Below are 114,491 nucleotides of genomic sequence, written 5' to 3'. Positions count from 1 at the left end.
ATCGGTACATTTGGGCGGTACAGGTCACATCTCCGCGCTCTGGCGCGACAGTTACCGCCGAGTTAATGTCCTTCCATACGTACGAGGGTGGCCTGGTGACGCAGCCGCCTCGTGCCAGTCGGTTCTGCACGACTTCACGGCGTGACCCCGGGACAGGGTTCCGCCGCTTCCGCCCTCCGGGCCCCGCCCCCACCCGGGCTGTCGCCCACGGGCTTCTCCACACGGCATTTCGCACCGTTGTTCCGCACCGCCCTCAGCGCGCCGGGACACGGCATCCGCGCGCACCGTGCGCCGCGCGCGCCCCTCAGTCGTCACCCTCTTCCACTGGAGTCCCTCGATGGACCGTCCGTCCAGTCAGCCCGCCCTCCAGACCATCGCCGTCGTCGGCCTCGGCACGATGGGCACCGGCATCGCCGAGGTCCTCGTCCGCGCCGGCCGCGAGGTCATCGGCATCGACATCAGCGAGACCGCCGCCCGCCGGGCCTCGGACTCCCTCGCCGCCGCCACCGCGCGCTCCGTCGCCAAGGATCGACTCACCGAGCAGGAGCGGTCGGACGTGCTCGCCCGCTTCCGCACCTACTCGGACCTGGCCGCCGCCGCCGACGCCGATCTCGTCATCGAGGTCGTCCCGGAGAACTACGAGCTCAAGCAGCAGGTGTTCCGCGAGCTCGACGCGGTCGTCCGGCCCGACGCGATCCTGGCCACCGGCACCAACGCCCTGTCGGTGACCCGCATGGCCGCCGAGTCGCAGCGGCCCGAGCGCGTGCTGGGCCTGCACTTCTTCAACCCGGCGCCGGCGATGAAGCTGGTCGAGGTCGTCTCCTGCGTGCTGACCGCCCCGCCGGCCGTCGAGGCGGTCACCGAGCTGGCCCGCGAGCTCGGCAAGGAGCCCGTGTCGGTCGGCGACCGGCCCGGTTTCGTCGCCGACGGCCTGCTCTTCGGCTACCTGAACCAGGCCGCCGCCATGTACGAGTCGAAGTACGCCTCCCGCGAGGACATCGACGCGGCGATGCGGCTCGGCTGCGGTCTGCCCATGGGCCCGCTGGCGCTGCTCGACCTGATCGGCGTGGACACCGCCCGCACCGTCCTGGAGGCCATGTACGCCTCCTCCGGCGACCGGCTGCACGCCCCGGCGCCGATCCTCGGGCAGCTCGCCGAGGCGGGCCTGACCGGGCAGAAGGCCGGGCGCGGCTTCTACACGTACGAGGCTCCGGGCAGCTCCGCGGTGGTTCGTGACGCGCAGACCCCGGCGGACGGGGCCCGCCTCGGCGAGGGTCGTCCGGTCACCTCGGTCGGCGTGGCCGGCTCGGGCACGATGGCGAGCGGGATCGCGCAGGTCTTCGCGCAGGCCGGCTTCCAGGTGGTCCTCGCCGCCCGCAGCCAGGAGAAGGCGGACGCGGCGAAGGCCGCGATCGGCAAGTCCCTCGGCCGTGCGGTGGCCAAGGGCCGGCTGACCGAGGACGGCGCCGCGCAGACCCTGGCCCTGATCACGCCGGCCGGTTCGCTGGACGCCTTCGCCGAGGTGGACCTGGCCGTGGAGGCCGTCGCCGAGGACCTGGCGGTCAAGCAGGAACTGTTCGCGGCGCTGGACAAGGTCTGCAAGCCGGGTGCGGTGCTGGCCACGACCACCTCCTCGCTGCCGGTGATCGCGGTCGCCCGCGTGACCTCGCGCCCGCAGGACGTGATCGGCATGCACTTCTTCAACCCGGCGCCGGCGATGAAGCTGGTCGAGGTGGTCCGGACCGTCCTGACCGCCGACGACGTGCACGCCACGGTCCGCGAGGTCTGCACCAAGGTGCGCAAGCACCCGGTGGACTGCGGGGACCGGGCCGGTTTCATCGTGAACGCGCTGCTGTTCCCGTACCTCAACAACGCGATCAAGATGGTCGAGCAGCACTACGCCGGCATCGACCAGATCGACGCGGCGATGAAGCTGGGCGGCGGCTACCCGATGGGGCCCTTCGAGCTGCTCGACGTGGTCGGGCTCGACGTCTCGCTGGCCATCGAGAAGGTCCTGCACAAGGAGTTCCGCGACCCGGGCCTGGCCCCGTCCCCGCTGCTGGAGCACCTGGTGGCGGCGGGCTGCCTGGGCCGGAAGACCGGCCGCGGTTTCCGTGAGTACGCCCGTCGGTAAGTCGGCGGGCCCTGAGCCGGATGCGTGGGGAGGGCTGCTCGGGTCCGCCGGACCCTCACGGCGGACTGACCCTCCCGAGCCCAGTGCGGGCTCTCCCCCGCATCCACCCCCGTCCCACCCCCCGCAGGCGCGCTCCCCTGCACGAATGAAGTACTTTCGCTCTATGTCCCAGCCCGCCAAGACCTCACCCCGTGCCGCCACGGCATCCGACGCGCCGGAGAGCGCGGCAGGCACCAAGGCGGCCGCTCAGCGGCTCAAGATGCGCCGCGAGCTCGCCGCGGCGGCCATGGAGCTGTTCGCGACCAAGGGGTACGAGGCGACGACGGTCGACGAGATCGCCGCGACCGCCGGGGTGGCCCGCCGGACCTTCTTCCGGCACTTCCGCTCCAAGGAAGAGGCGATCTTCCCCGATCACGACGACACCCTGACCCGCGCCGAGGCCGTCCTCGACGTGGCCCCGGCACACGAGCACCCGCTCGACACGGTGTGCCGCGGGATCAAGGAAGTCATGAAGATGTACGCCGCCTCGCCGGCGGTGTCGGTGGAGCGCTACCGGCTGACCCGCGAGGTGCCGGCGCTGCGGGAGCGGGAGATCGCCTCGGTGGCCCGGTACGAGCGACTGTTCACCCGCTACCTGCTGGCCCACTTCGACGAGACCGACCACCACGACGGCAACGACGATCCGCTGCTGGCCGAGGTGGCCGCCTCGGCGGTGGTGACCGCCCACAACCACGTGCTGCGGCGCTGGCTGCGGGCGGGCGGGCAGGGGGACGTGGAGGCGCAGCTGGACCACGCCTTCTCGATCGTCCGCAAGACCTTCGGCACGGGCATCGGCGCCGGCCGCACCCTGACCACCGCGCCGCCCGCCCCGGCGGAGGTGCGCACGCAGGGCGAGGTCCTGGTGGCGGTGGCGCGTACCGACGCCCCGCTGGACGAGGTCATGCGAACCATCGAAGAAGCCCTGCGGAGCAAGTAGTCGAAAGAGCGACACGCGTCGAAAGAGCAACACGCGTCGAAAGAGCGACACGCGTCGAAGGAGCAACACGCGCGACGCTCGTCACACTGGCCGCCCCCGACATCGGGGGCGGCCTTTTGCTTTGTCCGGCTTGCCCCTACTCACGGGTAACTCTGATCGATCATCGCTCATCCGCGCAGGTCAATCGGCAAATGAGAGAAAGTTTTGGCACGCGGTGCCTTGCTGAGTGACACGGGGTGCCATACGTTGAATCTCGTCCGGACGTCCCCGCGGTCCACGCCCACTCGGCACCGACCGCGCCCCGGATGCCTGCGTCACCAGGCCACCGCACGCCCCACCACAGGCGTCGCCGCACCACCGCACCAGCCGGACCGACGGCACACCCACACGCTCCACGCACCCCCGCTCACCTCAGCGCACCCTCATCAGCGCTAGCCGGAGGCTCTACCGTGAAGGACATCCTGGACGCGATTCAGTCGCAGTCCGCCACCGCCGCAGACTTCGCAGCCCTGCCGCTGCCCGACTCGTACCGCGCGATCACCGTGCACAAGGACGAGGTCGAGATGTTCGCGGGGCTGACGACACGCGAGAAGGACCCGCGCAAGTCCCTGCACCTGGACCAGGTCCCGGTGCCGGAGCTCGGCCCGGGTGAGGCCCTGGTGGCCGTCATGGCCTCGTCGGTCAACTACAACTCGGTGTGGACCTCGATCTTCGAGCCGGTGTCCACCTTCAGCTTCCTGGAGCGCTACGGGCGCCTGTCGGAGCTCACCAAGCGCCACGACCTCCCGTACCACATCATCGGCTCCGACCTCGCGGGCGTCGTGCTGCGCACCGGCCCCGGCGTGAACGCCTGGAAGCCGGGCGACGAGGTCGTCGCGCACTGCCTCTCGGTCGAGCTGGAGTCCTCCGACGGCCACAACGACACGATGCTCGACCCCGAGCAGCGGATCTGGGGCTTCGAGACCAACTTCGGCGGCCTGGCGGAGATCGCCCTCGTCAAGTCCAACCAGCTGATGCCGAAGCCCGACCACCTGAGCTGGGAGGAGGCCGCCTCACCCGGCCTGGTCAACTCCACCGCCTACCGCCAGCTGGTCTCCCGCAACGGCGCCGGCATGAAGCAGGGCGACAACGTCCTGATCTGGGGCGCCAGCGGCGGCCTCGGCTCCTACGCCACCCAGTTCGCGCTGGCCGGCGGCGCCAACCCGATCTGCGTGGTCTCCAGCCCCGAGAAGGCGGACATCTGCCGGGCCATGGGCGCGGAGGCGGTCATCGACCGCAACGCGGAGGGCTACAAGTTCTGGAAGGACGAGCACACCCAGGACCCGAAGGAGTGGAAGCGCTTCGGCAAGCGCATCCGCGAGCTGACCGGCGGCGAGGACATCGACATCGTCTTCGAGCACCCCGGCCGCGAGACCTTCGGCGCCTCCGTGTACGTCACCCGCAAGGGCGGCACGATCACCACCTGCGCCTCGACCTCGGGCTACATGCACGAGTACGACAACCGCTACCTGTGGATGTCGCTCAAGCGGATCATCGGCTCGCACTTCGCGAACTACCGCGAGGCGTGGGAGGCCAACCGCCTGGTCGCCAAGGGCAAGATCCACCCCACCCTGTCGAAGGTCTACTCCCTGGAGGAGACCGGTCAGGCCGCCTACGACGTCCACCGCAACCTCCACCAGGGCAAGGTCGGCGTCCTCGCGCTGGCCCCCGAGGAGGGTCTGGGCGTGCGTGACCACGAGCTGCGTGCGACGCACCTCGACGCGATCAACCGCTTCCGCAACATCTGAGTCCGTTCAAAGGCCTAAGGGACAGCCTGAGATGACAGAGCGCCAGAAGGACCGTCCGTGGCTCATGCGGACGTACGCCGGCCACTCCACGGCCGAGGCGTCCAACGAGCTGTACCGCCGCAACCTCGCCAAGGGCCAGACCGGCCTGTCGGTCGCGTTCGACCTGCCGACGCAGACCGGCTACGACCCCGACCACATCCTCGCCCGCGGCGAGGTGGGCCGGGTCGGGGTCCCGGTCTCCCATCTGGGCGACATGCGGCGGCTGTTCCAGGACATACCCCTGGAGCAGATGAACACCTCGATGACGATCAACGCCACCGCCATGTGGCTGCTGGCGCTCTACCAGGTGGCCGCCGAGGAGCAGGGTGCGGACATCTCGCAGCTCCAGGGCACCACGCAGAACGACATCGTCAAGGAGTACCTCTCGCGCGGGACGCACGTCTTCCCGCCCGGGCCCTCGCTCCGCCTGACGACGGACATGATCGCGTACACGGTCAACCACATTCCCAAGTGGAACCCGATCAACATCTGCTCGTACCACCTCCAGGAGGCCGGGGCCACCCCGGTCCAGGAGATCTCGTACGCGATGTCGACCGCGATCGCCGTCCTCGACTCGGTGCGCGACTCGGGCCAGGTGCCCGAGGAGCGCTTCGGCGAGGTCGTCGCCCGGATCTCCTTCTTCGTGAACGCGGGTGTCCGCTTCATCGAGGAGATGTGCAAGATGCGTGCCTTCGGCCGCATCTGGGACAAGGTCACCCGGGAGCGCTACGGCATCGAGAACGAGAAGCAGCGGCGCTTCCGCTACGGCGTCCAGGTCAACTCCCTGGGCCTGACCGAGGCACAGCCGGAGAACAACGTCCAGCGCATCGTGCTGGAGATGCTCGCGGTCACCCTCTCCAAGGACGCCCGCGCCCGCGCCGTGCAGCTGCCCGCCTGGAACGAGGCGCTGGGCCTGCCCCGGCCCTGGGACCAGCAGTGGTCGCTGCGCATCCAGCAGGTCCTCGCCCACGAGAGCGACCTGCTGGAGTACGAGGACATCTTCGCCGGATCCCACGTCATCGAGGCCAAAGTCGACTCCCTGGTCGCCGACTGCCTGGCCGAGATCGACCGGATCCAGGAGATGGGCGGCGCCATGGCGGCCGTCGAGTCCGGGTACCTGAAGTCCCAGCTGGTCTCCTCGCACGCCGAGCGGCGGGCGCGGATCGAGGCCGGCGAGGACAAGATCGTCGGCGTCAACTGCTTCCAGCAGACCGAGGAGAACCCGCTCACCTCGGACCTGGACGGCGCCATCATGACGGTCGACCCGGCGGTGGAGGCGCTCACCGTCGAGCGCATCGCCCGCTGGCGGGCCGAGCGGCAGGAGTCCTCGGACCGGCAGGGGAACGGCGATCCCTTCGTCTTCCCCACCACCCAGCAGGCCCTGGAGCGCCTCAAGGAGGCCGCCGCCGGCACCGAGAACCTGATGGAGGCCACCCTGGAGTGCGCCCGAGCCGGTGTCACCACCGGCGAGTGGTCGAGCGCGCTGCGCGAGGTCTTCGGCGAGTTCCGCGCCCCGACCGGGGTCTCCTCGGCCCCGGTGGCGGTCACCGCCGAGCCCGGTACGCCGATGCACGAGGTCCGCGAGAAGGTGGCCCGTACGGCCGACGAGCTCGGCTCCGGCCGGCTGCGTCTGCTGGTCGGCAAGCCCGGACTGGACGGGCACTCCAACGGCGCCGAGCAGATCGCCGTGCGGGCCCGCGACGCGGGCTTCGAGGTGGTCTACCAAGGCATCCGGCTGACACCGGAGGAGATCTCCTCGGCGGCACTGGCCGAGGACGTGCACTGCGTGGGACTGTCCATCCTGTCCGGCTCGCACAGCGCGCTCGTCCCGGACGTCCTGGAAAGGCTCCGTCTGGCGGGGGCGGGTGACATTCCCGTCATCGTCGGCGGCATCATTCCGAACGCCGACGCCGTGTCGCTCAAGGCGGCCGGAGTCGCCGCGGTCTTCACTCCGAAGGACTTCGGCATCACGGAGATCATCGGCCGTATCGTCGACGAGATCCGCAAGGCCAACAAGCTCCACCCTCTCGAAATCGTTGCAAGCACGGAGGTCCCCGCATGACCACGCCAGTCCACCCGGTGAACCGCCTTCGCCCGCGTCGCTCCTGCCTCGCGGTGCCCGGCTCGAACCCGCGGTTCCTCGAGAAGGCCCAGGGCCTGCCGGCCGACCAGGTCTTCCTCGACCTGGAGGACGCCTGCGCGCCGCTGGCCAAGGAAGGCGCCCGCCACACCATCGTGGACGCGCTGAACAACGGCGACTGGACGGGCAAGACCCGGGTCGTGCGCGTCAACGACTGGACCACCCACTGGACGTACCGCGACGTCATCACGGTCGTCGAGGGCGCCGGCCAGAACCTCGACTGCATCATGCTGCCGAAGGTCCAGGACGCCCAGCAGGTCGTGGCCCTCGACCTGCTGCTGACGCAGATCGAGAAGACCATGGGCTTCGAGGTCGGCAAGATCGGCATCGAGGCGCAGATCGAGAACGCCAGGGGCCTGGTGAACGTCGACGAGATCGCCGCCGCCTCGCCCCGGCTGGAGACCATCATCTTCGGCCCGGCCGACTTCATGGCCTCGATCAACATGAAGTCCCTGGTCGTGGGCATGCAGCCGCCCGGCTACGGTGCGGACGCCTACCACTACATCCTGATGCGGATCCTGATGGCGGCCCGCATGCACAACCTCCAGGCGATCGACGGTCCCTTCCTCCAGATCCGCGACGTGGACGCGTACCGCGAGGTGGCGGGCCGGGCGGCGGCGCTGGGCTTCGACGGCAAGTGGGTGCTGCACCCCGGTCAGGTCGACGCGGCGAACGAGGTCTTCTCCCCCTCGCAGGAGGACTACGACCACGCCGAGCTGATCCTCGACGCGTACGACTGGTGCACCTCGGAGGCCGGCGGCAAGAAGGGCTCCGCGATGCTCGGCGACGAGATGATCGACGAGGCCAGCCGCAAGATGGCCCTGGTCATCGCGGGCAAGGGCCGCGCCGCCGGCATGCAGCGCACCAGCAAGTTCGAGATCCCGGAGGCCTAGGACCATGCAGTTCGGACGCACCTACGAAGAGTTCGAGGTCGGGGCGGTCTACAAGCACTGGCCCGGAAAGACGGTCACCGAGTACGACGACCACCTCTTCTGTCTGCTGACCATGAACCACCACCCGCTCCACATGGACAGCAATTACGCGGAGAACACGACCGACTTCGGAAAGAACGTCGTCGTGGGCAACTACATCTACTCGCTGCTGCTCGGCATGTCCGTGCCGGACGTCTCCGGGAAGGCCATCGCCAACCTGGAGATCGAGTCCCTGCGGCACGTGGCGCCGACCTTCCACGGCGACACGATCTACGGCGAGACCACCGTCCTCGACAAGACCCCGTCGAAGTCGAAGAACGACCGCGGCATCGTCTACGTCGAGACCAAGGGCTACAAGCAGGACGGCACCCTCGTCTGCGTCTTCCGGCGCAAGGTGATGGTTCCGACCGAGACGTACATCAAGGAGCGCGGCGGCGAGCAGCCCGGCCGCCCCCAGCTGAAGGAACAGGGGAAGTAGCCATGGCCCGACTCGCCCAGACCGCCGGGCTCACCGACGTCCAGCGGGAGATCCTCAAGACCGTCCGCGAGTTCGTCGACAAGGAGATCATCCCGGTCGCGACCGAGCTGGAGCACCGCGACGAGTACCCGCAGGACATCGTCGACGGCCTCAAGGAGCTCGGCCTCTTCGGCCTGATGATCCCGGAGGAGTACGGCGGCCTCGGTGAGTCGCTCCTCACCTACGCGCTGTGCGTCGAGGAGATAGCGCGTGGCTGGATGTCCGTCTCGGGCATCATCAACACCCACTTCATCGTCGCGTACATGCTCAAGCAGCACGGCACCCAGGAGCAGAAGGACCACTTCCTCCCGCGCATGGCGCTGGGCGAGGTGCGCGGCGCGTTCTCGATGTCCGAGCCGGCGCTGGGCTCCGATGTGTCGGCCATCACCTCGAAGGCGGTGAAGGACGGCGACGAGTACGTCCTGAACGGCCAGAAGATGTGGCTGACGAACGGTGGATCCTCGACGCTGGTGGCCGTTCTCGTCCGAAGTGACGAAGGACACCCGGAGGGCACCGCGCCCCACAAGTCGATGACGACCTTCCTCGTCGAGAAGGAGCCGGGCTTCGGTGAGGTCCGTCCGGGCCTGACCATCCCGGGCAAGATCGACAAGATGGGTTACAAGGGCGTCGACACGACCGAACTCATCATGGACGGACTGCGCATTCCGGCCAATCGGGTACTCGGCGGCCAGACGGGCCGAGGGTTTTACCAAATGATGGACGGCGTCGAGGTCGGCCGCGTCAACGTGGCGGCGCGTGGCTGCGGCGTCGCTCAGCGTGCGTTCGAGCTGGGTGTCTCGTATGCCCAGCAACGTCACACTTTCGGCAAGGCCATCGCCGAACACCAGGCGATCCAGTTCAAGCTGGCCGAGATGGCTACCAAGGTCGAAGCCGCCCATGCCATGATGGTGAACGCAGCACGCAAAAAGGACTCTGGGGAACGAAACGACCTCGAAGCAGGGATGGCGAAGTACCTCGCCTCCGAGTACTGCAAGGAGGTGGTCGAGGACGCCTTCCGTATCCATGGCGGCTACGGGTTCTCGAAGGAGTACGAGATCGAGCGTCTCTACCGGGAGGCTCCGATGCTGCTCATCGGTGAAGGTACTGCCGAGATCCAGAAAATGATCATCGGGCGACGCCTGCTCGAGGAGTACCGACTCCAGGGCTGAAAGTCCCTTTTGCGGCGAATCATCCATCGATTCGCCGCATAAGGGTCACTTCCAGTGACTGGCTGACGGCCATCGACTCGGCTTCTGGCTTGCCCAGTTGTTGCGCGCAACCGATAGCATTCCAGTAAAGCCGCCGTCCCGTCCCCCCGTTTGCGGCGCGGCAATCACCCGCTACGAAGGTCATCCATGCCCCACAGCCAAACCTCTGCACCTCGCGACAGCCTCCTTGGCGTACGCCTCGCGCGCGGAGCATCGCCGTGGCTTCTGCCGACCGTCGCCACCGCGGCACTCAGCCTCTCCCGGGCCCGCAAGTCCGGACGCTGGGCCGCGGCGGCCGTGCCCGCCACCGCGCTCGCCGCGGGCATGTTGTGGTTCTTCCGCGACCCCGAGCGCGAGATCGCCCAGGGTCGGGTCATCTCGCCCGCCGACGGTGTGGTGCAGAGCATCATGCCGTGGAAGGACGGGCGGACCCGGGTCGCGATCTTCATGAGCCCGCTGAACGTCCACGTCAACCGCGCGCCCCTCGCGGGCACGGTGACGTCCGTGGAGCACATCCCCGGCGGATTCGTCCCGGCGTTCAACAAGGAGAGCGAGAACAACGAGCGCGTTGTCTGGCACTTCGACACCGAGCTCGGCGACATCGAGATGGTGCAGATCGCCGGCGCCGTCGCGCGACGCATCGTCCCGTACCTGCCGGCCGGTACCAAGGTGGAGCAGGGCGAACGCATCGGTCTGATCCGCTTCGGCTCGCGTGTCGACATCTACCTCCCCGAGGGTGTCGAGGTCGCGGTCGAGGTCGGGCAGGCCACCACCGCGGGGGTGACCCGAATTGACCGTGACTGACCCTGAGACTCCTGCCGCCGGCTGGGTTCCGGAGTCCGCCGCCGAGGAAGAGTCCACCGAGGACGACATGCCGCTCTCGCTGCGGCTGTCGATAGCGGACACCCTCACCCTCGGCAACGCGACCTGCGGATTCATGGCGGTGTACTTCACCACCACCGGAATCCTCATCCCGCACCTCACCGGCAGCGGCGAATCGGGCATGGCCCGGCACAGCGCGGCGACCGCGGTGATACTGATGCTGCTCGCGGCGGTCTTCGACCTCTTCGACGGGATCGTGGCCCGCAAGCTGCGCAGCTCGCCGATGGGCGCCGAGCTGGACAACCTGTCCGACCTGATCAGCTTCGGCCTGGCGCCGGCGTACTTCGTGCTGGTCTACGGCATGGTCGCCGACGACGCGCACCAGAAGATGTCGGCGCTCGCCGCGATCGTGGTGCTGCTGGCCGTGGTGCTCAGACTCGCGAGATTCAGCTGCGTGACCATGAAGGACGGCATGTTCCAGGGCATGCCGAGCCCCTTCGGCGCGTTGACGGTCGTCTCGATCGTGCTGCTGGAGCTGCCGTTCGTCCCGACGCTGCTGGCGATCATCGGGGTGGCCTGGCTGATGGTGAGCCGGGTCGAGTACCCCAAGCCGCGGGGTGTCCTCGCGGTGGCGATGCTGAGCTGGATCGTCGGTGCGATGGGTCTGCTGGCGGCCTGGGCGTTCGACGCGCCGGGCGGTCAGCTGCTGCTCCAGACGGGCTGCGCGCTGCAGATCGCGCTGGCGGCGACGATTCCGCTGTTCGCGACGACCCGCCGGGCGAACACCTTCCGGCACAACCGTCGCGAGGCCCGAGCCACGACGCTGCGCTAGCCGTACCGCTCGTACGCGGGAGGGCCCCCGGATGCCAATGGCGTCCGGGGGCCCTTTCGTCGTTTCCGGGTGCGGGTCCACTGCCGCGGCTCCGCCCCGGACCCCGCTCCTCAAACGCCGGAGGGGCTGGGTGGTGCCGCCCGGCGGGGCTGAGAGGTACTGCACGGCAGCGCGGAGGCAGCCCGTCGCCGGACTGGAGCGCCGCCCGCAGGGCTCAGGTGCCTGGGGTGTAGGCCTGCGCCGCAGGAGCCACCGCGGCCTCCTTGATGACCTTCAGGCCGCCCGGGGTGGACTCGTCCGGCTTCATGATCACGCTCTGGCGGGTTGAGGGGGCCTTCGGGTCGGAGAAGTCGTGGGTGATGCCGAAGCCGCCGTCGTAGGACTTCAGGCTCAGCAGGGCCTTCGTGACGCCCTCGCGGGTGAGGTCCTTGTCCGTGCAGGCCTTCTTCAGGGCCTCTCCGTAGACCCCGGCGGCCGTGTAGCCGGCCACGACCCCGTTGTCGAGGCCCGCGCCCGGGTACGCCTCCTTGTAGGCCGTGGCCAGGGCCGCCGGGCCCGGGGCCGGGGAGCCGATCGGCAGGCTCGACGCCGCGACGTAGTAGTCCTTCTGGAGGGCCGCGCCCGCCGGGGTGGCGAGCAGCTGCGGGGCGAAGGCCGAGTTGTTGCCGACCACGGGGACGTTCCAGCCGCCCGCCGCGGCGACGCCGACCAGCGAGGCGGCCTGCTTGGGACCGGCGCTGATCACCACGGCCTTGACCCCGGCCTGCTTGAGGGCGGCGACCTGCGCGGACATGTCGTTGTCCGTGGGCTTGATCTTCTGCTCGACCACCGTGAGGCCCGCCTCCTTGGCGGCGTGCTTGGAGCCGGCCAGGGCGTTCTCGCCGTAGTCCCCCTCGAAGTACACGTGCCCGATCCTGTCGCCGGAGGCGATCCGCTTCTGGTCGAGGAGGTAGCCGACGGCGTTGACCGTCTCGATGTCGTACGTGGCCCCCACCGTCCGGATCGCCGGGCTGCCCAGCAGGGACGCGGACCAGGCCTGCGGGATGACCAGGCCCTTGTCCTGGCCGTCGATGCGGCCCTTGGCGGCGGCCACGAACGGGGAGCCGATGAACTGGGCGAAGCCCAGTACCTCCGGCTCCAGCTCGGTGTAGCCCGCGAGGGCCTTCTGCGGGTCGTAGCCGTGGTCGCGGACCGTGAGCTCCAGTTGGCGGCCGCAGATGCCTCCCGAGGCGTTGGTCTGCTTGATCCAGAGCTGCTGGGCCTGCGTGACGCTCTTGCCGAGGGTGGCGTAGACGCCGGTCATGTCGGTGAGGGCGCCGAGCTTGATGGTGGTGGCGGTGACCCCCTTGCCGGTCTTGACGCCACCCTCGCCCTGCTTGTCGCCGCCCGAGGTGTTCGCCTTTCCGCTGCACCCGGCGGCGCCGGTGAGCAGGAGCGCGGCCGCGAGGGCCGCCGTACCGAGTCGCGCTCGCTGGTCCGTGCCGGGTCTCTTCACGCTGGCTCCTTCGGAGGTCGGATCCGGGCGAGGCCGCCCGGGAGGAACAGGACGACGGCGACGACGGCCGCGCCGTACAGGTAGCGGGACGCCTCGCCCGGGGAGACCCCGCCCGTGCCGGGCGCGGAGACGAGCGGGAGGGCGTCGCTGTAGCGGGTGAGCAGCTGGGGCAGGAGGGAGACGAACACGGCGCCGATGACGGCTCCGGCGACCGTGCCGAGGCCGCCGATCACGATCATGGCGAGGTATTCGAGGGACAGGACCATGCCGAAGTAGTCGGGCACGGTGCGCTGGAAGACCAGGGCGAGCAGGACCCCCGCCAACCCGGCGTACATGGACGACAGGACGAAGACGGCCGCGCGGTAGCGGGCGACGGGAACGCCCATCACCCCGGCCGCGATGTTGTGGTCACGGATGGCGTTCATGGCTCGGCCGGGGCGCCCGCGCAGGACGCCGCGGGCGAAGAGGGCGCAGGCCAGGAGCGCGGCGAGGGCCACGTACCAGAGCTTCTCGGCGGACTGGAAGGGGACGGCGGCGATCACGGTCTCGGTGTCGTCGAAGGTGATCCCGAGGAGGGAGAGGGGTTCGACGTCCCGGCCGTTGAAGCCGCCGGTGAGGGAGGTCGCGTTGAACAGCACGTGCTGCCCGATGAAGATCAGCGCGAGGGTGGCGATGCCGAGGTACGCGCCCCGCAGGCGCCCGGCGATGGGGCTGAAGAGCCCGCCGGCGGCTCCCGAGAGGGCCACGGCGAGTACGGCCGCCAGCCAGCTGGGCAGCCCGAGGCCGACCGGTTCGTGGCCCGGGGAACCCCCGCCGTTCCCGGCGAGGGCGCAGTAGCCGTACGCCCCGACGGCGAGGAAGAAGGCGTGGCCCATGGACAGCTGCCCGGTGGCCCCGGTGAGCAGGTTGAGGCCGATGGCGCCGATGCCGGCGGCGATGGCGAAGAGGCCCGCCTGCAGCCAGAAGCGCTCCAGGTAGAAGGGCAACGCGAGCAGCACGAGGCCGCCTGCGGCCGGCAGGACGTACCGGATGCGGTTGCGCCCCGCGGTGGTCCGGAGCCCACGGACGGCGGCCCCGCGCCCGCGCTGCTCGCCGATGGTCCCCCGGGGCCCCGGGTCGGGGGCCGCAGTGTGCCCCGCCCCCGGCTCGGCGTCGCCGTGTCCGCCGTCGCCGGATACGGCGGTCTCATGCTCGGACACAGGTGCGCTCCTTCATGCCGCAGGGACGAGGGACCGGGCCCGGGCCATGGCTGCCCGTTCCCGGGCTCCCCGCAGGGGCGACGGCAGGGGATGCGTCAGACACGGGCGAGCTCCTTCGTGCCGAAGAGGCCGGCCGGGCGCAGCAGCAGGACCACGACCATGACCAGGTACGGGGCGAGGTCGCCGATGCCGCGGCCGAGGAAGGTGAGCTGGCTCTGGTAGCCGGTGGCCATGGCCTCGGTGACCCCGACGATCAGGCCGCCCGCCAGGGCGCCGGTGGTGGAGTCGAGGCCGCCCAGGATGGCCGCGGGGAAGGCCTTGAGGGCGGCGAGCGAGGTGGCCCGTTCCAGGCCGGGGGTGGGGAAGACGGTGAGGAAGAGCGCCGCGACGGCGGCCAGGGCTCCGGCCACCGCCCACGCGGCGAGGGATACCCGGCCCAGCCGGACGCCCATCAGCGCGGCGGTCTCCGGTTTCTCGGCGGCGGCCCGCATGGCCACGCCCCACGCCGTGTACCGGAAGGCGAGCAGGAAGGCGGTGATCAGCGCGGTGGCGGCGATCAGGGCCGCGATCCGGGTCTGCGGGACGGTGACCGGCCCGAGGTGGACCACGGCCGCGCCCCACGGGTCGCCGAGCGCGAGTACGTCCGTACCGATGCGGCGGGTGAGGTCGGTGGTGAGCAGGATGTCCACGCCGATGGTGACGATGGCGAGGACGCTCTGGTCCTGGCCCCGGTAGCGGCGCATCACGAGGAACTCCACCGCCGCGCCGACGGCCGCGGCCGCGACGACGCCGACCGCGAGGGCCGGCCAGAAGCCGATGTCCTCGTGGAGGACGGCCGTGACGTAGCCGCCCGCGAGGAGGAGCGAGGCGTGGGCGAAGTTGACGACCTCGGTGGCCTTGAAGATGACCACGAAGCCGAGGGCGATCAGTGCGTACACGGAGCCCATGGACAGACCGCCGAGCAGCAGTTCCAGGAAGGTGGTCACGCGGCCGGGTCCTCCTCGCCGAGGTAGGCGCGGACGACCGCCGGGTCGTTCTGCACCTGGGCGGGGGTTCCGCCGCCGATCCGTTTTCCGAAGTCGAGTACGGTCACCGCGTCCGCGAGCCGCATCACCACCCCCATGTCGTGTTCGACCAGCACGATCGAGATGCCGAGGCCGGCGCGGACGCCCGCGACGACGTCGGCGGTGCGCGCGCGTTCGTCGGCGGTCATGCCGGCGACGGGTTCGTCGAGGAGCAGCAGCCGGGGCTCCATGCACAGGGCCCTGGCCAGCTCGACGAGTTTCTGTTTGCCGTACGGGAGGGAGCCGGCGGGAGCGGCCAGGTCGGCCTCCAGGCCGACGAAGGCGGCGATCTCGCGGACCCGTTCGCGGTGCAGGCGGTCCTCGCGGACGGCCGAGGGCAGCCGCAGGCCCGTGGCGAGGAACCCGGAGCGCATCAGCCGGTGGCGGCCGAGCAGCAGGCTGTCGGCGACCGTGGTGTGCGGGGGCAGGGCCAGGTTCTGGAAGGTGCGGGCGATGCCGAGGGCGGCGACCTCGTGCGGGGCGAGGCCCGTGAGCTCGGCTGCGCCGAAGCGGACGCTGCCCGTCGCCGCGCGGTAGACGCCGGAGAGCACGTTGAAGCAGGTGGACTTGCCGGCGCCGTTGGGCCCGATGACGGCGTGGACGCTGCCCGGTTCGACGGTGAAGGAGACCCCGTCGAGGGCGGTGAGCCCGGAGAAGCGGACGGTGACGTCGGTGACGGTGAGGGCCGGGGGCACCTCGGGGCGGCGCGCGTCCGGCGCTGCGGGGCGGGGCGCGTCCGGCGCTGCGGGGTGGGCCCCGCCGGCCGACCCGGCCGGGCGCGGGTCGCCCGCGGCGGTGCGCGGGTTGCCCGCGGCCCCGTGCGGGTCCGGTGCCGTGCCCTGGGCGTCGGGGCCGGGGAGGTCCGTCACGCGGACCACCTGCGCAGGGTGCGGGGCTGCACCGGGGCCGGGGTGTCCTCGTCCGTGATGCCCAGGTAGCGGCGGCGTACCTCGTCCGAGGCAGCCAGTTCGGCGGCCGGGCCCGACAGGGTGACCTCGCCGACCTCCAGGACGTACGCGTACGAGGCCAGCCGCAGCGCGAGGGCCGCGTTCTGCTCGACCAGCAGCACCGAGGTGCCCGCGGCGTTGATCTCCCTGATGGTCTCGGCGATGGTGGCGGCCATCTTGGGGGCCAGGCCCAGCGAGGGCTCGTCCAAGAGCAGCAGCCGGGGGCGGGCCATCAGCGCCCGGCCCAGCGCCAGCATCTGCTGCTCGCCCCCGGACAGCAGACCCGCGCGCTGGCGGGCCCTGCCGGCCAGGACCGGGAACAGCTCGTGGACGCGGGCCAGCGAACGGGCGGTGTCGGCGCGGGATCCGGCGCGGGAGCCGAGGGCGCCGGCCCGCAGGTTGTCGGCGACGGTCATCCGGGCGAACACCTGCCGCCCCTCGGGGACTTGCACCACCCCCGCCGCGACGGCGCGGGCCGGGCCGCCGAGGCCGGCCCGCCCGTCGATCGTTCGCCCGTCGAAGCTGATGTCGCCGTGCGTGACGGCGCCCCGGTGGAAGGCGAGCGTCTGGGACACGGCCCGCAGCAGGGTCGACTTCCCGGCGCCGTTCCCGCCGAGAACCACCACCACGGCGCCGGCCGGTACGTCGAGCGACACGTCGCGCAGTGCCCGTACCGGCCCGTAGCCGACGGACAGCGCGCGTACCTGGAGCGAGGCCACTTCCCCTCCCACTGCTTGGCACTGCCTGCCTTTGTGCTGGCGCACAGACCAGCACCGGGCGGGGCGGGCGTCCACGGTCGGAAGCGGAATCGCTGCCGATGACCAGCCGGGCACGGGGTGCGGTTGTGCACCGGCACAAACCTGCCGACGGGCCCCCTTACGCAGGTGGTGGCGGGGTGACATCCTCTGCGGCCATGGGCGGACGCAGGGCGCGCACGGAGGCGGAGTGGTCGGTACTGCGGACGGCGGCCGAGGAGCTGCTGCGGCGGATCCCGGAACTCACGCAGGAGCTGATCGGCGATCTCGCGAAGCACTCCCCGCTCTTCGACCTGGCGGTGCCGCGCGACGAGCACTGGCAGCAGGTCAGCGAGGCCATGCGGTACGGCATCGAGGCGTTCGCCGCGCGCCGCACCGACCCGCGCAAGGACCTGGCGTACGCGCAGGAGCTGGGGCGACGGCGCGCCGAGCAGGGGCTGCCGCTCGACCTGCTGCTGTACGCGTACCGCCGCGCGGGCCGGCTGACCTGGGACGCGCTGCTGGACATCGTCACGGAGGAGGACCCGGACGCGCTGCCGGTGCTGGCGCGTACGGCGGGCGCGATGTGGGTCGGGATCGAGCAGCAGGCCTCCGCGACGGCCGAGGCGTACCGGGCGGGCGAGTTGGAGATGCGCCGGCGCAGCGACGAGCGGGTGCAGGCGCTGCTGGACGCGCTGCTCGCCGGTGACGCGGCGCCGGGCCTGGCGGCGCGGGCGGCGGCGGGACTGGACCTGCCGGAGCAGGGCCGGTACGCGGTGGTGGTGATCCCGGTGGACCGGCGGGACTCCGTGCACCGGGTCGCTTCGGCGGGCGGGATGCGGCTGTTCTGGCGGATGCGGGCGGAGCAGGAGCTGGCGGTGGTGGCCCTCGGGGCGTCCTCGCTGGACGAGCTGGCGGTGGAGCTCGCCGACCGCTGCCCGGGCCCCGGCGGGATCAGCCCGGTGGTGGACGGCCTGGCGGAGCTGGGGCGGGCCCGGCGGCTGGCGGAGACGGCGCTGGCCACGTGCGGGGCGGAGGAGCGGGTGCTGGTGCGGCTCGCGGAGCGGCTGCCGACGGCGCTGGTCGTACGCCAGCCGGAGCTCGCGGGGGAACTCGTCCAGGCGGTCCTGGGGCCTCTGCTGGAACTCGACCCGGCGGACCGGGCGGTGCTGCTGGAGACGCTGGACGCGTGGCTGGCGGCGGAGGGCTCCGCGGGGCGGGCGGCGACGCGGCTGTACTGCCACCGCAACACGGTCTTCAACCGCCTGCGGCGCCTGGAGCACGTGACGTCCCGCTCCTTGTCCCGGCCCCGCGACCTGGTGGCCCTGACGTTGGCCCTCGACGCCCATCGCCTGGCCGGCGGCCCGGGCGCGGCGTGAGCCTGAGCCGCGGGCGGGGCCCCTGCCACGTAATCCTGCGGCGCCGCTATCGGGGGCTCCGCCCCCGAACCCCCGCGCCTCAAACGCCGGCGGGGCTGGAATTGCCCTGCGGGCAATCCATCCCGCTCGGGCACACGTTGCGCCACGCGCATGTCGAGGGCCGACGTCGGGCAAACTCCGGCCCCGCCGGCGTTTGAGGCGCGGGGTCTGGGGCGGAGCCCCAGGAGGGCCGGCCGCCCCGGAGGGGCATAGGCTTGATGTCGGAAAACCGCCAGCCGCAGGCAACCGCACCCCGGATCCTTGAGGGCATGCACACCGACACCGAGCGCTGCGTAAGGGCCGTGCAGTCGAAGGACGCCCGCTTCGACGGCTGGTTCTTCACGGCCGTCCTGACCACCCGGATCTACTGCCGGCCCAGCTGCCCCGCCGTGCCGCCCAAGGTCGAGAACATGACCTTCCTGCCCAGCGCCGCCGCCTGCCAGCAGGCCGGGTTCCGGGCCTGCAAGCGGTGTCGGCCCGACACCAGCCCCGGTTCCCCCGAGTGGAACGCCCGCGCCGACGCCGTCGCACGCGCGATGCGGCTGATCCAGGACGGGGTGGTGGACCGCGAGGGCGTCCCCGGGCTGGCCACCCGCCTCGGGTACTCCACCCGGCAGGTGGAGCGGCAGCTCAACGCCGAGCTGGGCGCCGGCCCGCTCGCCCTCGCTCGGGCCCAGCGCGCCCAGACCGCCCGGCTGCTCATCGAGACCTCCGAGCTCCCGATGGGCGACGTGGCCTTCGCCGCCGGGTTCTCCTCCATCCGCACCTTCAACGACACCGTCCGCGAGGTCTTCGCCCTCTCCCCCAGCGAGCTGCGGCTGCGCGCCGAGAAGACCAACCGGAACCAGCCCCGGATCCCCGGCACGATCAGCCTGCGGCTCCCCTACCGGGCCCCCCTCAACCCGGACAACCTCTTCGGGCACCTCGCCGCGACCGCCGTCCCCGGCGTCGAGGAGTGGCGGGACGGCGCGTACCGGCGCACGCTGCGGCTGCCGTACGGGACCGGGGTCGTCGCCCTCACCCCGGGGCCGGACCACATCGGCTGCCGGCTGGCCCTGACCGACCTGCGCGACCTGACCATCGCCATCAGCCGCTGCCGCTGGATGCTCGACCTGGACGCCGATCCCGAGGCGGTCGACGAGCAGCTGCGCACCGATCCGCTGCTGGCCCCGCTCGTGGACAAGGCCCCCGGGCGCCGTGTGCCGCGTACCGTCGACGCGGCGGAGTTCGCCGTACGGGCGGTGCTCGGCCAGCAGGTGTCCACGGCGGCGGCGCGCACGCACGCCGCCCGGCTGGTCACCTCGTACGGCGAGCGCGTCGAGGACCCGCTGGGCGGGCTGACCCACCTCTTCCCTTCCCCGCAGGCGCTCGCCGAGCTGGATCCGGAGTCCCTGGGCCTGCCGCGCAGCCGCCGCACCACGCTGACGACGCTGGTCACGGCGCTCGCCGACGGTTCGCTCCCGCTCGGCATCGACAGCGACTGGGAGGCGGCCCGCGCGCAGCTGAACGCGCTGCCCGGGTTCGGCCCGTGGACCACCGAGGTCATCGCGATGCGGGCGCTCGGCGACCCGGACGCGTTCCTGCCGTCCGATCTGGGGGTCCGGCGGGCCGCGCAGGGGCTCGGGCTGCCGTCCACCCCGGCCGCGCTGACGGCCAAGGCGGCCGGCTGGCGGCCCTGGCGGGCGTACGCCGTCCAGTACTTGTGGGCCACCGACGCCCACCCCATCAACCACCTGCCGTCTGAGGAGCACCCGTCATCATGACCGCCAAGACCGTCAAGACCGTCAAGACCGCCAAGCAGCACGCCGTCGTCGACAGCCCCTACGGTCCGCTCACGCTGGTCGCCACGGATGGCGTCCTCTGCGGGCTCTACATGACCGGGCAGCGGCATCGGCCGGCCGAGGAGTCCTTCGGGGAGCGGGTCGCCGCCACCGAGGAGCCGTTCCCCGAGGTGGTGCGGCAGCTGACCGCGTACTTCGCCGGGCAGCTCACCGACTTCGACCTGCCGCTGCGGCTGGAGGGGACGGATTTCCAGCGCAGTGTGTGGGACCAGCTCGCACGGATCCCCTACGGCGAGACGTGGTCGTACGGGGAGCTCGCGGCCAGGCTGGGCAAGCCGAACGCCTCGCGGGCGGTGGGCCTGGCCAACGGCAAGAACCCGGTCGGGATCATCGTCCCGTGCCACCGCGTGATCGGTGCCTCGGGCGGTATGACCGGCTACGGGGGCGGGGTCGAGCGCAAGGTGCGGCTGCTGGAGTTCGAGTCGGGGGCTCAGACCACCATCAGCGGGACGAGCAGCGCGAACGCGGCGCCCGCCTCCACGGCGTAGCCGTACAGGGAGGGGTGCTGGACGGGGGCGGCGAGCAGGACCACGCTCTGCCGGCCGGCGGCCGCCGCCACCCAGTCGGCGTCGGCGCCGAGGTTGCCCTGGTACCAGCCCTCGCAGGCGCCGGGGCCGCTGACCGCGAACAGGTCGTCCTCGCGGCGGTAGAGGGCCTCCCACCCGGCGGCCGGCACGGACCAGCCGTCGAAGTCGTCGAACCGGGCCCAGCCGCCTTCGCGTATCGCGGTGTCGAACAGCCAGACCGGCGTTCCCTCGGGGGTGACCTCCCCGCCCTCCTGCTGGTCGGTCGTGAAGTGCACCATGGGCAGGGCGTCGGGCCCGTCGGCGGTGCTGGGCCAGGCGTACATCGTGATCATCAGCTGATTCTGTCCTGCCTGAAGTAAGCGCCGTGTTACGAGGCCGCCGGGCGCCGGCCGTTCTCCAGCTCCGCCGCGCCCTCGCCCGATTCCAGGACCCGGCAGGCCTCTTGGGCGCGCCGTCCCAGGTTTCCGGGGAGGTACGCGGTGAGTTCGGCCGGCTCGACCAGCTTCCAGGAGATCAGCTCTTCCTCCTGGAGCTTGATGGCGGCCAGCTGCGCCGCGTCCAGCACCCCGCCGTCGTAGAGGTACGCGACGAGCGGCGGGCGCCCCGCGTCCAGCGACCAGTCGACGGCGAGCAGCCGGCCGAGCGGGACGTCGATGCCGATCTCCTCGGCGCTCTCGCGGCGGGCGGCCGTCCGCGGGGACTCGCCCTGGTCGGACTCGATGGTTCCGCCGGGGAGGGCCCAGCCCGCACGGTAGTTGGGCTCGACGAGCAGGACCCGACCCTCGGCGTCCCGGTAGAGGGCGGCCGCGCCGGCCAGCACCCGGGGCAGGCTCGCGATGTAGGTGGCGTAGTCATCCGTGGTGGTCACCGAGCCACCCTATCCGGGGGCCGGGCGACCCGGGCGATCCCGTGCGTTCGGGATCCACCGACCTCTTCGAATGATGATTCTTCGAACTGATATTGTGACCGCTCGCCCGGGCCGCATTGTTTCCGCCTCCACACCGGCGGGGGAGCCTGCGGCCGGTGGGTCGTGTCCCGGCCCGGCGGCACCCGTTCGATCGGCCGTTCCCGGCCGTTCGGATCGTCGGCGCGTCCGCCGGCGGTCTTCCGCTCTCCGAGATTGAAGACAAGCGAACAGCCATGCATGACGCAGCAGCCCCGGCACGCGACGAGGCCACCCAGCCGGTTCCCGTACTGTCGGTAGTGATACCGATCTACAACGAGCAGGAGGCGCTGCCGCTCACGGTGGCCCGTCTGCGTCCGATCCTGGACGGCATGGGCGTCAGCTACGAGGTCGTCGGCATCGACGACGGCTCCACGGACGCCACCCCGGTGATCATGCAGAAGATCCGGCAGGACTGGCCCGAGCTGCGCATCGTGCGCTTCGCCCGCAACTCCGGACACCAGGCCGCGCTGACCGCGGGCATCCACCGCGCCCTCGGCGACTACGTCGTCAGCATCGACGCCGACCTCCAGGACCCGCCGGAGAAGATCGCGGAGATGTACGCGCTGGCGCGCGAGAAGGACCTGGACATCGTCTACGGCGTACGCGGCGACCGCGGCACGGACACCTTCTTCAAGCGGCGCACGGCCGGCGCGTACTACTGGCTGATGCGCAAGCTCGTCGGCAAGAACATGCCCAACCAGGCCGGCGACTTCCGCCTGCTCAGCCGGGCCGCCGTCAACGCGCTGAAGTCCCTGCCCGAGCACCAGCCCGTGTACCGGCTGCTCGTGCCGTGGCTCGGCTTCAGCAGCGGCGAGGTCGTGTACGTCCGCGAGGAGCGGGTCGCCGGCAGCACCCACTACCCGCTGTCCAAGATGATCCGCCTCGCCCTCGACAGCATCACCAACTTCTCCGCCAGCCCGCTGCGGCTCGCCACCTGGCTCGGCCTGACGAGCTTCGTGATCTGCTTCGGCCTGGCGATCTACACCACCATCCAGTACGCCCTCGGCGCGACCGTCCCCGGCTGGGCCTCGCTGTTCATCGGCATGGTCTTCCTCGGCGGCGTCCAGCTCGTCTGCGTGGGCCTGCTCGGCGAGTACATAGGACGGATCTACTCCGCCGTCCAGGCCAGGCCCGCCTACTTCGTCGGCTACGACTCCGCCGACGAGGACGCCGTCGCGCGCGGCGAGCGGAACCCCGAGCACGCGGCCTGATCCCGGCGGCCCAAGACCGGGGCCGCCGACGCACAGCGGGTAGGAAAGAAGAAGACGTATGGGTACCACTGACAGCGCCGCGCCCGAGCGGTCGGACTTCCGGGCGCGGCCGCTCGCCGGATCGCCCCCATCAGGCACGCCCGACCGGCCCGGACCGCACGCCTTCTGGCGGTTCCTGCCGGCGCTCGCCGCCTACCTGCTGCTGGTCTCCCTGCTGCTCGCCACCGACACGGCGGCCGGCGACATCGCGCGGTACACCTTCTACGTGCTCTGGGGCGTCCTGCTCCCCGGCACCCTGGTGTTCCGGACCCTCCGCCGGCGGCCGCACTCCCTCGTCGAGGACCTCGCGTTCGGAGCGGTCACCGGCCTCGTGCTGGAGCTGGTCGCCTGGGCGGTCTTCGTCGGGATCGGCGCCCAGTCGTTCGCCGTCGCGTGGCCCCTCGCCGTGGTGATCCCCTTCGCGGTCGTGCCGCGGCTGCGCCGCCACTGGCGTCCGAGCGGCTACTCCCGCCCCTCCCTGGGCTGGTCCTGGTCGCTGTCCGGCTTGGTGATGCTCAGCAGCGTCTACTTCCACCAGGTCTTCCTGTCGCTGTACCCGGTACTGCCGGACAAGGAGGGCAGCAGGATCTTCGGCGACCTGCCGTACCTGCTCTCGCTCGCCGCGAACGCGAAGCACAACGCTCCGCCGACCCTCCCGCAGGCTGCCGGTGAGCCCCTCTACTACCACTGGTTCACCTTCGCGCACATGGCGATGACCGACCTGGTCGGGCACATCGACCTCGCGGTGATCGAGTCGCGGCTCATGGTCCCGGCGCTCTCCGCGCTCGGCCTGGTGATCACCGCCGTGGTGGCCCGCCGCATCACCGGGCGGGCCTGGGCCGGACCGCTGGCCGCGCTGCTGGTCTTCGCGGTCACCGAATTCACCGCCGCCTACCCCAACCCCGTTCCCACCTGGACCTTCGGTGCGCCGGCCGTCCGGCTGATCTCCTGGGCGAGCCTCTCCCAGACGTACTGTCAGCCGCTGCTCATCGCCTTGATGGGGGTCGTCGGCGACGCCCTGCGCAGGAGCCGCCGGGACGGCGAGGCCGCGGCCGTCGGCGACGCTCCACCCGCGTTCGGCCGCGGGGTGTACGTCCTCGTCGCGATGTTCGCGCTGGCCTCCACCGCGGCCAAGGCGTCCACGCTGCCGGTCACGCTCGCTGGACTCGCCCTCGCCGGGCTCGTCCTGCTGATCGCCGACCGCCGCGTCCCGTGGAACGTGGTCACGCTGGGCGCGATCCTCGGCGCCTCCCAGCTCCTCGCGACGGCGGTGATCTTCCACTTCGAGAGCTACGGCCTGGAGATCATCCCGTTCGGCAACGTCAAGCAGTACTGGGCCGACCCGCAGCAGCTGCGCTCACCCGCCTTCCAGGCCCTGGTGGTCACGGCCACGCTGGCCGCCTTCGTGCTGAACCACCAGCTGAAGCTGCTCGGCATGATCCCGCTGATCGCCCGCCGGCGCTTCAGGCTCGAGCCGGTCCAGTGGTTCCTGCTCGGTGCCGCCGTGGCGGGCCCCTGCGCCTACCTGGTCGTCAACGGCTACAACACCAGCTACTTCACCCTCGCCGCGCTGCCCTTCGGGGCCATGCTCTCGGCCTGGGGCTTTTGCGAGACGTTCGAGCGCGCCGCGCTGAGCTCACGGGCCAAGGCCGCGCTCGCCGTCGGCGCGCTGGTCTTCTCGGCGCTGCTCACCTTCGCGATCCACCGCTACTCGGGCCGCTGGTCGGCGTACGTCATGCGGCTCGCCGGAGACCAGCGCACCGGCACCTCCTACTCCGTGCTGCTGCCCGCCCTCGCCGCGGCCGCCGCCCTGACCCTGGCCGCCCTCGTCGGCGCGGTCCTGTGGCGGCTCGGCGGGCGGGTGTGGCCCGCGCTGCGCGGCCGCGGCGGGATCGTCCTGCTGACCGCGGCCCTCACCGCGGGCACTCCGGGGCTCTTCCACGACGTCCTGCAGTCCCGGGAATCCCTGTGGTCGTACTCCTGGGTGATGCCGGGTTCCCAGGTGGAGGCGGCGCGCTGGATCCGCGCGCACAGCGAGCCGACGGACGTGCTGGTCACCAACAGCCACTGTTGGGAGCTGGAGGGCCCTCTCCGTCCCGGTGAGAAGTGCGAGAACGTCCGCTCGCACTGGCTCGGCGCCTACTCCGAGCGGTCGGTGCTGATCGAGGGCTGGGCGTACGCGCCGCGGGCCATGGCCATGTCCGGCGGCGCGGCCGCCTACTACGGCCCCTTCTGGGACCAGGAGCTCTTCAAGCTCAACGAGGACGCCGTCTACCGTCCGACGGCCGCGATCCTGAGCCGGCTCCACGACCGCCACCACGTCCGCTACGTGGTCGTGCACCGCCCGTCGGGCGTCGAGTCGCCGCTGCTGGGCGAGCTCGCGAAGAAGGTCCACGAGACCCGCACGACGGCGGTGTACGAGCTGTCCTGAGCCGCCGAGCACCACGGCCCCCCTCCGGTCCACGAGGTCGGGAGGGGGGCCGTGGCGTCACACCCCCGGGGCTCCCGGGCCCGCGCCGTCCTCGCGGTCGCGGCCCCTGGACTCGGCGACCCGCCGCAGTCTCGGGTGTCGGGCCTGCTCCCGCTCGGTGATGGCGTCGCCGACCATGGCCCGGACGGCGTCCCGCATCCCGTGCAGGGCGTGGTGGCGGGCGGGGCCGGCGCCGGGGTCCTCGCGCAGCTCCTTCACCAGGGCCCAGCAGAGCAGCAGCATCACGATGACGAACGGCAGCGCGACCAGGATGGTGGCGGTCTGCAAGGACTTCAGGCCGCCCGCGACGAGCAGGACCCCGGCGACGGCGGCCATCAGCACGCCCCAGGTGACGACCAGCCAGGTGGGCGGGTGGAGCGAGCCGCGGCTGGTCAGCGACCCCATCACCAGGGAGGCCGAGTCGGCGCTGGTGACGAAGTAGGTCATGACCAGGAGCATGGCGACGCACGAGGTGAGGGTGCCGAGCGGGAGCGCGTCCAGCATCGCGAAGAGCGAGGCCTCCGTACCGTCCTTGATCCTGGCGGCGAAGTCGACGGCGCCCGTGGAGTCGAGGCGGATGGCGGTGCCGCCCATCACGCAGAACCAGATGACGGTGGCTCCGCTGGGCACGAGCAGGACACCGACGAGGAACTCGCGGACGGTGCGGCCGCGCGAGATGCGGGCGATGAAGGTGCCGACGAAGGGGGCCCAGGAGAGCCACCAGGCCCAGTAGAAGATCGTCCACGCGCCGAGCCACGCGGAGTCGGTGAAGGCCCCGGTGCGGCTGGCCATGGGCAGCAGCTCGTGCAGGTAGCCGCCGACGCCGGAGGGGATCACGTCGAGGACGTAGACGGTGGGGCCGAGCACGAAGACGAAGAGCATGAGGGTGGCGGCGAGCACGATGTTGATGGTGCTCAGCCACTTCACCCCCTTGTGCAGGCCGGAGAAGGCCGAGAGCACGAACGCCGCCGAGAGCGAGACGATGATGATCAGTTCGACGGAGGTCGAGTCCTCGATGCCGGTGGTGATGTTCAGGCCCTTGGAGACCTGGAGCGCGCCGAGCCCGAGGCTGGTCGCGGTGCCGAAGACGGTGGCGAAGACGGCGAGCAGGTCGATGGCCTTGCCCGCCCATCCGTTCGCCCGCTCCTCCCCCATCAGGGGGACGAAGGCGGAGCTGAGGCGGTTGCCGCGGCCCTTGCGGAAGGTCGCGTAGGCGAGGGCGAGGCCGGCGATGCCGTAGATCGCCCACGGCGTGAGCGTCCAGTGGAAGAAGGAGTACTCCATGGCCGCGAGCGCGGCGCCGCCCGTGCCGGGGGCGGCCCCGGAGGCCGGGGGCGGGTTCAGGTAGTGGGTGAGCGGCTCCCCCACCCCGTAGAACATGAGGCCGATGCCCATGCCGGCGCTGAACATCATCGCGATCCACGCGAGATTGGTGAACTCGGGCTCCGAGTCGTCCCGGCCGAGGCGGATCCGGCCGAAGCGGCTGATCGCGAGCACGACGCACATCACCAGGAAGACGTCGGCGGCGATCACGAACAGCCAGGCGAAGTTGTCCAGCACCCAGGCGAGCGCGGTGCTCGACGCCGTGTCGAACGAGCCCTTGGCGAGGGCCGCCCAGGCGACGACGGCCAGCACGGCGATCACCCCGATGGTGACGACCTGGCGGTCGGGCGTTCCCTCCACGGGGTCGTCGGACCCCCCGTCGGGAGCATCCGGACGTGCCTGTTCCAGTGATTCCGCGCTCATGCGGCCACACTATGCAGGCGTATATCCGTATTTAGGGGCATGGCGCGCCGTGTGTGTCCCGGGCCACTCATGGGCATAGGAGGATCCTCCGGATAAGCTCATGGAGGCGCGACTGCACTGTTCGATAGCAAGGGAATAGCAAGGTGACGGACGGAGCAGTAACTGAGGCCGCGCGCGTGCTCATCGCCGCGGACAAATTCAAGGGCTCGCTCACGGCCGTTCAGGTCGCGGAGCGGGTGACGGCCGGCCTTCGCAAGGCCGTACCGGACGTGGAGATCGAGACCCTCCCCGTCGCGGACGGCGGCGACGGTACGGTCGCGGCCGCGGTGGCGGCCGGTTTCGAACGCCGGGAGGTACGGGTCACCGGCCCCCTCGGCGACCAGGTCACGGCCGCCTTCGCGCTGCGCGACGGCACGGCGGTGGTCGAGATGGCGGAGGCCTCCGGTCTCCAGCTGCTGCCCGCGGGGACCTTCGCCGCGCTGACGGCGACCACGTACGGCTCGGGCGAGCTGCTCAAGGCCGCGCTGGACGCGGGAGCGACCTCGATCGTCTTCGGCGTGGGCGGCAGCGCCACCACCGACGGCGGCGCCGGCATGCTGGCCGCGCTGGGCGCGGTGTTCCTGGATGCGAACGGCGAACCCGTCGGTCCGGGCGGCGGCGCTCTGGCCGGGCTGGCCTCGGCCGACCTGTCGGGGATCGACCCGCGCTTCGCGGAGGTCGACTTCGTCCTGGCCAGCGACGTGGACAACCCGCTGACCGGCCCCAAGGGCTGCGCGGCGGTCTACGGCCCGCAGAAGGGCGCCTCGCCGGAGGACGTGGCGACGCTCGACGCGGCGCTGGCGCACTTCGCGGTGGTGCTGGAGAAGTCGATCGGCGCGAAGGCCGCCGAGTGCGCGGTGCTCCCGGGCGCGGGTGGCGCGGGCGGCATCGGCTACGGGGCGCTGCTCCTCGGTGCGACGTTCCGTCCCGGCATCGAGCTGATGCTGGAGGTGCTGGGCTTCGCGCCGGCGCTGGAGCGGGCCACGCTGGTCATCACGGGTGAGGGCTCGCTGGACGAGCAGACCCTGCACGGCAAGGCCCCTGCCGGTGTCGCGGCGGCGGCGCGGGCCGCGGGCAAGCCGGTGGTGGCGGTCTGCGGCCGTCTGCTGCTGAGCCAGGAGGCTCTGGAGGCGGCGGGCATCCGCAAGGCGTACCCGCTGACGGACCTGGAGCCCGACCCGGCCAAGTCCATCCCCAACGCCGGTCCCCTGCTGGAGCGGGTCGCGGAGAACATCGCCGCCGACGTTCTCTGACCTGGCTGTTCCTTCGAGGCCCGGTACCCCCACGGCGGGGGTGCCGGGCCTCGGCCTTTCCCGGCCCGGGGCCACCGCCGCGCGGAGCGGTCCCCTACCCGCCCTTCCACCGTTCCCAGGGGCGCTGCCCCTGACCCCGTACGGGCGCTGCGCGCCCGTCGCCTCAAACGCCGGCGGGGCTGGATCCTCCAGCGCCGTGAACGCCCCCTCCGGGACTACTGCGCGGCGTCTCGGGAGCCGGAGGCGTCGAGCAGCTGAGCCGTGGTCACGACGTGGGCGAAGCCTCCGCCCTGGAGGTTGACCGCGGTGGCGGTGGCCAGCTGGTCGGCGGTCAGGGACACGCCTTCCGGGCCCGACAGGTCGAAGGTGTGGGTGGCGTCCAGCGGGAGCAGGACCTCGTAGCCGAGGTTGCCCGCCATGCGGGCCGTGGTCTCGACGCACATGTTGGTCTGGATGCCGGCCACCACCAACTGCCCGATCCCCCGGGCCCCCAGCCATTCGGCCAGGTCCGGAGTGCCGTAGAAGGCGGAGTTCACGGTCTTGGTGATCAGCAGGGACTCCTGCCGCCGCTCCTCCACGAAGTCCTTGAAGGCGTAACCGCCGTGGTCGGGGGCCAGGACGGAACCCGGGCGCGCGGAGGCGTGCTGCACGAGCACCACCGGTCGGTCCGCCGCATGCCAGGCATCCATCAGGGCGGCGATGTTCGCCTCGGCGGCCGGGTTGTTCCTGGGCCCCCAGAAGGCCGCGTCGTCGAAGCCCTTCTGTACGTCGATGACCAGCAGGGCACTGTTCGGGGCGATCTCGATCGCGGTGTTCTTCATGGCTCCATGCTGTCCTCCGAGCGGGGCCTCCCACAGGGGCGGCGGGGACCCGAAACGATGAGATCCTGCCAGGCCGGCAGAATGGCGGAATGCAGCGCGTCGCCGTCGTCGCCCAGCCGGGCATCCGCAGCTTCGACCTCGCCGTCATCACCGAGGTCTGGGGCCCCGACCGCAGCCGCTTCGGCGTGCCTCCCTTCGAGCTGCGCCGGTGCGCCCTGGAGCCCGGCCCGATCTCCCTGCCCGGCGGGCTGAGCCTCGCCCCCGACCGGGGGCTCGACTGGCTGGCCGCGGCCGATCTGGTGGTCGTACCGGCGCTCGCCGACCCGGAGGACCCCACGCCCGAGCCGGTGCTCGCCGCGCTGCGGGAGGCGCACGCGCGGGGCGTGCCCATCGCCGCCCTGTGCGCCGGGGCGTTCGTCCTCGCGGAGGCCGGGCTGTTGGAGGGCCGTCGGGCGGTGACCCACTGGTCGCTGGCCCCGCGCCTCGCCGCGCGCCACCCGGGGGTGCTCGTCGAGGACGCCCCGCTCTACGTCGAGGACGGCGGGCTGTGGACCTCCGCCGGGGTGGCCTCCGGGATCGATCTCTGCCTGCACCTGGTGCGGGAGGCGCACGGGGCCGAGGCGGCCGCCGCCATCGCCCGGTCCATGGTGACGGGCCCCTTCCGCGCCGGGGCGCACGCCCAGTATCTGGACCGGCCCGTCCCGGCCGCGGACCGGACCGCCGAGGCACTGGCAGCCGTGCGTGAGCGTGCCCTGCGCTGCCTGGACCAGCCGTTGGACGTGGCCACCCTGGCCCGGTGGGCCGGCATGGCCCCCCGTACCTTCGCCCGCCACTTCGTCGCCGCCACCGGCACCACCCCGCACCGCTGGCTGCTGGACCACCGGCTGGACGAGGCCCGCAAACTCCTGGAACGCACCGACCATCCGGTGCCGGAGGTGGCCCGGCGGGCGGGTTTCACCAGCGAGGTGACCTTTCGCCAGCACTTCACCTCGTACGTGGGTCTCGGCCCCCGCGCGTACCGTGCGGCCTCCGTCGCCCCCACGGCCGCTCCAAACACCCGGGACAGTGTTAGAAAGGGCTCATGACCGGACGTTTTGGTCGCCAGCCGACCGGGTGGGGCTCGCGCCTGTTCGCGCGCCTGTCCCGGTGGGCACACAGCGTGGCCGGTCAGGTCTTCGCCCTCCAGGCGGTGATCGTGCTGCTGCTGATCACGGCGGCCGCAGTGGCGCTGGTGGTCCAGGCCCGGTACGACGGCGAGCGCAACGCCCGCGACCGCTCCCTCGCCGCCGCCGAGGCCTTCGCGCACGCCCCCGGTCTGCCCGCCGCCCTGAAGTCGGCCGATCCGACCGCCGAGCTCCAGCCGCTGGCCGATGCCGCCCGCGTGGCGTCGGGCGTGGACTTCATCGCCGTCATGACCACCGACGGCATCCGCTACACCGACTCGCGCCCCGAGCTGATCGGGCAGCGCGCCGTCGGCAATCTCGCCCGCGCCGCCGCCGGGGAGTCCTTCACCGAGACCTTCCGTGGCGAGCCCAGCGACGCCGTCCGCGCCGTCGTCCCGGTCCGGGACGCCCGTGGGGTCGTGGTCGGTCTGGTGGGCACCGGCATCGAGGTGGAGAACGTGTCCGACGTGGTCGAGGACCAGTTGCCGCTGCTGCTCGGGGCCGCGGCCGGGGCGCTGCTGCTCGGCACCGGCGGCGCCGCCCTGGTCAGCCGGCGGCTGCGGCGCCAGACCCGCGGGCTGGGGGCCGCCGAGATGACCCGGATGAACGAGCACCACGAGGCCGTCCTGCACGCCGTGCGCGAGGGCGTGCTGATCATCGGCGCCGACCACCGGCTCGCCCTCGCCAACGACGAGGCCCGCCGTCTCCTCGACCTGACGCCCGACGCCGAGGGTCGACACGTGGGCGAACTCGGCCTCGACCCGCGCACCACCGAGCTGCTGGCCTCCGGCCGGGTCGCGACGGACGAGGTGCACCGGGCGGGCGACCGGCTGCTCGCGATCAACGTACGGCCCACCAAGCCGTTCGCGGGCGAGCCCTCCGGCACCGTCATGACCCTGCGCGACTCCACCGAGCTCGCGGCGCTCTCCGGGCGCGCCGAGGAGGCCCGCAGCAGGCTCCAGCTGCTGTACGACGCCGGGGTCCGGATCGGTACCACGCTGGACGTGGTGCGCACCGCCGAGGAGCTGTCGGAGGTGGCCGTCCCCCGCTTCGCGGACTTCGTCACCGTGGAGCTGCTGGAACCGGTGCTGCGCGGTGACGAGCCCGCCCTGGCCGCGGGCCTGTACACGGAGATGCGGCGGGCGGCCATCACGGGGGTGCGTCCCGACTCGCCGCTCCAGCCGGTCGGTGACGTCATCCGGTTCGTCGTGCCGACGGCCCCGATGGCCGCCGCGCTGGACGCCGGGCACGCCGTGCTCGCGGCCGACCTGCACGCCGCGATGGGCTGGCGGGCCGATGACACGGCCGGGACCCGGGTGGCCCTGGACTACGGGCTGCACTCGCTGATCTCCGTACCGCTGCAGGCGCGCGGCATCGTCCTGGGCATGGCGAACTTCTGGCGGGCCGCCGACACGCCGGACGCCTTCGACGAGGAGGACCTGTCGTTCGCCGAGGAGCTGGGTGCGCGCGCGGCCGTCTCCATCGACAACGCCCGCCGCTTCACCCGCGAGCACGCGACGGCCGTGACGCTCCAGCGCAGCCTGCTGCCCCGGGTGCTGCCCGACCAGAGCGCCGTGGACGTGGCCTTCCGCTACCTGCCCGCCAAGGCGGGGGTGGGCGGGGACTGGTTCGACGTGATCCCGCTGCCCGGGGCCCGCGTGGCCCTGGTGGTCGGCGACGTCGTCGGGCACGGGGTGCACGCGGCGGCGACCATGGGGCGGCTGCGGACGGCCGTGCACAACTTCTCCACCCTGGACCTGCCGCCCGACGAACTGCTCGGCCACCTGGACGAGCTGATCAACCGGATCGACCAGATCGACAACGGGAGCGGCGGCGACCGCCCCACGACCGGGAACGGGGACGGCGAGGGGATGGGCGAGCCGGCCGGGGTCACCGGAGCGACCTGCCTGTACGCGGTCTACGACCCGGTCTCCGGCCGGTGCGTGATGGCCAGCGCCGGGCACCCCGGGCCCGCGCTCGTCCACGGCGACGGGCGGGTGGAGTTCCCCGAGCTGCCCGCCGGGCTCCCGCTTGGTGTGGGCGGCATGCCCTTCGAGACCGCCGAGCTGAGGCTGCCCGAGGGGAGCCGGCTCGTGCTGTTCACCGACGGCCTCGTCGAGGACCGGGACCGGGACTTCGACACCGGCCTGCGGATGCTGCGCGAGACCCTCTCGCGGCCCGGCCGCAGCCCCGAACAGGCCTGCTCCGACGTACTGGCCGCGATGCTGTACCCGGTGCCGAGCGACGACATCGCGCTGTTGATCGCGGACACCCGGCGGCTGGAGGCGGACCGGATCGCCGAATGGGAGGTGCCGGGCGAGGCCTCGGCCGTCTCCCGGGTGCGCAACGCGGGCGCGGCCCAGCTCTCCGCGTGGGACCTGGAGGACCTGTCCTTCACCACCGAGCTGATCCTCAGCGAGCTGGTCACCAACGCGATCCGGTACGGGAGCGCGCCGGTGCGGGTGCGCCTGCTGCGCGACCGCAGCCTGATCTGCGAGGTCTCCGACGGCAGCAGCACCTCGCCGCACCTGCGGTACGCGGCCACCACCGACGAGGGCGGGCGCGGGCTGTTCCTCGTCGCGCAGTACGCCGACAGGTGGGGTACCCGCTACACCGAGCGGGGCAAGGTGATCTGGGCGGAGCTGCCACTGACCGGGGGCAAGGAGCCGCCGCCACCGGCGCCGCTGGACCTGGACGCGCTGGAGGACCTGGCCTGGTGACGCGGCGCGCTCAGACCGGCCGGGTACGGGCCAGCAGCACCGCCACGTCGTCCTGTGGAGCGAGGGGCAGCAGGCTCGCGAGGATCCCGTCGCAGAGCTCGTCCAGTGGCCGGCCGGATCCGCGCAGGGCCTGCGCGAGCCGGCGCATGCCCTCGTCGAGGTCCCGGTCGCGGGCCTCGATGAGCCCGTCGGTGTAGAGCACGAGCAGGCTCCCCGGGGGCAGCCGCACCTCCTCGGTGCGGGGGTCCTGGCCGTCTCCCGAGCCGCGGCCGGAGCCGGCGTCCGTGCCGGTGCCCAGGGGGGTGCCCGGCGGACCGTCGAGGAAGGTGATGGTCCCGTCCGCGGCGACCACGGCGGGCGGCGGGTGGCCGGCGCGGGCGATCACGCAGCTGCCCGTCGCCGGGTCGTGGACGGCGTAGACGCAGGTGGCCATCTCGTCCTCGCCCAGGTCGGCCACGACGGCGTCGAGCGAGCGGAGCAGATCGGCCGGGGGCACGTCGTGGCGCGCGAGGGTGCGTACGGCGGTGCGCAGCTGGCCCATGACGGCGGCCGCGTGGATGCCGTGGCCCATGACGTCGCCGATGACCAGTCCGGTGCGCCCGCCGGGGAGCTGGATGGCGTCGAACCAGTCCCCGCCGACGTCGTGGTCGCTGGCGGGCAGGTAGCGCCCGGTGAGTTCGAGGCCCGTGACCTTGGGCAGCGCGCTGTTGGTGAGGCTGCGCTGGAGGGTGAGGGCGGCCCGGCGCTGGGCGGTGAACATGCGGGCGTTGTCGATGTTGAGGGCGGCGCGCGCGACCAGCTCGTCGATGAGTACGCAGTCCTCCTCGTCGAAGGGCTCCCGGCTGCGCAGCCGGGTCACGGCGACCGCGCCGAGCACCTTGCCGCGGGCGACCAGGGGGACCATCCGGGCCCCGCCGAGGGTGGCCAGGTAGCCGCGCAGGGCGTCCGCGCGCGGGTCGGTGATCAGGGCGGGGATGTCGGAGACGTACAGGTTCATGGGCCGGCCGTCGGTGATGACCTGCTCGTACACGCTGCCCACGGGGAGCTGGAAGGTCTGTCCGGCGGCCAGCTTCGCGGTGGGCGCGGAGGGGTCGGGGAAGTGGGCGGCGAGCCGGCGCAGGACGCCCCGGGCGGATCCGGCGGCGTCGTCGGGCTCCAGTACGGCCTCCAGCAGCTGGACGTCGGCCGAGTCGGCCAGCTGCGGCACCAGCACCTCCACGATCTCCTGGGCGGTCTGGTGCAGGTCGAGGGTGGTGCCGATGCGGGTGCCCGCCTCCGCGAGCAGGGCGAAGCGGTGCCGAGCCCGGTCGGCGGCGGCCTGGGCCCGCTGGCCCTCGGTGATGTCGATGAGGGAGGCGATCAAGCCCAGGCGCCGCCCGGAGCCGTCGAGCAGCGGGGCGTAGGAGCAGGACCACGTGTGGTCGTGGTCGGGGTCGGCGGGGGTCCGCCCGGTGCGGCGTACGTCGACGACGGCGGTGCCCCGGTCGAGGACCTGCCGCATCGTCGCCTCCAGCGCGGTGGCGTTGACCCCGGGCACCACCTCGGTGAGGCGTTTGCCGAGGTGCTCGGCGGCGGGAACGCCGTTCATCCGGGCGAGGGCGTCGTTGACCCGGAGGAAGCGCAGGTCGGAGCCGAGGGTGGCGAGACCGATGGGCGACTGGGTGAAGAGGCTCTGGAGGGCTGCGAGCGAGTCGCGCATGTGGAGGACCTCGGAGGTCTCCACGGCGACGAGCATGGCCCCGGTGCGCCCTTGCGGGTCGGCGGCGGGGACGATCCACATCTCCATCGGGACGCGGTGTCCGTCGCGGTGGCGCACGGGCAGGGTACCGATGACCGTCTCGCCGGCCTGGACGCGCCGGGTCAGCTGCCCGGCGAGCTCGTGGTTGGCCTCGGGGACGAGGACGGTGGTGCCTATGCGCCCGATGATGTCTTCGGGGCGGTGGCCGAGCAGGTCCTGGGCGGCCAGGGACCACTCCACGACCCGGCCGTCGGCGTCCTCCCGCCACAGGGCGATCGGCAGCAGCTCGCGGAGCACGCCGGCGTACCCGACAGCCGCCGCCGGCTGGTCCGGCACCTCGCTCGCCGACTGGTACGTGTCCAATGCACCGACCTCACCCCGGGGGGCCTGATTCCTACCGATTCACCCTATCCGAGGCATGGGCGCGCGGCTCTGTGTCAGATGCCCCCTGCTCGGCCGGCCGCTGTTCGGGTGGCCCGGCGCGGCGCGCCGTGAGCCGGGCTCCGGACGCGGTATCTCCCTGTCATGACCGACGCCACGATCGTCTACGTCCACGGCAACGGGAACAAGGTCCGCAAGGAGCTGCTCAAGTCCCAGTGGGACAGGGCACTGTTCGGCACGGACATGGGGGCCGCCTCCCGCATGGCCTACTGGGCGCCGCTGCGGTACGAGGACCCGCTCCCCGACGGCGCGCCCGACCCGGCGGCCGGCGGCCCGGCACCGGTGGAGGAGCTGCCGACCGCCGCGACGTCGCTGACGCCCGAGGAGTTCATCGAACGTACGCTCGCGGAGGCGCGCCGGGAGTCCGGCCCGCTGCCGGAGGCCCCGGCGGTCGAGAGCCGGTCCGCGCGGGCCGGCGAGGAGGGGCTGGCCAAGTGGCTGGCGAAGATGACGTACTCGGCGGAGACCCTCGACCGGTCCTGGGACGGCGCGACCGCCCCGGCCGGCCTCGCCCCGATGGACCCGAGCCCGGACCTGGACCTGGACCTGCGCGAGGCGCTGCCGCTGCCCGGCTTCCTGCGTTCTCCGGTGTTCGAGCTGCTGGTCGGCGTCACCTTCAAGGACGTCCACGCGTACTTCTTCGGTGGCGTCGGCGAGGCGATGCGGGACGTCGTGCGCGGCGAGCTGGCGGACGTGGGCGGGGGGCCGCTGGTGGTGGTCGGGCACAGCCTCGGCTCGATCATCGCGTACGAGGTGCTGCGCGAGGCACGACGGGACGTCAGCCTGTTCGTCACGGTGGGCTCCCCGCTCGGCATCACCGAGATCCAGGACCTGCTCGCCCGTCCCACGGCGGTGCCGTCGGGCGTGGCGGCCTGGTCCAACGCCTCGGACCTGCGGGACCTGGTGGCGCTCGACCACTGGCTGCGGCCCGAGTACGGACCGCCCGCGTTCGTCACCGACCACCTGGTGCGCAACGACAGCGCCAACCACCACGGCATCCGCGAGTACCTGGCCTGCGAGCCCGTCCGCAGCCAGGTCAGGGCCCTGTTCGGCCGCCTTGCGACCGGCGGGGGCGGGTGAAAGCATGAGGGATATCAGGCAGTCCGTCTTCCCGCTCCGCTGCGGCGGCCGCGGCTGTGCAGGTGCGCTATGTCGCTCACCGATACCGAATGGGACCTCGTCACCGAATGGGCGCGGGACTACCTGTTCGTCGAAGGTGAACCGCGGCCCCGGCTCATCCAGTTCGGCTTCTCCCGGGAGTTCGTGGGCGCCATCCGTTTCGGCGGTTCGAGCAGCGAACACGCGGTGGCGCTGGTCGAGGCGGTGCGCAACGACGGCGTCGAGGCCCAGTTGCGGTTGCTCGACGCCCTGGGCCGGCTCGACTCGCTGACGTCGCTGCCGGCCGGTGAGGTGGCCCTGCGGCTCAGGCGGCGGTTGGAGGACGCCGCGAAGACGCACGTGCCGCCGCGCGACCACTACCTGGCAGGCGTGCTGCGGGGCGGCGCCGAGGTGTTCATCGACCGGACCGATCTGCGGGCGAGCCTGCGGGAGTTCGTCGATGATCCCGAGAAGACGGTGCTGGTGGTGGACGGCGAACCGGACAGCGGCCGCTCCTACACCTACGCCCTGATCCGGCACCTGGGCGCGCACTGCGGGTTCCGGCCGGTCCGGGTGACGCTGAACCGGACCTCGACCGCCGAGCAGGTGGTCGAGCGGCTCGCCGAGTTCGTCGCGGACGTGGGCACCGGCATCTCACCGTTGGATCCGGTCCGGTCTGGCGAGCTGGCGCCCTCAATCGACACGGCCCTGCACCGCATCGTCAGCCGGGCCACCGCCGCGGAGGAGCGGTTCTGGCTCGTGCTGGACGAGTGCGACGAGCTCGACGTCAACTCCGACGTCTGGGACTGCATCGGCAAGCTCGCCCTGACGATCTACGAACACACCCCGGTCCGCAGACAGAGCGTGCCCCGGCTCGTACTGCTGGGCTATTCCTCCACGATGCGCCAACTCCCGTACGAGATCCGCAAGAACGAGGTGCGGAACACGGCCCGGGTGTCCGGGGAGGAGGATCTGCGGCAGTTCTTCGACGAGTTCTTCGCGCAGACCCCGCCGACCGGCCGGCCGCCCCCGGACGGGCCCGGGATCGCCGCGCTGGTGGAGGCGGCCGTCCCCGCCGTCATCGAGGCGGGCGGGGCCCCCGGCCCCGACAGCTACATGCGCAAGGTCTGCACGGCGACCGAGGACGCGGTCCGCCTCTACCGTTCGCTCGCCCCGGGCGAGGACTTCGCGGCGCGACTGCGCGAGCGGCTCTCCGCCGCGGCCGCCGCACCCGGGCCCGCGCCGGTGGCGGGCCTGCGCAAGGCCTATCGGGAGGCCGCCTGCCTGCTCACCCGGTTCGACCCCGCGCGGCTGCGGCTGCCCGGGGAGGGGCAGCCCTCCGGGAAGGGCGTGCTGGAACTGTTCGAGGACTGCCGGGCGGTGGGCACGCGCAACACCCTCTCCTGGACGCTCAAGCCGGAGATCCGCGACGCGGCGCTGCGCGGCCTGGCCGGCCCGGAGGCCGCCCGCCTCGCGCTGCTGGCCAACGCCGGGCAGATCCCGCCCGGCCCGGGCCCCGAACAGACCGCCCTGGCCTACCTCGGCGGCGCTCCCCCGGACCTGTCGCGGCAGAGCGCGGACGAACTGCCGCACGTCCTGCGGGCGGTGCTGTGGCTGGCCAAGATCCCGGGCGTGACCGGCGTCCCCGGCATCCCGGACGCGGCCGTCGTACAGCGGCTGCTGGAGCACGCGAGGCTGCTGCGGCCGCTGGAGCGCCTCGTACGGGACTCCTTCCAAGGGCGCGCCGGTGAACTCGCCGACCTGCGCGCCTACATCGGTCTCGCCCCCGGCTCCACACCGGCGGGCCGGGGTGGGCTCTCCCCCGAGATCCCCGGCGCCCCGGAGGCACCGGTGCTGATCCACGGGCTCGGCGGGATCGGCAAGAGCACCCTGCTCGCGAAGGTGCTCCTGGACAGCCTGCGCGATTCCCCGGCCCGGTTCCCGTTCGCCTACGTCGACTTCGAGCGCCCCACCCTCTCGGTCCACGAACCGGCGACCCTGATCGCGGAGATGGCCCGCCAGTTCGGCATCCAGTACCCCGAGTGCCAGGAGGAGTTCAACGACCTGGCCCAGGCCTGCGAGGAGACCGCCGGCACGCACCGCGCCGAGCAGGGCGAGGTCGACGCGCTGTACGAGCTCTCCACCACCCGGGCCACCATGGCCCGGCTGTCCTCCTCGGGGGTGCACGCCCTGGCCGCCGCGCGCGAGGCGGACCTGGCGCGGCGCCTCGCGGTCCTCGTGGTGCGGGCCGCGGGGACGGCGGGCCGGCCGCAGCCGCCGCTGGTCCTGGTCATCGACTCCTTCGAGGAGGCCCAGTACCGCGGCTCCCCCGTGCTCGGCCGGATGTGGGCCGTGTACACGGCGCTCCAGGAGGTCCATCCGCGGCTGCGGACCATCGTGTCCGGGCGGCTGCCGCCGGCCCACCCTGCCCGCCCGGTGCAGCCCCGGACCATGGAACTCGGCGACCTCGATCCGGCGGCCTCTGTGGCCCTGCTCAGGTCGTGCGGGGTCACCGACGCACGGCTCGCCGAGGAGCTCGCCTCCCGCGTGGGCGGGCACCCGCTGAGCCTGAAACTGGCCGCGCGGGCCGCCGTACAGGAGAGCGAGGGGACGGAGCCGGAGGCGCTGAGCGAGCTGATCGCGAGCCTGCCGGCCCACCGCCGGCGCTTCTTCCGCAAGGTCGACCAGCTCCTCATCCAGGGGACCCTGTACGAGCGGATCCTCGAGAAGATCCGGGACGGGGAGGTCCGCGCGCTCGCCCAGGGGGGCCTGGCACTGCGGACCATCACCCCCGACCTGATCCGGGAGGTCCTCGCCGAGCCGTGCGGGCTGGGCACCCGCTCGGCCGAGGAGGCGGACCGCCTGTTCGGGCTGCTGGCCCGGCTCGACCTCGTGGAGGGCATCGGCCCGGGCACCCTGCGCCACCGCGCCGACCTGCGGGCCATCATGCTGCGGTTGGCCGACCGGGCCCGTACCGATCTGATGCGGGCGGTCGGGACGCGGGCGGTCGCGTACTACGCCGCCCGCGAGGGGCCGCAGGAGCGGGCCGAGGAGATCTACCACCGGCTGCGGCTGAACGAGAGCCCGCGCTCGGTCGAGGACCGCTGGCTGCCGGGGGTGGAGCGGTACCTGGGAGGGGCCGACCAGGACATGGCCGGGCGGTCCGCCGCGTACCTCACCGGGCATCTGGGCGGCCACACCCCGGACGAGGTGATCGCGGAGGCCGACCAGGAGGACTGGGAACGCATCGCCGCCCGCGAGGTCGAGGACCTGCTGTCGCAGGAGTTCGCCGGGGCGGCGGCCGCCCGGCTCGCGGAACGCCGGCCGTGGACCCCGGGCAGCCCGCTGCATCCGCTGTGGGTGGAGACCCTGGACCGGTTGGGCCGCCGCTCCGAGGCGCGGGAGGCCGCCGACGCGGCCGTGGACCGCGCCGACCGGGCGGGCTTCCCCGACCTCCAGCTGGAGCTGCTCCTGTTGTCGGCACGGCTCGCGGAGGCGGACGGCGACCTCGCCGAGGCCGACGCCGACCTCGCGGAGGCCGAGGAGGTCGCCGCGGGCCTCGGCAGGGACTTCGAGGCGCTGGGCGCGCTGCTCGCCCGTGCCCGGCTGGCGGGCGACCCCGAGGACCGTGACCCGGAGGTCGGCGGCAGGCTCGCGGAGCGGTTGCGGCGGCTCACGGACGCCCAGCTGGCGCGGCAGCCCGCGCTGGTCCGGGCGGCGGCCGCCGAGGTCTCCCGCGACGACCCGCGGGTCCTGGAGCACGCCCTGGACGTGGTGGGCCTGCCGGAGACGGAGGAAGAGGTGCTGGACACCCTGGCGGCGACGATCGGCCGGGCCGCGGCGCACCGGCCGGAGCTGCGCACCACCCTGCTCGAACTCCTGGAGAACGCCGTCGGCCCGCCGGAGCGGGCGCGCGCGAGCAGTGGCACGCACGCCGGGATGACGGGCATCCTGCGCGAGGCCCGCAGGCTCGGCACGCTCGACCGGCTCGCCCGGCGGCTGGTGAACCTCGACGACCACAGCGGCGAACTGACCTCGGGCGTGGCGGCGGCGATGGGCTCGGGCACCCCGGGCACGCCCGACACACCGAGCACGCCCGACACACCGAGCACATCCGATGCACCCGGCATACCTGACACACCCGGCGCCGGCGCGCCCGCCCCGGCGCCCTTGGAACGGCGCCCAGGCGAAGGGAACGGCCGCAGCGCGGCCTGACGGACCATGACGAGCGACCCGTACCTCCCGCCGGACGACATCGTGCGGCTGCGCGACACCGCGGTGGAGCAGGGGCTGGCGGACCCCTCGCTGCGGCGGCTGCTGTTCGAGGGCATCCTGCCGAAGTACCGCGGTTCGCTGCCGCTGCTCGCGGCGCCCGGCCCGCAGGTCCAGTCGGACCTGAACGAGATGAACCGGGTGGAGCGGCTGGTCGACGGCACCGTACCGCTGGCCGTGTGGCTCCGTAACGCCTCCGACCAGCTCACCGACGCCGCGGCGCGGGACGTCTTCCTGAAGGCCCTGGACGAGGTGGTGCGCGACTCGGCGGGCGAACCCGACGTGGCGCCCGACGTGCCCACCGGGGAGACCAAGGAGGAGATCGTCTTCCGGGACGACACCGTGCCCTTCGGCTTCCTGAGCGGCGGCGCGCTGGCGGGGGCCTCGGTGGCCCGCGTCAAGGTGCTGCCGTACGAGGGCGGCGCGCTGCTCCAGCCCGTGGCGCTGCCGCACAACGGCACGGGCTGGCTGATCGCCCCCGATCTGCTCGTGACCAATCACCACGTGGTCAACGCCCGCAAGCGCACCGCCGGCGAGCGGCAGGTGGCCGCCCCGGCCGACCTCCAACTCCAGGCGCGGGGCTCCCGCTCCCGGTTCGACTACGAGGACGGGTCCGCCGATGACGACGCGGCCGCCGAGGAGGCGCACGCGAGCGGGCTGGTGGCCTGGGACGAGGAGCTCGACTACGCGGTGCTGCGCCTGACCGGGGCGCCGTCCCGGCCCTGTCTGCGGGTGGCCACCGAGCCGTTGACGGTGGTCTCGGACACCCCGGTGGCCGTCAACATCATCCAGCACCCGGGCGGGGAGCCGAAGCGGATCGCGCTGCGCAACAACCTGGCCTTCGACGCGGACGAGCGCGACCTGCGCTACTTCACCGACACCCGGGGCGGCTCCTCCGGCTCGCCCGTCCTGACCGACGCCTGGACGGTGGTGGCCCTGCACCGCGGCACCCGGCGCGTCTCGGACGTCAGCTTCCAGGGCAAGAGCACGGCATTCGTGAACGTCGGTACCCAACTGAGCGCGATCATGGAGCACTTGAGGGAGCACAGTCCGCAGGTGCACACCGAGATCGCGGCGGCCCAGTCCGAACTGGCGCGCCGGGCGCGCCCCCAGGAGGTGTGAGATGCGCGGTGGATCACCGGTGGAGACCGGGCCCGAGCAGGTCTTCACGGAGGACCTGCTGGAGGTCGCGGCGCGCGTACGCGAGCAACTGGACGCGGAGGTACCCGAGTCCGAGGAGGAACTGCCCGCACGGGAGGCGGCGGCCGCGGAGATCGGCCGGGCCGCCGAGCAGGAGCGGGCCAGGGTGTTGCGGGCAGGGGTGCGCGGGCTGGAGAAACTGGCCGAGGGCCGTTCCGGGGACGTCGACGAGGACGAGTACTTCGGCGTCGAGGCGATCGTGCTGCTCGAAGGCAGGCCGGCGATCCTCGTCCAGAACCAGGACTTCGCCCCGCAGCGGGGCGACTGGGCCCTGCTCGACGGGCAGCGGGCCGGCATCCGGCAGTCGATCGCCCGGGTGGGCCGCGTCGAGGTCTCCGGTCACGCCGAACTGGACTGGCTGGGCACGGGCTTCCTGGTCTCGCCGTTCGCCGTGATGACCAACCGCCATGTGGCCGTAGAGTTCGCGCACGCGGACGGCGGGGGCGGTTTCGCCTTCCGGCAGGGCATGGGCGCGCGCGTGGACACCGGGGAGGAGTTCGGCGCACCCGCCGGCGCCGGCGGTGCGTTCGAGTTCGAGGTCACCGGGGTGATCGGCATCCACCAGGACGTGGACATGGCGCTGCTGCGGGTGTCCCCCGCCGGTGGTGGCGGCGAGGCGCCGACTCCGCTCGCGCTCGCCGCCGACGCGCCGCCGGATCTGGCCGGCCGGCCCGTGTACGTGGTCGGCTACCCGGCGGCGGACGGCCGGCGCAACGAACCGGCGGCCATGAGCCGCATCTTCATGGACGTCTACAACGTGAAGCGGCTCCAGCCGGGCACGGCGACCGCCCTCCTCCCCGACGAGGACGGGTCCGGGTCCGGGTCCGGGTCGTGGTCCCGGTCGGGGTCCGGGTTCACGATGACCCACGACTGCTCGACGCTCGGCGGCAACAGCGGCTCCCCGGTCTTCGACCTGGCCGACCACCGGGTGCTCGGCCTGCACTTCGGGGGCAGGTTCGGCTCCGCCAACTACGCCGTTCCGCTGTTCGAGCTGACGGACGACCCGCTGCTGGAGCGGGCCGAGGTCAACTGGGTGTGAGGGGAGCGTCCGTCGGGGAACTCAGCCCAAGGCGACCGGGGCGCCGACCAGTGAGCCGTACTCGGTCCAGGAGCCGTCGTAGTTCTTGACGTCCGGGTAGCCGAGCAGTTCGTGGAGTGCGAACCACGTGTGCGAGGAGCGCTCGCCGATGCGGCAGTAGGCGATGACCTCGCGGTCCGGGGTGATGCCCGTTCCCAGGTACAACATCCGCAGTTCGTCGGCCGACTTGAAGGTGCCGTCGTCGTTGGCCGCCTGCGCCCAGGGGACGTTGGCCGCTCCGGGGATGTGTCCGGGCACCTGAGCCTGCTCCTGCGGCAGGTGCGGGGGCGCCAGCTTCTCGCCCCGGTACTCCTCCGGCGAGCGGACGTCGACCATGTGGACCCCGTGGCCCACGCTCTCCAGCACCTCCGCGCGCAGTGCGCGGAACTGCGGGTTCTCCTGGCCCGTCACCGTGAAGTCGGTGCGCTCGTACCGCCGGACGTCCCGGGTCATGTCCCGGCTCTCCAGCTCCCACTTCTTGCGGCCGCCGTCGAGCAGCTTGACCCGGTTGAAGCCGCGCAGCCGCAGGATCCAGTAGGCGTACGCGGCGAACCAGTTGTTGTTGCCGCCGTAGAGGATCACCGTGGTGTCGTAGCCGACTCCGGCTTCGGCGAGCAGCCGCCCGAGCGACTCGCGGTCCAGGTAGTCCCGGCCCACGGGGGCGTGCAGGTCGGTGGTCCAGTTCCAGCCCACGGCTCCGGGTATGTGGCCCTGCTCGTAGGCGGTGGTGTCCTCGTCCACGTCGATGACGCGTACCGTCCCGTCGTCCAGGTGCGCGGCCAGCCACTCCGTGTCGACCAGTGTCTCCGGATGGGCGTATCCGTTGCCGCTCATGGTCCGCTCCTCTCGTGTCCGTGCGTCATTGCTCTGCCATCAGCTCCTGTGCCATCAGCTCCTTTGCCCCGCCGCGGATCACCGCGGTCACGGGGATCCCGGCCCGGTCGAGCAGGCCCGCCGCGATCGTCGCCCGGCGGCCGCTGCCGCACACCACCCAGACCTCCCGGTCCCTGGGCAGCTCGCCGATCCTGCGGGGCAGTTCGGCGAGCGGTACGCGGAGCGTGCCGGGGATCCCGCCTTCCGGGTGCTCCGGACGGACGTCGAGCACCCGCCGGTCGGCGAAGTGCCCGGCCAGCTCGGAGACGTCCGCGGTGCGCAGGGAGCGCACTGGTCGGCCGGCGGCGGCCCAGGCGTCGACGCCTCCCGCGAGGTAGCCCGCGACGTCCTCGTAGCCGATCCGCAGGAGCTGGGTGATCGCCTCGCGGGCCGCGTCCTCCTCCGGCTCCGGTAGCACCAGAACCAGGCGGGTACCGAAGGGCACGACCTCGCCGACCAGGCTCGCGAAGCGGTCGTCCAGCTCGTCGCAGATCGAGTCGGGCAGGTGGGCGGCGGCGAAGTCGGCGCGCCCGCGCCCGTCGACGACCTGCGCGCCGCCGCCGACCAGCCCCTCCACCACGGCCGGGGTGAGCCCCCGCGGCGCGGGCGGCCCTCCCAGCACCTGAGGCCCCTTGCGGTTGATCGGCCCCATGTGGTGGTAGTAGGCGGGGTACGGCGGCAGTCCCATCAGCCGCCCTCTGACGAACTCCTCCTCGTCGCGGGTGGTCAGCACGGGGTTGGTGCGCCGCTCCGCGCCCACGGTGCTGGTCCGCTCTCCCGTCGCCGGGCCGGCCGCGCAGGAGCTGCCCGCGCCGTGCGTGGGCAGCACCCGGGTGGCGTCGGGCAGCAGCGCGAGGCGCCTGAGCGTACGGAACTGGGCGCGCGCGAGTTCCTCCGTACGCCCGGGGCCGGAGAGATCGGTGCGGCCCGCGGTGCCGACGAGGAGGCTGCCGCCGGTGAAGACGGCGGTGGGTGGTCGGTCGGTGTCGTCGAAGACGAGGTACGAGGTGTGTTCGGCGGTGTGGCCGGGGGTCTCCATGGCCCGCACGGTCACGTCGCCGACGGAGATCTCGTCGTCCTCGGCCATCGGCAGGTGGTCGAAGGCGTACGGTGCGCGGGCCGGGCCGGCCACGGTGGCGCCGGTCGCCGCGCGGACCTCCAGGGCGCCGGAGACGTAGTCGTTGTGCACGTGGGTCTCCAGCACGTACCGGATGCGCACCCCCCTGGACGTACAGGACTCCACCAGTTCCCAGCTGTCCCGTTGCGGGTCGACCAGGGCGGCCTCGTCGCCGCTGACGAGGAGATAGCTGGTGTCGCCGAGCGACGCGGTGGTCATGACCTCGATCTCGCTCATTTCCCTCACCGCCCCGGGACCGGGGAGTTCGGCCCCTGATCGGGTACGTCGGGCGCCGCGGGTGCCTCGGGTGCCTCGGGTGCCTCCGGCGTCTCGGACACCTCGGACGCCTCGGGTGCCTCAGACGACGACCACCTCGACCGAGGACACCGGATTGCAGCCGTAGCCCCGGGCGTTCCACGGCGCCCGCGGCGGCTGGGTGTCGCCGTGTGCGTCGGTCGCGCGGGCCAGCAGCCGGTACGGGCCCGGGCGCCGGGGCGTCCAGCGGTAGGACCAGCCGGTCCAGGCGTAGGGCCCGGGCGGTGGCTCCAGTACGGCGTCGTTCCAGTCTCGGTCGCCGAGCCGGCCGAGGTCGTGCAGTTCCCCGTGGTCGTCGTCGCCCTCGTACGCGGCCCTGACCTCGACCCGCCGTACGGGAATCCCGTCGCCGGACCAGGCCCGGCCCCGGACGAGGGTCTCGTGGTCGCGGCGGACCGCGGCGTCCGACTCGGGTTCGGTGATGAGCGACTTGACCCGGACCGTGGTGACGGGCCCTTCGGGGGTGCCCCGCGAGGCGGTGTAGACGTACTCCTCCGCCTGGAAGACCCCGGTGAACGGCTCCGTCACGGCCCGCGCCTCCACCAGCCACTTCACGTCGGCGACCGCGTAGCGGCCGGGGACCACCAGGCGGACCGGCGCCCCGTGCTCGGGTGCGAGCGGCTCGCCGTTCATGTGGGTGACGAGCAGGGTGTCCGGATGGAGGGCCGCGGTCAGGGGGAGGCTGCGCGCGAAGGGGGTGGGCAGGCCGTGCACCGTGCCGGAGTCGGCCCCGGTGAAGACGATCTCCACGGCGGCCGGCCTGATCCCGGCGCGGACGGCGAGCGCGCGGAACGGGACGCCCGCGAAGTGCGCGCACCCCACGGCTCCCTGGGTCCAGGGCAGACCCGGGGGGCGGGGGGTCATCATGGCGCGGCCGTTGCCCGCGCACTCCAGGACCGCGTCGAGTTCCCGGCGCTCCAGCCCGAGCAGCTCCTCGTAGCCGATCTCGAAGGGCGTGGCCACCGCGCCGCCGAGGCGCAGGCGCCACCGCTGGGGTGCGGTCCGCGGGATGCCGAAGTGGTCGCGTACGAAGAAGGCCCCCACGGGCGTGACCGGCTCGATCAGGGCGGCCGGCGGTGTCTGCGCGTTGTACGGGTCGGACGTGACCGTTTCGGGTGCCCAGGACGTGGCTCCGGGTCCGCGTGAAATCGACCATGCGGTCATGGCAGCACCTTCGCTCGGGCTCGTTTCCGAGCGCGACGCAGATCTCTTTCAGCTTACGTCCGGGAACCTCTTGACTCCGGGCAAATAGGGAGGAAACTCGTCATTACACCGGATCACCGGAAAGAGCCGCTCCGCCCTCTGAAGACGTTCAGAGGCCCGCGTGACCCTTATCCAGGCTCTGGCCAGGCCCCCGGCAGACCGCGTTCGACCATGGGAGCCACCTGCGACGGCGGATGGCTCGTGGAATCGACGGGACTGCCGGGGACTGTCTTGCTTCCGGGGCCTTGTGAGGCTGCCTGAACGTGAGGCTGCGTGAACGTGAGGCTGCCTAGACCGCCACCGCCGCGATGCCCCGCGCGAGGCACGGGATCCGGTCCCCCGGGATGCCCGCGATGTTGACGCGCCCCGAGGTCGTGCCGTAGATCGCGAAATCCCTGCGCAGCCGGAGCATCTCCCCTGCCGTGAGCGGCAGCATCGAGAACATCCCCTTCTGCCGTGCCAGCGTCCGCGCCTGAGCGCCCAGGCCCAGCGCGGTCAGGTGGGCGGTCAGCACGGCCCGGTTGGCCGTGATCCGGCCCCGCATGAGGTCCAGCTCCGCGCGCCACGCGGCCCGCAGCCCGGCGTCCTCCAGGATGGTCGTCACCACGGCGGCGCCGTGCTCGGGCGGCATCGAGTACTGCGTGCGGGCGGCGTTCTGCAGGGCCGTCTCGGCGTGTCCCGCGGCCCGGGCCGAGGCGCCGAGCACGATGGCGCAGCCGACGCGGTCGCTGTAGAGGCCGAAGTTCTTCGAGCAGCTGACGGCGATCAGCATCTCCGGCACGCGCGCCGCCAGCATCCGGGTGGGCAGCAGGTCGGCCTCCAGGCCGTCGCCGAGCCCGTGGTAGGCGAGGTCGACGAAGGGTACCCAGCCGCGGCTGACGGCGGACTCGGCCAGCGCCTCCCAATCGTCCAGCAGCGGGTCCACCCCAGTCGGGTTGTGGCAGCTGCCCTGGAGCAGGACCACGTCGTCACGGCCCGCGCCGCTCAGCTCCCGCAGCACGCCCTCGGTGTCGAAACCTCCCTCGGCGTCGCGCCAGCCGTACGTACGCACCTTCAGCCCGGCCGCCTCCAGGATGGGGCGGTGGTTGACGTAGGCGGGGTCGCTGATCCACACCGTGGTGCCCGGCCGGGTCCGGCAGATCAGGTCGGCCAGCAGGCGCAGGGCACCGGAGCCGGCGACGGTCTGGACGGCCGCGGCCCGCTCCGAGGGGCCGCCGGCGCCCAGGACCATCGTCAGCAGGGCCCGGTTGAACGCGGTGTTGCCGGACAGGCCCCGGTACTCCTTGGACTCGGAGCGCTCCGCCAGCCGGATCTCGGCCTCCCGCACGGCGGTCATGACGGGGGTGCGGCCCGATTCGTCGCGGTAGACGCCGAGGACGAGGTTGAGGCGTTCGGGGCGCGCGTCGGCGCCGAACTCGTCGGTCAGGACCCACAACGGGTCGGCGGGCGGCGGCGGGAGGAGCTCAAGCATCTGCGGGAACCTTGGGTCGTGGGCGTCGGTTGGCGAGGACGACGCCGGTGGTGATGAGGGGGACGCCGACGAGGACGGCGAGGGTCGGCGACTCGCCGAGTACGGGGATGGCGAGCAGGACCACGGCGACGGGGCTGAGGCTGCCGACGACGGAGCTGCGCTCGGCGCCCAGCCTGCGGATGGCGAAGGCGTACAGCAGACCGGCGCACAGTCCGACCCCGAGGCCCTGCACGACCAGGAACAGGGCGATGTCCGCCCCGGCCGCGTGGGCGAGGCCCGTCGGGAGCACCCCGGTCAGGACGAGGAGTCCGATGATCGCGAAGGAGGGCAGGCACAGCAGCCCGATCGACCCGACGGGATCGAGGTCGACCTCCTTGAGCCCCACCGTGTACAGCGCCCACAGCCCGCTGGCCACCAGCAGGGTGCCGGCGCCCGCCAGTACGTCCGTGTCCACCGGGACCACGTAGCGCCAGACGAGGGCGGCCACGCCGACGGCGATCAGCGCGAGCCCGGCCGCCTGCGTGCCACGGGGTGCGCGGTGCCCGCGGGCGACCATGAGCGCGGAGACGAAGAGCGGGACCATGCCGGGGACGATCGAGCCGACGAACGCGGCGGAGGTCAGGGCGCCGCCGTGCATCGCCGCGAGGAAGAACGGCACCCCCGCGCCGCACACGATCTTGATCGCGGCGCCCGGCCGGACCGCCGCGATGCGGTGGCGGCGCCGCCACAGGGCGGGGAAGAGCACGACGAGGGGGACGCCGAAGCGCAGCAGGGCGGCGTCGGCGGGCAGCAGGGAGGAGGCGCTCAGGGCGCGGGCGCTGAGGGCGAAGGCGGCCCAGATCGCCACGGTCACCAGCAGGGCCGCCATGCCCTCGGTCTGTGGTGAGAGCCGGCTCCGGCCGGCCGCCGCGGGTCTCGCGGCGGCGGCCGTGGTGTCGATGGCAACCAAGGGTGGCGGCTCCAGCTTCGGGGGTCGTACGCGTACGGGATTCCGTACCCCGCAACGCTAGGGCCTGGGCCGGGGCAGTCGATTGCCAGTTCTGCCTCCCGGACATACGTTTGGGGCAGAATCTGCCAAGGAGTGGCCATGGACGCAGTCGATCTGCAGATCATCCGGGAATTGCAGGCCGACGGACGGCTGTCCAACCAGGACCTCGCCGACCGCGTCCGCCTCTCGCCCTCGCCCTGCCTGCGCCGGGTCCGGCGCCTGGAGGAGGCCGGCCTCATCCGCGGCTACACGGCCATGGTCGACCAGGTCGCCTTCGGTCTGCCCATCACCGTGTTCGTCCGGATCCGCCTGGAGCGCCACACGGCGGACGCGGTCCGCACCTTCGAGGAGCACGTCGCGGTCATCGAGCACATCCAGGACTGCTACCTGATGGCGGGCAGCAGCGACTACCTGCTCCGGGTGGTCATCGAGGACCTGGAGGCGTACGAATCCCTGGTGCGCGACCGGATCCACGCCATCCCCGGCATCGCCTCGATCGAGTCGAGCTTCGCGTACGGCAGCGTCAAGCAGTCCCGCACCTACCCGCGCCCCACCCCGGGCGCCTCGGCCCGCCGCCTCTAGCCTCCCGGCGGGGCGCCTTTCCCGGGGCGTCCCCGCACTCCCCGCAGGGCGTCGAACGCAACCGCCCTCCCCTCGAGGAGACGACGCCGCGCCAACCGGGTCACCGGGCCCCTGCGCTGCGCGGGCAACGCCCCGGCCCTGGACCGCGAGGGCACCCTGGTCCAGGGTCCCCGGACGGGACAGTGCCGCTGAGTGGTCACTTCGCGCTCAGCGCCACCAGGCCGTTCGTGCCCGTGCCGTACACGCGGCCGCCGCCCGCCCAGACGGCGACCGAGCCGTACGCCAGGGCGGAGTTCAGCACGTATGTCCAACGGGCCTTGCCGTCCTCGGCGTTCAAGGCCCAGAGGTAGCCGCCGGAGCTGAGGAAGACGGTGTCGTCCGCGCTCAGGAGGGTGAGGGCTCCCGAGATCTTGTGCTCGACCGAGCCCGCCCAGCGGACGGCACCGGTGGCGGTGTCGAAGGCGTAGACGACGATGCCGATGGCGGCGAGCCCGGGAATGCCCTGCACCCCGGGGACGTCCACGGGGCTGGCCATGCCCGCGGCGTAGACGGTCTTCCCGTCCGGGCTCGCCACCACGGTCCCGAAGGCGGTCTTGGGCGATCGCCAGGCGACCTGGCCGTTGGCCTGGTCGATGGCGTACAGGCCGTCGGTCATGTGGAGGAAGTAGCCGCCGGCCGAGGAGTGCGGCCCGTCGTTCAACAAGCCGCGCTGGCCCTGCACCAGTCGGTCCATCGTGTTTCCGGCGGCACCCGGAGAGGGCTGCTCCCAGGCGACCTTCCCCTCGCCGGTCGTCTCGATGCCCGCGATCCTGGCGGGGCTGCCGTCGTTGTTGGCCGTCACCCACATCATCCGGGTCCCGGAGGAAGGAAGGAACATCCTGCCCTGACTGATCGTCACCTCCGGGTCCGTGAGCCGTACCTTCCAGGTGACCTTCCGCTCGGCCGGGTCCACCGCCCAGATCGTGTGTCCGCTCCGGAACTCGAAGCGTTTCGACGGATCGGCGGAGGGGTTCATGGCGCTGGAAGACGTCGTGCCGGTGATGTAGATCTTCCCGCCGAGCATGCCCAGTACCGACACGTTGAACGATGCTTCGGCCGGCACGAGGGACGTCGGCCGGCCGTTCAAGGGCAAGGTCCAGGCGTCGGCTCCGGTGTCGAGACGGATGGCCCTCAGGATCGACTCCCGCCCGTTCGCACCGCCGGCCACCACGGTGTACGCCGTGCCGTCGGCAACGGTGGCGACGAGGCCCACGAGACCTCCGTACAGCGCGTCGGAGGTGACTGCCACCGGACCCCAGACAGGAAGGCCGGTCCGGCCCATGGCCCAGGCGTTCTTGGCGCTGATCGCGAGGACCGTCTCGCCCTCGCCGGTGATCTGCACGGGAGGCTCGGTGACCGGCGCCGTCCACAGGGGGGTCGCCGTCACCCCGGTTCCGAGCGGGCGCGCCGGGTCGGTCAGGGCGTGCCCGGACTTCTTGGCGCCACCCGGCTCGCCGGAGCGTCCGCGCCCGAGCCACAGCCCCACCGCAGTGCCGCCGCCCGCCAGCGCGACGGCTCCGCCGGCCACGCCGAGCAGCAGCGCACGACGGCCGGGGCGGCCCTGTTCGACGGACTGCGGACCGGGCGGCGGACCGGACTGCGGGCCGGGCAGCGGCCCTGGCGGGGAAGCCGGTGGGAGCGGGAGGGCCGGCGGCGTGGGCACCGGAGCCACCTCGGGCGCCATGACCGCCGCGGCCGCCTCGATGGCCGCGGTCAGGGCCGGCGGCAGCCACGCTCCCGCGGGGCGCGGGGCCGCGTCCCGTTCGACGTAGGCGACGACCTCGCGCGGAGTGGGCCGGTCGGCGGGGTTCTTCGCCAGGCACGCGGCGACGAGGGGACGTAAGCCGTCCGGCACCTCCGACAGGTCCGGCTCCCCCCGCACGACCCGTTTGAGGACGTCCACGGTCCGCCCGCCGTCGAACGGCCCCGAGCCGCGCGCGGCGAAGGCGAGGGTCGTCCCGAGCGAGAACACGTCGCTCGCCGGGCCGACCTGGCCGGCCGTGGCCTGTTCCGGCGACATGTACGCCGGGGTCCCGAGGACGGTGCCGGCCGCTGTGAGCACGGTGCCGTCCGCGGCCCGCGCGATCCCGAAGTCGATGACGTGCGGGCCGTCCAGGGCGAGCAGCACGTTGCCCGGTTTGAGGTCCCGGTGGGTCAGGCCCGCCGCGTGGATCGACTCGAGCGCCTCGGCGATCCCGGCGGCGAGCGCCCGTAACGCGGGCTGCGGCAGCGGGCCCGCGAGGGCCACGGCGCGGCCGAGCGAGACGCCCGGTACGTACGCGGTCGCCATCCAGGGCGCCGGGTCCTCGGGGTCCGCGTCGACGACGGGGGCCGTGAAAGCGCCGGAGACGGCTCGCGCGGCCGTCACCTCGGCGCGGAATCTGGCCCGGAAGCCCGGGTCTGCGGCCAGTTCCGGCCGTACCCGTTTCACGGCGACGGTCCGGCCGCCGGGCGAGCGCCCGAGGTACACGGCGCCCATACCCCCGGCGCCCAGCCTGCCGAGGAGGATGTACGGGCCGACCCGGGGCGGATCCGAGGGGCCCAGCGGCTCCAGCGGGTGCGGCGGCGCCGGCGGGTGCGGCGGCTCTGGCGGGTTCGTCATCAGGATCCGTTCGCGTGCAGGGCGACGACCGTCGTCGTGTTCGGATTCGCGAGGCAGAGCCGGCCGTCGCCGGCGCTCCAGGCCAGGGTCACGGGATCGATTCCCTTCCAATCGAAGTACTTCCAGCGGGGCTTGCCGTTCGACGCGTCGAAGGCCCAGAGCACGCAGTCGGCTCCCATCCGGTACACGTTGCCGTCGGCGTACAGCAGGCGGGCACCCAGTGGGGCCGAGCCCTCGGCATCGGCCGGGAGCGGCGTCCGCCACCTGGTCCGGCCGCTCGCGGCCTCCGTGGCGGCCAGCGAGAGGCCACCGTCCGCGTCGCGCCACAGGGCGTACACGACGATGCCCTGCTCGTCGGTGGCGATGCCGTCGCCCCGGGCGGACGCCGCGACGGCCGATGCTCCCGGCACCTTCCACGCCTGCTCGCCCGTCGCCAGGTCCAGGCCGGACATCGCGCCTTGCGTATCGACGAGGACGGCGTACCGTGCGGCGGTGGCGAGCGCGCCCGGCCTGACCCCCTTCGACCAGGCGGCGGCGCCCTTCGCGTCAAGCGCGACCAGCCGCTCGGCGCCCGCGTACAGGACGCCGTCCCCGGAATACGGCAGGGCATGGAAGAGGGGCTGGGTCTCCGCCGTGCGGTACCAGGCGGTGGCGCGGGACGCGAGGTCCAGTGCCCACACGCCGTATCCCTCGGAAGCGGAACTCCTCCCGGGTGTCAGGGAGATCACGTAGGCGCGGCCGCCGCGCACCCCGCAGAAGCCGGAAGCTCCCGAGCCCTCCGCCTCGTTCAGGACGGCTGTCCAGGACTCCTTGCCGTCGGCCATGCGCAGGCCGAGGACGGCGGCCTTGGGGGCGGCCGTGTCCATGCCGGTCGTCCCGCCCACGTGGAGGCGGCCGCCGTCCACCGCGGCGACGCTCCTCGGGTTGGGGCCGGTGACGGAGAAGGCGAGGCCGTGGAAGTCACCGTTCACCGTCCACTTGTCGCGGCCCTGGTCGTCGAGCCCCCAGATCTGGCGCAGCGACACGCACGCCACGGTGCCGTTCGCGGAGAGCACCTGGGGGCACGCGGCTGGCATGCGTTTCTGCCAGGCCAACTTCGCTTCGAGGACGTCGTTCCCGGAGGGGCGTCGCGTGCCGGACCCTCCGGCCCGCTTGGACGTGTCCCGGTTCATCGCCCAGACCGTGCCCGCCGCCCCGGCGGCGAGGGTGCCGCCCGCCAGGCCCAGGAGCAGCTTGCGGCGGCTCGGGCCGCGGTCGCGGTCGCCTTCCGGTATGTCCGCTGGGGCGCCGGAGCCACCGGGGAGGACTGCCGTCGGCCCGGTGAGCGGCAGGGTCGGTGCGGGTTCGGGCAGCGCCGTGAGGGCCGCCCGCAGCGCGAGCACATCGGCCGCCACCGGCCCCGGGAGCCAGCCCTGAGCACGGTGGGACCGGTCCGCCCGCTCGACGTGGGCGACGACCTCGTGCGGGGTGGGCCGTTCGCCGGGTTCCTTGGCCAGGCAGCTCTCGATCAGCGGGCGCAGGCTCGCGGGTACCGCGGACAGGTCCGGCTCGGTGTGGACGACCCGGTACAGGACGGCCGCCCCGGCCCCGTCGCCGAAGGGGCTCGTGCCGCTCGCCGCGAACGCCACCGTGGAGCCGAGGGAGAACACGTCGCTCGCCGGGGTGAGGTGGCGCCCCACGGCCTGCTCCGGGGACATGTAGGGCGCCGAGCCGATCACGGAGCCGGTCGAGGTGAGGACCGTGCCCTCGGCGGCGCGGGCGATGCCGAAGTCGATGACGTGCGGGCCGTCCAGGGCCAGCAGGACGTTCGGCGGCTTCAGGTCCCGGTGGATCACCCCGGCCCCGTGCACCGAGACCAGCGCTTCGGCGAGGCCCGCCGTCAGCATCCGGAGCGCGGCCTCGGGCAGCGGGCCGTGCGCGGTGACCGCCCGGTGCAGCGACAGGCCCACGACGAACGCCGTTGCCATCCAGGGGACTTCGGCGTCCGGGTCGGCGTCCACCACCGGGGCCGTGAACGCCCCCGACACCCGTCTGGCCGCCGCCACCTCCCGCTGGAACCGGTCCCGGAAGGCAGGGTCCCCCGCCAGTTCCGGCCGTACGACCTTCACCGCGACGGTTCGGCCTCCGGCCGACCGCCCGAGGTACACCATGCCCATCCCGCCCGCCCCCAGCCGACCGGCCAGTGCGTAGGACCCGATGCGTAACGGATCGGCGGCGCCGAGTTGTTCCATCAGTCGATCCCCTCCCCCTGCGGCCCTCAGGCTACGTCGGCCGGACCGTAGATCCCTTGGAGTCGAGAGGACCACTTCCCGCTTCTCCACAGCGTGAACACAGACTCGACGGGCGGAGCGTGCGCGGGAAGAGGAGCCCGTTCCGCCGCGGCGGACACCGGGCCACACCGGCCCTCACCCCAGGGCGGCCTCGAACGACGCGTATGCCGCCGCGTCGAAGAGGACGAATCGCACGTCCTCCACCCGGGTGCGCGCCGTACGGACCGTTTCGACGGCGATGCGCGCCCCGTCGTCCATCGGCCAGCCGTACACACCGGTGGAGATGGCGGGGAACGCGACCGTCCGCGCCCCCAGTTCGTCGGCGACCCGCAGGGATTCGCGGTAGCAGGAGGCGAGCAGCTCGGAGCGGTCCTCCTCGCGCGACCAGACCGGGCCGACGGTGTGGATCACCCATTCGGCCGAGAGCCGGCCCGCGGTGGTGGCCACGGCGCGGCCGGTCGGGAGGCCCTTGCCGTAGTGCGAGCGGCGCAGGGACCGGCAGGCTTCGAGGATCTCCGGGCCGCCGCGGCGGTGGATTGCGCCGTCCACTCCCCCACCTCCCAGGAGGGAGGAATTCGCGGCATTGACGATCGCGTCCACGTGCTCGGCCGTGATGTCACCCTGCACCAGGGTTACTCGCACCATGATCCGTCCGTCCTCTCTCCTCCACGGCGATCCGATGAGGATTGCATTCGGAACGTCGATTGTCGCCTTCGTTCAGGCCCCCGGCACCGCCCCGCCCCGCCCCGGGCCGTGCCGTCAGCCGGAAGCGGCACGCAGCCGGCGCCAGACCGCCTTGGCCGCGTTGTGCCCGGACATCCCGTGCACACCAGGCCCCGGAGGGGTCGCGGAGGAGCACAGGAAGACCGCCGGGTGGGCCGTCGCGTACGGGGTGAGGGAGAGCTTCGGCCGCAGCAGGAGCTGGAGTCCCGCGGCGGCGCCGCAGGCGATGTCCCCGCCCACGTAGTTGGGGTTGCGTGCGGCGAGCTGGGGCGGGCCGGCCGTGGCCCGGGCCAGGACCAGATCGCGGAAGCCCGGGGCGAAGCGCTCCAGTTGGCGTTCCACGGCGTCGGTGAGGTCGCCGTCCCAGCCCGCGGGAACGTGTCCGTACGCCCAGAACACGTGCTTGCCGTCGGGCGCCCGGCCGGGGTCGACGAGGCTGGGTTGCGCGGTGATGAGGAAGGGGTTGCGGGGGGCCCGCCCGCCCGAGGCGAGCTGGAGGGCCGCGTCGATGTCCCGGGCGCCCGGCCCGACCTGGACGGTGCCGGCCCGGCGCGGCTCCTCCGCGGTCCACGGGACAGGGCCGTCCAGCGCATAGTCGATCTTGAAAACGGAGGCGCCGTACTTGTAGCCGTCGTACGCGCGCCCCAGGCGGGCGATCCGGGCCAGCGCGGTCGGCGAGGTGTCGAAGACGTACGCGCGGGCCGGCGGGAGGTCGTCGAGCCGCTTGACCTCGAAGCCGGTGTGGATCGTCCCGCCGAGGTCGCGCAGGTAAGCGGCGAGCGCGTCGGAGATCGACTGCGAGCCACCGCGCGGCATCGGCCAGCCGTTCGCGTGCGCGGCGAGGGCGAAGACCAGGCCGACGGCGCCGGTGGCGATCCCGCCGAGCGGCGCGATGACGTGCGCGACGAGCCCGGAGAACAGCGCCCGCGCCCGGTCGTCCCGGAAGCGGCGCATCAGCCACGTGGAGGGCGGCAGCCCGGTGAGCCCGAACCGGGCCAGGGTGAGCGGATCCCGGGGCAGCGCGGTGCTCGGCAGGGACATGAAATCCCGGGCGAGAGTGTCCCATTTGCCGAGGAACGGCTCGACGAGGCGCCGGTACGTGCCCGCGTCGCGCGGCCCGAGGGACGCGGCGGTCTCCGCGACCGAGCGGGACAGCACGGCGGCCGTGCCGTCGTCGAAGGGGTGCGCCATGGGCAGCGGGGCGTGCAGCCACTCCAGCCCGTACCGCTTCAACGGCATCGTGGCGAAGACCGGCGAGCCGATGCCGAGCGGGTGCACCGCCGAGCACGGGTCGTGCCGGAAGCCCGGGAGAGTGAGCTCCTCGGTCCTGGCCCCGCCGCCGACCGTCTCGCCGGCTTCGAAGACGGCCACCGAGAAGCCCCGCCGGGCCAGTTCCACGGCGGCCGTCAGCCCGTTGGGCCCCGCCCCCACCACGACCGCATCGAGAATCGACGGCACTTGCGACTCCTTCGTCCGGCGGCGCCTGCGCCTCCAGGATATTGCGCCCGCACCGCCCGCCCCCACCGCGCGGCCGGCCGGAGGGCGGCTACTCTCCGCGCAGCAGGTCTCGGATCCGTACGGTGGTGGCCTCGTCGCGGCCCACCGCGAACGGCAGCGCGTTGTCCCGGTCCACTCGGAAGGGGACCCCGTCGACGGTGCTGTGCGCCCCGCCCGCCTCGGTGACCAGCAGCAGACCGGCCGCGTGGTCCCAGGCCGAGGGCCAGGTGAAGGCCAGGCCGTCCATTTCGCCGCGGGCCACCTTCAGGTACTCCAGGCCCGCCGAACCGCACGGCCGGGCCGCGACGCCGGGCACGTCCAGCCGGCTCAGGATGCGCTTGTGCTCGTCGGAGGTGTACAGCGGGTGGGCCATGGCGACCCGCAGGTCGGCGCCCGCCTCGGGCGAACCGCAGTGGATCCGCTCGCCGTTGACGTACGAGCCCGCACCGCGCACGGCGGTGGCGAGCTCCTCCAGGGCGGGGGCGAAGGTCCAGGAGGCGAGGATCTCGCCGCGGTGGGCCAGCGCCACCAGGGTGCAGAAGCCGGCGTCGCCGGCGACGAACTGCCGGGTGCCGTCAACCGGGTCCACGATCCACACCGGGGCGTCCCCGCGCAGCGCCCCGTACACCGTCGGGTCGGCGTGCACCGCCTCCTCGCCGACCACGGCGGAGCCGGGCAGCAGGCGGGTGAGGGAGGCCGTCAGGTGCTCCTCGGCCTTGCGGTCGGCGATGGTCACCAGGTCGTGCGGGCCGCTCTTCTCGTCGACCTCGTGCTCGGCCAGCTGTCGGAACCTCGGCATGATCTCGACCGCCGCCGCCTTGCGGACGGCCTCTTCGACATCGGGCAGGCCCTTGGCCAGGAACTCATTGATCATGCCCCCAGCAAAGCACGCCCGACCGACAAACCCCACCGCCGGCTGCGAACGTCCGCCCGGACACCGGGTGTACTCGAGGTGAATCGGCCACCGTGAAGGGGCCTCGTCCGTCCGGAGGAGTGCGTAATGCCTGGTGAGTGCGGCCTGGCCGGGATCCACCGGCCGGGCCACCCGCCACCGCCCCCTGGGAGACCCTGTGCGCCGTCCCTCCGTCCTGCGCCGTGCGCTGGCGCTGTTCGCCGCCGCGGCCGCGCTCGCGGTGGCCGTGCCCGGCGCCCCCGCCGGGGCCGCCGGAGCCGGGGCCACGGCCCTGCCCTCGCTGCCCGCGCCGAACGCCCACGGGCTGACCCTGCGCACCTGGTCCCCCGCCGCCGGCCAGAGCGAGCGGATGGGCGACGCCGCTGTCACCACCGCCGCGATCTTCGCCCCGCACGGCGGGACCCCGTCGATCGACCCGGTGCGGGTGCCGGTGCGGGTTCGGATCCTGTTGCCGGAGAACTACCGGCGCGACCCGGCCCGCCCCTACCCCGTGCTCTACCTGCTGCACGGCGGCACCGGCGACGTCGAGCAGTGGTCGAAGACCGACGAGGGCAACGTCACCGCCGCCCTGGCGGGCTCGGCCTTCCCGGGCATCGTGGTGATGCCGGAGGGCGGCAAGGCGGGCTGGTACAGCGACTGGCCCGGGCACACGGACGGATTCTTCGCCCCGCAGTGGGAGACCTTCCACGTCGAGCAGTTGGTCCCCTGGATCGACGCCAACTTCAACACGGTGCGCGCCGCCTCCGGGCGGGCCGTCGCGGGCGTCTCGATGGGCGGTTACGGGGCCCTGCGCTACGCGGGCCGCCACCCGGAGGTGTTCTCCGCCGTCGGGGCGTTCTCGGCCGGTACGGACATCCACCACCCCGGCGCCCAGAACCTCATCGCCGACTCCACCTGGGCGGTGGGCGCTTCCATCGTCTGGACCGGCCTGTTCGACGGGAAATTCCGGGTGACGGGCGACACCCCGTACCGCATGGCGACGGTCTTCGGTCCGCCCTCCGGTTGGCCCGCCCTGAACCCGGTCAACCTCGCGCTGGACGGCAAGTACGCCCCGTACAGCGGGCGGATGGCCCTCTACGCGGGCGGCGCGGGCGGTGCCGGCGAGACGGACATCGGCCTCGGCGCCGCCGCCCTCCACCAGGACCTCAAGGACCGCGGGGTCGCCCACCGCTACTGTCAGGGCGCGGGCGAGCACCAGTGGCCGTACTGGGTCCCGGAACTCCAGGACTTCGTGGCCTTCGTCTACGGCACGAAGCCGGCCTCCTGCCCGAACGGCTGGGGCGCCGAGACCCCGTAGGCAGCCGGCACTGTCCCGCGAACGTGACGTTCTCGCACCCGGAGGGTCCGGCCGGGAGCGAACCCTTGTGCAGTATGTCCGGCATGACGACGAACGACGACGCCACGGCCTGGCAGGGCGGCCTCCTCGACCTGGACGCGTACCTCCGGCGTACCGGATACGACGGAGAGCTCGCGCCCACCCTCGACGTTCTGCGTGCGCTGACCCGCGCGCACATCACCTCGATCCCCTTCGAGACCGTCGAGATCGTGCTCGGCCGACCGATCCCCCTCGACCTGCGGGACGTGCAGGACAAGCTGGTCCACGCCCGCCGCGGCGGCTACTGCTACGAACACAGCGTGCTGCTCGCGGCGGTGCTGGAGCGCATCGGGTTCAAGGTGACGGGGCTGGCCTCCCGGGTGCGCATCGGTACCGAGACGCTCCGCCCGGCCACGCACGCGATGCTGCGCGTGGAGACGGTCGAGACCCCCGAGACCGGCAAGGTGTGGGTCTGCGACCCGGGTTTCGGCCGCAATCCCATCGAGCCCATGGAACTGGTCGACGGCGCCGAGGCCTCTGTCGGCGGCTGGGGCTTCCGGCTGGAGCGGACCCTCACCGAGACCGGCAACCTGCTGTACACGATGCGCTCGCGGGGCGCCGACGGCTGGTTCGACCTGCACGCCTTCACCCTCGACCAGCGGTACGCGCCGGACTGGGTGGTGGCCAACCACTTCCTGTCCACGCACGTGCGCTCCCCGTTCGCGGGACGCCTGCTCGTGCAGCAGATGCGCGACCGGGAGCACCTCGCCCTGGACGGCAGCACCCTCACCACCACCCTTCCGGACGGTACTTCCGAGACGCGCGCGTTCGCCCCGGAAGAGGTTCCGGAGGTCTTGCGCGAGGTGTTCGGCATGCACCTGCCGCATTCGGACCACGCCGAGCTCGTCGCCCGGGTGTACGTGGCCCGACAGGCCGTCGCGCTGTACCCGGCGACCGTGCACCCGCCGGCCCAGGCCGTCCCGCACCTGTGGACGCACCGGACCGGCCGCAGGGTCCCGACCGCGCTCTGCTGAGCGGCGTCAGTCGCGCAGCACCGGGATGACGTGCTGCCCGTACGCGTCGATCGTGGCCTCCCTCGCGTCGTGCATGTCGTACACCGCGAACTGGTCCACGCCGAGGTCGCGCAGGGCCCGCAGCTTCTCGATGTGGGCCTCCACCGGCCCCAGCAGGCAGAAACGGTCGACGATCTCGTCGGGGACGAAGTCGGTCGAAGGGTTCCCGGCGCGGCCGTGGTGGCTGTAGTCGTACCCCTGGCGGGCCTTGATGTACTCGGTGAGCTCGTCCGGGACCATCGAGGAGTGCTCGCCGTAGCGGCCGACGAGGTCGGCTACGTGGTTGCCGACCATGCCGCCGAACCAGCGGCACTGGTCGCGGGCGTGCGCGAGGTCCTCGCTCACGTACGCGGGGGCCGCCACGCAGATGGTGATCGCGGCCGGGTCGCGGCCGGCCTCGACCGCCGCCTCGCGGACCGCCTTGATCATCCACTCGGTGAGGTAGAGGTCCGCGAGCTGGAGAATGAAGCCGTCCGCCTTCTGTCCGGCGAGCGCGAGCGCCTTCGGCCCGTACGCCGCCATCCAGACGGGGAGCTTGCCGTCGCGGATCCACGGGATGCGGATCGGGTTGCCGTCGACGACGGCCTCGCGGCCCTCGGCCAGGTCCCGGATGACGTCGATGGCCTCGCCGAGCCGGGCCAGGGTGTTGGGCTTGCGCCCGGCGACCCGCATCGCCGAGTCGCCGCGCCCGATCCCGCAGACGGTGCGGTTGCCGAACATGTCGTTGAGGGTGGCGAAGGTGGAGGCGGTCACCTCCCAGGTACGGGTGCCCGGGTTGGTGACCATGGGGCCGATGTGCAGCTTGCGGGTGTGTTCGAGGATCTGGCTGTAGATGGTGAACGGCTCCTGCCACAGCACGGCGGAGTCGAAGGTCCAGCCGTAGCGGAAGCCGTTGCGCTCGGCGCGGCGCATCAGGCTGACCACCTGCGAGGCGGGCGGATCGGTTTGCAGGACGAGGCCGAAGTCCATACGGACGGCTCCTTACACGTGCTTACAAGTACTGGCAGGTGGAGCGGGGAATGTAGGCCCCGTGCCCGGCCCGGCCGGTGAATTCGCGCTGGTCGATGACGAGTTCGCCGCGGGAGAGCACCGTGTCGACGCGTCCGGTGATCCGCTTGCCCTCGTACGCCGAGTAGTCCACGTTCATGTGGTGGGTCTCGGCGGAGATGACCTGCTCGGCGTGCGGATCGTAGAGGACGATGTCGGCGTCGGAGCCCGGTGCGATGGTGCCCTTCTGCGGGTAGAGGCCGAACATCCGGGCCGGGGTCGCGCAGGCGATCTCGATCCAGCGGCGGCGGCTGATGTGCCCGTCCAGGACGGCCTGGTGGAGGAGGTCCATGCGGTTCTCCACCCCGGGCAGCCCGTTGGGGATCTTGGAGAAGTCGCCCCGGCCCAGCTCCTTCTGCCCGCGGAAGCAGAACGGGCAGTGGTCGGTGGAGACCACCTGGAGGTCGTTGGTCCGCAGCCCCCGCCACAGCGCCGCCTGGTGCTCGCGCGGCCGCAGCGGCGTCGAGCAGACGTACTTGGCGCCCTGGAAGTCGGGCTCCGCGAGGTTGTCGGTGGACAGGAAGAGGTACTGCGGGCAGGTCTCCCCGAAGACGGGCAGCCCCTTGTCGCGGGCGGCGGCCAGCTCGGCCACCGCCTCCTCCGCCGAGACGTGGACCACGTACAGCGGGGATCCGGCGACCCGGGCGAGCTGGATGGCCCGGTGGGTGGCCTCGGCTTCGAGGAGCACCTTGCGGACCTCGCCGTGGTGGCGGGGGTCGGTCTCGCCGCGTGCCAGGGCCTGTTCGACGAGGACGTCGATCGCGATGCCGTTCTCGGCGTGCATCATGATCAGCCCGCCGTTGCCGGAGGCCCGCTGCATGGCGCGCAGGATCTGTCCGTCGTCGCTGTAGAAGACGCCGGGGTAGGCCATGAACAGCTTGAAGGAGGTGACTCCCTCCCCGATGAGGAGGTCCATCTCCTTCAGCGTGCCCTCGTTGACGTCCGAGAGGATCATGTGGAAGGCGTAGTCGATGGCGCACTGGCCGTCGGCCTTGGCGTACCAGGCGTCGAGTCCCTCGCGCAGGGAGTGGCCCACGGTCTGTACCGCGAAGTCGACGATGGTGGTGGTGCCGCCCCAGGCCGCGGCCCTGGTGCCCGTCTCGAAGGTGTCCGAGGCGGAGGTGCCGCCGAAGGGCAGCTCCATGTGGGTGTGCGCGTCGACCCCGCCGGGGATGACGTACTTCCCGCTCGCGTCGATCGTGCGGTCGGCCGTCCAGGCCTCGGCGGCCGCAGAACCGTGTGCGGCGAGGGCCGCCACGCGGCCGTCCTCGATCAGGACGTCCGCGTGCAGTTCGTCGGCGGCGGTGACGACGAGGCCACCGCTGATCAGGGTGCGGATGCTCATGTGCGTCCCCCTACTGGACGGTGCGCAAGGCCTGTTCGAGGATCTCGGCGCCCTCTTCCGCCTCGGCGACGGTGAGGGAGAGCGGCGGCGCGATGCGCAGCACGCTGGTGTGGTGGCCGCCGCCCTTGCCGATCAGCAGGCCGCGTTCGCGGGCGGCCTCCTGTACGGCGGTGGCCGCGTCGGGGTCGGCCTGGTCGGTGCCGGGCTTCGTGAGTTCCAGGCCGGCCATCAGGCCCCGGCCGCGGACCTCCCGTACGGCGGGCACGTGGGCGGCGATGGCGCGCAGCCGCTCCAGGAGCAGGCCGCCGACCCGTCGGGCGTTGCCCTGGAGGTCGTGTTCCAGCAGGTAGGCGAGGTTGGCGACGCCGGCGGCCATCGTGACCGGGGAACCGCCGAAGGTGGAGATGGAGTTGGAGTCGATGCAGTTCATCACCTCGGCGCGGGCCACGACTCCACCGATGGACATGCCGTTGCCGATGCCCTTGGCGAAGGTGAGGATGTCCGGCGGGCCGTTCTGCGCGTGGGCCTGCCAGCCCCAGAAGTGTTCGCCCGTCCGGCCCCAGCCGGTCTGCACCTCGTCGCTGATCCACAGGATGCCGTGCCGGTCGAGGACCTCGCGGAAGGCCCCGTACAGCCCGTCGGGTGGGGAGGTGAAGCCGCCGACGCCCTGGATCGGCTCGGCGATGAGGGCGGCGACTCCCCCGCGGGCCTGGCCCAGTACGTCTTCCAGGTCCGCGACGGCGGCGGCGGTGAAGGCGGCGTCGTCGAGGTGGGCTAGGGGGCCGCGGGTGCGGACCGCGCCCTGGACGTAGTACGTCTGGAGCGGCGAGAGGCTGGTCGGGGACCAGCTGCGGTTGCCGGTGATCGAGACGGTGGAGAAGGACCGGCCGTGGTAGCTGTTGCGCATCGCCAGGATCTGGTTGGAGCGGCGGTACGTCGTCGCGAGCAGCAGGGCCGTGTCGTTGGCCTCGGTGCCGGAGGTGGTGAAGAAGACCCGGGCGTCGGGGATGCCGGACAGGGCGGCGACCCGCTCGGCGAGCTCGATCATCGGCCGGTTGAGGTAGAGCGTGGAGGAGTGGATGATCCTCCCGGCCTGTTCGGCGACGGCCTTGGTGACCTCGGGCAGGGCGTGGGCGGTCATCGTGGTGAGGATGCCGCCGAAGAAGTCGAGGTAGCGGTTGCCGTCGGCGTCCCAGACGTGACGGCCCTCGCCGTGGGTGAGCTCGATGGGGTGCTTGTAGTAGAGCGCGAGCCAGTCGGGCATGACGGTGCGGTGGCGGCTGTGGAGCGGGGTGGGGTTGGTCACGGCTGTACGAGCCCTCCGTAGGCGTCGGGGCGGCGGTCGCGATAGAAGGCCCACTGCTCGCGGACCTCCTTGATCAGGTCGAAGTCGAGGTCGCGGACGAGGAGTTCCTCCTCCTTGTCGCTGGCGACGTCGCCGACGAACTGGCCGCGCGGGTCGACGAAGTAGCTGGTGCCGTAGAAGTCGTTGTCGCCGTACTCCTCCTGGCCGATGCGGTTGATCGCGGCGATGAAGTACTCGTTCGCGACGGCCGCGGCGGGCTGTTCCAGCTGCCAGAGGTAGGCGGAGAGGCCGCGGTGGGTGGCGGACGGGTTGTAGACCAACTGTGCTCCGGCGAGGCCGAGTTGGCGCCAGCCCTCGGGGAAGTGGCGGTCGTAGCAGATGTAGACGCCGACCTTGCCGACGGCGGTGTCGAAGACGGGCCAGCCGAGGTTGCCCGGGCGGAAGTAGTACTTCTCCCAGAAGCCCTTGACCTGGGGGATGTGGTGCTTTCGGTACTTGCCGAGGTAGCTGCCGTCGGCGTCGATGACGGCGGCGGTGTTGTAGTAGAAGCCGGCGCTCTCGAGCTCGAAGACCGGGACGACGATGACCATGCCGGTCTCGCGGGCCAGGTCCTGCATGCGACGGACGGTCGGGCCGTCGGGGACGGCCTCGGCCCAGCGGTAGTGCTCGGGCTCCTGGACCTGGCAGAAGTAGGGAGCGTTGAACACTTCCTGGAAGCCGATGATCTGCGCGCCCTGCGCGGCGGCGCGGCGCGCGTGCTCCTCGTGTTTGGCGATCATCGATTCGGTGTCTCCGGTCCAGGTGGCCTGGACCAGCGCGGCGCGGACGACTTGGGCCATGAGCTGCTCCTCGCGACGGGAACGCCGAGTTCTACGCACGTAGACGGTGTACGTAGGGAGTAGAACGTAGGCCTCGGCACAGCCTGGGGCAAGACCGCGTTGCGCGGTTGGAGTAGTCGATCACGTTACGTCGCCACGCGGTCGGTTCCGGTCAGTTGGCGGGCGGTTTACGCCGTGGCCACGCCGGCCAGGCGGAGGGCGTGGACGAGGTCCCGGTGCCGGGAGCCGGGCAGTGCGCGGGCCGCCCGGAGCAGGCGGGGCGCGAACCACTGCGGGGCGCGGCGGGCCAGGGCGGCGGCCTCCTCGGCGGTGCGGACGTCGACGAAGGCGGCGAGGAGCACGCCGGCCTCCCGGTCCCGGCCGGCGTGCCCGAGCGCGAGGGCGGCGTCGGCGATCTCGGCGGCGGGGCGGGCCATGCCCTGGCGCAGCAGCCGGTCGCAGTCGGCCTCCCGGCCGGCCTCGCCGAGCGCGGCGGCGAGCGCGGCGAGCCGCTCGGGCGGGAGCGAGGCCGCCTCCCAGAGCAGCGTGGCCCAGTCGGCCGCGAGCCCGGCCCGCCCCAACTCGACGGCCACCCCGGGCAACCGCCCGGCGGGCCAGGCGGCGACCTCGCACAGCAGGGCATGCGCCTCCCCGCTGCGCCCTTCGCCGCGCAACGCGACCAGCCGCGCCACAACACCCCGCGCCGGATCCCCTGCGGTGGGCTCGGGGAAGTGGCTCGTGGCCGGACCGGCCCCTACGGGAGCGTCGGCGAAATGGTCAACTGACCTTCCACCAGGGGATGTCGGGAACCCACCTACCGGGGAAACCGGGTGGGTCCCGACCTCCGCGACGCCGAAACGGGCACCGCGGAGCCCCGCCGGGAACGCCGAGTGGCCCGGGGTCTCCGGGCCACCGAAGCCGGCACCACCCGGCCCCGCCGGGAAGGCCGAGTGGCCCGGGGTCTCCGAGGCACCGAAGCCCGCACCGCCGGGCCCTCCCGAGGACGCCGAGTGGCCCAGGGTCTCCGGGGCACCGAAGCCCGCACCACCCGACCCTCCCGAGGACGCCGAGTGGCCCAGGGTCTCCGAGGCGCCGAAGCCCACACCACCGGACCCTCCCGAGGACGCCGGGTGGGTTGCTTTCTCCGGGGTCGGCCCGGCCGTGCCGGTTGCCGGCTCCGGACGGGGGCGGCCGAGCCGCGCACCTCTGGGGGTCGTCTCCTGCGGGCTTCCGAAGCGCGCTCCGCGCGGGGCCCGCAGGCCGGGTTCCTGATCGGAATCCGGGCCGGGGCGGCCGAGGTCCGGCAGGGTGTAGGCCGTGGTATCGGGGGCCTCCGAGCCGGCGTACCGGGCGCCTCCGGACCGCCGCCCACCCCGCAACCACCGCCCCTCGGCCCGCCCGACGGGCCGCTCGCCCTCGGGCACCCGCTGCCGGGGCACCCCGGACAACGACTCGCCAACGGGCTGCGCGTCCGCGCCGGCCGAGGGCCGGCCGGACCCCAACCCCCCGGCCCCCACGCCCCCCGGCCCCGCAGGAAACCCAGCACCCTCCGCCCCGGCAGACCCCTCACCCAGCAGACCGCCAGGCCCCGCCAATCCCGCGCCCGCCGACCCGGCAAACCCCCCACCCAGCAGACCGAGAGGCCCGGTATCCCCCGCAAACCCCGCGTCCAGCGGACCGGCAGCCCCCGCAGGGTTCGTGGGCGCCGCGCCGCGCGGACCGGTGGGGTCCGCCGGGTTCGTGGGCATCGGAGAGCCCGGCCATGGCGGACCCGGCAGGCCCCGCGACGGCGGCGGGGAGCCCGCAGGGGTGCGGTGTGCCTCCCCGGGAGGGGACACGGCGGACAGGCGGGTCGTCAGGTCGGCCTGGCGGGACGTGGCTCGGGTGGCGTCGTCGCGGGTCCAGGAGAGTTCCAGGGACAGGGCGTCCGCCTCCGACGGGTCGGCCGTGGAGGCCAGCCGCGCCGCGAGGTGGCGTAGGGCCGCCTCCGAGTCCGCGCGCTGGGCCGTCGACGCCGCGAGCAGGGACCGCAGTTCGGTCCCGCCGCCCGGCAGGCGGTCCCACGCCGTGACGGCCGCCGCCCGCAGCCGGGCCGCGTATACGGTCTCCCGCCCCGCGAACTCCGCGCCGCGGGCCGCCGCCAAGTCCCCCAGCAGGGACTCCAGCACGTCCCACGGAACCATCGCGCGCCCCTCGACGCAGGCTCGCAGGCCTTCGGGATCCCGGCGCAGGAACTCCCCGTACCAGCCCGCCCCGGGATCCAGCCTCTGCGTCAATCCCCGCAAATATTCGGCGAGTTGAATGATCACCTGCGAAGTCGCGGTCTCCATGACCGCATTGGATCGCGCCAGTGTTACGGGCGGGCTACGCGCACTTCAAACCTTGACGGCGATCCCGGTGTGCGGCCGCTTGCCCAGCCGGACCACCGCGCCGGGCAGGTCCAGCGCCCAGAATTGCCAGGTGTACTTGCGCGACATCAGCTTGCGCACCCGCTTCAGGCCGGCCTCGTCCAGCAACCGCGCCTGGCCCTCCAGCACCGGCGCCCCCTCCGGCACCCGGCCCTTCACGTCGCACGCGGCGACGGTGACCCGCCCGTTGTTGCGGATCCGCTTCACCTTCCAGGTGTCCGTGCGCGTCCACACGTACAGCTCACCGCCGTCCGCCACGGCCCATACCGGCGTGGCGACGGGCGTGCCGTCCTTGCGGAAGGTGGTGAGGCTGACGTACCTGCCCCGGTTCAGTTCGTCGAGCGTCAGAGTCATGCCCGGAGCCTAGCTTCGAGCAGAGCTCTTACGGGAGCTCCCCTCGGAGGCCTCGGCCCCCGTACCGACCAGCGGGCCCTGGTCCACCACATCGGCCCGGCCTTCGGGGACGGCGCAGGCCGCGAGCAGTAGACCGGCCGCGAGGAGCGCGCCGAGGAGTCCGAGGCACAGTCGCTTGGACGAGTCCGCCGCGTTGGCCGCTTTGGCCGCGCCGGCCGGGCGGGACGTGCGGGACGTGCGGACTGCGTGCGACCCGCGGGCGTGCGACCCGCGGGCGCGCGATGCGTGCGATGCGTTCGTGGCTGCCACGCCTCACGCTTGCCCCGCGCTCCCCCGCTCCCACCGCCGGTTGCTCCGTCCGGCCTCCGGACACCGCCCCCGAGACCCCCGGGTGGCCTCGGGCGTCAGGCGGAGACGAGCGCGCAGCGACGCAGCACGTCGTCCAAGGAGAGGCCGAGGACCTCCGCGAGGGCCGCGACGGTGAAGAAGGCGGGGGTGGGCGCGCGGCCGGTCTCGATCTTGCGGAGGGTCTCGGCGGACAGCCCCGCGCCGGCCGCGACCTCGACCATGCTGCGCCCGGCGCGGGCCTCCCGCAGGAGGGCGCCCAGTCGCTCGCCGCGTGCGCGCTCTTCCGGGGTCAAGGGGGTACGGACCATGCGGTCATCCTACCCCGCCACCCCAATAACTATCCCGGTAAAGTTATACCGGTATAGTTATTGGCATGGTGGAACTGAAGACGGACCGATCGATCGACGAGATGCGCGCCGCGGGCCGGGTGGTCGCGCACGCCCTGGCCGCCGTGCGGGAGCGCGCGCGGGTAGGGGTGTCCCTGCTGGACCTGGATCGGGTGGCGCGCGCCGTGCTGCGGGAGGCCGGCGCCTCCTCGCCCTTCCTCGGCTACCGGCCGCGCTTCGCGCCGGTTCCCTTCCCGGCGGTGGTCTGCGCCTCGGTCAACGACGCGATCGTGCACGGCATCCCGGACGGGTACCGACTGCGCGACGGCGACCTGGTCAGCATCGACTGCGGCGCGAAGCTCGGCGGCTGGGTCGGGGACGCTGCCGTCAGCTTCACGGTCGGTCGGGCCCGCCCCGCCGACCTGCGGCTGATCGAGACCGCGGAGGCGGCCCTCGCGGCCGGCATCGCCGCCGCCGTGCCGGGCAACCGGATCGGCGACATCGCCCACGCGATCGGCACGGTGTGCCGGGGCGCCGGGTACGGGATTCCGGACGGCTTCGGCGGCCACGGCGTGGGCCGGACCATGCACGAGGACCCGGGCGTGCCCAACGAGGGCCCGCCGGGGCGCGGCATGCGACTGCGCCCCGGCATGGTCCTGGCGATCGAGCCGATGCTGATCGCGGGCGGCACGGACGACTACGCCTGTGACGGGGACGGCTGGACCCTGCGCACCGTCGACGGCAGCCGCGCCGCGCACGCGGAGCACACGGTCGCGATCACCGCCGACGGCCCGAGGATCCTGACCGCCCTGTAGGCGCTACGGCTTCCCGTGCGGGCGTACGACCATCGCCGAGCCGCCGCCGCGGCGGGTGGTTTCGGCGGCGGCCAGCCAGCGGCCGTCCGGCAGCCGCTGCACACCGGTGGCGGCGCCGATCTCCGGGTTCTGCCGGAAGCCCTGGCCGAGCGCCTCCAACTCCGCGCGCAGCGGGCTGTTCCACAGGCCAGGCTCCAGCTCGGTGGTGGTCTGGTTGCGCTGGCTGGCGCGCGGCGCGGCGATCGCGTCTACCAGCGGCAGGCCCCGGTCCAGGTGGCCGGTCAGGGTCTGCAGGACGGTGGTGATGATGGTGGCGCCGCCCGGGGAGCCGACGGCCAGGATCGGCCGGCCGTCCTGGAGGACGATGGTCGGGGACATGGAGGAGCGCGGCCGCTTGCCGGGGCCGGGCAGGTTCGGGTCCGGGACGCCGGGGGCGGCCGGGGCGAAGGAGAAGTCCGTCAGCTCGTTGTTGAGCAGGAAGCCGCGGCCCGGGACGGTGATCGCGCTGCCGCCGGTGGATTCGATGGTCAGGGTGTAGGAGACCACGTTGCCCCAGCGGTCGGCGACCGTCAGGTGCGTGGTGTTCTCGCCCTCGTACGTGGTCGGGGCGGCCTGTCCGGTGGTGGCGCAGGGTGCGGGGTTGCGCGGATCACCGGGGGCGAGCGGGCTGGTGAGGGTGGAGTCGGGCTTGATCAGGCAGGCGCGCGAGTCGGCGTAGGCCTGGGAGAGCAGCTGCTTCGTCGGGACGTCCTGCGCGGCCGGGTCGCCGACCCAGCGGCCCCGGTCGGCGAAGGAGATCCGGGAGGCCTCGATGAACCGGTGCAGGTACTGGGTCTCGGAGAGCGCCGAGAGGTCGCTGCCCTCCAGGATGTTCAGGGCCTCGCCGACGGTGGTGCCGCCGGAGGAGGAGGGCGCCATGCTGTAGACGTCCAGGCCGCGGTAGCCGACCTTGGTCGGGGCTTGGCGCTTGGTCTCGTACGCCCGCAGGTCCCCGGTGGTCAGGTCACCGGCGCGGACCTTGCGGGTGGCGGCCGGGTCGACGGGGGGCGTGCGGACGGCCCGGACGATGTCCTCGGCGATTTGGCCGCGGTAGAGCGCGCCGGTCCCCTTGCGGCCGAGTTCCGCGTACGTGGTGGCCAGGTCGGGGTTCTTGAAAGTGGAGCCGACCACGGGCAGGGCGCCGCCCGGCAGGAAGAGCTTCGCGGTGTCCGGGAAGTCCTTGAACCGGGCCTCGTTGGCGGCGGTCTGGGCGCGGAAGGTGGCGTCCACGGTGAAGCCGTCGCGGGCCAGTTTCTCGGCGGGCCGCAGCAGCCGGCCGAGCGGGCGGGTGCCCCAGGCGTCGAGGGCGCTCTTCCAGGTGGCGGGGGTGCCGGGGACGCCGACGCCGAGGCCGCTCGTTTGGCCCTCCGCGAAGGGGATCGGGAGGCCGTTCTCCTGGAAGAGGGTGTCGGTGGCGGTGGCGGGCGCGGTCTCGCGGCCGTCGATGGTGTGCACCCGGCCGGAGCGGGCGTCGTAGTAGACGAAGTAGCCGCCTCCGCCGATGCCCGCCGAGTAGGGCTCGGTGACCCCGAGCGCCGCGGCGGTCGCGACGGCCGCGTCAACGGCGTTGCCGCCGGAGCGCAGGACGGCGATGCCCGCGGCGGAGGCGTCCGCGTCGACACTGGCGACGGCCCCGCCGTAGCCCGTCGCGACGGGCACCTTGGCCGGGGTGGTCACGCCGGGCGGGGCCGCGGCGCCGGTCGAAACGAGTGCGGCGACGAGGGCCAGCAGTGGTAACGGGCGGGCTACGAAGCGGTGCATCCGGACCTCCAGTGGCAGCGTGCGCCGAGCCTAGCGGCGAGGCTGCCGCCCCGTCAGGGCATCTGTCCCCCCGTAGCGGCACCGGCCTGTGGAACCCGAACCCGGATGCCTTAGCATCCCGCGCATGAACGACGACGTGCGCAACATCGTGCTCGGGGTGATAGCCACCGCCGTCAGCGGCGGGTTCGGCTGGTTCACCCGGACCTACCAGTGGCGGCGCGCACTCCGCCGCAAGCAGGCCTTCTTCGGCCTGCCCACCGGGTCCGACTGTCTTTTCGTGGTCAACCGGCAGATGGGCGGCACCGATTCGTCGCTGCACCGCAACGACGCCTTCGCGCTGCTGGAGATATCCGCCCTGATCAAGGACTGCGGGGCGAACCTGCAGATCGTCACCCACGACACGGCCCGCCAGGGCTTCGGTGAACGGGCCGAGTTCTGCGTCGGCGGTCCGGTCTCCAACGCCCGCACGACGGCGCACCTGAACTCCATGCTCCCGGGAGTGCGCGTCGACGTGTCCACCGAGCCCGGCCCGGACCGTGGTTCCATCGCCGTCGGCGGGGAGACGTACCGCTGGGAGAAGGGCCTGGTCGAGTACGTGCTGCTGGCGCGACTGACGACGGGACGGGGCTCGCGGCCGGTGTTCCTGCTCTCGGGGCAGACCGCCAACAGCAACCAGGCCGCGGCTCGTTACCTGGCCCGGCACCACCGGCGACTCGCCCGCAAGTACGACGGGGACTCCTTCTGCCTGGTGCTGAAGGTCATCAATTCGGACGCCTACGGTCCCGACGTGTCGGAACTGGTCGCGGACGTCACCGCGGCGGCCCGGACACCCGTAGCGGCAGCCGCGTGATCCCGTTGATGAAGTTGGAGACCAACCGCCTTGGCGGTCCCGCCAGTTCGGGCGGGGGCATGGTCGCGCACCACTCCTCGTAGAGGGTGCGCAGCTGGAGCCGGGCGAAGTGGGCGCCCAGGCAGACGTGCGGGCCGTCCCCGAACGAGACGTGCGGGTTGGGCGTACGGGTCAGGTCGAGGCGGCCGGGGTCGGTGAAGACGCGCTCGTCGTGGTTGGCGGAGGCGTGGAAGACCACCACCTTGTCCCCGGCCCGGATCGGCTGTCCGGCGAGCTCGGTGTCCGCGGCGGCGGTGCGACGGAAGCTGAGCACCGGCGGGTGGACGCGCAGGAGTTCCTCGACGGCCCGGTCCATCGGGGCGCGGCCGTCGGCCAGTTGCCGATGGGAGTCCGGGTCGCCGGCCAGCGCGAGCAGACCGCCGGGGGCGGCGCTGCGTACGGTGTCGTTGCCGGCGACGGTCAGCAGGAAGAAGAACATCTCCAGCTCGGCCGGGTCGAGCCCGGCCAGGGCCAGGGCGGTCATCACGTCGTCGTCCGGGTGCGCGCGCTTGTGGGCGGCGAGTTCGCGGGCGTACGCGAACATCTCGCCGAGCAGCGCCGGGGAGCGCGGGTTGAGCGGCTTGCCGTCGGGACCGAGCAGCGGCTCCGGAGCGTCCTCGGGGTCCTGGTAGCCGATGATCCGTACGGTCCACTCCAGCAGCAGGGCACGATCGGAGGCCGGGACGCCCAGCAGGTCGGTGAGGTTCAGCAGGGCGTACTCGTCGGTGACGGTGCGCACCACGTCGGCGGCCCCGTCCTCGGCTCCGTCCCGGGCGGCGGCGAGCAGGGTGCGGGCGCGGTCCCGTACCCGGCCGCCGAAGGCGTCGACGCGGGCTGGGGTGAAGGCGCGGGACACGAGCCGGCGCAGCCTGCCGTGGTCCGGAGGGTCCTGGTTGAGCATGGTGCGGCGCAGGAACGGCAGGTCGGCCGGGTCGGGGTCGCGGATCTGGGTGGCGCCCAGCCAGGAGGAGTACGTCCGGTGGTCGCGCAGGACCCGTACGACGTCGGCGTGCCGGGTGACGGCCCAGAAGCCGGGACCGGCGGGCCAGCCCAGGATCTCCGGCTCCGCCTGCCAGGCCACCGGGTGCCGTTCGCGCAGCAGGCGGTAGCGCTCGTGGGGGACGCCCTCGGCGTAGAGGCGGGGGTCGAAGACGTCGGGGACGTCACCGGCGTGATCCATGGGCCCACGGTGGCGGCCCCGGAGCCGTCCGCGCAAGGGCCGCGCGGGGGCTGCGTGCGGGCTGCGTGCGGGCTGCGTGCGGGCTGCGTGCGGGCTGCGTGGCGGCTACACGGGGGGATGGTCCGCCACGCCGTCGCAGCCGACCGCCGCGAGCGTGGTGTCGATTCCGTCGAGGGCGACCGCGGTCCGGTTCTCCTGGCCGCCGGTGGAGGCGACGGTGCACACCAGTTGGCGGCGGGCCGTCGGCGTCAGGTCCTGGACCGCGAACGGCAGCGCCACGGTGATCACGCCCGGCGCCGTGTTCGAGATCGCCGAGACGTCCAGCCGCTTGCCGTGCACGGAGGGCACTTGGGTGGTGAGGCCGGCCTCCTGCTCCTTCCGGCCGGGGCCGTCCAGCAGCCGGGTGAGCACCTGGATCGGCGCCGGCTGGGGGACGTCCCGCTGCGGGACCGGGGCGAGCCGCCCTTCCGGCGTGAGGAAGTAGACCACCGAGAATTCCTCGGGGACGGCCACCGGCACGGTCGCGGCGGAGCCGCTGTCGACCGGCCCGGTGGGCTTGATCCCGCATCCGGCGAGCAGCAGCGGGCTCAGCAACGCCGCGGTGACGGCCCGTGCCCGGGTCATGCGCGGGCCTCCAGGGGCATGTCGAGGGTGAAGACGGCTCCCCCGGCGGGCCCGTTGCCCGCTCGCAGGGTGCCGCCGTGCAGGCGTACGTTCTCCAGGGTGATGGCGAGGCCGAGGCCGCTGCCCGACGAGCGGGTGCGGGCGGCGTCGGCCTTGAAGAAGCGGTCGAAGATGTGCGGGAGCACCTCGGGGGCGATGCCCGGACCGCTGTCGGCGACCTCGATGAGCAGTCGGTCGCCCGCGCCGTCCGACCCGGAGCCGGTCCGTACGGTGATCCGCACGGGCGCGCCGCCGTGTTTGAGGGCGTTGCCGACCAGGTTGGCGAGGACCACGTCGAAGCGGCGCGGGTCGAGACGGGCGCGGACCTCGTGCGGCAGATCGGTGACGGTGACCACCCGGCCGTCGTCCCAGTGGCGGCGCTCCAGTGTCTTGCCGACGGCCTCGGCCAGGTCCACGTCGTCCAGGTTGAGTTCGGCGGCGCGGGCGTCGAAGCGGGATATCTCCATGAGGTCCTCGACGAGGACGGCGAGCTTCCCGGTCTCGGCGCTGATCAGCCGCAGCGCCTTCGCGGTGTCCGGGTCGAGGCGTTCGGCGTCCTCGTCGAGGACCTCGGTGACGGCGAGCATCCCGGCGAGCGGGGTGCGCAGTTCGTGTGAGACGTCGGCGGCGAAGCGGCGGGCCCGGGCCTCCGCCTCCCGGAGTTCGGTCACGGACTGTTCGAGGGCGCGGGCGGTCTCGTTGAAGGTACGGGCGAGCCCGGCGAGTTCGTCGGCGCCCCTGACCTCGATGCGGGTGTCCAGGCGGCCCCGGCCGAGCCGTTGGGCGGCGCGGCGCATGTCCCGTACGGGGCGCAGCACGCTGCGCGCGGCGAGCAGGGCGGGAATGAGGGCGATGGCGAGGCCGGGGACGGCACCCTGTTGGGCGGCGTCGACCATGGCCTTCACGGTGGCCTCTTCGGCGTCGAGCGGCATGGTGGCGTAGAAGACGACGCCGGTGGGGACGCGGGACCCGCTGTAGGTGAACACGGCCGGCATGGCGACGACGAGGTAGGGGTTGCCGGAGCGGTCCTCGACGCGCTGGAAGGCGCCGTGCGGGTTGGCCGTCACCTTCTGGCGGAGCGCGTCGGTGACCACGGTGGAGGTGGCCGGGCTCACGTTGGAGGAGACCCGCAGGGTGCCGTACTCGCCGAAGACCGTCCACGGGTGCGGCTTGCCGCGCTTGGCGATTTCATTGACACGGCTCTGGAGTTCCAGCTGTTCCATGGGCAGTTGCAGGGCCTGCTGCTCCATCTGGTCCCGCAGGGTGGACACGGCGGTGTCCTGGGTCTGGGTGAGGATCGCGTTGCGCGCCTTCTGGTAGGTGAGGGCGGCCGTGGTGACCGCGCAGATCGCGGCGACCAGCAGGAAAGCCGCGATCAGCCGGGTGCGCAGGCCGAGCGGCGCCATCCGTCTCACCTCGTACCCCTCCCTAGAGCGGACCGAAGCGGTAGCCGAAGCCGCGCACGGTCTGGATGTAGCGGGGGGCGGCGTCGGGGTCCTCGACCTTGGTGCGCAGGCGGCGGACGCAGGCGTCCACGAGCCGGGCGTCGGCGTGGTAGCTGTGCTCCCAGACGTACTCCAGCAGCTGCTGGCGGGAGAAGACCTGCTCGGGCGAGGCCGACAGGTGCAGGAGGAGCTTGATCTCGCTGGGGGCGAGGGGGACGCGCTCGCCGTTCTTGGCGACGGTGAGCCCGCTGCGGTCGATGGCCAGTTCGCCGTGGAACTCGATCCCGGGGCGGGCGCCCACGGGGTCGCTGAGCCGGCGCAGGACCGCCTTGATGCGGGCCTCGATCACCTCGGTGCGGGCGGGTTTGACTATGTAGTCGTCGGCTCCGGCCTCCAGGCCGATGACCACGTCGAAGTCGTCCCCGCGCGCGGTGAGCATGATGATCGGGACCTCACTGGTCTCGCGGATCCGGCGGCACACCTGCACGCCGTTGATCCCCGGCAGCATCAGGTCGAGCAGGACCAGCTCGGGGCGGAAGCTGTTGAGCAGGGCGAGGCCGTCCTCGCCGGTCTCGGCGGCGCTCACCTCGTGGCCGCGGCGGCGCAGGCCGAGGCCCACTCCCTCACGGATGGAAGGGTCGTCCTCGATCAGCAGTACGCGTGGCATCCGGTCAGTATCCAAGGTGGTTCGCGGCTTCGTCTCCCTCTAACGGCCGATCTTGCGCCGCAGGGAGGCCGTCAGGTCGGTGATCTCCGTCAGGCGCAGCGGCCCGGCAAGGAGGACGACGACGAGCGCGAGGGCCGCGGTTCCCGCCGCGACGGCCGCGAAGTTGCCGAGGGGGTCGGCGGCGCGGGCGGCCGCGTACCCGGCGGCGGCCGCGGGCACGCAGGCTGCCAGCAGCTTCAGGTGGGTCCGTACCGCGCTCGCCCGGCTCTCGGTGGACGTCCCCGCGGTACGGGTTCCCGCGCGCGGGCGGAGCCGGCGGGCCAGTACGTACCCGGTGACGGCCGCGCCCACGGTGAAGGCGATGGAGCAGGCGGCGGCCATGCCGGTGACCGCCCAGCGCGGTGGCAGCAGGAGGTACGCGGCGGCCGAGAGCCCGGCGTTCAGGGCGGCGATGACCAGGTTGAGGAAGAAGGGGGTCCGGGTGTCGGACAGGGCGTAGAAGCCGCGGGAGAGCACGTACTGCGCGGAGTAGGCGATCAGGCCGGGGGCGAAGGCCGCCAGCATGCCGGCCATGACGGCGATGTCGGCCGCGCCCGTGCGCCCGTACTCGAAGACGCTGCCCATCACCCAGGGCGCGAGGGCGGCGAAGAGCGCGGCGGCCGGGACGACGAGGGCCGCGCTGGAGCGCAGCGCGTAGGAGACGTCCTTGCGCACGCCGGCGAGGTCGCCGTCGGTGGCGGCGGCGCTCATCCGGGGCATGAGGGCGGTGACGAGGGAGACCGTGATGATGCCCTGCGGGACCATCCACAGCAGGTAGGCGTTGCTGTAGGCGGTGTAGCCGGCGCCTCCGGCCAGGCCCGCGTCGACGGCCCGCTGTCCGGTGGCGGTGGAGAGCCGGGTCACGACCCAGTAGGCGAGCTGATTGGTCAGGACGAGCAGGACGAGCCAGCCCGCGTTGCGCAGCGGACGGGCGAGGCCGCTGCCGCGCCAGTCGAAGCGGGGGCGCCAGCGGAAGCGGGCGGCGCGCAGCGAGGGGACGAGGGCGAGGGCCTGGACGACGATGCCGACGGTGGTGCCGATGCCCAGCAGTCGGATCTCGGAGGCCGTCAAACCTCCCGTATTCCCTTGACTGTCCTGAGACACGAACAGGAAGAGCCCGAAGACGGCGATGACGACCAGGTTGTTGAGGACCGGGGTCCACATCATCGCGCCGAACCGGCCGCGGGCATTGAGTACCTGCCCGAGCAGCGTGAACAGCCCGTAGAAGAGGATCTGCGGAAGGCAGTAGCGGGCGAGGGCGACGGTGGTGGACTCCTGGCCGCCGGTGTAGCCGGTGTACGCCGAGACGATCAGCGGGGCGGCGAGCACGGCGACGGCGGTGAGGGCCAGCAGTGCGGCCGTGCACACGGTGAGCAACCGGTCGGTGTAGGCGGCGCCGCCGTCCGCGTGCTCCTTTGCGGCGCGGACCAGCTCGGGGACGAAGACCGCGTTGAGGGCGCCGCCGATGAGCAGGATGTACAGGATGTTCGGGACCGTGTTGGCGACGGCGTAACCGTCTCCGAGCAGTCCGGTGCCGAGCGCCGCGACGACGACGGCCGAGCGGACGAATCCGGTGGCGCGGGAGACGATCGACCCGGCGGCCATGAGCGCGCCGCTGCGCAGCACCGAGGTCTTCTGCGGCGCGGGGGCGGATATGTCCGCCGGCGGCGCCGTGGTGCCGTTGCTCACCGGCGGGCCAGATAGGCCTGGAACGCCTTGTGGAGCGCCGTGTTGGCGTATCCGTCCATCGGGATCTCCCACTCGCCGAGCGTCTCGACGACCTGCCCGCCGGTGCCGAGCTTCCAGCGCAGCAACCCGAAGGAGCGTTCGTCGGGGTCAAGGGTGGAGGGTACCCCGCGCATGTCGTACTCGTCCGCTCCGAGGGCGTGGGCGTCGCACATCATGCGCCACTGCAGCGCGTTGCTGGGCCGTACCTCGCGGCGGTGGTCGGCGGAGGCTCCGGTCTGGTACCAGACCCGGCTCCCGGCGACGATCATCGTGTGGGCGGCGAGGATCTCGCCCTGGTGTATGCCCAGGTAGAGCCGCATCCGGCCGGGCTCCTCGGCGTTGAGGACCTCGTACTGGCGCTGGTAGTAGGCGAGGGAGCGGCCGAGGCGGAAACCGTCGCGTTCCTCGGTGATCCGCAGCAGCCGGTAGAAGTCGGGCAGGTCGTCCGCGGTGCCGAGGACCGTCTCCACGCCCGCCTTGCCGGCCTTGCGCACATTGCGCCGCCACTCCTGGTTCAGCCCCGACCACAGGTCGTCGAGGGAGCGGCCCGCGAGCGGCACGCGGAAGACGTGGCGGGGCTGTGCGTCGCCGTCGTCCTCGCCGCCGCAGCGCTTCCAGCCGCGGGTGCGCAGCCGGTCGGCGAGGGCGGCGCCGACCGGGTCGACCTCGGTGGCGAGGACGTCGGACAGCTGCCGGCCGGGCCCGGTGGCGGACTTGACGGTGGCCGCGTCCCAGCGACGGTACGCGGGCGTGGGGCCGATGCGGACGGCGAAGGCTCCGGCGGCTTTCAGGTGGCGCATGAGCGGGGTCAGCCAGCGGTCGATGTGCGGGTCGGACCAGTCGGCGACGGGACCTTCGGGGAGATAGGCGAAGTATTTGCGCGTGCCGGGAAATTGGCGGTAGAGAACGAGTCCGGCACCCTTGATCCGGCCGTCGGGACAGTGCCATCCGACCCTTTCCGAACGCCAAAGGTCCTTCACCTCGGCCCATGACGGGTACTGCAGAAAGCTCGCCCGCCCGTGCCGGGAAAGGAAGTCCTGGTATTCGGCGACGGACAGGGCGCGCACCCGGAGCTCCTGGTCCTGGTCCTGCTGGGCTGGGGTCACGAGCAGTGCACACACGGCTGACGGCCTTCCTGTTCGCCGGGATCGACGCGAATCGACGACTCACAGAACTCTCACAGCCGCGCATGACCGAACTGCGCGGCGATTGTGACCGGACGATGACCGTTTCGCTGCGGTCCATGTCACAGCCGAAATACGGATCTCTTCCCCGGATTCCGCAACCTAGAGTCGACTCGTTCGCTCTTGCTTTGCGGACGTTCACACTTCGGAGGGGTTTTCGTTGAGCCGCATACGCACTCGTCGCGCCGTGATGACGGGCACCGCAGTCCTGGCTGCCGCACTGACCGCCTGTTCGGGCGGAAGCGGGGGCGGGGGCGGGGCCGCCGGCGCGGCCGGCAACGCCGAGATCAAGCAGAAGCCGGACATGGCGATCGCGGTGAACCTCACGGGCGATCAGGTCAAGGCGGGCGAGCCGGTGAAGGTGACCATCGCCGACGGCAAGCTGGCTCAGGTGAAGGTGACGGACGCCAAGGGCGGTGAACTGGCCGGGCAGATATCCGCCGACGCCAAGAGCTGGACCTCCGAGCGCAACGCCTCACCGGGCACGGACTACAAGGTCGAGGCGCAGAACACCGAGAGCCAGAGCGCCACGACCCAGTTCAAGACCGGTGCGGCCGACAAGGTCAACAAGGTCTCGATCAACCTCGCGAAGGGCAGCACGGTGGGCGTGGCCATGCCCGTCTCGCTCGTCTTCGACAACCCGGTGACCAACAAGGCCGAGGTGGAGAAGCAGTTGAAGGTCACCTCCTCGAACGGCACCGAGGGGTCGTGGGGCTGGTTCAAGGACTACTCCGGCAAGGACCGCGTCGACTGGCGGCCGAAGGAGTACTGGAAGTCCGGCACGGACGTGAAGGTCGACATGAACCTGAACGGCGTGGACTCCGGCAAGGGCGGCGGTCTCTTCGCCCGGGACTACAACACCGAATTCAAGATCGGCAAGGACCGTCGGATGGAGGTCAGCCTCGACACCAAGAAGATGACGGTGACCGAGGACGGCCAGACGGTGAAGACGATCCCGATCTCGGCCGGCACCCCGGGCGGCAAGAAGGCCTCCTGGTCCGGGAAGATGGTGCTGATGTCCAAGGAGGGCACCATCCGGATGGACTCCCAGACGGTGGGCCTGGGCGACGCCTACGACAAGATGGTCGACTACTCGATGCGGCTCACCTGGTCGGGCATGTACGCGCACGCCGCGCCGTGGAACGCGGGGAACTTCGGCCGCGCCAACACGAGTTCGGGCTGTGTCGGGATGAGCGACGCCAACGCCGCGTCCTTCTACTCCGAGGTGCAGGTCGGCGACCCCTTCGAGGTCGTCGGTGACGGTTCCAAGGGCAATGCCGAGCTCGGCAACGGCTACGGCGAGTGGAACCTGTCCTGGGACCAGTGGAAGGCCAAGAGCGCCCTGTCCGGAGCGCCGCAGAACGGCTGACGCCGGGGACTGACTTCCATTCAATCGTTACCACCGCGTAACTTACTGATGGGTTACTTTCGGTAAGCCCCTCCCGTTACCGTCGGGTCACTTTGACAACCCGGCGCACGCGAGGAGCGATTGATGCAGCGCACCACCACCGCCGCCGCAGCCGTGGCAGCCGTACTGGCGGCCGCCGCCCTGGGCCTGTCCCCCCACCAGGCCCAGGCGGCCCCCGCCCCCGCCCCCGCCCTGACCGTCGCCGCCGACGCCTCCTCGGCGGCGTCCGGGGTGACCTTCCACGACATCCCGGGCTCCGGCGGCATCACCCTCAAGGGCAACGTCTTCACTCCGGCCGACGCCGAATCCGGCCGGAAGTACCCCCTGATCGTGCTGCCCACGAGCTGGGGCATGCCGCAGATCGAATACATCGCCCAGGCCAAGAAGCTCGCCGACTCCGGCTACGTGGTGGTCAGTTACACCTCCCGCGGCTTCTGGCTCTCCGGCGGACAGATCGAGGTGGCCGGCCCGCCGGACGTCGCCGACGTCTCCGCCGTCATCGACTGGGCCCTCGCCCACACCCCCGCCGACGCCGACCGGATCGGCCTCGGCGGAGTCTCGTACGGCGCGGGCATCAGCCTGCTGGCCTCCGCGCACGACAGCCGCGTCAAGGCCGTGGTCGCGATGAGCGGCTGGGCCGACCTCATCGAATCCATCTACTCGGGCCGCACCCAACACCTCCAGGCCGCCGCCCTGCTCGGCGGCGCCGGCTACCTCACCGGCCGCCCCGGGCCCGAACTCCAGCAGATCCTCGGCGACTTCCTCGGCTCGAAGCTGGAGAACGAGCAGGCCATGATCGACTGGGGCAGGAAGCGCTCCCCCTCCGAGCAGGTGGACCGGATCAACGCCAACGGCGCCGCGATCATGATGGGCAACGCCTGGGGCGACACCATCTTCCCGCCCAACCAGTACGCGAAGTTCTTCGAGAAGCTGACCGGCCCCAAGCGCCTGGAGTTCCGCCCCGGCGACCACGCCACCGCCGAGGCGACCGGCCTCCTCGGCCTGCCCAACGACACCTGGACCAACGCCCACCGCTGGTTCGACCGCTACCTCAAGGGCGAGCGCAACGGCGTCGACACCGAGGCACCGGTGCGGATCAAGCCCCGCGGCGACGCCGGGTACGAGAGCTACGCCGACTGGAAGTCGGTCGGCGCGGGCGGCACCGAGAAGCTCGCGCTCGGCGACAGCGAACACGTCTTCGCCAACGTCGACTCCGGGGCCAATGGCGGCATCGTCATGCTCTCCAACCTCCTCGACCAGTTCGTCCAGGCGCCGCCGACCGCCTCCATCCCGCTCCTCCCCCGCTCCTTCGCCGCCGTCTGGCAGTCCGAGCGCCACTCCGAGGAGCGCCGCATCCGCGGCACGGTCAAGGTGCACACCACCGTCACCCCCACCAAGGCCGACGGCACCTTCGTCGCCTACCTCTACGACGTCGGCCCGCTCGGCATCGGCAAGCTCGTCAGCAACGCCCCGTACACCTTCCACGGCAAGACCCCGAACCGGGCCTTCGGCGTGGACCTGGAGCTCTTCTCCACCGCCTACGACGTCCCCGCGGGCCACCGGCTCGCCGTCGTCATCGACACCGTCGACCCGCTCTACATCGAGCACAACCCCTTCGGCGCCCAGCTGACCTTCTCCTCGCCGAGCGGCGACCCCAGTTACGTCTCGGTGCCGCTGCGCGAACAGTGAGCCCCCGGTAATCCCCCCTTGTGATCCCCCGTCAGTGCTTGAGGATCTTGGAGAGGAAGTCCTTGGCCCGGTCGCTCTCCGGGGCGGTGAAGAACTGCTCCGGAGTGCGGTCCTCCACGATCTGCCCGTCGGCCATGAAGACGACGCGGTTGGCGGCGGACCGGGCGAAGCCCATCTCGTGGGTGACCACGACCATGGTCATCCCCTCCCGGGCGAGCTGCCGCATCACCTCCAGCACCTCGTTGATCATCTCCGGGTCGAGGGCGGAGGTGGGCTCGTCGAAGAGCAGGGCCTTGGGGTTCATGGCGAGGGCGCGGGCGATGGCCACGCGCTGCTGCTGTCCGCCGGAGAGCTGTGCGGGGAACTTCGGAGCCTGGTCGGCGAGGCCGACGCGGTCCAGGAGCTCCCGGGACCGCTTGTCGGCCTCGTCCCGCTTGCGTCCGCGGACCTTCACCTGGGCCAGCGAGACGTTGGCGAGGACCGTCTTGTGCGCGAAGAGGTTGAAGGACTGGAAGACCATCCCCACCTCGGCGCGCAACCGGGCCAGGTCCTTGCCCTCGGCGGGCAGCGGCTTCCCGTCGAGGGTGATCGTGCCCGATTCGATGGTCTCCAGCCGGTTGATCGCCCGGCAGAGGGTCGATTTCCCGGATCCGGAGGGGCCGATGATCACCACCACCTCGCCACGGCCGACGGCGAGGTCGATGTCCCGGAGCACGTGGAGGTCTCCGAAGTGCTTGTTGACGCCCCGCAGCTCGATCAGCGGATCGACGGTCATGGTCGTCACCCCTCCGAGGCCTCGGCGTAGGCCTGGCTGAGCTCGGGGGATCCGGTCATCGCCCAGGACACCCCCGACTCGATCACGTTCAGCTCCCGGCCCGAGGCCAGCCGGATCACCGGCTGGCCGCTCGGCCAGACCTCCCAGCCGGACCCCGGAACCGTGCGGATGATCACGGTCCCGAGGTAGAAGCCGGCGTCGTTGCCGAGCCACGGCACGACCTCGGGATCCCGCCGCCAGCGGGGCATCAGCTGGTCGAGGGCCTCCAACGAGGCCACGCTCTCGTCGAGTTCGAGCCCGGCCGCCCGTGCCTGGACGCGCAACATCTCACACTCCGAGAACAACTCGGCGACGCCCTCGGGGTCGTCGGCGAAGGCGGCGGCGAGTCCCGCGCGCTGTTCCGTTTCGTGTCGGTTCAGCCAGTTGTCCAGGAAAGGGATGTTCATACCGCCCAGCGTCGCACCAGGACCCGCCGCCGGCCACAGGGCGCGCCTGAATCGGACCGGACGGTTCTGGTTCTAGAGCTCCAGGTCGACGACCACGGGGGCGTGGTCCGAGGCACCCTTGCCCTTGCGCTCCTCGCGGTCCACGAAGGCGTCCTTGACGGCCTTGGTGAAGGGCTCGTTCCCGTACACCAGGTCGATGCGCATGCCCTTGTTCTTGGGAAACGCGAGCTGGCGGTAGTCCCAGTACGTGTACGGCCGGTCGTACTTGAGGGGGCGCGGCATCACGTCGGAGAGCCCGGCGAGCCGCAGCGCCTCCAGGGCGGCCCGCTCGGCGGGGGTGACGTGGGTCAGTCCGACGAAGACGGACGGGTCCCAGACGTCCTCGTCGGTCGGGGCCACGTTGAAGTCGCCGAGCACGGCGAAGGGGCGCGGGCCGGCGGCGTCCTCGGCGACGGCGGTGGTCAGCGCGCGGAACCAGTCGAGCTTGTAGCCGTAGTGGTCGTGCTCGACTTCGCGGCCGTTGGGCACGTACACCGACCAGAGCCGGACCCCGCCGCAGGTGGCGGAGATCGCTCGGGGCTCGTCCACGCCCTCGTAGCCGGGCCCGCCCGGCAGGCCCACGACCACGTCCTCCAGGCCGACCTTGGAGAGCAGGGCCACCCCGTTCCAGCGGCCGGTGGCGTTGACGACCGACTCGTAGCCCAGCTCGCGCAGCTCGGCATGCGGGAACTGTTCGGCGGAGCACTTGGTCTCCTGGATGCACAGGACATCCGTGCCGGAGCTCTCCAGCCAGGCGAGCAGGCGCGGCAGCCGGGCGGTGATGGAGTTGACGTTGAACGTGGCGATACGCATACGTCCCAACCTACCGCCCGGCACCGACAGCTACAGATCGGTGGTGTCCCCGGCGGTGAGTCGCCCGTGGTCCGTGCCGCCCAGGGTGTTCAGGGCGTAGTCGTAGATCGGCCGGGCGATGTCGGAGAGGTAGGCGTCGTGGATGTCGATGGCCCGGCGCGGCTTGACCTCGCGGAGGTAGTCGATCACCTCGGCGACCTTGTTCCAGGGGGCGTGCACCGGGAGCATCAGGGTGTCGACGGGGGCGTCGGGCACGGTCAGCGCGTCCCCGGGGTGGAAGAGGGAACCTTCCACGAGGTAGCCGACATTGGTGACCCTCGGCATGTCGGGGTGGATGATCGCGTGCAGTTCGCCGTGCACCTGGACGTCGAACCCGGCGGCGGTGAAGGCGTCCCCGTTGCCCACGGTGTGCACCCGGCCGGGGTAGGCGGGGGCGATCTTGTCCGCGACGCTGCGCAGGGTCCACAGCTCGGCGCCCGGGTTCGCGTCGAGGGCGGCCCGCAGCCGGCCCTCGTCGAAGTGGTCGGGGTGCTCGTGCGTGACCAGCAGGGCGTCCGCCCCGAGACCGGCGTCGGTCTCGCTGAAGGCGCCCGGGTCGATGACGAGCACGCGCCCGTCCTTCTCCAGCTGGACGCAGGAGTGCAGCCGCTTGGTGAGCTTCATGATCCCAGACTACGGAACGGTCGTGGAGACCACGTAGACCTTGGGGACTTCCGGGTCGGTGAGGTCGACCGTGATGTCCCGGCTGGGGCGCGGGTTCGGCTGGTCCAGGGTGATCCCGTACCAGTCGGACTTCGGGCTCCAGCTCCAGCCAGCGACCTCGGAGTCGTGCGCGGAGATGGAGACCTCGCCCTGGGTCAGCGCGTCCCGGCTGGTGCCGACGGAGGCGAGGAAGACGTCCAGGTCGGCCGGTGTGACCGCGAACGCGGTGTACAGCCGGCTGGTGCGCCAGTTGTTGGTCTCCAGGAAGCCGACCCGCCAGGCCTTGGGCGGGATGGGGACCTCGTAGATGCTGCGCTGAACCCTGGAGGGCCAGCCCGGCCGTACCTTGTGCGCGCCGATCCTGGCGGCCTTGTCGCGGCCGCTCTCGCGGCTCTGCTGGGTGGAGATCGCCAGGTAGCCCGCGGGAACGCCGATCAGCAACAGGATGATGATCGCGGTGATCCAGCGGCGCTTGACGACGTGTCTGCGGTCCTCGGCCGGGAGGGGGGTGGCGTCCCCGTCGGGGGGAGGGGCCTGGCGGGGCAGGGTGGGCGGGTTCACTGCGGGTCCAGGTTGTCGGGGCCGGGGGTCTCGGGGCCGCGGGTCTCCGGGGCGCGGGTCTCGGGGGCGCGGGTCTCGGGGGCGCGGGTCTCGCGCCGGCCCAGCTGCTGCGCGTAGCGCTCGTACCGCTCGTAGCGCTCGACGCGGCGGCGGGTGGCGCGGCGGAAGCGGCGGGCGACGAGCCGGGCGAGGTCGGCGGCTCCGACCATACCGGCCTCGGGGCCGAGCTGGGCCTTGGCGATGCGGGCCTCGGGGCGGTAGCCGCGGCCGGTGAGGTGGCGGCGGAAGGCGTCCCGGGCGGGGCCGATGAGCAGGTCGTCGGCCGCGCTGACGCCACCGCCGATGACGAAGCAGGCGGGGTCGAGGGCGGCGGCGAGATTGGCGATGCCGACGCCGAGCCACTGGCCGATGTCCTGGAACAGCTCGACGCACATGGCGTCGCCCTCGCGGGCCAGCTCGGTGATGAGCGGCCCGGTGATCTCCGCGACGTTGCCGCCGACCCTGGCGATGATGTTGTACGCGACCGGGGAGTCGGCGGCGGCGAGCTCGCGGGCCTCGCGGACCAGGGCGTTGCCCGAGCTGTACTGCTCCCAGCAGCCGCGGTTGCCACAGGGGCAGCGGTGCCCGCCCGGGACGACCTGCATGTGGCCGAATTCGCCGGCGACCCCGTAGCGGCCGCGCTTGACCTGGCCGCCTTCGAGGATGGCCCCGCCGATGCCGGTACCGAGGGTGATCATGACGAGGTGGTCCTCGCCGCGCCCGGCGCCGAACCGCCATTCCGCCCAGGCGGCGGTGTTGGCGTCGTTGTCGACCATGACGGGGACCGCGAGCCGGGACTGGAGGGCGTCGCGCAGCGGCTCGTCGCGCCAGGCCAGGTGCGGGGCGAACAGCACCCGGGACCGGTCGGCGTCGACCCAGCCGGCCGCCCCGATGCCCACCGCGTGCACGTCGTGCCGGTCGGACAGGTCCAGGACCAGCTCGACGATGGTGTCCTCGACGACCTTGGGGCTCTTGGACTTGTCGGGGGTCTCGGTGCGGATCTTCTCCAGGATGACCCCGTCCGCGTCGACGACGCCGGCCATCACCTTGGTACCGCCGATGTCGATGCCGACGGTCGGGACGCGCGGGGCGGTCAGGTGCGACCTGCGCTCACGGGTCCCGATGGTCCGCAGGACGGTGCCTCGCGCCGCCCCCCGGTGGGCGAGCGTGAAGTCCCGGTACGTGCTCATCGAGTCGTGTCGTCCCTGTCGGTGGTGTCCGTGGTGGGGGTGTGCGTGGTGCGGATGTCCCCTGATTCTGCCACTCGCTCCAGTTCGTGGCTCAGCTCGTCGAGCTCGGAGCCGCCCGCCATCTGCCGGGTCAGCTCGTCGAGGGTGATCGAGTCACGGGTGTGGCTGCCCGCCATGGTGCCGCGCTTGAGGAGGACGAAGCGGTCCCCGACCAGGTGGGCGTGGTGCGGGTTGTGGGTGATCAGGACCACGCCGAGGCCGGCGTCGCGGGCGGCGGCGACGTACTTGAGGACCACTCCGGACTGTTTGACGCCGAGGGCCGCGGTGGGCTCGTCGAGTACGAGGACCTTCGCGCCGAAGTGGACGGCCCGGGCGATGGCCACGCACTGCCGCTCGCCGCCGGACAGGGTCCCGATGGGCTGGTCGACGTCGCGCAGGTCGATGCCCATGCGCAGCAGCTCGGCGCGGGTGGTCTCCCGCATGAGTTCCACGTCGAGGCGGCGGAAGGGGCCGCGGCCCCTGGTGGGCTCGGAGCCGAGGAAGAAGTTCCGCCAGACGGGCATGAGCGGGACCACGGCGAGGTCCTGGTAGACGGTGGCGATGCCCAGGTCGAGGGCGGCGCGCGGGTTGGCGAGCACGGTCTCCTCCCCCTCGATCTCGAAGGCGCCGGCGTCGTGCCGGTGCAACCCCGCGATGATCTTGATGAGGGTGGACTTGCCGGCGCCGTTGTCGCCCAGTACGCAGGTGATCTCGCCCGCCGAGACCTCCAGGGAGACCCCTTGGAGGGCGCGGATGTTGCCGTAGTACTTGCTGACGTCGGTCAGCTTCACGAGGGCGGTCGCGCCCTTCCCGCCGGACACGGTCATCGTCACTTCGCCTCCGCCCGCTTGCGGACCCATGCGTTGAGCAGCGTCGCGAGCAGGAGCATCGCGCCGAGGAAGAACTTGAACCAGTCCGGGTTCCACTGGGCGTAGACGATGCCGTTGCTGGTCATGCCGAAGATGAAGGCGCCGACCGCCGAGCCGATGGCGGAGCCGTAGCCTCCGGTCATCAGGCAGCCGCCGATGACGGCCGCGATGATGTACAGGAACTCGTTGCCGACGCCCTCGCCCGACTGGACCACGTCGAACGAGAAGAGGATGTGCTGCCCGGAGATCCAGGCGCACAGGGCCACGCCCATGTAGAGCCCGATGCGGGTCTTCACGACCGGGACGCCGACCGCGCGGGCCGCGTCCGCCCCGCCGCCCACGGCGAAGATCCAGTTCCCGGCGCGGGTGCGCAGCAGGATCCAGGTGGCCACGGCGACCAGGGCCAGCCACCACAGGATGGTGACCTTGAGGGTGACCGAGCCGACGTTCCACTGCGAGGCGAAGAGGGCGCGGGCGGAGGGGAAGCCCTCCATGTCGGCGATGGTCTTGGTGGAGACCGAGCCGCTGATCAGCTTGGTGAAGCCGAGGTTCAGACCGGTCAGCATCAGGAAGGTGCCGAGCGTGATGATGAAGCTGGGCAGTTTGGTGCGGGTCAGCATGAAGCCGTTGAAGAAGCCGATCGCCAGGGTGACCAGCAGCGACACCAGGACGCCGACCCAGACGTTGGCGGTCATCTGATAGCTGAACATCGAGCTCAGCAGAGCCGACGTGGTGACCATGACGCCGGCGGAGAGGTCGAACTCGCCGCCGATCATCAGCAGGGCCACCGGGACGGCCATGATCCCGATGGTCGAGGCGGAGTACAGGATCGTGCTCAGGCTGGACGCCTGAAGGAAGCTGTCGGCGGCGAAGGAGAAGAAGACGAAGACGGCGGCCGCGCCGACGACCGCGCCCAGCTCGGGGCGGCCCAGCAGCTTGCGGACCAGTGAGGTCGGCGCGAGCCGTTCGTCCGCGGTGACGGTGGCGCTCATCGACTGCCCCGCTTGATGAAGTCCTCCAGCTCGGCGGCTTCGGCGCCGGTGACGATCTGCGGCCCGGTGAGGACCGGGCGGCCGCCGCCGAGCACGTCCGCGTTGTAGCGGTAGAGCCACAGCAGGTCGATCGCCTCGTAGCCCTGGAGGTAGGGCTGCTGGTCGACGGCGAAGCCGAGGGCGCCCGACTTCAGGTCGCGGGCGACGGAGGCGTTCAGGTCGAAGGTGTCCACCTCGGCCTTGCTCGCGGCGGCCTCCTTGGCCTTGATCGCGGTGGGGGCGAAGGGCGCGCCGAGGGTGAGGATCGCGTCGACGGACGGGTCCGCCTGGAGCTTGGCCTGGATGGCGGCCTGGACGGAGGGCATGTTGGTGCCCTCGACGTACAGGTTCTCCAGCGTGCCCTTGAAGGTCTTCCCGGCCCCGGCGCAGCGCTGCTCGTGGCCTACGTTGCCCTGCTCGTGCAGGACGCAGATCGCCTTCTTGCGGCCCCGCTCGGACAGCTCGGTGCCGACCGCCTCGCCCGCGATCTGCTCGTCCTGGCCGATGTGGGTCAGTGCCCCGTACGCGGCGGACTGTTCGGATCCGGAATTGACCGTGATCACCGGGATGCCGGCCTTCACGGCCTTGGCGATGACGTCCTTGAGGGCCTCGGGCTTGGCGAGACTGACGACGATCCCGTCGACCTTCTGGTCGATGGCGTTCTGCACGAACTGCGCCTGCTGCTGGGCCTGGTCGTCGTGGGCGTAGACGAAGTTGATGTTGTCCTTCGCCGCGGCCTCCTTGGCGCCCTTCTGGACGATGTCCCAGAAGGTGTCGCCGTCGCCCGCGTGGGTGACCATCGCGAAGGTCCAGCGGGGGGTGGACACGGCGGGCCGGCCCGCCTCGGCGGCCTTCGCCCGCTCCTCGGCGCGCTTGCCGCCCGTACTGCTGCAGCCCGCGAGCGAGGCGCCCAGTACCGCCGCGAGCACGGCGCCGACGACGCGTACCCCTGTCCCAACCCTAGCCACGTCGCCGCGCCCTTCCCTCGTCACCGATTCGGTCCGTCGTCAATCCGGTCATTCCGGCTTCATTCCGGTCCAGCCGCTCAGTATCCGCCACAGTGGACCATGCGGGCCCATCGGGGCATGCCCGGGCAGATTGACAGGTCCCCCGTACGGGGTCACGTTGAGTGCATGCGCATCGGGCTCATCGGAACGGGCCGGATCGGCTCCTTCCACGCGGCGGCGCTGGCCCGCCACCCGGAGGCGGGTTCGCTCCTGCTCGCGGACGCCGACCCCGCGCGGGCGGCGCGCCTCGCCGACCGGCTCGGGGCCACCGCCGCGCCCTCCGTGGAGCAGGTCTTCACCTGGGGCGTGGACGCGGTGGTGGTGGCCTCCTCGACCGAGGCGCACGCGGAGCTGGTCGTACGGGCGGTGCGCGGCGGGCTGCCGGTGTTCTGCGAGAAGCCCCTGGCCCCGGACCTGGACCGGACCCTGGCGGCGCTGCGCGAGGTGGCGGCCGCGGGCGGGCTGCTCCAGGTCGGCTTCATGCGCCGCTTCGACGCGGGCTACCGCACGGCTCGGGAGCTGGTGCGTTCGGGCGCGCTGGGCCGGCTGCACACCGTACGGACGATGACGGCCGATCCGGCGCCGCCGAGCGCCGCGTACCTGGCGACCTCCGGGGGGCTGTACCGGGACTGCCTCGTGCACGACTTCGACATGGTGCGCTGGGTGACCGGGCACGAGGTGGTCGAGGTGTACGCGGCCGGGTCGGACGCGGGGCCGCCGCGGTTCCGGGAGACCGGGGACATCGACACGGCGGCGGCCGTGCTCACCCTGGACGACGGGACCCTCGTCACCGCGACCGGTACCCGGTGCAACGGCGCCGGGTACGACGTACGGATGGAGCTGGCCGGGGAGCTGGACCAGGTGTCCGCCGGGCTGGACGACCGTACGCCGATCGCCTCGACGGAACCGCACGGTCCACCCCCGGCGAGCAAGCCGTGGACGGGCTTCCTGGAGCGCTTCGCCCCCGCGTACGAGGCCGAGCTGGCGGCCTTCGTCCACTTGGTGCGGGGTGAGGGGCCCAATCCGTGTGACGGCCGGGAGGCGCTCGCCGCGCTCCGGGTGGCGGAGGCCTGCGAGCGCTCCCGGCGGGAGCGGCGCCGGGTGCGGATGGAGGAGCTGCCGGATCTGTAAGGGCATGGTGGTGGGGCTACCAGCGGACCGGGAGCCGGCTGACGCCGCGCATCAGGCTGCCCCGCTGCCAGAGCGGCGGTCCCCCGGCGGGGTCCTCCTCCAGCTCGGGGAAGCGCTCCAGCAGGCCCCGGATCGCGATGCGGCCCTCCATCCGGGCCAGCGGGGCGCCGATGCAGAAGTGCAGGCCGTGCCCGAAGGCCAGGTGGCCCTGCGGGGCGCGTCGGATGTCGAAGGTGTCCGGCTCCTCGTACCGCCCGGGGTCGCGGTCGGCGGCGGCCAGCGAGACGAGGACGGTGGCGCCGGCCGGGATGACGGAGTCGCCGATCTCCACGTCCTCGGCGGCGTAGCGGTAGGTCGCGTTCTGCACCGGGCCGTCGTAGCGGAGCATCTCCTCCACGGCGCCGTCGAGCAGGCCGTCGTAGTCCGCGCGCAGGGCGGCCAGCTGGTCGGGGTGCGCCAGCAGGGCGCGTATGCCGTTGCCGATCAGGTTCACGGTGGTCTCGTGGCCCGCCACCAGCAGCAGGAAGGCCATCCCGATCACCTCGTCGGGGGACAGGGCGTCCCCGTCCTCCTCGCGGGTCCTGATCAGGGCGCTGAGCAGGTCCTCGCCGGGGTCCTTCGCCTTGGCCTCGACGAGTTCCGCGAGATAGCCGCTCAGCTGCCGGTGCACGCTGCCGTCCGGGCTGCCGGTGCTCGGCGCCACGATCTCGCGGGACCAGGCGCTGAACCGGTAGCGGTCCAGGTCGGGGACGCCGAGCAGCTCGCAGATCACGGTCATCGGCAGCGGGAAGGCGAGGGCCTTGACCAGGTCGGCGGTGCGCTCCCGCCGGGCGGCCATGGCGTCCAGCAGGTCGTCGGTGATCTGCTGGACCCGTGGCCGCATGGCCTCCATCCGGCGGGCGGTGAACTCACGGGCGACCAGGCGGCGCAGCCGGGTGTGGTGGGGCGGGTCGGACTCCAGCATGTTCGCGTTGGAGGCCGCGGCAAGCGTGTCGGGGAACTGGCCGGAACTGCGCCAGTCCTTGGCGAGGCCGGGGTGGTTCAGTGCCTGGCGGGCCTCGTCGTGGCCGACGACGAGAAAGGTCGGCTCGTACTCGGCGGCCGAGACGGCGACCCGGTGGACCGGTCCGGCCTCGCGCAGTCGTGTGTAGAACGAGTAGGGGTCGGCGTTGAAGTCGGCAGCGTTCGCGCTGATGTCCACAACTGGCATTGGGCCACACTACGGCGGCAGTTCACCCCTGGATGCGGCGTTTTCCGGACACTCGCTCAGCCCGTGGCGGCGCGTCGGCCCCAGGCGGTGCCGGCGAGGACGAGGCCCGCGCCCGCCAAGCCGAGGGGGGCGAGGTGCTCGCCACCGATGGCGATGCCGGCGGCGGCCGCCCACAGGGGTTCGGTGCCGAGCAGCAGGCTGACGCGGGAGGGCGAGGTGCGGCGTACGGCCCACATCTGCACGAAGAAGGCGAAAAGAGTGCAGAAGACGGAAAGGAACGCCAGCCCCGCCCACTCGGCCGCCCCGAAGTCGGCGGCGACGGCCCAGGGGCTCTCTCCCGTCCCCGGCACGGCGGCCAGCAGGGCGAACACGACAACGGCCCCGCCGAGCTGCACGGTGGTCAGGGACAGCGAGTCGGCGTCCTGCACGGCCTTGACCCGGGCCATGAGCAGGACGTGCAGGGTCCGGGCGAGGGCGGCACCGAGGATGAGCAGGTCACCGAGGCTGGGCGCGGTGAATCCCGCGCCCTGCGTCAGCAGCACGACCCCGGCGACGGAGACGCCGGCGGCGCCGAGGAACCCGGCCGAAGGCCGCCGCCGCCTCACCGCGGCCTCGGCCAGCGGCGTGAAGATCATGGTCAGGCTGATGATCAGCCCGGCGTTGGTGGCGGAGGTGTGGACGACGCCGTAGGTCTCCAGCAGGAAGATCCCGCCGAGTACGAGCCCCAGTCCCCCGGCGCCGCGCAGTTGGGCGGGGCTCAGCGCACGCAACTTCCCCCACCCGGCGAGGACCAGCACCGGCAGCACGAGCGCGAACCGCAGCACGAGCACGGCGATCACGGTGTGCGCGGCCGTGATCCCCTTGGCGGCGAGATAGCTGCCGCCCCACACGACGGCGACGGCCAGCACGGGCAGGTCCGCGAGCCAGGCTCGGCGGGGGGCTTGGAGGACGGGTGCGATCGCGGCCAAGGGAGGTCTCCAACGGTTCTGACGGGGTGGAGACTTCGGCGGCTCGCACGGGTGCGGGGTCACCGTACCGGAGCCGATCATGCCGGTCGACCGATTTCCCTGCCTGTCAGACCCTCCCCGTAGCATCGGCGACATGGCCGACCTCTACGCCCTGGACCTGGCGTTCGACCTGCTCGAGTCCACCCCGGACGCGGTGCTCGCGGAGCTCCGCCGCCAGCTCGCGCCGGGCGGACTCCTCTCCTCCCGCGGCCCGGCCGCGCGGATCAGAGGCATGTTGGTGGGTGAATTCGCCCCTGCCTCCCACCCGGGCTGGGCCCTGACCAGCCGCCAGGAGATCCACGAGGAGCAGCTCCCCGCCCTCGAAGACCTCCTCTCGCTCGTCGCCCCGCACATCCGCCCGCCTGGCCCGGTCGGCCGGATCCGCCACTACGCGCACCAGTCCCCGGACCTGCTCGTCCTGCGCGAGGGCCGAGTGGTCCAGGTGGCCCTGGACCCCCGCTAGTGCTGTGGCCGGAAAGGTTCACTCCAAGAACGAGCCGAAGGCGGCCCGCCCCTTCACCCGGTAGGTCTGGATGGCGATCCCGCTGGAGGTGGTCCGCGAACCCGTCAGCTCGCAGGCCGTCGGCAGCCCGCCGGTCGGGAACAACCGCCGCCCGGCGCCCAGGAACACGGGGAACACCTGCAGGTTCAGCTCGTCGACGAGGTCCCGGGCCAGCAGCCACTGCGCGAGCTGCCCGCTGCCGTGCACCTGCAGTTCCCCGTCCAGCTCGTCCTTGACCCGGACGATCTCGCTCTGCAGCTGCTCCCCGTCGATCACGGTGACCGGGCCCCACGCCGGTTCCTTGAGGGTGGTCGAGGCCACGTACTTGGGCAGCCGGTTCAGGCCGCCGGCGACCGGGTCGGCGGGATCGTCGTGCTGCGGCCAGTAGCTCGCGAAGATCTCGTACGTCCGCCGCCCGAGCAGAAACGCCCCGGCGCGGCCGAAGACCTCGGTGACGAACTCCCCCATCCCCTCGTCGGCGTACGGCACGACCCACCCGCCGTAGTCGAACCCGCCGCTGCGGTCCTCCCCGGGCCCGCCGGGAGCCTGCATCACTCCGTCGAGGGTCAGGAAGGTGGTGAGGGTCAGCTTGCCCATGGTTCTGCGCTCCTTGCTCGGTCGTCGCCGCGCACCGGCCTACACCGATTCAGACTCCCGCTCCGCCGGTTTCTCATCGCTCCGCCACGCAGGGAGGGCACCCGCACGCCTTGATCCCCGGGCGGCGGCGGATTCCGGCGGCGATTCCGGCGGCGGCCACCTGCGCGGGCCGGAAGGCGGCAGCCCGCCGGGCGCGCTCGCTCCGGCCCTCAGCCGTGGATCGGGAACGATGCCTGGAACGCGAGGCGCCGGTCGGCGCCGTCACCGATGGCGGTGAGGAGTTCGTCCAGCGCGATGAACTCCTCCCAGGCCGCCCGGCCGCTCGCCTCGGCGAGCCGGGCCACCACGAGGTCCTCCAGCTCGGGGACGCGCTTGTTCTTCCAGATCTTGTCGGCCAGGCTCACCAACAAGTCCTCCAGGCCGACGCCGGATTCCGCCCACGACGCGTGGTTGGCGGCGAAGCGGGCTCGTTCCGGGCCGAAGCCGTGGTCGAGCAGCAGGGCCCGCCCCGCCTCCTCGTGCGCCGACCCGGGGCCGGAGAGCTCGGCCACGTGGACGGTCTTCCCCACGTCGTGCGTCGCCGCCCCGAAGAGCACCGCTTCGCGGTCGAAGACCACGGCGGGGGTGGCGCTGTTCGACCCAGGCGGCCAGCCGGTGCGCGACGTCGTGGACGGCTCGCAGGTGCGCCGCCAGCCGCGGCGGGGCCCCCAGGACCGAAAGGAGCTCCGCGACCTCGTCCGGCAAGGCAATCAGGGACGGGCTGGTACCGCTGCTCATAGCCCTCGCCAGGAGGGAGGTGGCTGTCATCGCGTAAGGGTACGGTCGTCCGCCGCGCCGGCGGGGTGCAGGAGCTGGTCGCCGAGGGCGGTGCGGCGGTAGAGGACGTGGCGTCCGTCGCGGGTGCGGGTGACCAGGCCCGTGGTGTGCAGGACCGCCAGGTGCTGGGAGACGGCGCTGGGGGTGACCTGGAGGCGGCGGGCGATCTCGACGGTGGGCAGGGGGCCGTCGAGGAGGGCGAGGAGGGTGGCCTTGGGGGCACCGAGGAGTTTGGTGAGGGCGGTGTCGTCGGGTGGGCTCGGGGTGGCCCACAGGGTCGCCACGCCCCGGCTGGGATAGGCCAGGCCGGGTGGTTGGTCGGCGGTGACGGGTGGGGCCGGCTTGTGGGCGAAGACGGAGGGGACCAGGAGGAGTCCGCGGCCGGCGGCCGGGATGTGGAAGTCGCCGAGGACGTTGTCGACGTGCAGGGTCCCGCCGTCCCAGCGCAGGTTGGGGTGCATGTCGGCGAACAGCCGGCGGGCGCCGCCGACGGCCAGTTGGCGGGCCCGGTAGGTCATGTCGGCTTCCAGGACGAGCCGCATCGCGGGCCACGCCGGCTGGATCGCGAGCCTCCAGTAATGGTGGAGCAGCTCGCAGATGGTGTCGCGCAGGGCGATGACCGCGTCGTCGTCGGCGAGCGCCGGGTGCAGCGGCGCCGGGAGCGGGTCCGGGTGGTGCGCGTCCAGCAGGTCCCGGCGGACGACGGCGGCCGGGGTGTGGCGTACGACGGCCAGTTCCTCCGCGAAGGTGGCGGAGAACCGCTCCGGGCGGGGAGTCAGGAAGTCGGGCGTCGTGCGGCGTTGCGCGACCAGCGAGGTGAGGAGTGCCGTATCGAGCGTGCCGCTGACGCGCTGGACGGTCGACCGGCGCCAAGACGTGTGGACCGCGGACAAACCCGGCTCGCGCAGGACGCGGAGGCTCAACACGGTGTCCATGAGCGGGGACAGGGCGAAACGGGTGTCCGCGAGGTCGTCGGCGTCGAGCCCGAAGCTGATCATTAAGCCCGAGGCTACATCCATTGGCGGGGGTGGGCGGGTGGGCTGAACTGCCGGGCATGACAGAGCGAGCAGTTGCGGCGGACGGCCGCGCACCGCGCCGGCGCCCGTGCCCGTACCCGTACCCGCGGAGCGAGGAGACGACCTCGGGGAGAGCGACAGCCCAGGCGGCACACACGCCGCCCACGATCCCGACGGCCCCGGCGGCTCCCACGCCAGCGGCACCGCCGGTTCCGGCGCCCCTGCCATCCCCACCGGCACCGGCGCCCCGAACGCCCCCGCCAACCACAGCAGCCCCGGCCCCCCTGGCGACCACGCCGACCCCGGCGGCACCAGCGGCACCAGCGGCACCAGCGACCACGGAAACCCCGGCGGCAGCGGCTACCACGGCACCCTCGGTGGCACCGGTGGCACCGGCAGCACTGGCAACCAGGTTGACCCCGGTGGCACCGGCTACCTCGTCGGCCCCCGTGGCACCGGCGCCCCCCGCGGCGCCGGCACCCTCGTCAACCCCGGTGACACCCGCTACCACGGCAGCACCGGCGACCACGGAAGCCCCGGCAACCACGTCGGCCCCGGTGGCACCAGTGACCTCGTTGACCCGGGTGGCACTGGCGACCACGGCAGCACCGGCAACCACGCCGACCCGGGCGGCACCCGCAGCCCGGGCGAACCCGGCCGCGCCGGTGCCGGCGGCCTCCGTATCCGCCGGGATCGATCGGCGGCTGGTCGCGCTTCTCGCGCTGACCTGCGCCATCGCCGTCGGCAACATCTACTTCCCGCAGGCCGTCAGCCCGCTGGTCGCCGCCGGTCTGGGCACCTCGCCCGACACCGCGGCCGTGGTGGTCACCGCCACCCAGATCGGTTACACCACGGGCATCTTCCTGCTGGTCCCGCTCGGGGACCGGCTCCCGTACCGCCGCCTCCTCGTCACCCTGCTCGCGGCCAGCGGCCTGGCCCTGCTCGGCGCCGCCCTGGCCCGCAGCCTGCCCCAACTCGTCGTCGCCAGCGTCCTCGTCGGCGTGACCACCACCGCCGCCCAGCTGATCGGTCCGATGACGGTCGGTCTGGTCCCGGAGGGGCGGCGCGGCGCGGTGATGGGGACCCTGCTCAGCGGCTCCATCGGCGGCATGCTCCTGGCCCGTACGTTCAGCGGAGGGCTCGGTGAGCGATTCGGCTGGCGGGCGCCCTACCTGGTGGCCGGGCTCGTGGTGCTGTGCCTCGCGGTCGTGCTGGCCCGGATCCTGCCCAGGACCACTGCCGTCGCCGCCGCGCCCCGGGTTCCCTTCCGCACGCTGCCGGTGCGGCCGCTGCGGCTGCTCCGCGCCGAGCCCGAACTGCGCCGCTCCGCCTGCTACCAGGCGGCCCTCTTCGGCGGGTTCTCCGCCGTCTGGACCTGCCTGGCGCTGCTCCTCACCGGCCCGCTCTACGGGTTCGGCCCGCAGGCCCTCGGGCTCGTGGCGCTCACCGGGGTGATCACGATGGCGTGCACCCCGGTGGCCGGCCGGATCGTGGACCGCCACGGACCCGACCCGGTGAACCTGACCTGCTTCCTCGCCACGCTCGCGGCCGCGGCGGTCCTCGCCGTCGGAGCCCGGGGCGGCACCGCGGGGCTCGTCGCGCTCGTCCTCGGCACGCTGCTGCTGGACACCGCCATGCAGTGCGGCATGGTCGCCAACCAGGCCCGCTTCTACGCCCTGCGCGGCGACTCCCGCAGCGCGCTCAACACCGGCTACATGACCTGCGCCTATCTGGGCGGCAGCGCCGGATCCTGGCTCGGCCTGCAGCTCTACGGGTACGGCGGCTGGCTCGGGGTCTGCCTGCTGTCGGCGCTGCTGACGGCGCCCGCCGTCGACTCCGTCCGCCGAGTACGGGCCGCGAAACGCCAGGTCGGATAACCGCCGGCTCCGTGGATCTCCCGGCGATTTCATTGAACTCGCAACCAATTGGCGACGCGGGAGGAAGAGCATGGACGGCAACACGGCGGCCCTGGTGACCGGTGGAAGTCGCGGGATCGGGGCGGCGAGTGCGCTGCGGCTCGCCGAGGACGGGGTGGACGTGGTGATCACCTACGTCAACGACGCGGAGGCGGCGGCCGAGGTCGTCGGGAAGGTCGAGGCGCTCGGGCGGCGCGCGATCGCCGTGCGGGCCGATGCCGCGGACCCGGCGGCCGCCGCCTTGGCGGTGGAGCGGACCGTGCACGCGTTCGGGCGACTCGACGTGCTGGTGAACAACGCGGGCGTGGGCGTGATCGGGCCGCTGGAGGGTCTGGGCCTGGCCGAGGTGGACCGGGTGCTGGCGGTCAACGTACGCGCGGTGTTCCTCACCGCGCAGGCGGCCGCCGCGACGATGCGACCGGGCGGCCGGATCATCACCATCGGCACCTGCATGACCCAGCGGGTGCCCGGTCCGGGCGGCACGCTCTACGCGATGAGCAAGTCGGCGCTGATCGGGCTGACCAAAGCCCTCGCCCGGGAGTTGGGCGAGCGCGGGATCACCGCGAACATCGTCCACCCCGGGCCGGTCGACACCGACATGAACCCGGCGGACGGCCCCTACGCCGGCCCGCAGGCGGCGATGACCGCCCTCGGGCGCTTCGGTACCGCGCCGGAAGTGGCCGCCGTGGTGTCGTTCCTGGCGGGACCGGAGGCCGGCTACGTGACGGGCGCCGAGTTCGCCGTGGACGGCGGACACGCCGCGTAGGGATCGGTCAGGGCAGCCAGCGGCCGGCCTTCATCAGGTCGCGGCCTGCGATCTCGTTGACCTCGCGCCAGGCCTGGATCCACACCGGCACGATCCGGAAGTAGGGGTAGGGCGCGGCGAAGCCGCCCGGGTCGAAGCCGGTGTGGGCCGCGAAGGCCTCGCGCTCCCCCGGCACGAGGTCCGCCACGTCCAACGACGTCGCGGTGCCCTCGACGAGGACCACGTCGCGGGTGGCGCCGAAGGCGAGGCGGACCCGGCCGCCCGCGAGCAGGTTGCGGCCGGTGGGCGTGGTGGGGCTGGTCGAGACGAGGAAGGTCTCGCCGTCCCACAGGAAGGAAAGCGGGACCAGGCAGGGGTTGCCGGCGGCGTCCGCAGTGGAGACCCAGACGTCGTTGTCGCGTTCGAAGCGCGCGAGGGTGTCCTTGAGGCGTACGACGTGTTCGCGCGGCGCCGCGACGGCCGCGACGGCCGCGGCAGGCTCTTCGGTGGTCTGCTCGGATTCCGTCGTGGTCTGCTCGGTCATGCGGGCGGGCTCCTGTCCGTGGGCCGGGGCGGCCCCGGCCGGGGCCGCCTCGGCCCACCTTGCCCCACCCGCACGGGAATTCGTACGGAAATACGCCGAAGGGGCGCGCCGCCGAGCGGTGCGCCCCTTCGGGTCGTGCGCGCCCCGGGGGTGTCGGCCCCCGGGGCTGGATCGGGTGGCGTCAGCCACCCAGCTCCTGGTGGCGGGCGGCGTGCGCGGCCGTCCCGTTCTCCGTCAGCGAGCCGTACAGGCGCAGGCGCGAGAAGCCGCCGTCCGGGAAGATGTCGATCCGGACGTGCGTGCCGACCGCCGGGGCGTCCAGCACGAAGCGGTGGTTGGTGTCGGGCTGCAGGCGGGTGCGCGGCAGGAACTCGGTCCACTCGCCCTCCTCGCCCGTCTTGATGGACAGCGAGGCCCAACCGGCCGAGTTGCCCTTGAGGTACGCGGTGTCGATCTCGACGGCGCGGATCTCGGACTCGGCGACGAGCTGGTAGCGGATCCAGTCGTTGCCGTTGTCACGGCGACGGGCGGTCTCCCAGCCGTCGTCCATCTTGCGGGAGCGGCCCGGGTTGATGGTGTTGGTCGGCGGGGAGTAGAAGCGGTTGGACGCGTCCTGGACCGCGCCGCCGTTCTCCAGCGCGACGACGTCGAAGGTGCCCAGCGTGGCGAGCCACTTCGGGTCCTGGGCGACCTCGCCGTAGACGCGCAGGCGGGCGATGCCGCCGTCCGGGTGCTGGTTGACGCGCAGGTGCGTGAAGCGCTGCTCGACGGTCACCTCGAAGCCGTTGGCCGCGTGGCCGCCGACCGGGGTGCGCGGGACCAGGGTCGTCCACTTCACGTCGTCACCCTGGAGCTCCTCCGGGGTCGGCGCGAGGGCGCCTTCCCAGTTGGTGCCCTCGATGGAGACGGCCTGCGGCATGTTGCCGCGGAAGTGGGCGGTGTCGACGACGATGCCGCGGATCACGCCGGGGGCGCCCAGGCGGACGAGCGCCCAGTCGTGGTCCTCGGCGGTCGGCCACGGCTGGTCGGCGGAGACACCGCGACGGCGGCGGGTCTCCCAGCCGTCCATGATCTTGCCCTTGTGACCGAAGTGCTCCGGGTCGAAGTGCCCGGCCTCGGCGATGAGCAGGTTCTCGCGCTGGGCGAAGAACTCGTCGTTCGCAGCGATGACACCGGCGCCCAGCTCACGGGCGGCGAGGTTCGCGTACTGGGTGAACGGGAAGTCCGCGGTGCGGTAGTCCGCGTACGGGTCGCCGCCTCCGTACGGGTTCGCGTTACCGGTGAAGGAGGGAATCGCCACTGTCAGTTCTGCCTTTCGAGGAGGAGGCCCGTGGGCTCGGTCGGGTTGCCGTGGTCGGCGATCTGCGTGCCGCGCAGCCAGGTGGACTTCACGACGCCGTGCAGGGTCTTGCCCGCGTACGCCGTCACCTGGTTGCGGTGGTGGAGTTCGGCCGGGTCCACGGTGAACGTTTCTTCGGGGGCCAGGACGGCGAAGTCGGCGTCGCGGCCGGCCTCGATCGCGCCCTTCTGCGCCAGTCCGGCGAGGGCGGCCGGGGCGGCGGACATCCAGCGGACGACGTCCTCGAGGGTGCGGCCGCGCTTGCGCGCCTCGGTCCAGATCGCGGGGAGGCCCAGCTGGAGGGAGGAGATGCCGCCCCACGCGGTGGCGAAGTCGCCGGTCTTCAGGTCCGCGGTGGAGGGCGAGTGGTCGGAGACGATGCAGTCGATCGTGCCGTCGGCGAGCGCGTCCCACAGGACGTCCTGGTTCGCGGCCTCGCGGATGGGCGGGCAGCACTTGAACTCGGTCGCGCCGTCCGGGACTTCCTCGGCGGTGAGGGTGAGGAAGTGCGGGCAGGACTCGACCGTGATCTGCACGCCCTCGGCCTTGGCGGCGGCGATCAGCGGGAGCGCGGAGGCGGAGGACAGGTGCAGGACGTGCACGCGGGCGTTCAGCCGCTTCGCCTGGGCGATCAGGTTCTGGATCGCGGTGTTCTCCGCGTCCTGGGGGCGGGAGGCCAGGAAGTCGGCGTACTTGGGGCCCGGGTTCTGCGGGGCGGACTCCAGGTGGTGCGGGTCTTCGGCGTGCACGATCAGCAGGCCGCCGAAGCCGGTGATCTCGGCGAGCGAGGTGGCCAGCTGCTCCTGGTCGAGCAGGGGGAACTCGTCGACGCCGGAGGGCGACAGGAAGCACTTGAAGCCGTAGACGCCGGCGTCGTGCAGCGGGCGCAGGTCCTTGACGTTGTCCGGCAGGGCGCCGCCCCAGAAGCCGACGTCCACGTGCGCCTTGGCACGGGCGACCTCCTGCTTGACGCGCAGGTTGTCGGTCGTGGTGGTGGGCGGCAGCGAGTTCAGCGGCATGTCGAGGATCGTGGTGATGCCGCCGGCCGCGGCGGCGCGGGTGGCCGTCCAGAAGCCTTCCCACTCGGTGCGGCCCGGGTCGTTCACGTGGACGTGGGTGTCGACCAGGCCGGGGAGCAGGACGTCGTCGCCGAAGTCCTCCAGCCGGGCTCCGGCCGGTACCTCGGCCTCGTACGCCAGCACGGCCGCGATCTTCCCGCCGGCGACGGCCACCGAGGCGGCACGCGTCCCCTCGGGGGTGATGACGCGCGTCGAGCGCAGTACCAGTTCCACAGCCACGTCGGACACCGGAACCTCCCCATCTACTTCCACAGAGCGAAATTCAACGTTCTGTTGACGGAGTCTTCACGGCGATGGAGAACCAGTCAAGAGCGCCCGGACGGACCACTGACACACCAGCACCGCAATTGGATGTTTCCACAGGATGGAATTAAGATTTCGCTATACAGAATGTAGCTACCACCACCGGGAGTCGGGCGGGTAACTTCGCGAGGACGTCCGCCCCCGGACATACCGCCTCTGACCGGCGGGGACGGCATCGCCCCTGCTCTAGGGCCGACGCCGACCGACCGGTAGGCTGCTTCCTTGCCTGCCAGCACCGAAAGGACCGCGCCGTGCCGACGTCCAGCGCCAGCACCACCGACGCTTCCGCCAAGCCCACCGCCGCCAGCGGTGGCGTCCAGTCCCTTGAGCGCGCCTTCGATCTGCTCGAACGAATGGCCGACGCGGGGGGCGAAGTCGGCCTGAGCGAGCTCTCCGCCGCCAGCGGTCTGCCGCTGCCGACGATCCACCGTCTCATGCGCACGCTCGTGGCGTGCGGCTATGTCCGCCAGCAGCCCAACCGACGTTACTCCCTCGGGCCGCGTCTGATCCGCCTCGGCGAGTCCGCGTCGCGGCTGCTGGGCACGTGGGCCCGCCCCTACCTGGCCCGCCTGGTCGAGGAGACCGGCGAGACGGCCAACATGGCCCTGCTCGACGGGGACGAGATCGTCTACGTCGCCCAGGTGCCGTCCAAGCACTCCATGCGCATGTTCACCGAGGTCGGCCGCCGGGTGCTCCCGCACTCCACGGGCGTGGGCAAGGCGCTCCTCGCGTACACCCCCGCCGAGGAGGTACGGGCCCTGCTCGCGCGCACCGGGATGCCGGCCGCGACCGAGAAGACCATCACCACGCCCGAGGGCTTCCTCGACGCGCTGGAGCAGGTCCGCAAGGTCGGCTACGCGGTCGACGACAACGAGCAGGAAATAGGAGTCCGCTGCCTCGCGGTCTCCGTGCCGAACTCGCCGACCGCCGCGGCGATCTCCATCTCGGGCCCCGCGGGCCGCGTCACGGAGGCCGTGGCCGAGTCGTTCGTGCCGATCCTGCAGGGCGTGGCCGCCGAGCTCTCGGTCGCGCTGGCGAACCAGAACCCCGCGTAGCGACCGGTTCCGTACGTACGAAGGCCCCGGCGCCCCTCACTACGGGGGCGCCGGGGCCTTTCCCCGTACGCGGGCTCAGGACGCCGGGACCCGCTCCGGCTCCGCGCCCTGGGTCAGCCGGCCGTCCGTCATGGTCGCCGTACGGTCCATCCGGTCCAGGTGGGCGTGGTCGTGCGTGACCAGCACGGTGGCCGTGGAGCGCTCCCGGGTCAGGGCGACCAGCAGGTCGAGGACCGCCGCGCCGCGCTCGTGGTCCAGGGCGCTGGTGGGCTCGTCGACGAGCAGCACGGCGGGCTCGTTCATCAGGGCCCGGGCGATGTTGATCCGCTGGCGCTGGCCGCCGGAGAGCTGGTGGGGGCGCTTGTCGGCCTTGTCGGCCAGGCCCACCGCGTCCAACAGCTCCAGCGCCCGCCGGCGCAGCGCGCGGGAGGGGCGGCCGGACAGGTGCGCCATGACCTGGAGCTGTTCGGCGGCGGTGAGCGAGGCGAGCAGGTTCGGCTGCTGGAAGACGATGCCGATCTTCTCCCGGCGCAGGGCCGCCTTCTCGGCGGCGCCGAGCCCGCCGCTGTCCGTACCGGCGACGACGACCCGGCCGGAGTCCGGGGTGACGAGGGTCGCGGCGACCGCGAGCAGGCTGGACTTGCCGGAGCCGGAGGGCCCGATCACCGCCGTCAGGGTGCCCGCGGGGACCTCCAGGCCGACCGCGTCGAGGGCGGTGAGCCTGCCGTCGCCGTCGGGGTAGGTGAGCGTGACGTCGTGCACGAGCAGGGTCATCGGGCGCTCCCGAGGGCGGTCAGCGGGTCTACGGCGGTGATCCGCCGGATGGACAGGGCGGCGCCGAGCGCGCCGAGCACGATCATGATCGCGGCGGGTGCGAGCACGGTGGCGGCGTCGAGGACGAAGGGCACGTCCCCGCCGCTGATCAGCGCGCCGAATCCGGCGGCGAGCGCGGTGCCCAGCCCGGTGCCGATGGCGAGCATGACCACGGCCTGGCCGAGGGCGTCCTTGAGGAGGTAGGGGGTGGAGGCACCCAGTGCCTTGAGGACGGCGATGTCCGCGCTGCGCTGGATCGTCCACACGGTGAAGAAGGCCCCTATGACGAGCGCGGAGATCGCGAAGAGGAAGCCGCGCATCAGCTGGAGCGAGCCGTTCTCGGCCTGGTACGAGCCTATGGCGCCGAGCGCCTCGTCCACGGTCTGGGCCTTGGTGCCGGCCGCCTTGTCCGCGGCGGCGAGGTCCGCGTTCCCGTTCGCGTTCCCGTTCGCGGAGACGGCGACGACGGTGGCGAGGGTGTCGATGGAGGTGCCGGGGTTCCCGATGCGCTGCCAGTCGTTCAGGTCCATCCAGACGACGGGCGTGTGGCTGTAGGCGGCGGTGCCGGAGACGGCGGCCACGGTCAGTTCGAGCGGGCCGATCTTGAGCCTGCCGCCCGCGCCGAGCCCGCCGAGCTCCTTGGCGGCCTTCTCGGTGAGGACCACCTGGCCCTGGGTGAGGCCGGCCCCGCGCGGGGCGAGCCGGCCGGCCGCGTCCACGCCGAAGACGGAGACCGCGGCGGTCCGCTCACCCGCGGCGGCGTTGGTGGTGCGGATGCCGAGCGGCTCCGCGGCGCTCACCCCGGGCGTCCGGCTCCAGGCCTGCCAGGCGCTCTCCGGCACCTGGGAGTTGGTGAACGACACCTTCTGGTCCCCGGCCGGTGCGGCGAAGGCCAGGTGCGTGGCGGGCAGACCGGTGATGGCCGAGATGTTCTCCCTGGCCAGGCCGGAGGTGAGCCCGGACAGCAGACCGACCAGCAGCGTGATCAGCAAGACGACCGAGCCCATGAGGGCGAAGCGGCCCTTGGCGAACCGTAGATCTCTCCATGCGACGAACATGTCCCCCACCTTGGTCGTCCGCGTGGACACAAGGCATCGCGCCACGGTAGCGATCCTCGGATCGAAGGGCGCACGCCGACATCAAACTTTTGGTTGACCGGGGGTGCGCGGGCCCCACTTACGCTGGTCGGAACATGGCTGTTCTGAATCCCCCCGCCTCGCGCCCCCTCACCCCCGTCTCCCGAGTGCTGCGGCTGTGCCTGCACGCGCTGCTCTTCGGGCTGCTCGCGCTGGCCGCCGGCCGGGCCGTCGCCGACTCCGCGCCCCTGGCCGGCTGGGTGGTCGCCGCCTGCGCGCTGTCGGCCGCCGTGTACGCGGCCGGCGTACGGGCCCCCTCGGTGCACGGCTCGCCGCGCGCCGGGGCCCTGTGGTTGGCCGCGCTGGGCGCCGCGTGGGTGGCGCTGCTCGTGGTCTCGCCGGACGGGCTGTGGGTCGCCTTCCCGCTGTACTTCCTGGAGCTGCACCTGCTGCGGCTGCGCTGGGGCGTCGCGGCCGTCGCGGTGACGGCCTGCGCGGCCATCGCCGGCTTCCTCGGGCACAGCAGCGCGGTGACCCCGGGGGCCTTCCTGGGACCGCTGCTGGGCGGGGCCGTGGCCGTGGCGACCGTGCTGGGCTACCAGGCCCTGTACCGGGAGAGCGAGCGGCGCCGCGAGCTGATCGAGGAGCTCATCGCGACCCGGGCCGAGCTGGCCGCGGCGGAGCGTGGCGCCGGGATCCTCGCCGAGCGGGAGCGCCTGGCCCGGGAGATCCACGACACCCTGGCCCAGGGTCTGTCCTCCATCCAGCTGCTGCTGCGGGCGGCGGAACGGGCTCTCTCCGAAGGTTCGGCGAGTGGTGCGCGCCCGGCTCCGGTGGCCGCGGAAACGGCCCGCGCCGAGGCGGGGGCCGGGAGCGGGGCCGGGAGCGGGGCCGAGGCCTCCGGAGGGCGGGCGGCGGCACTGGCGCACATCGCCCGGGCGCGGGAGGCCGCGCAGGAGAACCTCGCCGAGGCGCGTCGCTTCGTACGGGCCCTCACGCCGCCGGACCTGGAGCACGGGTCGCTCGCCGGCGCGCTGGAGCGGCTGTGCGCGGGGGTGCCGGGGCCGCGGGTGCGGTTCTCGCTGAGCGGCGGCCCGCGGGAGCTGCCGACGCCCTACGAGGTGGCCCTGCTGCGGATCGCCCAGTCGGCGCTGGCCAATGTGGTCCGCCACGCGCGGGCGGACCGCGCCGAGATCACGCTGACCTTCATGGACGCCTCGGTGACCCTGGACATCGTCGACGACGGGCAGGGCTTCGACCCTTCCTCGGCCGCGTCCGGTGCCGGCCACGGCCACGGCGACGGCGGCTTCGGGCTGCCCGCCATGCGCTCGCGCGCCGAGACCCTGGGCGGGCTGTTCACCGTGGAGTCGGACCCGGGCCAGGGCACCGCCGTGGCCGTCACCCTGCCCCTGCCCCTGGAGGCGTCCCGATGACGATCCGGCTGCTGCTCGCCGACGACCACCCGGTGGTCCGGGCCGGGCTGCGCGCGGTGCTGGACACCGAACCGGACTTCGCGGTGGTCGCCGAGGCCGCGACGGCCGAGCGGGCGGTGGAACTGGCGGCGGTCGAGTCGGTCGACGTGGTCCTGATGGACCTCCAGTTCGGCCCCGGCATGCACGGCTCCGCGGCGACGGCCCTGATCACCGCCCGCCCGGGCGCGCCGCGGGTGCTGGTGCTGACCACGTACGACACGGACGCGGACATCCTGGCGGCGGTGGAGGCGGGCGCCTCGGGCTACCTGCTCAAGGACGCCCCGCCCGAGGAACTGGCGGCGGCCGTACGCACCGCCGCCGCGGGCCAGTCGGCGCTGGCCCCGGCGGTGGCGCTGCGGCTGATGGACCGGATGCGGACGCCTGCGGAGGCGTTGACGAAGCGGGAGCTGGAGGTGTTGCAGCTGGTCGCGGACGGGCTGTCGAACCAGCAGATCTCGAAGAAGCTGTTCCTCAGCCAGGCCACGGTCAAGTCCCACCTGGTGCACATCTACGCCAAGCTCGGCGTCGACTCCCGCACCTCTGCCGTCGCGGCGGCCGCCACCCGCCGCCTGATCCGCACCCCGTAGCCGGGGCCAGGCTCCGCCCGGCGGCGAACGCGTACTTCCGGCCCCGGGCCCGGTGAGGGACGCCCTACGCCACCCAGTGCGGCCGCTCCACCGCCGACGGCAGCGGGACCCCGTCGTGGAAGGCGCTCGCGAGGCGGCGTACGCCCTCGTCCAGCCGGTCGGCGGGCAGGGTGTACGGGATGCGGAGCCGGTGTTCGAAGGTGCCCGGGTCCACGCCGAAGCGGGCGCCGCGGCCGATGTGCACGCCGACGGCCGCGGCCCGTTCGGCCAGGGCTGAGCTGACCGGCTCCCCGAGGTCCACCCAGAGCGAGAGCCCGCCCGGCGGGAGCTGCCAGGACCACTCGGGGGTGTGCCGCTGGAGCGACTGTACGAGGGCCTCGCGCTGGATCCGCAGCTGTGCGAGCCGTGCGGGCAGGGAGCGGTCGAGGTCGTCGAGCAGCGGGAGGGCGACCAGCTGGTCGAGGACCGAGCCGGTCATGTCCGCCGCGACCCGTACGGCCGTCAGCTCGGTGATCATCTTCGCGGTGGCCCGGATCCAGCCGACCCGCAGGCCGCCCCAGTGGGTCTTGCTCAGCGAGCCGATGGTGATCACGTGGTCGGCGCCGCCGCGCGGGGCGAGCGAGGCCATGGGCGCGGGCGCGGGCACGTCCAGCGCGATGTCGGCGATGGTCTCGTCGACCACCAGCCAGCTCCCGGTGGCCCGGGTCGCCGCGAGCAGCCGCAGCCGCTGCTCCGGCGGCATGAGGCTGCCCGTCGGGTTCTGGAAGTCGGGGATCACGTACGTCAGCCGCGGCACGGTCTGGCGCAGCGTGGACTCGGCGATCTCCATGTCCCAGCCGGCGTCGGAGACGGCTATGGAGCCGGTGCGCAGCCGGGCGTGGCGCAGGGCGTCGAGGGCGTTGGCGTAGGTCGGGTTCTCGGTGACGACCCGGTCCCCGGCCCGGCACAGCAGGCTCACGACCAGCGCGAGGGCCTGCTGTGCCCCGGCCGTGACGAGGATCTGCTCGGGGCGCGTGGGCAGCCCGCGCCGGGTGAACCGGTCGGCGACGGCGGTGCGCAGGTCGGGCAGGCCGAAGGGATGGTAGCCGGGGTTGCGGGCGAGCCGGGGCAGCCTCGGCGCGGCCCATGCCAATGCCTCGGCGAGGCTGCCTTCGGGGGCGCCCATGGCGGCGATGGCCAGGTCGACTCCGGGGTCGTCGTCGGCGCTGTAGCCGCCCGCCCCGAGGAGGACGTGGCCGCCGACGGGGCGGTGGCCGTCGGGGAGTTCGGTCCAGGTGCCGGAGCCGCGCCGGCTGCGGACGTAGCCGCTCTCGCGCAGCAGGTCGTAGGCGCCGGTGACGGTGGCCCGGCTGGCGCCGACGGCTTCGGCGAGCTCGCGCTCGGCGGGCAGCCGTACGTGCAGGGCGATGCGGCCGTCGAGGATCAGGGTGCGCACGGCGTCGGCGAGCGTCCGGTAGCCGGGGCGGGCCAGGACCTCGGCGGGGAGCAGTGCCGCGAGCTGGCGGCTGCCGATGGTTCTGTCCGCTGTGTGGACCACTCGCCCGTTTGCCATGCCAACCTCCCCTGATTGGCTCTGACGGCCAGGCCAATCGAGGACCAGACTCGCGGTATTGGCCCCCGATTGGCAAGGAGACGCCGAGATGTTGACCGACCGTGACGAACGTGCCCTGCTGGCTGCCGCCGAGAACCGGATCGCCGACCCGCTGCGCATCGGGGCCGCGCTGGCCTCCGTACGCGATGCCCTGACGCGGCGCCCGAAGGAACGCGGATCCGCGCGGGAGCGAGAATCGGTGACATGCCGGCCAACACAGACTCCCCCGCCCCCACCGCTCCAGCAGCCGATCCACCGGTGATCGCGGGTCTCCTCCTCGCGGCCGGGGGCGGCCGCCGCCTCGGCGGCCGCCCCAAGGCCCTGCTCCCCTACCGCGGGCGCCCGCTGGTCGAGAACGCCGTACGGGTGCTGCGCGAGGCGGGCTGCGGGCCGGTGCACGTGGTCCTCGGCGCCTCCGCGGCCGAGGTCCGCGAGCGGGCCGACCTGGCCGGCTGCCTGGTCGTGGACAACCCGGACTGGGCGGAGGGGATGGGCTCCTCCCTGCGGGTCGGCCTCGCCTCGCTGGCCGGTACGGGCGCGAGCGCGGCCCTGGTCTCGCTGGTGGACCAGCCCGGCATCGGCCCGGCAGCCGTGGCCCGGGTCAGGGAGGCGTACCGCTCCCCGGCGAGCCTGGTGGCGGCGGCGTACGACGGGGAGCGCGGCCATCCCGTGCTGTTCGGGGTGGACCGGTGGGCGGACATCGCGGCGACGGCGACGGGTGACAAGGGCGCGCGGGTGCACTTGACACGACATGCCGGGGAGCTCGTCCTGGTGGAGTGCTCGGACATCGCGGAGGCCTTCGACATCGACACCCCGTCCGACCTGGCCCGTCTGACCTGAGCACGGTGTGACGATAGTGGCACTGAGGGCCACGGGAGAGTGGAATCTGTCGACCCAGAGAATCTCGACATCAACAAACCATTGAACTTCCACCATGAGGAAATTACTATCCACTGGTCAGAAGCGCCCTGAACCACAGACGGCGCCCGCGACCGTATTCCGGAACTCTCCACACCCGACGGCACTGCGTGCCGTCCAGCGCGAGCATTCCCCCGCGGCCGCCAGGCACCGCCGCTGAAGGAGTGACAGATATGTCCGCACCAGCGCCGTCCCCGCTGGCCATCGTCGACGCCGAGCCCCTGCCCCGGCAGGACGAGGTCCTCACCGAAGCGGCTCTCGCCTTCGTTGCGGAGCTCCACCGGCGGTTCGCCCCCCGTCGCGCCGAGCTCCTCGCCCGCCGCGGCGAGCGCCGTGCCGAGATCGCCCGGACCTCCACCCTCGACTTCCTCCCGGACACCGCACAGGTCCGCGAGGGAGACTGGAAGGTCGCCCCGGCCCCGGCCGCGCTGAACGACCGCCGTGTGGAGATCACCGGTCCGACGGACCGCAAGATGACCATCAACGCCCTGAACTCGGGCGCCAAGGTCTGGCTCGCCGACTTCGAGGACGCTTCGGCTCCCACCTGGGAGAACGTCGTCCTCGGCCAGCTCAACCTGATCGACGCCTACGAGCGCCGCATCGACTTCACCGACGCCCGCACGGGCAAGGCGTACGCCCTCAAGCCCGCCGAGCAGCTGGCGACCGTGGTCATGCGCCCGCGCGGCTGGCACCTCCAGGAGCGCCACCTGCAGTTCGAGGGCGCCCCGGCCTCCGGCTCGCTGGTCGACTTCGGCCTGTACTTCTTCCACAACGCGCAGCGCCTGATCGACCTCGGCAAGGGCCCGTACTTCTACCTGCCGAAGACGGAGTCGCACCTGGAGGCCCGCCTCTGGAACGAGATCTTCGTCTTCGCCCAGGACTACGTCGGCATCCCGCAGGGCACCGTCCGCGCGACCGTCCTCATCGAGACGATCACCGCCGCGTACGAGATGGAGGAGATCCTCTACGAGCTGCGCGACCACGCGGCGGGCCTGAACGCCGGGCGCTGGGACTACCTCTTCTCCATCGTCAAGAACTTCCGCGACGGCGGCGAGAAGTTCGTCCTGCCGGACCGCAACGCGGTGACGATGACAGCCCCGTTCATGCGGGCGTACACCGAACTGCTGGTCCGCACCTGCCACAAGCGCGGCGCGCACGCCATCGGCGGCATGGCGGCCTTCATCCCGTCCCGCAAGGACGCCGAGATCAACAAGGTCGCCTTCGAGAAGGTCAAGGCCGACAAGGACCGCGAGGCCGGCGACGGCTTCGACGGCTCCTGGGTCGCCCACCCCGACCTGGTCCCGATCGCGATGGCCTCCTTCGACGCGGTGCTCGGCGAGAAGCCGAACCAGAAGGACCGCCTGCGCGAGGACGTCTCGGTGGCCCCGGGCGAGCTCATCGCGATCGACTCCCTGGACGCGAAGCCCACGTACGAGGGCCTGCGCAACGCGGTCCAGGTCGGCATCCGCTACATCGAGGCGTGGCTGCGGGGCCTCGGCGCCGTCGGCATCTTCGGCCTGATGGAGGACGCCGCCACCGCGGAGATCTCGCGCTCGCAGATCTGGCAGTGGATCAACGCCGGCGTCGTGTTCGAGAACGGCGAGACGGCCACGGCCGACCTGACCCGCAAGATCGCGGCCGAGGAACTGGCCGCCATCCGCGCCGAGGTCGGCGACGAGGCGTTCACCTCCGGCAAGTGGCAGCAGGCCCACGACCTCCTGCTCCAGGTCTCCCTGGACGCGGACTACGCGGACTTCCTGACGCTCCCCGCGTACGACCAGCTCGTCGGCTGACGATGTCGTCCCTCGGCTGACCTCGCACAGCGGCCGAACCGACCGGCTCCGCCCCCGCTGCCCAACGGCACGGGGGCGGAGCCGTTCCCGTAGGCCGGCGTTCCATGCCCGCGTCGCCCCCGGCTCACCCGGGCGGCGGCGGGCAGGCGCCTGCCGGCTCCTCGGTCGGAACGAGCCGGACCTCGTCCGCGGGCTCCTTCAGCGGGGCGTCCGTGTCGGTGTTCCACAGCAGGGCCATGCCGTCGGCGACGCCGAAGAACAGGTACGGCCGTGCCGGGTCGAGCAGGCCTCCCTCGGCGTTGAGTTCGGCCACCGGGACGGTCGGCTGCACGCACATCCAGTCCGGCTTCACCCCGAAGTACGAGGGCGCCTGGCGGCGCTGCTCCGCGGCGGCCTTCGTCGCCTCGACCGCCCGGGCCGCGTTGTCGAGGGCCAGTCCCCCGAGCGAGACGACGACCCCGACGTAGAGCAGGACGTACGTCAGCACGTTCAGGTGCTCCCCGGGCCGGGTGAACGGGAAGTGGAGGTGCTTGGCGATCCCCCACAGCGCGGGACCCAGCAGCCCCACCCCGAGATACGACACCAGCTTCGCCCCGGCCGCGACCTGCCACAGTCCGGGGACGTCGAGTTCGTCCGGGGTGAGGTCGAGACCGTCCCCGTACAGTCCGTGCAGCACCGAACCGGAGGCGACGACCAGCCCGGTCACCAGGGTCACCGCGAGCGGCACGGTGGCCGTGAGCCATTCCGTCCAGGTGGTCCACTGACGCACCAGCAACCAGATCCCGACCACGGTCACGGCCACCGCCGCATCGAGCAGCATCGCCCGCGGCGTCCACCCGCCGAAGCCGGGCCCCCGCACCCACACCAGGCTCAGCAGCAGGACGGCAGCGGCGCAGCCGCCCGCGAACCCGAACAGGCGCCCCCGCGACGCGAAGAACCGGGTGGCGCAGACCAGCGCCCGTACGAGGCAGCCGCAGCCGATGGCCAGGAACACCCAACGCGCCGGACCGTGGAGCTGCCGGAAGCAGCCGACGGTGAACGCCATCGCGAGCAGCCAGCCGAACATCCGCGCAAGGCGCCGGTTGAACTCGTCCTCGCGCGGCAGCTCGATCTCGCGCATCCCGCGCCTCGGGGACATCCGCACGTCGAGGTCCGCCCGGGCGGGCGCGCCGCCCGGCAGGCCCATCCGGGCCAGGCGCCTGGCCTCCGACGGAGTACCGAGCGCGATGGACCCGGTGTCGTACCGGCCTGCCCGCTCCGCGGCGCGGATCCGGCCACCCACAGCACGCCGCGGGTCCGGCCGGTGGGCCGTGGTGTGGGAGCGGTACTCCTCCAGCTGCTCACGGTCGGTGTCCACCAGCTCGGTGCGGCGTACGTACATCTCCAGTACCGCCGTCCGCGCCAGCCTGCGGACCCGCCAGCCGGCCGCGCGCTCGGTCCGGCCGTTGCGCGCCCCGAAGAACCGGACCTCGACGACGAACAGCCGCGCCCCGGGATCCGCGGTGAGCACTCCGGCGGACGGGCCCTCGCCCCGCTCGAATTCGTCGACGACGGGCCAACCCTGAAGGGCGAACTGAGCCCTGGCCTCCTCGAAGTCCCGCTGCTCACCCCTGACTTCGACCAGGGTGAGCACCCGTTGATCACACCGTCGCCGCATCACCGGGCGACTGTACGGGGGACCGGCCATGGTCCGCCGGCAATTCGGCCACGTAGGCGGAGTGCGGAGGAGGAACACGGGCGGACCGAACGATCGATCGGTCGTTACTCGTTCGTAACTTGCCTGTACCTAGCGGTAACAAGCGGCGGCGTGGCACCTTTCCGTTGCCACCGGCCGGCGGTACCCCCACTTCACAGCCACGCGACGGAGTCGTTGCCGACTTCGGCGTGGCCGAACGCAGGAGTTCCGCAGTGATCGGATTCCGCACCGCAAGCAAGGGCCGGGACCGCCGTCGTGTGCGACGACTGGCCGGGGCCGGGATGGTTCTGCCGCTCGCCGTCGGCGCGCTGCTGGCCGGCGGGGCCGGCACGTCCGCCGCCAGTTCCGGGAGCGGCCCCACCGCCGTCGTCTCCATGGGCGACAGCTACATATCCGGTGAGGCCGGGCGTTGGAAGGGCAACAGCCTGACCAATACCGGGAGTCGCAACGGGACCGACCGGGCCTGGGTCAGCGGCAGCGTGTACGACCCGGCCAAGGTGTACGGGACCACCGCCGGCGGGTGCCACCGCTCGGACTCCGCCGAGGTCCGCAGCGCCGGGGCGATCGCCGACGTGGCGGTGAACCTCGCCTGCTCCGGGGCGATCTCGCAGAACGTGTTCCGTGCGGCCAACGGCGGTGTGGCCTTCAAGGGCGAGGCCCCGCAGGCCGATCAGCTCGCCGCGGTGGCCGCGAGCCACGACGTCAAGGTCATCGCGCTGTCCATCGGCGGGAACGACCTCGGCTTCGCCGACATCATCAAGAAGTGCGCGCTCGACTTCAGCCTCTGGTACTCCTACTGCTACGACGACCAGCAGGTCGCGGTGGACGGGAAGATCGACGCGGCGATGGCCGGCGTCGGGAAGTCCGTGGACGAGATCCGGGCCGTGATGCGCGCGGCCGGGTACGCCGACTCCGCGTACCGGATCGTGCTCCAGTCCTACCCGTCGCCGATCCCGCGCGGCGCGGAGAACCGGTACACGCAGAGCGACTGGAGCCGGCTCAACACCGGTGGCTGCCCCTTCTGGAACCGGGACTCGGACTGGGCGCGGGACTCGCTCGTGCCGCAGATCGCGAACCGCATCAAGGGGGTCGCCGCGGCCAAGGGCGTGCAGTTCCTGGACCTGCGGGACATGCTCCAGGGCCGCGAGGTGTGCGCCAAGACCAGCAAGCTGGTGAGCTCCACGGTGCCGGCCTCGGCGCAGACGAGCGAGTGGGCGCGCTGGATCGACAGCAGCGAGACCCAGAGCCTGGTCCAGGAGTCCATGCACCCGAACCACTACGGCCAGCAGGCGGCCGGCCGCTGCCTGGCGCTGACCGTCGCCCAGCCCGCGAGCTCCGGTGTCAGCTGCAAGAACACCGCCGGCGGGGACGCGACGGGGATGTACCTGACCCCGGCCTCGTAGTCCGCACCCGCCGTAGCCGGGCCGTAGCCGGGCCGTGGCCCGGCCACGGCCCGGTCCTACATGGATTCGTCGAGGACGGACAGGACGTTCCCCGCCGGGTCCTTGAACCAGGCGATGACGGGCCCGCCGCCCTCGCGGACGATGCCCTTGTCGTCGGTCTCGAACCCTTCATAGCGCTCGAAGCGGACGCCTTTCGCGGTGAGGTCGTCGACCGCCTTCTCCACGTCGTCCACGGGGAAGTTGAGGATCGTGAAGCTCGCGGCCTCGTGGTTGTCCTTCGGGTAGACCAGCACCTTCGTGTCGCCCGCGAGGTGCAGGACGAGGTGCCCCATCCGCTCCTCCTCGGTGACGCGCAGCCCGAGCGTGCCGCCGTAGAACTCCTTCGCCTTGCCCAGGTCGTCCACCGAGAAACCGCTGAACGCCTTGGTGTTCTCGAACATGGTCACTACCTCGATCCGACGCACCCCGGTTCCCATTTTCCCCCCGGGCTCGCAGGCCGTCGACCGGGAAATGGGATGATCGCCCCGGCCCCGGCCGGCATGCTCTCGCGCATGGCAGTCCGCAGCGCACGTCCCAGTCTGTACATCTCCGTCGACATCGAGGCCGACGGACCCATTCCCGGACCGTATTCGATGATCAGCTTCGGGGCCGCCGTCGCCGGCCGGCAGGACGGCGGTTCGTATACGGCCGCCGATCCGGAAGACCGGACCTTCTACCGGGAGCTCCGGCCGATCAGCGACGAGTTCGTGCCCGAGGCGCTCGCCGTCAGCGGACTGGACCGGGACCGGCTGGTACGGGAGGGCGCGGATCCGGCACTCGCCATGGCGGAGTTCCGCACCTGGGTGCGGGAGGTGTCGGCGGAGGCGGGCGCGCAGCCGGTGATGTGCGGCTACCCGGCCTCCTTCGACTGGACCTTCCTGTACTGGTACCTGATGCGGTTCGGCGGGGACAGTCCCTTCGGCCACTCCGGCTGCCTGGACATGAAGACCCTGTACGCGACGAAGGCGCGCGTGCCCCTGCGCGCCGCGGTCAAGGGACGGATGCCGCGCGAACTGCTCTCCTCGCGCCGGCACACGCACCACGC

At 72.5% G+C, this 114,491-nt stretch carries 96 protein-coding genes (1 of these 96 running past the window's edge); 39 read left to right on the top strand and 57 right to left on the bottom strand.

Features of this window, described 5'->3' with window-relative positions; genetic code table 11:
- Positions 1–337 precede the first annotated feature (337 nt).
- From ACFV9H_RS05020 to pssA, 9 genes are all read left to right on the top strand, one after another.
- A complete protein-coding gene (locus ACFV9H_RS05020; protein ID WP_385393431.1) occupies positions 338–2,134 on the top strand; it encodes a 3-hydroxyacyl-CoA dehydrogenase family protein in 1,797 nt (598 codons plus the stop codon).
- A 163-nt stretch (positions 2,135–2,297) separates the two neighbouring features.
- A complete protein-coding gene (locus tag ACFV9H_RS05015) occupies positions 2,298–3,110 on the top strand; it encodes a TetR family transcriptional regulator (RefSeq protein WP_385393428.1) in 813 nt (270 codons plus the stop codon).
- A 449-nt stretch (positions 3,111–3,559) separates the two neighbouring features.
- The gene (gene ccrA / locus ACFV9H_RS05010) at positions 3,560–4,897 is read left to right on the top strand and encodes a crotonyl-CoA carboxylase/reductase (protein ID WP_385393426.1); all 1,338 of its coding nucleotides are present in this window, start codon (positions 3,560–3,562) and stop codon (positions 4,895–4,897) included.
- Between the two features lie 31 nt (positions 4,898–4,928).
- Positions 4,929–6,998 (top strand): protein meaA, encoded by a 2,070-nt coding sequence (locus ACFV9H_RS05005; protein ID WP_385393424.1) that lies wholly within the window; start codon positions 4,929–4,931, stop codon positions 6,996–6,998.
- Positions 6,995–7,969 (top strand): HpcH/HpaI aldolase/citrate lyase family protein, encoded by a 975-nt coding sequence (locus ACFV9H_RS05000; protein WP_385393422.1) that lies wholly within the window; start codon positions 6,995–6,997, stop codon positions 7,967–7,969. Before ACFV9H_RS05005 ends, ACFV9H_RS05000 begins: the two co-directional genes overlap by 4 nt.
- A 4-nt stretch (positions 7,970–7,973) precedes the next feature.
- The gene (locus ACFV9H_RS04995; RefSeq protein ID WP_030155134.1) at positions 7,974–8,486 is read left to right on the top strand and encodes a MaoC family dehydratase; all 513 of its coding nucleotides are present in this window, start codon (positions 7,974–7,976) and stop codon (positions 8,484–8,486) included.
- A 2-nt stretch (positions 8,487–8,488) separates the two neighbouring features.
- Entirely contained in the window at positions 8,489–9,694 is a 1,206-nt protein-coding gene (locus ACFV9H_RS04990; protein WP_376657407.1) for an acyl-CoA dehydrogenase family protein, read from the top strand.
- A gap of 186 nt (positions 9,695–9,880) precedes the next feature.
- Complete coding sequence (locus tag ACFV9H_RS04985) at positions 9,881–10,537, top strand: phosphatidylserine decarboxylase (protein ID WP_376657408.1); 657 nt, start codon at positions 9,881–9,883, stop codon at positions 10,535–10,537.
- A gap of 67 nt (positions 10,538–10,604) precedes the next feature.
- A complete protein-coding gene (gene pssA / locus ACFV9H_RS04980; protein WP_384366238.1) occupies positions 10,605–11,387 on the top strand; it encodes a CDP-diacylglycerol--serine O-phosphatidyltransferase in 783 nt (260 codons plus the stop codon).
- A 214-nt stretch (positions 11,388–11,601) separates the two neighbouring features.
- Here the strand turns inward: pssA and ACFV9H_RS04975 are convergent, their stop codons facing one another.
- The 5 genes from ACFV9H_RS04975 to ACFV9H_RS04955 all read right to left on the bottom strand — a co-directional run bounded on the left by ACFV9H_RS04975 (position 11,602) and on the right by ACFV9H_RS04955 (position 16,811).
- Complete coding sequence (locus ACFV9H_RS04975) at positions 11,602–12,882, bottom strand: ABC transporter substrate-binding protein (RefSeq protein ID WP_385393419.1); 1,281 nt, start codon at positions 12,880–12,882, stop codon at positions 11,602–11,604.
- Positions 12,879–13,913 (bottom strand): branched-chain amino acid ABC transporter permease, encoded by a 1,035-nt coding sequence (locus ACFV9H_RS04970; protein ID WP_385393524.1) that lies wholly within the window; start codon positions 13,911–13,913, stop codon positions 12,879–12,881. The genes ACFV9H_RS04975 and ACFV9H_RS04970 overlap by 4 nt, the downstream gene beginning before the upstream one ends.
- Positions 13,914–14,176: 263 nt before the next feature.
- Positions 14,177–15,067 carry a branched-chain amino acid ABC transporter permease gene (locus ACFV9H_RS04965; protein ID WP_385393416.1) on the bottom strand — a complete coding sequence of 297 codons (891 nt, stop codon included), beginning with the start codon at positions 15,065–15,067 and terminating at the stop codon, positions 14,177–14,179.
- Positions 15,064–15,840: an ABC transporter ATP-binding protein gene (locus ACFV9H_RS04960; protein ID WP_385393521.1), complete on the bottom strand. Its 777-nt coding sequence runs from the start codon at positions 15,838–15,840 to the stop codon at positions 15,064–15,066. The genes ACFV9H_RS04965 and ACFV9H_RS04960 overlap by 4 nt, the downstream gene beginning before the upstream one ends.
- A 170-nt stretch (positions 15,841–16,010) precedes the next feature.
- A complete protein-coding gene (locus ACFV9H_RS04955; protein ID WP_385393413.1) occupies positions 16,011–16,811 on the bottom strand; it encodes an ABC transporter ATP-binding protein in 801 nt (266 codons plus the stop codon).
- Between the two features lie 194 nt (positions 16,812–17,005).
- Here ACFV9H_RS04955 and ACFV9H_RS04950 point away from each other — a divergent pair, with 194 nt between their 5' ends.
- The 3 genes from ACFV9H_RS04950 (at position 17,006) to ACFV9H_RS04940 (ending at position 20,573) form a co-directional block, all read left to right on the top strand.
- Entirely contained in the window at positions 17,006–18,205 is a 1,200-nt protein-coding gene (locus ACFV9H_RS04950; protein ID WP_385393411.1) for a PucR family transcriptional regulator, read from the top strand.
- 308 nt (positions 18,206–18,513) lie between these two features.
- The gene (locus ACFV9H_RS04945) at positions 18,514–20,007 is read left to right on the top strand and encodes an AlkA N-terminal domain-containing protein (RefSeq protein WP_385393409.1); all 1,494 of its coding nucleotides are present in this window, start codon (positions 18,514–18,516) and stop codon (positions 20,005–20,007) included.
- A complete protein-coding gene (locus ACFV9H_RS04940) occupies positions 20,004–20,573 on the top strand; it encodes a methylated-DNA--[protein]-cysteine S-methyltransferase (protein WP_385393407.1) in 570 nt (189 codons plus the stop codon). The genes ACFV9H_RS04945 and ACFV9H_RS04940 overlap by 4 nt, the downstream gene beginning before the upstream one ends.
- On the opposite strand, the gene ACFV9H_RS04935 is transcribed toward ACFV9H_RS04940, so the two are convergent.
- Complete coding sequence (locus tag ACFV9H_RS04935) at positions 20,516–20,944, bottom strand: hypothetical protein (protein ID WP_385393404.1); 429 nt, start codon at positions 20,942–20,944, stop codon at positions 20,516–20,518. The genes ACFV9H_RS04940 and ACFV9H_RS04935 overlap by 58 nt on opposite strands.
- A gap of 35 nt (positions 20,945–20,979) precedes the next feature.
- Positions 20,980–21,480: an NUDIX domain-containing protein gene (locus tag ACFV9H_RS04930; RefSeq protein ID WP_385393401.1), complete on the bottom strand. Its 501-nt coding sequence runs from the start codon at positions 21,478–21,480 to the stop codon at positions 20,980–20,982.
- A 272-nt stretch (positions 21,481–21,752) separates the two neighbouring features.
- Between ACFV9H_RS04930 and ACFV9H_RS04925 the strand changes: the two genes are divergently transcribed.
- Both ACFV9H_RS04925 and ACFV9H_RS04920 read left to right on the top strand, forming a co-directional pair.
- The gene (locus tag ACFV9H_RS04925) at positions 21,753–22,769 is read left to right on the top strand and encodes a glycosyltransferase family 2 protein (RefSeq protein WP_385393399.1); all 1,017 of its coding nucleotides are present in this window, start codon (positions 21,753–21,755) and stop codon (positions 22,767–22,769) included.
- 58 nt (positions 22,770–22,827) lie between these two features.
- Positions 22,828–25,239: a hypothetical protein gene (locus ACFV9H_RS04920; protein WP_385393397.1), complete on the top strand. Its 2,412-nt coding sequence runs from the start codon at positions 22,828–22,830 to the stop codon at positions 25,237–25,239.
- Positions 25,240–25,296: 57 nt separating this feature from the next.
- Here the strand turns inward: ACFV9H_RS04920 and ACFV9H_RS04915 are convergent, their stop codons facing one another.
- Entirely contained in the window at positions 25,297–27,024 is a 1,728-nt protein-coding gene (locus ACFV9H_RS04915) for a BCCT family transporter (protein WP_385393394.1), read from the bottom strand.
- Positions 27,025–27,167: 143 nt separating this feature from the next.
- Between ACFV9H_RS04915 and ACFV9H_RS04910 the strand changes: the two genes are divergently transcribed.
- Positions 27,168–28,316 (top strand): glycerate kinase, encoded by a 1,149-nt coding sequence (locus ACFV9H_RS04910; RefSeq protein WP_385393392.1) that lies wholly within the window; start codon positions 27,168–27,170, stop codon positions 28,314–28,316.
- 215 nt (positions 28,317–28,531) lie between these two features.
- Here ACFV9H_RS04910 and ACFV9H_RS04905 read toward each other — a convergent pair whose 3' ends face one another.
- Positions 28,532–29,137, bottom strand: a complete 606-nt coding sequence (locus tag ACFV9H_RS04905) for a cysteine hydrolase family protein (protein WP_385393389.1) — start codon at positions 29,135–29,137, stop codon at positions 28,532–28,534.
- A gap of 89 nt (positions 29,138–29,226) precedes the next feature.
- Between ACFV9H_RS04905 and ACFV9H_RS04900 the strand changes: the two genes are divergently transcribed.
- Together ACFV9H_RS04900 and ACFV9H_RS04895 are read left to right on the top strand one after the other, a co-directional pair.
- Positions 29,227–30,222 carry a GlxA family transcriptional regulator gene (locus tag ACFV9H_RS04900; protein ID WP_385393387.1) on the top strand — a complete coding sequence of 332 codons (996 nt, stop codon included), beginning with the start codon at positions 29,227–29,229 and terminating at the stop codon, positions 30,220–30,222.
- Entirely contained in the window at positions 30,219–33,020 is a 2,802-nt protein-coding gene (locus ACFV9H_RS04895; RefSeq protein ID WP_385393384.1) for a SpoIIE family protein phosphatase, read from the top strand. The genes ACFV9H_RS04900 and ACFV9H_RS04895 overlap by 4 nt, the downstream gene beginning before the upstream one ends.
- 10 nt (positions 33,021–33,030) lie before the next feature.
- Here the strand turns inward: ACFV9H_RS04895 and ACFV9H_RS04890 are convergent, their stop codons facing one another.
- A complete protein-coding gene (locus ACFV9H_RS04890; RefSeq protein WP_385393381.1) occupies positions 33,031–35,121 on the bottom strand; it encodes a SpoIIE family protein phosphatase in 2,091 nt (696 codons plus the stop codon).
- Between the two features lie 162 nt (positions 35,122–35,283).
- Here ACFV9H_RS04890 and ACFV9H_RS04885 point away from each other — a divergent pair, with 162 nt between their 5' ends.
- The 4 genes from ACFV9H_RS04885 (at position 35,284) to ACFV9H_RS04870 (ending at position 42,808) form a co-directional block, all read left to right on the top strand.
- On the top strand, positions 35,284–36,279 hold the full coding sequence (locus tag ACFV9H_RS04885) for a hypothetical protein (protein WP_385393379.1): 996 nt from the start codon (positions 35,284–35,286) through the stop codon (positions 36,277–36,279).
- 69 nt (positions 36,280–36,348) lie between these two features.
- Positions 36,349–40,512, top strand: coding sequence for an AAA family ATPase (locus tag ACFV9H_RS04880; RefSeq protein WP_385393376.1), 4,164 nt, complete (start codon positions 36,349–36,351; stop codon positions 40,510–40,512).
- Between the two features lie 6 nt (positions 40,513–40,518).
- Positions 40,519–41,691: a trypsin-like peptidase domain-containing protein gene (locus tag ACFV9H_RS04875; RefSeq protein WP_385393373.1), complete on the top strand. Its 1,173-nt coding sequence runs from the start codon at positions 40,519–40,521 to the stop codon at positions 41,689–41,691.
- Position 41,692: 1 nt separating this feature from the next.
- On the top strand, positions 41,693–42,808 hold the full coding sequence (locus ACFV9H_RS04870; RefSeq protein WP_385393370.1) for a trypsin-like serine peptidase: 1,116 nt from the start codon (positions 41,693–41,695) through the stop codon (positions 42,806–42,808).
- 21 nt (positions 42,809–42,829) lie between these two features.
- Here the strand turns inward: ACFV9H_RS04870 and ACFV9H_RS04865 are convergent, their stop codons facing one another.
- The 5 genes from ACFV9H_RS04865 to ACFV9H_RS04845 form a co-directional block, all read right to left on the bottom strand.
- On the bottom strand, positions 42,830–43,681 hold the full coding sequence (locus tag ACFV9H_RS04865; RefSeq protein ID WP_385393367.1) for a sulfurtransferase: 852 nt from the start codon (positions 43,679–43,681) through the stop codon (positions 42,830–42,832).
- Between the two features lie 25 nt (positions 43,682–43,706).
- Positions 43,707–45,074 (bottom strand): rhodanese-like domain-containing protein, encoded by a 1,368-nt coding sequence (locus tag ACFV9H_RS04860; RefSeq protein WP_385393364.1) that lies wholly within the window; start codon positions 45,072–45,074, stop codon positions 43,707–43,709.
- A gap of 120 nt (positions 45,075–45,194) precedes the next feature.
- The gene (locus ACFV9H_RS04855) at positions 45,195–46,316 is read right to left on the bottom strand and encodes a sulfite oxidase (RefSeq protein WP_385393361.1); all 1,122 of its coding nucleotides are present in this window, start codon (positions 46,314–46,316) and stop codon (positions 45,195–45,197) included.
- Positions 46,317–46,644: 328 nt separating this feature from the next.
- The gene (locus ACFV9H_RS04850; RefSeq protein WP_385393358.1) at positions 46,645–47,826 is read right to left on the bottom strand and encodes an aromatic amino acid transaminase; all 1,182 of its coding nucleotides are present in this window, start codon (positions 47,824–47,826) and stop codon (positions 46,645–46,647) included.
- The gene (locus ACFV9H_RS04845) at positions 47,819–48,775 is read right to left on the bottom strand and encodes a DMT family transporter (RefSeq protein ID WP_385393355.1); all 957 of its coding nucleotides are present in this window, start codon (positions 48,773–48,775) and stop codon (positions 47,819–47,821) included. Before ACFV9H_RS04845 ends, ACFV9H_RS04850 begins: the two co-directional genes overlap by 8 nt.
- Positions 48,776–48,913: 138 nt before the next feature.
- Between ACFV9H_RS04845 and ACFV9H_RS04840 the strand changes: the two genes are divergently transcribed.
- Positions 48,914–49,396, top strand: a complete 483-nt coding sequence (locus tag ACFV9H_RS04840) for an Lrp/AsnC family transcriptional regulator (protein ID WP_385393352.1) — start codon at positions 48,914–48,916, stop codon at positions 49,394–49,396.
- Between the two features lie 196 nt (positions 49,397–49,592).
- Here ACFV9H_RS04840 and ACFV9H_RS04835 read toward each other — a convergent pair whose 3' ends face one another.
- From ACFV9H_RS04835 to ACFV9H_RS04815, 5 genes are all read right to left on the bottom strand, one after another.
- Complete coding sequence (locus ACFV9H_RS04835) at positions 49,593–52,037, bottom strand: protein kinase (RefSeq protein ID WP_385393349.1); 2,445 nt, start codon at positions 52,035–52,037, stop codon at positions 49,593–49,595.
- A complete protein-coding gene (locus ACFV9H_RS04830; RefSeq protein ID WP_385393346.1) occupies positions 52,037–54,268 on the bottom strand; it encodes a PQQ-binding-like beta-propeller repeat protein in 2,232 nt (743 codons plus the stop codon). The genes ACFV9H_RS04835 and ACFV9H_RS04830 overlap by 1 nt, the downstream gene beginning before the upstream one ends.
- Positions 54,269–54,442: 174 nt before the next feature.
- Positions 54,443–54,952, bottom strand: a complete 510-nt coding sequence (locus ACFV9H_RS04825; protein WP_385393343.1) for an O-acetyl-ADP-ribose deacetylase — start codon at positions 54,950–54,952, stop codon at positions 54,443–54,445.
- A 114-nt stretch (positions 54,953–55,066) separates the two neighbouring features.
- Entirely contained in the window at positions 55,067–56,488 is a 1,422-nt protein-coding gene (locus tag ACFV9H_RS04820; RefSeq protein ID WP_385393341.1) for a phytoene desaturase family protein, read from the bottom strand.
- Positions 56,489–56,576: 88 nt separating this feature from the next.
- Positions 56,577–57,401 (bottom strand): inositol monophosphatase family protein, encoded by an 825-nt coding sequence (locus ACFV9H_RS04815; RefSeq protein ID WP_385393338.1) that lies wholly within the window; start codon positions 57,399–57,401, stop codon positions 56,577–56,579.
- A gap of 196 nt (positions 57,402–57,597) precedes the next feature.
- Here ACFV9H_RS04815 and ACFV9H_RS04810 point away from each other — a divergent pair, with 196 nt between their 5' ends.
- On the top strand, positions 57,598–58,737 hold the full coding sequence (locus ACFV9H_RS04810) for an alpha/beta hydrolase (RefSeq protein ID WP_385393335.1): 1,140 nt from the start codon (positions 57,598–57,600) through the stop codon (positions 58,735–58,737).
- Positions 58,738–58,820: 83 nt separating this feature from the next.
- A complete protein-coding gene (locus ACFV9H_RS04805) occupies positions 58,821–59,789 on the top strand; it encodes an arylamine N-acetyltransferase (RefSeq protein WP_385393332.1) in 969 nt (322 codons plus the stop codon).
- 6 nt (positions 59,790–59,795) lie between these two features.
- Here the strand turns inward: ACFV9H_RS04805 and ACFV9H_RS04800 are convergent, their stop codons facing one another.
- The 8 genes from ACFV9H_RS04800 to ACFV9H_RS04765 form a co-directional block, all read right to left on the bottom strand.
- Complete coding sequence (locus ACFV9H_RS04800) at positions 59,796–60,797, bottom strand: TIGR03842 family LLM class F420-dependent oxidoreductase (protein WP_385393329.1); 1,002 nt, start codon at positions 60,795–60,797, stop codon at positions 59,796–59,798.
- 22 nt (positions 60,798–60,819) lie between these two features.
- The gene (gene hydA, locus ACFV9H_RS04795) at positions 60,820–62,220 is read right to left on the bottom strand and encodes a dihydropyrimidinase (protein WP_385393326.1); all 1,401 of its coding nucleotides are present in this window, start codon (positions 62,218–62,220) and stop codon (positions 60,820–60,822) included.
- A gap of 10 nt (positions 62,221–62,230) precedes the next feature.
- A complete protein-coding gene (locus ACFV9H_RS04790) occupies positions 62,231–63,484 on the bottom strand; it encodes an aspartate aminotransferase family protein (protein ID WP_385393519.1) in 1,254 nt (417 codons plus the stop codon).
- 38 nt (positions 63,485–63,522) lie between these two features.
- Entirely contained in the window at positions 63,523–64,365 is an 843-nt protein-coding gene (locus ACFV9H_RS04785; RefSeq protein ID WP_385393323.1) for a nitrilase-related carbon-nitrogen hydrolase, read from the bottom strand.
- Between the two features lie 167 nt (positions 64,366–64,532).
- On the bottom strand, positions 64,533–66,620 hold the full coding sequence (locus ACFV9H_RS04780) for a hypothetical protein (RefSeq protein ID WP_385393321.1): 2,088 nt from the start codon (positions 66,618–66,620) through the stop codon (positions 64,533–64,535).
- Positions 66,621–66,719: 99 nt separating this feature from the next.
- Complete coding sequence (locus tag ACFV9H_RS04775; protein WP_385393318.1) at positions 66,720–67,106, bottom strand: PPOX class F420-dependent oxidoreductase; 387 nt, start codon at positions 67,104–67,106, stop codon at positions 66,720–66,722.
- Positions 67,107–67,115: 9 nt separating this feature from the next.
- Positions 67,116–67,415: a hypothetical protein gene (locus tag ACFV9H_RS04770; protein ID WP_385393315.1), complete on the bottom strand. Its 300-nt coding sequence runs from the start codon at positions 67,413–67,415 to the stop codon at positions 67,116–67,118.
- A gap of 95 nt (positions 67,416–67,510) precedes the next feature.
- Complete coding sequence (locus ACFV9H_RS04765; protein ID WP_385393312.1) at positions 67,511–67,762, bottom strand: helix-turn-helix domain-containing protein; 252 nt, start codon at positions 67,760–67,762, stop codon at positions 67,511–67,513.
- A 65-nt stretch (positions 67,763–67,827) separates the two neighbouring features.
- Here ACFV9H_RS04765 and map point away from each other — a divergent pair, with 65 nt between their 5' ends.
- Positions 67,828–68,595, top strand: a complete 768-nt coding sequence (gene map, locus ACFV9H_RS04760) for a type I methionyl aminopeptidase (RefSeq protein ID WP_385393309.1) — start codon at positions 67,828–67,830, stop codon at positions 68,593–68,595.
- A 3-nt stretch (positions 68,596–68,598) separates the two neighbouring features.
- On the opposite strand, the gene ggt is transcribed toward map, so the two are convergent.
- Positions 68,599–70,395, bottom strand: a complete 1,797-nt coding sequence (gene ggt, locus ACFV9H_RS04755) for a gamma-glutamyltransferase (protein WP_385393306.1) — start codon at positions 70,393–70,395, stop codon at positions 68,599–68,601.
- A gap of 124 nt (positions 70,396–70,519) precedes the next feature.
- Here ggt and ACFV9H_RS04750 point away from each other — a divergent pair, with 124 nt between their 5' ends.
- Positions 70,520–71,245, top strand: a complete 726-nt coding sequence (locus ACFV9H_RS04750; RefSeq protein ID WP_385393303.1) for a hypothetical protein — start codon at positions 70,520–70,522, stop codon at positions 71,243–71,245.
- On the opposite strand, the gene ACFV9H_RS04745 is transcribed toward ACFV9H_RS04750, so the two are convergent.
- The 6 genes from ACFV9H_RS04745 to ACFV9H_RS04720 all read right to left on the bottom strand — a co-directional run bounded on the left by ACFV9H_RS04745 (position 71,205) and on the right by ACFV9H_RS04720 (position 78,127).
- A complete protein-coding gene (locus ACFV9H_RS04745; RefSeq protein ID WP_385393300.1) occupies positions 71,205–72,464 on the bottom strand; it encodes a cytochrome P450 in 1,260 nt (419 codons plus the stop codon). The genes ACFV9H_RS04750 and ACFV9H_RS04745 overlap by 41 nt on opposite strands.
- A gap of 105 nt (positions 72,465–72,569) precedes the next feature.
- Positions 72,570–73,088, bottom strand: a complete 519-nt coding sequence (locus tag ACFV9H_RS04740) for a hypothetical protein (RefSeq protein ID WP_385393297.1) — start codon at positions 73,086–73,088, stop codon at positions 72,570–72,572.
- Entirely contained in the window at positions 73,085–74,533 is a 1,449-nt protein-coding gene (locus ACFV9H_RS04735; RefSeq protein ID WP_385393294.1) for an ATP-binding protein, read from the bottom strand. Before ACFV9H_RS04735 ends, ACFV9H_RS04740 begins: the two co-directional genes overlap by 4 nt.
- Before the next feature lie 22 nt (positions 74,534–74,555).
- Positions 74,556–75,239, bottom strand: coding sequence for a response regulator (locus ACFV9H_RS04730; protein WP_385393292.1), 684 nt, complete (start codon positions 75,237–75,239; stop codon positions 74,556–74,558).
- Between the two features lie 39 nt (positions 75,240–75,278).
- Positions 75,279–76,967: a murein biosynthesis integral membrane protein MurJ gene (murJ, locus tag ACFV9H_RS04725; RefSeq protein ID WP_385393289.1), complete on the bottom strand. Its 1,689-nt coding sequence runs from the start codon at positions 76,965–76,967 to the stop codon at positions 75,279–75,281.
- Positions 76,964–78,127, bottom strand: coding sequence for a lipid II:glycine glycyltransferase FemX (locus tag ACFV9H_RS04720; protein ID WP_385393287.1), 1,164 nt, complete (start codon positions 78,125–78,127; stop codon positions 76,964–76,966). Before ACFV9H_RS04720 ends, murJ begins: the two co-directional genes overlap by 4 nt.
- Positions 78,128–78,380: 253 nt before the next feature.
- Here ACFV9H_RS04720 and ACFV9H_RS04715 point away from each other — a divergent pair, with 253 nt between their 5' ends.
- Complete coding sequence (locus tag ACFV9H_RS04715) at positions 78,381–79,559, top strand: Ig-like domain-containing protein (RefSeq protein ID WP_385393516.1); 1,179 nt, start codon at positions 78,381–78,383, stop codon at positions 79,557–79,559.
- Positions 79,560–79,682: 123 nt separating this feature from the next.
- The gene (locus ACFV9H_RS04710; protein WP_385393285.1) at positions 79,683–81,287 is read left to right on the top strand and encodes an alpha/beta fold hydrolase; all 1,605 of its coding nucleotides are present in this window, start codon (positions 79,683–79,685) and stop codon (positions 81,285–81,287) included.
- Positions 81,288–81,318: 31 nt separating this feature from the next.
- Here ACFV9H_RS04710 and ACFV9H_RS04705 read toward each other — a convergent pair whose 3' ends face one another.
- The 9 genes from ACFV9H_RS04705 to ACFV9H_RS04665 form a co-directional block, all read right to left on the bottom strand.
- Positions 81,319–82,062, bottom strand: a complete 744-nt coding sequence (locus tag ACFV9H_RS04705; protein ID WP_385393283.1) for an amino acid ABC transporter ATP-binding protein — start codon at positions 82,060–82,062, stop codon at positions 81,319–81,321.
- 5 nt (positions 82,063–82,067) lie between these two features.
- The gene (locus ACFV9H_RS04700) at positions 82,068–82,508 is read right to left on the bottom strand and encodes a DUF6278 family protein (protein ID WP_385393280.1); all 441 of its coding nucleotides are present in this window, start codon (positions 82,506–82,508) and stop codon (positions 82,068–82,070) included.
- Positions 82,509–82,580: 72 nt separating this feature from the next.
- Complete coding sequence (locus ACFV9H_RS04695; RefSeq protein ID WP_385393277.1) at positions 82,581–83,360, bottom strand: exodeoxyribonuclease III; 780 nt, start codon at positions 83,358–83,360, stop codon at positions 82,581–82,583.
- 30 nt (positions 83,361–83,390) lie between these two features.
- Positions 83,391–84,023 carry an MBL fold metallo-hydrolase gene (locus ACFV9H_RS04690; protein ID WP_385393275.1) on the bottom strand — a complete coding sequence of 211 codons (633 nt, stop codon included), beginning with the start codon at positions 84,021–84,023 and terminating at the stop codon, positions 83,391–83,393.
- 9 nt (positions 84,024–84,032) lie between these two features.
- Positions 84,033–84,623, bottom strand: a complete 591-nt coding sequence (locus tag ACFV9H_RS04685) for a hypothetical protein (RefSeq protein WP_385393272.1) — start codon at positions 84,621–84,623, stop codon at positions 84,033–84,035.
- Positions 84,620–85,852, bottom strand: a complete 1,233-nt coding sequence (locus ACFV9H_RS04680; protein WP_385393269.1) for an ROK family glucokinase — start codon at positions 85,850–85,852, stop codon at positions 84,620–84,622. Before ACFV9H_RS04680 ends, ACFV9H_RS04685 begins: the two co-directional genes overlap by 4 nt.
- Positions 85,849–86,751 carry an ATP-binding cassette domain-containing protein gene (locus ACFV9H_RS04675; protein ID WP_385393267.1) on the bottom strand — a complete coding sequence of 301 codons (903 nt, stop codon included), beginning with the start codon at positions 86,749–86,751 and terminating at the stop codon, positions 85,849–85,851. The genes ACFV9H_RS04680 and ACFV9H_RS04675 overlap by 4 nt, the downstream gene beginning before the upstream one ends.
- A complete protein-coding gene (locus ACFV9H_RS04670) occupies positions 86,721–87,752 on the bottom strand; it encodes an ABC transporter permease (protein WP_385393265.1) in 1,032 nt (343 codons plus the stop codon). Before ACFV9H_RS04670 ends, ACFV9H_RS04675 begins: the two co-directional genes overlap by 31 nt.
- Complete coding sequence (locus tag ACFV9H_RS04665; protein WP_385393263.1) at positions 87,749–88,759, bottom strand: substrate-binding domain-containing protein; 1,011 nt, start codon at positions 88,757–88,759, stop codon at positions 87,749–87,751. Before ACFV9H_RS04665 ends, ACFV9H_RS04670 begins: the two co-directional genes overlap by 4 nt.
- 165 nt (positions 88,760–88,924) lie before the next feature.
- Here ACFV9H_RS04665 and ACFV9H_RS04660 point away from each other — a divergent pair, with 165 nt between their 5' ends.
- Positions 88,925–89,929: a Gfo/Idh/MocA family oxidoreductase gene (locus ACFV9H_RS04660; protein WP_385393261.1), complete on the top strand. Its 1,005-nt coding sequence runs from the start codon at positions 88,925–88,927 to the stop codon at positions 89,927–89,929.
- 16 nt (positions 89,930–89,945) lie between these two features.
- Here ACFV9H_RS04660 and ACFV9H_RS04655 read toward each other — a convergent pair whose 3' ends face one another.
- Together ACFV9H_RS04655 and ACFV9H_RS04650 are read right to left on the bottom strand one after the other, a co-directional pair.
- Positions 89,946–91,139 carry a cytochrome P450 gene (locus ACFV9H_RS04655; RefSeq protein ID WP_385393258.1) on the bottom strand — a complete coding sequence of 398 codons (1,194 nt, stop codon included), beginning with the start codon at positions 91,137–91,139 and terminating at the stop codon, positions 89,946–89,948.
- Positions 91,140–91,195: 56 nt separating this feature from the next.
- Positions 91,196–92,107, bottom strand: a complete 912-nt coding sequence (locus tag ACFV9H_RS04650; protein WP_385393255.1) for a DMT family transporter — start codon at positions 92,105–92,107, stop codon at positions 91,196–91,198.
- A 133-nt stretch (positions 92,108–92,240) separates the two neighbouring features.
- Between ACFV9H_RS04650 and ACFV9H_RS04645 the strand changes: the two genes are divergently transcribed.
- A complete protein-coding gene (locus ACFV9H_RS04645; protein ID WP_385393253.1) occupies positions 92,241–92,609 on the top strand; it encodes a hypothetical protein in 369 nt (122 codons plus the stop codon).
- 18 nt (positions 92,610–92,627) lie between these two features.
- On the opposite strand, the gene ACFV9H_RS04640 is transcribed toward ACFV9H_RS04645, so the two are convergent.
- The 3 genes from ACFV9H_RS04640 to ACFV9H_RS04630 form a co-directional block, all read right to left on the bottom strand.
- Positions 92,628–93,245, bottom strand: a complete 618-nt coding sequence (locus tag ACFV9H_RS04640; RefSeq protein WP_385393250.1) for a dihydrofolate reductase family protein — start codon at positions 93,243–93,245, stop codon at positions 92,628–92,630.
- A gap of 209 nt (positions 93,246–93,454) precedes the next feature.
- Positions 93,455–93,862: an HD domain-containing protein gene (locus ACFV9H_RS04635; RefSeq protein ID WP_385393247.1), complete on the bottom strand. Its 408-nt coding sequence runs from the start codon at positions 93,860–93,862 to the stop codon at positions 93,455–93,457.
- 186 nt (positions 93,863–94,048) lie between these two features.
- On the bottom strand, positions 94,049–95,059 hold the full coding sequence (locus ACFV9H_RS04630) for an ArsR family transcriptional regulator (protein WP_385393245.1): 1,011 nt from the start codon (positions 95,057–95,059) through the stop codon (positions 94,049–94,051).
- 710 nt (positions 95,060–95,769) lie between these two features.
- Between ACFV9H_RS04630 and ACFV9H_RS04625 the strand changes: the two genes are divergently transcribed.
- Together ACFV9H_RS04625 and ACFV9H_RS04620 are read left to right on the top strand one after the other, a co-directional pair.
- Positions 95,770–96,954 (top strand): MFS transporter, encoded by a 1,185-nt coding sequence (locus ACFV9H_RS04625; RefSeq protein WP_385393513.1) that lies wholly within the window; start codon positions 95,770–95,772, stop codon positions 96,952–96,954.
- Between the two features lie 70 nt (positions 96,955–97,024).
- Positions 97,025–97,759 (top strand): SDR family NAD(P)-dependent oxidoreductase, encoded by a 735-nt coding sequence (locus tag ACFV9H_RS04620; protein ID WP_385393243.1) that lies wholly within the window; start codon positions 97,025–97,027, stop codon positions 97,757–97,759.
- Between the two features lie 7 nt (positions 97,760–97,766).
- Here ACFV9H_RS04620 and ACFV9H_RS04615 read toward each other — a convergent pair whose 3' ends face one another.
- The 3 genes from ACFV9H_RS04615 to allB form a co-directional block, all read right to left on the bottom strand.
- Positions 97,767–98,282 (bottom strand): pyridoxamine 5'-phosphate oxidase family protein, encoded by a 516-nt coding sequence (locus ACFV9H_RS04615; RefSeq protein ID WP_385393241.1) that lies wholly within the window; start codon positions 98,280–98,282, stop codon positions 97,767–97,769.
- Positions 98,283–98,463: 181 nt separating this feature from the next.
- Positions 98,464–99,582: an allantoicase gene (gene alc, locus ACFV9H_RS04610; RefSeq protein WP_385393239.1), complete on the bottom strand. Its 1,119-nt coding sequence runs from the start codon at positions 99,580–99,582 to the stop codon at positions 98,464–98,466.
- Between the two features lie 2 nt (positions 99,583–99,584).
- Complete coding sequence (gene allB, locus ACFV9H_RS04605) at positions 99,585–100,919, bottom strand: allantoinase AllB (RefSeq protein WP_385393512.1); 1,335 nt, start codon at positions 100,917–100,919, stop codon at positions 99,585–99,587.
- Positions 100,920–101,254: 335 nt separating this feature from the next.
- On the opposite strand from allB, the gene ACFV9H_RS04600 reads away from it, so the two are divergent.
- Positions 101,255–102,058: an IclR family transcriptional regulator gene (locus tag ACFV9H_RS04600; RefSeq protein WP_385393236.1), complete on the top strand. Its 804-nt coding sequence runs from the start codon at positions 101,255–101,257 to the stop codon at positions 102,056–102,058.
- A gap of 75 nt (positions 102,059–102,133) precedes the next feature.
- Here the strand turns inward: ACFV9H_RS04600 and ACFV9H_RS04595 are convergent, their stop codons facing one another.
- On the bottom strand, positions 102,134–102,832 hold the full coding sequence (locus tag ACFV9H_RS04595; RefSeq protein WP_385393234.1) for an ABC transporter ATP-binding protein: 699 nt from the start codon (positions 102,830–102,832) through the stop codon (positions 102,134–102,136).
- Positions 102,829–103,929 carry an ABC transporter permease gene (locus tag ACFV9H_RS04590; RefSeq protein ID WP_385393231.1) on the bottom strand — a complete coding sequence of 367 codons (1,101 nt, stop codon included), beginning with the start codon at positions 103,927–103,929 and terminating at the stop codon, positions 102,829–102,831. The genes ACFV9H_RS04595 and ACFV9H_RS04590 overlap by 4 nt, the downstream gene beginning before the upstream one ends.
- A gap of 134 nt (positions 103,930–104,063) precedes the next feature.
- On the opposite strand from ACFV9H_RS04590, the gene ACFV9H_RS04585 reads away from it, so the two are divergent.
- Both ACFV9H_RS04585 and ACFV9H_RS04580 read left to right on the top strand, forming a co-directional pair.
- Positions 104,064–105,380 (top strand): sensor histidine kinase, encoded by a 1,317-nt coding sequence (locus tag ACFV9H_RS04585; protein ID WP_385393228.1) that lies wholly within the window; start codon positions 104,064–104,066, stop codon positions 105,378–105,380.
- Positions 105,377–106,006: a response regulator gene (locus ACFV9H_RS04580; RefSeq protein WP_385393226.1), complete on the top strand. Its 630-nt coding sequence runs from the start codon at positions 105,377–105,379 to the stop codon at positions 106,004–106,006. The genes ACFV9H_RS04585 and ACFV9H_RS04580 overlap by 4 nt, the downstream gene beginning before the upstream one ends.
- A 64-nt stretch (positions 106,007–106,070) precedes the next feature.
- On the opposite strand, the gene ACFV9H_RS04575 is transcribed toward ACFV9H_RS04580, so the two are convergent.
- Positions 106,071–107,558 carry a PLP-dependent aminotransferase family protein gene (locus ACFV9H_RS04575; protein ID WP_385393224.1) on the bottom strand — a complete coding sequence of 496 codons (1,488 nt, stop codon included), beginning with the start codon at positions 107,556–107,558 and terminating at the stop codon, positions 106,071–106,073.
- A 243-nt stretch (positions 107,559–107,801) separates the two neighbouring features.
- On the opposite strand from ACFV9H_RS04575, the gene ACFV9H_RS04570 reads away from it, so the two are divergent.
- Both ACFV9H_RS04570 and aceB read left to right on the top strand, forming a co-directional pair.
- Complete coding sequence (locus tag ACFV9H_RS04570) at positions 107,802–108,437, top strand: NTP transferase domain-containing protein (protein ID WP_385393221.1); 636 nt, start codon at positions 107,802–107,804, stop codon at positions 108,435–108,437.
- Positions 108,438–108,688: 251 nt separating this feature from the next.
- The gene (aceB, locus tag ACFV9H_RS04565) at positions 108,689–110,308 is read left to right on the top strand and encodes a malate synthase A (RefSeq protein ID WP_385393219.1); all 1,620 of its coding nucleotides are present in this window, start codon (positions 108,689–108,691) and stop codon (positions 110,306–110,308) included.
- A 124-nt stretch (positions 110,309–110,432) separates the two neighbouring features.
- Here aceB and ACFV9H_RS04560 read toward each other — a convergent pair whose 3' ends face one another.
- A complete protein-coding gene (locus tag ACFV9H_RS04560; protein WP_385393216.1) occupies positions 110,433–111,941 on the bottom strand; it encodes an NnrS multi-domain protein in 1,509 nt (502 codons plus the stop codon).
- A 344-nt stretch (positions 111,942–112,285) separates the two neighbouring features.
- On the opposite strand from ACFV9H_RS04560, the gene ACFV9H_RS04555 reads away from it, so the two are divergent.
- Positions 112,286–113,407: a GDSL-type esterase/lipase family protein gene (locus ACFV9H_RS04555; RefSeq protein ID WP_385393511.1), complete on the top strand. Its 1,122-nt coding sequence runs from the start codon at positions 112,286–112,288 to the stop codon at positions 113,405–113,407.
- Positions 113,408–113,463: 56 nt separating this feature from the next.
- Here the strand turns inward: ACFV9H_RS04555 and ACFV9H_RS04550 are convergent, their stop codons facing one another.
- On the bottom strand, positions 113,464–113,847 hold the full coding sequence (locus ACFV9H_RS04550; protein WP_385393214.1) for a VOC family protein: 384 nt from the start codon (positions 113,845–113,847) through the stop codon (positions 113,464–113,466).
- Positions 113,848–113,958: 111 nt separating this feature from the next.
- Between ACFV9H_RS04550 and ACFV9H_RS04545 the strand changes: the two genes are divergently transcribed.
- Positions 113,959–114,491, top strand: the 5' portion of a protein-coding gene (locus ACFV9H_RS04545; protein ID WP_385393212.1) for a 3'-5' exoribonuclease domain-containing protein. 61 nt of this gene lie beyond the right edge of the window; the window shows 533 of its 594 coding nt (coding positions 1–533); it begins with the start codon at positions 113,959–113,961; its stop codon lies beyond the right edge, outside the window.

The sequence above is a fragment of the Streptomyces sp. NPDC059874 genome (assembly GCF_042731135.1).
GTDB lineage: Bacteria > Actinomycetota > Actinomycetes > Streptomycetales > Streptomycetaceae > Streptomyces.
The sequence above is the reverse complement of the archived record's forward strand: the minus strand, read 5'-3'. Positions and strand labels throughout refer to the sequence as shown.

Coding starts and splice junctions, on each gene's coding strand:
- ACFV9H_RS04950 (WP_385393411.1), top strand. CDS start 17,006: ATGGGCGGACGCAGGGCGCGCACGGAGGCGGAGTGGTCGGTACTGCGG.
- ACFV9H_RS04750 (WP_385393303.1), top strand. CDS start 70,520: ATGAACGACGACGTGCGCAACATCGTGCTCGGGGTGATAGCCACCGCC.
- ACFV9H_RS04630 (WP_385393245.1), bottom strand. CDS start 95,059: ATGATCAGCTTCGGGCTCGACGCCGACGACCTCGCGGACACCCGTTTC.
- ACFV9H_RS04645 (WP_385393253.1), top strand. CDS start 92,241: ATGGCCGACCTCTACGCCCTGGACCTGGCGTTCGACCTGCTCGAGTCC.
- ACFV9H_RS04765 (WP_385393312.1), bottom strand. CDS start 67,762: ATGGTCCGTACCCCCTTGACCCCGGAAGAGCGCGCACGCGGCGAGCGA.
- ACFV9H_RS05015 (WP_385393428.1), top strand. CDS start 2,298: ATGTCCCAGCCCGCCAAGACCTCACCCCGTGCCGCCACGGCATCCGAC.
- aceB (WP_385393219.1), top strand. CDS start 108,689: ATGTCCGCACCAGCGCCGTCCCCGCTGGCCATCGTCGACGCCGAGCCC.
- ACFV9H_RS04550 (WP_385393214.1), bottom strand. CDS start 113,847: ATGTTCGAGAACACCAAGGCGTTCAGCGGTTTCTCGGTGGACGACCTG.
- ACFV9H_RS04690 (WP_385393275.1), bottom strand. CDS start 84,023: ATGAAGCTCACCAAGCGGCTGCACTCCTGCGTCCAGCTGGAGAAGGAC.
- ACFV9H_RS04885 (WP_385393379.1), top strand. CDS start 35,284: ATGACCGACGCCACGATCGTCTACGTCCACGGCAACGGGAACAAGGTC.
- ACFV9H_RS04700 (WP_385393280.1), bottom strand. CDS start 82,508: ATGAACATCCCTTTCCTGGACAACTGGCTGAACCGACACGAAACGGAA.
- ACFV9H_RS04995 (WP_030155134.1), top strand. CDS start 7,974: ATGCAGTTCGGACGCACCTACGAAGAGTTCGAGGTCGGGGCGGTCTAC.
- ACFV9H_RS04640 (WP_385393250.1), bottom strand. CDS start 93,245: ATGGGCAAGCTGACCCTCACCACCTTCCTGACCCTCGACGGAGTGATG.
- ACFV9H_RS04670 (WP_385393265.1), bottom strand. CDS start 87,752: ATGAGCGCCACCGTCACCGCGGACGAACGGCTCGCGCCGACCTCACTG.
- ACFV9H_RS04800 (WP_385393329.1), bottom strand. CDS start 60,797: ATGGACTTCGGCCTCGTCCTGCAAACCGATCCGCCCGCCTCGCAGGTG.
- ACFV9H_RS04570 (WP_385393221.1), top strand. CDS start 107,802: ATGCCGGCCAACACAGACTCCCCCGCCCCCACCGCTCCAGCAGCCGAT.
- ACFV9H_RS04805 (WP_385393332.1), top strand. CDS start 58,821: ATGACGACGAACGACGACGCCACGGCCTGGCAGGGCGGCCTCCTCGAC.
- ACFV9H_RS04785 (WP_385393323.1), bottom strand. CDS start 64,365: ATGGCCCAAGTCGTCCGCGCCGCGCTGGTCCAGGCCACCTGGACCGGA.
- ACFV9H_RS04655 (WP_385393258.1), bottom strand. CDS start 91,139: ATGCCAGTTGTGGACATCAGCGCGAACGCTGCCGACTTCAACGCCGAC.
- ACFV9H_RS04880 (WP_385393376.1), top strand. CDS start 36,349: ATGTCGCTCACCGATACCGAATGGGACCTCGTCACCGAATGGGCGCGG.
- ACFV9H_RS04575 (WP_385393224.1), bottom strand. CDS start 107,558: ATGGCAAACGGGCGAGTGGTCCACACAGCGGACAGAACCATCGGCAGC.
- ACFV9H_RS04590 (WP_385393231.1), bottom strand. CDS start 103,929: ATGTTCGTCGCATGGAGAGATCTACGGTTCGCCAAGGGCCGCTTCGCC.
- ACFV9H_RS04735 (WP_385393294.1), bottom strand. CDS start 74,533: ATGGCGCCGCTCGGCCTGCGCACCCGGCTGATCGCGGCTTTCCTGCTG.
- ACFV9H_RS04860 (WP_385393364.1), bottom strand. CDS start 45,074: ATGAGCGAGATCGAGGTCATGACCACCGCGTCGCTCGGCGACACCAGC.
- ACFV9H_RS04985 (WP_376657408.1), top strand. CDS start 9,881: ATGCCCCACAGCCAAACCTCTGCACCTCGCGACAGCCTCCTTGGCGTA.
- map (WP_385393309.1), top strand. CDS start 67,828: ATGGTGGAACTGAAGACGGACCGATCGATCGACGAGATGCGCGCCGCG.
- ACFV9H_RS04855 (WP_385393361.1), bottom strand. CDS start 46,316: ATGACCGCATGGTCGATTTCACGCGGACCCGGAGCCACGTCCTGGGCA.
- ACFV9H_RS04830 (WP_385393346.1), bottom strand. CDS start 54,268: ATGGAACAACTCGGCGCCGCCGATCCGTTACGCATCGGGTCCTACGCA.
- ACFV9H_RS04680 (WP_385393269.1), bottom strand. CDS start 85,852: ATGAGCACGTACCGGGACTTCACGCTCGCCCACCGGGGGGCGGCGCGA.
- ACFV9H_RS04695 (WP_385393277.1), bottom strand. CDS start 83,360: ATGCGTATCGCCACGTTCAACGTCAACTCCATCACCGCCCGGCTGCCG.
- ACFV9H_RS04825 (WP_385393343.1), bottom strand. CDS start 54,952: ATGGTGCGAGTAACCCTGGTGCAGGGTGACATCACGGCCGAGCACGTG.
- ACFV9H_RS04935 (WP_385393404.1), bottom strand. CDS start 20,944: ATGATCACGATGTACGCCTGGCCCAGCACCGCCGACGGGCCCGACGCC.
- ACFV9H_RS04835 (WP_385393349.1), bottom strand. CDS start 52,037: ATGACGAACCCGCCAGAGCCGCCGCACCCGCCGGCGCCGCCGCACCCG.
- ACFV9H_RS04585 (WP_385393228.1), top strand. CDS start 104,064: ATGGCTGTTCTGAATCCCCCCGCCTCGCGCCCCCTCACCCCCGTCTCC.
- ACFV9H_RS04840 (WP_385393352.1), top strand. CDS start 48,914: ATGGACGCAGTCGATCTGCAGATCATCCGGGAATTGCAGGCCGACGGA.
- ACFV9H_RS04870 (WP_385393370.1), top strand. CDS start 41,693: ATGCGCGGTGGATCACCGGTGGAGACCGGGCCCGAGCAGGTCTTCACG.
- ACFV9H_RS04945 (WP_385393409.1), top strand. CDS start 18,514: ATGCACACCGACACCGAGCGCTGCGTAAGGGCCGTGCAGTCGAAGGAC.
- ggt (WP_385393306.1), bottom strand. CDS start 70,395: ATGCACCGCTTCGTAGCCCGCCCGTTACCACTGCTGGCCCTCGTCGCC.
- ACFV9H_RS04775 (WP_385393318.1), bottom strand. CDS start 67,106: ATGACTCTGACGCTCGACGAACTGAACCGGGGCAGGTACGTCAGCCTC.
- pssA (WP_384366238.1), top strand. CDS start 10,605: ATGCCGCTCTCGCTGCGGCTGTCGATAGCGGACACCCTCACCCTCGGC.
- ACFV9H_RS04900 (WP_385393387.1), top strand. CDS start 29,227: ATGCAGCGCGTCGCCGTCGTCGCCCAGCCGGGCATCCGCAGCTTCGAC.
- ACFV9H_RS04940 (WP_385393407.1), top strand. CDS start 20,004: ATGACCGCCAAGACCGTCAAGACCGTCAAGACCGCCAAGCAGCACGCC.
- ACFV9H_RS04730 (WP_385393292.1), bottom strand. CDS start 75,239: ATGCCACGCGTACTGCTGATCGAGGACGACCCTTCCATCCGTGAGGGA.
- ACFV9H_RS04660 (WP_385393261.1), top strand. CDS start 88,925: ATGCGCATCGGGCTCATCGGAACGGGCCGGATCGGCTCCTTCCACGCG.
- ACFV9H_RS04740 (WP_385393297.1), bottom strand. CDS start 73,088: ATGACCCGGGCACGGGCCGTCACCGCGGCGTTGCTGAGCCCGCTGCTG.
- ACFV9H_RS04705 (WP_385393283.1), bottom strand. CDS start 82,062: ATGACCGTCGATCCGCTGATCGAGCTGCGGGGCGTCAACAAGCACTTC.
- ACFV9H_RS04580 (WP_385393226.1), top strand. CDS start 105,377: ATGACGATCCGGCTGCTGCTCGCCGACGACCACCCGGTGGTCCGGGCC.
- ACFV9H_RS05020 (WP_385393431.1), top strand. CDS start 338: ATGGACCGTCCGTCCAGTCAGCCCGCCCTCCAGACCATCGCCGTCGTC.
- ACFV9H_RS04555 (WP_385393511.1), top strand. CDS start 112,286: ATGGTTCTGCCGCTCGCCGTCGGCGCGCTGCTGGCCGGCGGGGCCGGC.
- ACFV9H_RS04595 (WP_385393234.1), bottom strand. CDS start 102,832: ATGACCCTGCTCGTGCACGACGTCACGCTCACCTACCCCGACGGCGAC.
- hydA (WP_385393326.1), bottom strand. CDS start 62,220: ATGAGCATCCGCACCCTGATCAGCGGTGGCCTCGTCGTCACCGCCGCC.
- ACFV9H_RS04920 (WP_385393397.1), top strand. CDS start 22,828: ATGGGTACCACTGACAGCGCCGCGCCCGAGCGGTCGGACTTCCGGGCG.
- ACFV9H_RS04925 (WP_385393399.1), top strand. CDS start 21,753: ATGCATGACGCAGCAGCCCCGGCACGCGACGAGGCCACCCAGCCGGTT.
- ACFV9H_RS04620 (WP_385393243.1), top strand. CDS start 97,025: ATGGACGGCAACACGGCGGCCCTGGTGACCGGTGGAAGTCGCGGGATC.
- ACFV9H_RS05005 (WP_385393424.1), top strand. CDS start 4,929: ATGACAGAGCGCCAGAAGGACCGTCCGTGGCTCATGCGGACGTACGCC.
- ACFV9H_RS04915 (WP_385393394.1), bottom strand. CDS start 27,024: ATGAGCGCGGAATCACTGGAACAGGCACGTCCGGATGCTCCCGACGGG.
- ACFV9H_RS04865 (WP_385393367.1), bottom strand. CDS start 43,681: ATGAGCGGCAACGGATACGCCCATCCGGAGACACTGGTCGACACGGAG.
- ACFV9H_RS04715 (WP_385393516.1), top strand. CDS start 78,381: ATGACGGGCACCGCAGTCCTGGCTGCCGCACTGACCGCCTGTTCGGGC.
- ACFV9H_RS04675 (WP_385393267.1), bottom strand. CDS start 86,751: ATGGGTCCGCAAGCGGGCGGAGGCGAAGTGACGATGACCGTGTCCGGC.
- ACFV9H_RS04875 (WP_385393373.1), top strand. CDS start 40,519: ATGACGAGCGACCCGTACCTCCCGCCGGACGACATCGTGCGGCTGCGC.
- ACFV9H_RS04850 (WP_385393358.1), bottom strand. CDS start 47,826: ATGCTTGAGCTCCTCCCGCCGCCGCCCGCCGACCCGTTGTGGGTCCTG.
- ACFV9H_RS04895 (WP_385393384.1), top strand. CDS start 30,219: ATGACCGGACGTTTTGGTCGCCAGCCGACCGGGTGGGGCTCGCGCCTG.
- ACFV9H_RS04990 (WP_376657407.1), top strand. CDS start 8,489: ATGGCCCGACTCGCCCAGACCGCCGGGCTCACCGACGTCCAGCGGGAG.
- ACFV9H_RS04615 (WP_385393241.1), bottom strand. CDS start 98,282: ATGACCGAGCAGACCACGACGGAATCCGAGCAGACCACCGAAGAGCCT.
- ACFV9H_RS04710 (WP_385393285.1), top strand. CDS start 79,683: ATGCAGCGCACCACCACCGCCGCCGCAGCCGTGGCAGCCGTACTGGCG.
- ACFV9H_RS05000 (WP_385393422.1), top strand. CDS start 6,995: ATGACCACGCCAGTCCACCCGGTGAACCGCCTTCGCCCGCGTCGCTCC.
- ACFV9H_RS04905 (WP_385393389.1), bottom strand. CDS start 29,137: ATGAAGAACACCGCGATCGAGATCGCCCCGAACAGTGCCCTGCTGGTC.
- ACFV9H_RS04815 (WP_385393338.1), bottom strand. CDS start 57,401: ATGATCAATGAGTTCCTGGCCAAGGGCCTGCCCGATGTCGAAGAGGCC.
- ACFV9H_RS04790 (WP_385393519.1), bottom strand. CDS start 63,484: ATGCCCGACTGGCTCGCGCTCTACTACAAGCACCCCATCGAGCTCACC.
- ACFV9H_RS04745 (WP_385393300.1), bottom strand. CDS start 72,464: ATGGATCACGCCGGTGACGTCCCCGACGTCTTCGACCCCCGCCTCTAC.